Source organism: Colwellia sp. 6_MG-2023 (assembly GCF_030547765.1).
In the GTDB taxonomy this organism is placed as follows: domain Bacteria; phylum Pseudomonadota; class Gammaproteobacteria; order Enterobacterales; family Alteromonadaceae; genus Colwellia.
This window is the reverse complement of the sequence record NZ_JAUOPP010000013.1, coordinates 1-115,343: the sequence shown is the minus strand read 5'-3', so window position 1 is coordinate 115,343 and position 115,343 is coordinate 1. Positions and strand designations below refer to the sequence as shown.

Annotated in this window: 98 protein-coding genes, 1 tRNA gene and 1 pseudogene (1 of these 100 running past the window's edge); 50 read left to right on the top strand and 50 right to left on the bottom strand. The window is 36.8% G+C overall.

What is annotated here, in order from left to right; translation table 11 throughout:
- Nucleotides 1-1,024 carry the 5' portion of a CinA family nicotinamide mononucleotide deamidase-related protein gene (locus Q4503_RS10180; protein ID WP_303602191.1) on the bottom strand. Its footprint begins 269 nt before the window's first position, so 1,024 of the gene's 1,293 nt are visible here — the first part of the coding sequence; its start codon is at nucleotides 1,022-1,024; the stop codon falls past the left edge of the window.
- 254 nt (nucleotides 1,025-1,278) lie between these two features.
- Here Q4503_RS10180 and Q4503_RS10175 point away from each other — a divergent pair, with 254 nt between their 5' ends.
- The 3 genes from Q4503_RS10175 to Q4503_RS10165 all read left to right on the top strand — a co-directional run bounded on the left by Q4503_RS10175 (nucleotide 1,279) and on the right by Q4503_RS10165 (nucleotide 3,291).
- Nucleotides 1,279-1,671, top strand: coding sequence for a hypothetical protein (locus Q4503_RS10175; RefSeq protein WP_252727682.1), 393 nt, complete (start codon nucleotides 1,279-1,281; stop codon nucleotides 1,669-1,671).
- A gap of 31 nt (nucleotides 1,672-1,702) precedes the next feature.
- Complete coding sequence (gene dapA, locus Q4503_RS10170) at nucleotides 1,703-2,611, top strand: 4-hydroxy-tetrahydrodipicolinate synthase (protein WP_215974438.1); 909 nt, start codon at nucleotides 1,703-1,705, stop codon at nucleotides 2,609-2,611.
- Between the two features lie 80 nt (nucleotides 2,612-2,691).
- Nucleotides 2,692-3,291, top strand: a complete 600-nt coding sequence (locus Q4503_RS10165) for a DUF2238 domain-containing protein (protein WP_215974466.1) — start codon at nucleotides 2,692-2,694, stop codon at nucleotides 3,289-3,291.
- Between the two features lie 216 nt (nucleotides 3,292-3,507).
- On the opposite strand, the gene Q4503_RS10160 is transcribed toward Q4503_RS10165, so the two are convergent.
- The gene (locus Q4503_RS10160) at nucleotides 3,508-4,410 is read right to left on the bottom strand and encodes an RluA family pseudouridine synthase (protein WP_215974437.1); all 903 of its coding nucleotides are present in this window, start codon (nucleotides 4,408-4,410) and stop codon (nucleotides 3,508-3,510) included.
- A gap of 104 nt (nucleotides 4,411-4,514) precedes the next feature.
- On the opposite strand from Q4503_RS10160, the gene Q4503_RS10155 reads away from it, so the two are divergent.
- On the top strand, nucleotides 4,515-4,850 hold the full coding sequence (locus tag Q4503_RS10155) for a ribonuclease E inhibitor RraB (RefSeq protein ID WP_215974436.1): 336 nt from the start codon (nucleotides 4,515-4,517) through the stop codon (nucleotides 4,848-4,850).
- A gap of 26 nt (nucleotides 4,851-4,876) precedes the next feature.
- A complete protein-coding gene (locus Q4503_RS10150) occupies nucleotides 4,877-5,134 on the top strand; it encodes a hypothetical protein (RefSeq protein WP_252727680.1) in 258 nt (85 codons plus the stop codon).
- Nucleotides 5,135-5,247: 113 nt separating this feature from the next.
- Here Q4503_RS10150 and argS read toward each other — a convergent pair whose 3' ends face one another.
- The 6 genes from argS to Q4503_RS10120 form a co-directional block, all read right to left on the bottom strand.
- Nucleotides 5,248-7,008: an arginine--tRNA ligase gene (gene argS, locus Q4503_RS10145; RefSeq protein ID WP_303602190.1), complete on the bottom strand. Its 1,761-nt coding sequence runs from the start codon at nucleotides 7,006-7,008 to the stop codon at nucleotides 5,248-5,250.
- Between the two features lie 175 nt (nucleotides 7,009-7,183).
- Nucleotides 7,184-8,767, bottom strand: a complete 1,584-nt coding sequence (prfC, locus tag Q4503_RS10140; protein WP_303602197.1) for a peptide chain release factor 3 — start codon at nucleotides 8,765-8,767, stop codon at nucleotides 7,184-7,186.
- Nucleotides 8,768-8,923: 156 nt separating this feature from the next.
- A complete protein-coding gene (locus Q4503_RS10135) occupies nucleotides 8,924-9,118 on the bottom strand; it encodes an AlpA family transcriptional regulator (RefSeq protein WP_303602189.1) in 195 nt (64 codons plus the stop codon).
- Nucleotides 9,119-9,565: 447 nt separating this feature from the next.
- Nucleotides 9,566-10,504 (bottom strand): hypothetical protein, encoded by a 939-nt coding sequence (locus tag Q4503_RS10130; protein WP_303602188.1) that lies wholly within the window; start codon nucleotides 10,502-10,504, stop codon nucleotides 9,566-9,568.
- Nucleotides 10,505-10,644: 140 nt separating this feature from the next.
- On the bottom strand, nucleotides 10,645-11,583 hold the full coding sequence (locus Q4503_RS10125) for a hypothetical protein (protein WP_303602187.1): 939 nt from the start codon (nucleotides 11,581-11,583) through the stop codon (nucleotides 10,645-10,647).
- Nucleotides 11,580-12,392, bottom strand: a complete 813-nt coding sequence (locus Q4503_RS10120; protein WP_303602186.1) for a recombinase RecT — start codon at nucleotides 12,390-12,392, stop codon at nucleotides 11,580-11,582. The genes Q4503_RS10125 and Q4503_RS10120 overlap by 4 nt, the downstream gene beginning before the upstream one ends.
- Nucleotides 12,393-12,558: 166 nt before the next feature.
- On the opposite strand from Q4503_RS10120, the gene Q4503_RS10115 reads away from it, so the two are divergent.
- The 3 genes from Q4503_RS10115 (at nucleotide 12,559) to Q4503_RS10105 (ending at nucleotide 14,506) form a co-directional block, all read left to right on the top strand.
- Nucleotides 12,559-13,650 (top strand): PD-(D/E)XK nuclease-like domain-containing protein, encoded by a 1,092-nt coding sequence (locus Q4503_RS10115; protein ID WP_303602185.1) that lies wholly within the window; start codon nucleotides 12,559-12,561, stop codon nucleotides 13,648-13,650.
- Nucleotides 13,651-13,718: 68 nt separating this feature from the next.
- On the top strand, nucleotides 13,719-14,180 hold the full coding sequence (locus Q4503_RS10110; RefSeq protein WP_303602184.1) for a hypothetical protein: 462 nt from the start codon (nucleotides 13,719-13,721) through the stop codon (nucleotides 14,178-14,180).
- Between the two features lie 200 nt (nucleotides 14,181-14,380).
- Complete coding sequence (locus tag Q4503_RS10105) at nucleotides 14,381-14,506, top strand: type I restriction-modification system subunit M N-terminal domain-containing protein (protein ID WP_368506796.1); 126 nt, start codon at nucleotides 14,381-14,383, stop codon at nucleotides 14,504-14,506.
- Nucleotides 14,507-14,619: 113 nt separating this feature from the next.
- Here the strand turns inward: Q4503_RS10105 and Q4503_RS10100 are convergent, their stop codons facing one another.
- The 7 genes from Q4503_RS10100 to Q4503_RS10070 form a co-directional block, all read right to left on the bottom strand.
- The gene (locus tag Q4503_RS10100) at nucleotides 14,620-15,474 is read right to left on the bottom strand and encodes a M48 family metallopeptidase (RefSeq protein WP_303602183.1); all 855 of its coding nucleotides are present in this window, start codon (nucleotides 15,472-15,474) and stop codon (nucleotides 14,620-14,622) included.
- A 5-nt stretch (nucleotides 15,475-15,479) separates the two neighbouring features.
- On the bottom strand, nucleotides 15,480-18,776 hold the full coding sequence (locus Q4503_RS10095) for a type I restriction endonuclease subunit R (protein ID WP_303602182.1): 3,297 nt from the start codon (nucleotides 18,774-18,776) through the stop codon (nucleotides 15,480-15,482).
- A gap of 3 nt (nucleotides 18,777-18,779) precedes the next feature.
- Nucleotides 18,780-20,309 (bottom strand): nucleotidyltransferase, encoded by a 1,530-nt coding sequence (locus Q4503_RS10090; RefSeq protein ID WP_303602181.1) that lies wholly within the window; start codon nucleotides 20,307-20,309, stop codon nucleotides 18,780-18,782.
- Between the two features lie 2 nt (nucleotides 20,310-20,311).
- A complete protein-coding gene (locus tag Q4503_RS10085) occupies nucleotides 20,312-21,463 on the bottom strand; it encodes an SAVED domain-containing protein (RefSeq protein ID WP_303602180.1) in 1,152 nt (383 codons plus the stop codon).
- Between the two features lie 11 nt (nucleotides 21,464-21,474).
- Nucleotides 21,475-22,683: a restriction endonuclease subunit S gene (locus tag Q4503_RS10080; protein WP_303602179.1), complete on the bottom strand. Its 1,209-nt coding sequence runs from the start codon at nucleotides 22,681-22,683 to the stop codon at nucleotides 21,475-21,477.
- Nucleotides 22,673-24,190 (bottom strand): type I restriction-modification system subunit M, encoded by a 1,518-nt coding sequence (locus Q4503_RS10075; protein WP_303602178.1) that lies wholly within the window; start codon nucleotides 24,188-24,190, stop codon nucleotides 22,673-22,675. The genes Q4503_RS10080 and Q4503_RS10075 overlap by 11 nt, the downstream gene beginning before the upstream one ends.
- Before the next feature lie 69 nt (nucleotides 24,191-24,259).
- A complete protein-coding gene (locus Q4503_RS10070; RefSeq protein ID WP_303602177.1) occupies nucleotides 24,260-24,868 on the bottom strand; it encodes a restriction endonuclease subunit S in 609 nt (202 codons plus the stop codon).
- A 172-nt stretch (nucleotides 24,869-25,040) separates the two neighbouring features.
- Here Q4503_RS10070 and Q4503_RS10065 point away from each other — a divergent pair, with 172 nt between their 5' ends.
- From Q4503_RS10065 to Q4503_RS10055, 3 genes are all read left to right on the top strand, one after another.
- Nucleotides 25,041-25,199 (top strand): hypothetical protein, encoded by a 159-nt coding sequence (locus tag Q4503_RS10065; RefSeq protein WP_303602176.1) that lies wholly within the window; start codon nucleotides 25,041-25,043, stop codon nucleotides 25,197-25,199.
- Between the two features lie 270 nt (nucleotides 25,200-25,469).
- A complete protein-coding gene (locus Q4503_RS10060; protein ID WP_303602175.1) occupies nucleotides 25,470-25,793 on the top strand; it encodes a hypothetical protein in 324 nt (107 codons plus the stop codon).
- A gap of 45 nt (nucleotides 25,794-25,838) precedes the next feature.
- On the top strand, nucleotides 25,839-26,375 hold the full coding sequence (locus Q4503_RS10055) for a hypothetical protein (protein WP_303602174.1): 537 nt from the start codon (nucleotides 25,839-25,841) through the stop codon (nucleotides 26,373-26,375).
- Between the two features lie 95 nt (nucleotides 26,376-26,470).
- Here Q4503_RS10055 and mobH read toward each other — a convergent pair whose 3' ends face one another.
- The 9 genes from mobH to Q4503_RS10010 all read right to left on the bottom strand — a co-directional run bounded on the left by mobH (nucleotide 26,471) and on the right by Q4503_RS10010 (nucleotide 38,853).
- Complete coding sequence (gene mobH, locus Q4503_RS10050) at nucleotides 26,471-28,912, bottom strand: MobH family relaxase (RefSeq protein WP_303602173.1); 2,442 nt, start codon at nucleotides 28,910-28,912, stop codon at nucleotides 26,471-26,473.
- A 51-nt stretch (nucleotides 28,913-28,963) separates the two neighbouring features.
- Nucleotides 28,964-29,500: a conjugative transfer protein MobI(A/C) gene (gene mobI, locus Q4503_RS10045; RefSeq protein WP_303602172.1), complete on the bottom strand. Its 537-nt coding sequence runs from the start codon at nucleotides 29,498-29,500 to the stop codon at nucleotides 28,964-28,966.
- 775 nt (nucleotides 29,501-30,275) lie between these two features.
- Nucleotides 30,276-33,476, bottom strand: a complete 3,201-nt coding sequence (locus Q4503_RS10040) for an efflux RND transporter permease subunit (RefSeq protein ID WP_303602171.1) — start codon at nucleotides 33,474-33,476, stop codon at nucleotides 30,276-30,278.
- A gap of 11 nt (nucleotides 33,477-33,487) precedes the next feature.
- Nucleotides 33,488-34,792, bottom strand: coding sequence for an efflux RND transporter periplasmic adaptor subunit (locus Q4503_RS10035; protein WP_303602170.1), 1,305 nt, complete (start codon nucleotides 34,790-34,792; stop codon nucleotides 33,488-33,490).
- Between the two features lie 63 nt (nucleotides 34,793-34,855).
- Nucleotides 34,856-36,073, bottom strand: coding sequence for a TolC family protein (locus Q4503_RS10030; RefSeq protein WP_303602169.1), 1,218 nt, complete (start codon nucleotides 36,071-36,073; stop codon nucleotides 34,856-34,858).
- An 83-nt stretch (nucleotides 36,074-36,156) separates the two neighbouring features.
- Nucleotides 36,157-36,516 carry a hypothetical protein gene (locus Q4503_RS10025; RefSeq protein ID WP_303495255.1) on the bottom strand — a complete coding sequence of 120 codons (360 nt, stop codon included), beginning with the start codon at nucleotides 36,514-36,516 and terminating at the stop codon, nucleotides 36,157-36,159.
- Nucleotides 36,517-36,574: 58 nt separating this feature from the next.
- Nucleotides 36,575-37,465 carry a cation diffusion facilitator family transporter gene (locus tag Q4503_RS10020; RefSeq protein WP_029750282.1) on the bottom strand — a complete coding sequence of 297 codons (891 nt, stop codon included), beginning with the start codon at nucleotides 37,463-37,465 and terminating at the stop codon, nucleotides 36,575-36,577.
- Nucleotides 37,452-38,183: a transglutaminase family protein gene (locus Q4503_RS10015; protein ID WP_303602168.1), complete on the bottom strand. Its 732-nt coding sequence runs from the start codon at nucleotides 38,181-38,183 to the stop codon at nucleotides 37,452-37,454. The genes Q4503_RS10020 and Q4503_RS10015 overlap by 14 nt, the downstream gene beginning before the upstream one ends.
- Before the next feature lie 10 nt (nucleotides 38,184-38,193).
- Entirely contained in the window at nucleotides 38,194-38,853 is a 660-nt protein-coding gene (locus Q4503_RS10010) for a cation transporter (RefSeq protein ID WP_024601021.1), read from the bottom strand.
- Between the two features lie 78 nt (nucleotides 38,854-38,931).
- Between Q4503_RS10010 and cadR the strand changes: the two genes are divergently transcribed.
- Nucleotides 38,932-39,321 (top strand): Cd(II)/Pb(II)-responsive transcriptional regulator, encoded by a 390-nt coding sequence (gene cadR, locus Q4503_RS10005; RefSeq protein ID WP_215973306.1) that lies wholly within the window; start codon nucleotides 38,932-38,934, stop codon nucleotides 39,319-39,321.
- A 465-nt stretch (nucleotides 39,322-39,786) separates the two neighbouring features.
- Here cadR and Q4503_RS10000 read toward each other — a convergent pair whose 3' ends face one another.
- From Q4503_RS10000 to aceK, 5 genes are all read right to left on the bottom strand, one after another.
- Nucleotides 39,787-41,052, bottom strand: coding sequence for an integrase family protein (locus Q4503_RS10000; protein ID WP_303602167.1), 1,266 nt, complete (start codon nucleotides 41,050-41,052; stop codon nucleotides 39,787-39,789).
- Nucleotides 41,053-41,548: 496 nt separating this feature from the next.
- Entirely contained in the window at nucleotides 41,549-42,007 is a 459-nt protein-coding gene (rimI, locus tag Q4503_RS09995) for a ribosomal protein S18-alanine N-acetyltransferase (RefSeq protein WP_252727678.1), read from the bottom strand.
- A gap of 93 nt (nucleotides 42,008-42,100) precedes the next feature.
- Nucleotides 42,101-42,502: a DNA polymerase III subunit psi gene (locus tag Q4503_RS09990; protein WP_303602166.1), complete on the bottom strand. Its 402-nt coding sequence runs from the start codon at nucleotides 42,500-42,502 to the stop codon at nucleotides 42,101-42,103.
- A gap of 321 nt (nucleotides 42,503-42,823) precedes the next feature.
- Nucleotides 42,824-42,900, bottom strand: a tRNA-Trp gene (locus Q4503_RS09985).
- Between the two features lie 289 nt (nucleotides 42,901-43,189).
- The gene (gene aceK, locus Q4503_RS09980; RefSeq protein ID WP_215974433.1) at nucleotides 43,190-44,941 is read right to left on the bottom strand and encodes a bifunctional isocitrate dehydrogenase kinase/phosphatase; all 1,752 of its coding nucleotides are present in this window, start codon (nucleotides 44,939-44,941) and stop codon (nucleotides 43,190-43,192) included.
- 246 nt (nucleotides 44,942-45,187) lie between these two features.
- Here aceK and queA point away from each other — a divergent pair, with 246 nt between their 5' ends.
- The 6 genes from queA to Q4503_RS09950 all read left to right on the top strand — a co-directional run bounded on the left by queA (nucleotide 45,188) and on the right by Q4503_RS09950 (nucleotide 52,812).
- Nucleotides 45,188-46,246: a tRNA preQ1(34) S-adenosylmethionine ribosyltransferase-isomerase QueA gene (gene queA / locus Q4503_RS09975; protein WP_215974432.1), complete on the top strand. Its 1,059-nt coding sequence runs from the start codon at nucleotides 45,188-45,190 to the stop codon at nucleotides 46,244-46,246.
- A 117-nt stretch (nucleotides 46,247-46,363) separates the two neighbouring features.
- On the top strand, nucleotides 46,364-47,497 hold the full coding sequence (gene tgt, locus Q4503_RS09970; protein WP_215974462.1) for a tRNA guanosine(34) transglycosylase Tgt: 1,134 nt from the start codon (nucleotides 46,364-46,366) through the stop codon (nucleotides 47,495-47,497).
- A 179-nt stretch (nucleotides 47,498-47,676) separates the two neighbouring features.
- Nucleotides 47,677-48,012 carry a preprotein translocase subunit YajC gene (yajC, locus tag Q4503_RS09965; RefSeq protein WP_215974431.1) on the top strand — a complete coding sequence of 112 codons (336 nt, stop codon included), beginning with the start codon at nucleotides 47,677-47,679 and terminating at the stop codon, nucleotides 48,010-48,012.
- Between the two features lie 331 nt (nucleotides 48,013-48,343).
- Nucleotides 48,344-50,191 (top strand): protein translocase subunit SecD, encoded by a 1,848-nt coding sequence (secD, locus tag Q4503_RS09960; protein WP_215974430.1) that lies wholly within the window; start codon nucleotides 48,344-48,346, stop codon nucleotides 50,189-50,191.
- 21 nt (nucleotides 50,192-50,212) lie between these two features.
- Nucleotides 50,213-51,160: a protein translocase subunit SecF gene (gene secF, locus Q4503_RS09955; protein ID WP_303602165.1), complete on the top strand. Its 948-nt coding sequence runs from the start codon at nucleotides 50,213-50,215 to the stop codon at nucleotides 51,158-51,160.
- A gap of 266 nt (nucleotides 51,161-51,426) precedes the next feature.
- Nucleotides 51,427-52,812, top strand: coding sequence for a DEAD/DEAH box helicase (locus Q4503_RS09950; protein ID WP_303602164.1), 1,386 nt, complete (start codon nucleotides 51,427-51,429; stop codon nucleotides 52,810-52,812).
- Nucleotides 52,813-52,974: 162 nt separating this feature from the next.
- Here the strand turns inward: Q4503_RS09950 and cobA are convergent, their stop codons facing one another.
- Both cobA and suhB read right to left on the bottom strand, forming a co-directional pair.
- Nucleotides 52,975-53,784, bottom strand: coding sequence for a uroporphyrinogen-III C-methyltransferase (cobA, locus tag Q4503_RS09945; protein WP_215974428.1), 810 nt, complete (start codon nucleotides 53,782-53,784; stop codon nucleotides 52,975-52,977).
- Nucleotides 53,785-54,030: 246 nt separating this feature from the next.
- A complete protein-coding gene (gene suhB / locus Q4503_RS09940; RefSeq protein ID WP_215974427.1) occupies nucleotides 54,031-54,834 on the bottom strand; it encodes an inositol-1-monophosphatase in 804 nt (267 codons plus the stop codon).
- Between the two features lie 397 nt (nucleotides 54,835-55,231).
- Between suhB and trmJ the strand changes: the two genes are divergently transcribed.
- The 9 genes from trmJ to fdx all read left to right on the top strand — a co-directional run bounded on the left by trmJ (nucleotide 55,232) and on the right by fdx (nucleotide 63,176).
- Nucleotides 55,232-56,077, top strand: a complete 846-nt coding sequence (gene trmJ / locus Q4503_RS09935) for a tRNA (cytosine(32)/uridine(32)-2'-O)-methyltransferase TrmJ (RefSeq protein ID WP_215974426.1) — start codon at nucleotides 55,232-55,234, stop codon at nucleotides 56,075-56,077.
- A gap of 115 nt (nucleotides 56,078-56,192) precedes the next feature.
- Nucleotides 56,193-57,041 carry a serine O-acetyltransferase gene (gene cysE, locus Q4503_RS09930; protein ID WP_215974425.1) on the top strand — a complete coding sequence of 283 codons (849 nt, stop codon included), beginning with the start codon at nucleotides 56,193-56,195 and terminating at the stop codon, nucleotides 57,039-57,041.
- A 319-nt stretch (nucleotides 57,042-57,360) separates the two neighbouring features.
- Nucleotides 57,361-57,852 carry a Fe-S cluster assembly transcriptional regulator IscR gene (gene iscR, locus Q4503_RS09925; RefSeq protein ID WP_215974424.1) on the top strand — a complete coding sequence of 164 codons (492 nt, stop codon included), beginning with the start codon at nucleotides 57,361-57,363 and terminating at the stop codon, nucleotides 57,850-57,852.
- A 98-nt stretch (nucleotides 57,853-57,950) separates the two neighbouring features.
- Entirely contained in the window at nucleotides 57,951-59,165 is a 1,215-nt protein-coding gene (locus Q4503_RS09920) for an IscS subfamily cysteine desulfurase (RefSeq protein ID WP_215974423.1), read from the top strand.
- Between the two features lie 75 nt (nucleotides 59,166-59,240).
- A complete protein-coding gene (iscU, locus tag Q4503_RS09915) occupies nucleotides 59,241-59,621 on the top strand; it encodes a Fe-S cluster assembly scaffold IscU (protein ID WP_215974422.1) in 381 nt (126 codons plus the stop codon).
- Between the two features lie 60 nt (nucleotides 59,622-59,681).
- The gene (gene iscA / locus Q4503_RS09910; protein WP_159818879.1) at nucleotides 59,682-60,005 is read left to right on the top strand and encodes an iron-sulfur cluster assembly protein IscA; all 324 of its coding nucleotides are present in this window, start codon (nucleotides 59,682-59,684) and stop codon (nucleotides 60,003-60,005) included.
- Between the two features lie 315 nt (nucleotides 60,006-60,320).
- On the top strand, nucleotides 60,321-60,848 hold the full coding sequence (gene hscB, locus Q4503_RS09905; protein ID WP_215974421.1) for a co-chaperone HscB: 528 nt from the start codon (nucleotides 60,321-60,323) through the stop codon (nucleotides 60,846-60,848).
- A 50-nt stretch (nucleotides 60,849-60,898) separates the two neighbouring features.
- Nucleotides 60,899-62,782, top strand: a complete 1,884-nt coding sequence (hscA, locus tag Q4503_RS09900; protein ID WP_215974420.1) for a Fe-S protein assembly chaperone HscA — start codon at nucleotides 60,899-60,901, stop codon at nucleotides 62,780-62,782.
- Between the two features lie 55 nt (nucleotides 62,783-62,837).
- Nucleotides 62,838-63,176, top strand: coding sequence for an ISC system 2Fe-2S type ferredoxin (gene fdx, locus Q4503_RS09895; RefSeq protein WP_159818885.1), 339 nt, complete (start codon nucleotides 62,838-62,840; stop codon nucleotides 63,174-63,176).
- 359 nt (nucleotides 63,177-63,535) lie between these two features.
- Here fdx and Q4503_RS09890 read toward each other — a convergent pair whose 3' ends face one another.
- The 4 genes from Q4503_RS09890 to Q4503_RS09875 all read right to left on the bottom strand — a co-directional run bounded on the left by Q4503_RS09890 (nucleotide 63,536) and on the right by Q4503_RS09875 (nucleotide 67,692).
- Nucleotides 63,536-64,063, bottom strand: a complete 528-nt coding sequence (locus tag Q4503_RS09890; protein WP_215974419.1) for a hypothetical protein — start codon at nucleotides 64,061-64,063, stop codon at nucleotides 63,536-63,538.
- 60 nt (nucleotides 64,064-64,123) lie between these two features.
- Nucleotides 64,124-64,555 carry a hypothetical protein gene (locus Q4503_RS09885; RefSeq protein ID WP_303602163.1) on the bottom strand — a complete coding sequence of 144 codons (432 nt, stop codon included), beginning with the start codon at nucleotides 64,553-64,555 and terminating at the stop codon, nucleotides 64,124-64,126.
- A 193-nt stretch (nucleotides 64,556-64,748) separates the two neighbouring features.
- On the bottom strand, nucleotides 64,749-65,909 hold the full coding sequence (locus Q4503_RS09880; RefSeq protein WP_303602162.1) for a murein transglycosylase domain-containing protein: 1,161 nt from the start codon (nucleotides 65,907-65,909) through the stop codon (nucleotides 64,749-64,751).
- Nucleotides 65,910-66,153: 244 nt separating this feature from the next.
- The gene (locus Q4503_RS09875) at nucleotides 66,154-67,692 is read right to left on the bottom strand and encodes a PAS domain-containing methyl-accepting chemotaxis protein (protein WP_215974416.1); all 1,539 of its coding nucleotides are present in this window, start codon (nucleotides 67,690-67,692) and stop codon (nucleotides 66,154-66,156) included.
- 382 nt (nucleotides 67,693-68,074) lie between these two features.
- Between Q4503_RS09875 and Q4503_RS09870 the strand changes: the two genes are divergently transcribed.
- From Q4503_RS09870 to Q4503_RS09855, 4 genes are all read left to right on the top strand, one after another.
- The gene (locus Q4503_RS09870) at nucleotides 68,075-68,611 is read left to right on the top strand and encodes a hypothetical protein (RefSeq protein WP_303602161.1); all 537 of its coding nucleotides are present in this window, start codon (nucleotides 68,075-68,077) and stop codon (nucleotides 68,609-68,611) included.
- The gene (locus tag Q4503_RS09865) at nucleotides 68,611-70,392 is read left to right on the top strand and encodes a hypothetical protein (RefSeq protein WP_303602160.1); all 1,782 of its coding nucleotides are present in this window, start codon (nucleotides 68,611-68,613) and stop codon (nucleotides 70,390-70,392) included. The genes Q4503_RS09870 and Q4503_RS09865 overlap by 1 nt, the downstream gene beginning before the upstream one ends.
- 96 nt (nucleotides 70,393-70,488) lie before the next feature.
- Nucleotides 70,489-70,983, top strand: coding sequence for a Rab family GTPase (locus tag Q4503_RS09860; RefSeq protein WP_303602159.1), 495 nt, complete (start codon nucleotides 70,489-70,491; stop codon nucleotides 70,981-70,983).
- 4 nt (nucleotides 70,984-70,987) lie between these two features.
- Nucleotides 70,988-73,147, top strand: a complete 2,160-nt coding sequence (locus tag Q4503_RS09855; RefSeq protein ID WP_303602158.1) for an EAL domain-containing protein — start codon at nucleotides 70,988-70,990, stop codon at nucleotides 73,145-73,147.
- A 62-nt stretch (nucleotides 73,148-73,209) separates the two neighbouring features.
- On the opposite strand, the gene Q4503_RS09850 is transcribed toward Q4503_RS09855, so the two are convergent.
- Entirely contained in the window at nucleotides 73,210-73,374 is a 165-nt protein-coding gene (locus Q4503_RS09850) for a hypothetical protein (protein WP_303602157.1), read from the bottom strand.
- Between the two features lie 39 nt (nucleotides 73,375-73,413).
- On the bottom strand, nucleotides 73,414-75,696 hold the full coding sequence (locus tag Q4503_RS09845) for a peptidase U32 family protein (protein ID WP_303602156.1): 2,283 nt from the start codon (nucleotides 75,694-75,696) through the stop codon (nucleotides 73,414-73,416).
- 135 nt (nucleotides 75,697-75,831) lie between these two features.
- Here Q4503_RS09845 and Q4503_RS09840 point away from each other — a divergent pair, with 135 nt between their 5' ends.
- Complete coding sequence (locus Q4503_RS09840) at nucleotides 75,832-78,696, top strand: FAD-binding and (Fe-S)-binding domain-containing protein (protein ID WP_303602155.1); 2,865 nt, start codon at nucleotides 75,832-75,834, stop codon at nucleotides 78,694-78,696.
- Between the two features lie 311 nt (nucleotides 78,697-79,007).
- On the opposite strand, the gene Q4503_RS09835 is transcribed toward Q4503_RS09840, so the two are convergent.
- From Q4503_RS09835 to Q4503_RS09825, 3 genes are all read right to left on the bottom strand, one after another.
- A complete protein-coding gene (locus Q4503_RS09835; protein WP_215974409.1) occupies nucleotides 79,008-79,961 on the bottom strand; it encodes a DUF808 domain-containing protein in 954 nt (317 codons plus the stop codon).
- Nucleotides 79,962-80,167: 206 nt separating this feature from the next.
- Nucleotides 80,168-82,087 carry a metallophosphoesterase family protein gene (locus Q4503_RS09830; protein ID WP_303602154.1) on the bottom strand — a complete coding sequence of 640 codons (1,920 nt, stop codon included), beginning with the start codon at nucleotides 82,085-82,087 and terminating at the stop codon, nucleotides 80,168-80,170.
- A 97-nt stretch (nucleotides 82,088-82,184) separates the two neighbouring features.
- The gene (locus Q4503_RS09825) at nucleotides 82,185-84,950 is read right to left on the bottom strand and encodes a TonB-dependent receptor (RefSeq protein WP_303602153.1); all 2,766 of its coding nucleotides are present in this window, start codon (nucleotides 84,948-84,950) and stop codon (nucleotides 82,185-82,187) included.
- Nucleotides 84,951-85,200: 250 nt separating this feature from the next.
- Between Q4503_RS09825 and Q4503_RS09820 the strand changes: the two genes are divergently transcribed.
- The 3 genes from Q4503_RS09820 to Q4503_RS09810 all read left to right on the top strand — a co-directional run bounded on the left by Q4503_RS09820 (nucleotide 85,201) and on the right by Q4503_RS09810 (nucleotide 89,643).
- Complete coding sequence (locus Q4503_RS09820) at nucleotides 85,201-85,740, top strand: RNA polymerase sigma factor (protein WP_215974406.1); 540 nt, start codon at nucleotides 85,201-85,203, stop codon at nucleotides 85,738-85,740.
- A 95-nt stretch (nucleotides 85,741-85,835) separates the two neighbouring features.
- Nucleotides 85,836-86,702, top strand: coding sequence for a FecR family protein (locus Q4503_RS09815; RefSeq protein WP_215974405.1), 867 nt, complete (start codon nucleotides 85,836-85,838; stop codon nucleotides 86,700-86,702).
- Between the two features lie 52 nt (nucleotides 86,703-86,754).
- Nucleotides 86,755-89,643, top strand: coding sequence for a TonB-dependent receptor (locus Q4503_RS09810; protein ID WP_303602152.1), 2,889 nt, complete (start codon nucleotides 86,755-86,757; stop codon nucleotides 89,641-89,643).
- 51 nt (nucleotides 89,644-89,694) lie between these two features.
- On the opposite strand, the gene Q4503_RS09805 is transcribed toward Q4503_RS09810, so the two are convergent.
- Nucleotides 89,695-90,387, bottom strand: a complete 693-nt coding sequence (locus tag Q4503_RS09805) for a hypothetical protein (RefSeq protein WP_303602151.1) — start codon at nucleotides 90,385-90,387, stop codon at nucleotides 89,695-89,697.
- A 381-nt stretch (nucleotides 90,388-90,768) separates the two neighbouring features.
- On the opposite strand from Q4503_RS09805, the gene Q4503_RS09800 reads away from it, so the two are divergent.
- Nucleotides 90,769-91,293, top strand: coding sequence for a hypothetical protein (locus tag Q4503_RS09800; RefSeq protein WP_303602150.1), 525 nt, complete (start codon nucleotides 90,769-90,771; stop codon nucleotides 91,291-91,293).
- A 94-nt stretch (nucleotides 91,294-91,387) separates the two neighbouring features.
- A complete protein-coding gene (locus tag Q4503_RS09795) occupies nucleotides 91,388-93,106 on the top strand; it encodes an RluA family pseudouridine synthase (protein WP_303602149.1) in 1,719 nt (572 codons plus the stop codon).
- Nucleotides 93,107-93,222: 116 nt separating this feature from the next.
- Here the strand turns inward: Q4503_RS09795 and Q4503_RS09790 are convergent, their stop codons facing one another.
- On the bottom strand, nucleotides 93,223-93,948 hold the full coding sequence (locus tag Q4503_RS09790; protein ID WP_215974399.1) for a YebC/PmpR family DNA-binding transcriptional regulator: 726 nt from the start codon (nucleotides 93,946-93,948) through the stop codon (nucleotides 93,223-93,225).
- Between the two features lie 204 nt (nucleotides 93,949-94,152).
- Between Q4503_RS09790 and Q4503_RS09785 the strand changes: the two genes are divergently transcribed.
- Nucleotides 94,153-95,214 carry a DUF2235 domain-containing protein gene (locus Q4503_RS09785; RefSeq protein ID WP_303602148.1) on the top strand — a complete coding sequence of 354 codons (1,062 nt, stop codon included), beginning with the start codon at nucleotides 94,153-94,155 and terminating at the stop codon, nucleotides 95,212-95,214.
- Nucleotides 95,215-95,272: 58 nt separating this feature from the next.
- Nucleotides 95,273-96,208 carry an oxygen-dependent coproporphyrinogen oxidase gene (gene hemF, locus Q4503_RS09780; protein ID WP_215974397.1) on the top strand — a complete coding sequence of 312 codons (936 nt, stop codon included), beginning with the start codon at nucleotides 95,273-95,275 and terminating at the stop codon, nucleotides 96,206-96,208.
- Nucleotides 96,209-96,460: 252 nt separating this feature from the next.
- On the opposite strand, the gene Q4503_RS09775 is transcribed toward hemF, so the two are convergent.
- Entirely contained in the window at nucleotides 96,461-97,045 is a 585-nt protein-coding gene (locus Q4503_RS09775; protein ID WP_215974396.1) for a YceI family protein, read from the bottom strand.
- Nucleotides 97,046-97,047: 2 nt separating this feature from the next.
- Nucleotides 97,048-97,605 carry a cytochrome b gene (locus tag Q4503_RS09770; RefSeq protein ID WP_303602147.1) on the bottom strand — a complete coding sequence of 186 codons (558 nt, stop codon included), beginning with the start codon at nucleotides 97,603-97,605 and terminating at the stop codon, nucleotides 97,048-97,050.
- A gap of 199 nt (nucleotides 97,606-97,804) precedes the next feature.
- On the opposite strand from Q4503_RS09770, the gene Q4503_RS09765 reads away from it, so the two are divergent.
- A complete protein-coding gene (locus Q4503_RS09765; protein ID WP_303602146.1) occupies nucleotides 97,805-98,695 on the top strand; it encodes a LysR family transcriptional regulator in 891 nt (296 codons plus the stop codon).
- On the opposite strand, the gene Q4503_RS09760 is transcribed toward Q4503_RS09765, so the two are convergent.
- Complete coding sequence (locus tag Q4503_RS09760; protein ID WP_215974393.1) at nucleotides 98,692-98,997, bottom strand: cell division protein ZapA; 306 nt, start codon at nucleotides 98,995-98,997, stop codon at nucleotides 98,692-98,694. The two genes, Q4503_RS09765 and Q4503_RS09760, sit on opposite strands and share 4 nt — an antisense overlap.
- 237 nt (nucleotides 98,998-99,234) lie before the next feature.
- Between Q4503_RS09760 and Q4503_RS09755 the strand changes: the two genes are divergently transcribed.
- From Q4503_RS09755 to gcvP, 8 genes are all read left to right on the top strand, one after another.
- Complete coding sequence (locus tag Q4503_RS09755; protein ID WP_215974392.1) at nucleotides 99,235-99,612, top strand: DUF2237 family protein; 378 nt, start codon at nucleotides 99,235-99,237, stop codon at nucleotides 99,610-99,612.
- A gap of 148 nt (nucleotides 99,613-99,760) precedes the next feature.
- On the top strand, nucleotides 99,761-100,342 hold the full coding sequence (locus Q4503_RS09750) for a UPF0149 family protein (RefSeq protein WP_215974391.1): 582 nt from the start codon (nucleotides 99,761-99,763) through the stop codon (nucleotides 100,340-100,342).
- A 95-nt stretch (nucleotides 100,343-100,437) separates the two neighbouring features.
- The gene (gene pepP / locus Q4503_RS09745; protein ID WP_303602195.1) at nucleotides 100,438-101,790 is read left to right on the top strand and encodes a Xaa-Pro aminopeptidase; all 1,353 of its coding nucleotides are present in this window, start codon (nucleotides 100,438-100,440) and stop codon (nucleotides 101,788-101,790) included.
- A gap of 4 nt (nucleotides 101,791-101,794) precedes the next feature.
- Entirely contained in the window at nucleotides 101,795-103,156 is a 1,362-nt protein-coding gene (ubiH, locus tag Q4503_RS09740; protein WP_215974390.1) for a 2-octaprenyl-6-methoxyphenyl hydroxylase, read from the top strand.
- A gap of 158 nt (nucleotides 103,157-103,314) precedes the next feature.
- The gene (locus Q4503_RS09735) at nucleotides 103,315-104,607 is read left to right on the top strand and encodes an FAD-dependent monooxygenase (RefSeq protein ID WP_303602145.1); all 1,293 of its coding nucleotides are present in this window, start codon (nucleotides 103,315-103,317) and stop codon (nucleotides 104,605-104,607) included.
- Between the two features lie 400 nt (nucleotides 104,608-105,007).
- Nucleotides 105,008-106,096: a glycine cleavage system aminomethyltransferase GcvT gene (gene gcvT, locus Q4503_RS09730; RefSeq protein ID WP_215974388.1), complete on the top strand. Its 1,089-nt coding sequence runs from the start codon at nucleotides 105,008-105,010 to the stop codon at nucleotides 106,094-106,096.
- 218 nt (nucleotides 106,097-106,314) lie between these two features.
- On the top strand, nucleotides 106,315-106,704 hold the full coding sequence (gcvH, locus tag Q4503_RS09725) for a glycine cleavage system protein GcvH (RefSeq protein ID WP_215974387.1): 390 nt from the start codon (nucleotides 106,315-106,317) through the stop codon (nucleotides 106,702-106,704).
- Between the two features lie 261 nt (nucleotides 106,705-106,965).
- Nucleotides 106,966-109,896 (top strand): aminomethyl-transferring glycine dehydrogenase, encoded by a 2,931-nt coding sequence (gcvP, locus tag Q4503_RS09720; RefSeq protein WP_303602144.1) that lies wholly within the window; start codon nucleotides 106,966-106,968, stop codon nucleotides 109,894-109,896.
- 679 nt (nucleotides 109,897-110,575) lie between these two features.
- Here the strand turns inward: gcvP and Q4503_RS09715 are convergent.
- The 3 genes from Q4503_RS09715 to Q4503_RS09705 form a co-directional block, all read right to left on the bottom strand.
- Nucleotides 110,576-110,878: a hypothetical protein gene (locus tag Q4503_RS09715; protein ID WP_303602143.1), complete on the bottom strand. Its 303-nt coding sequence runs from the start codon at nucleotides 110,876-110,878 to the stop codon at nucleotides 110,576-110,578.
- A gap of 203 nt (nucleotides 110,879-111,081) precedes the next feature.
- Nucleotides 111,082-111,450: a CopD family protein gene (locus Q4503_RS09710; protein WP_303602142.1), complete on the bottom strand. Its 369-nt coding sequence runs from the start codon at nucleotides 111,448-111,450 to the stop codon at nucleotides 111,082-111,084.
- Nucleotides 111,451-111,506: 56 nt separating this feature from the next.
- Nucleotides 111,507-111,830, bottom strand: a complete 324-nt coding sequence (locus Q4503_RS09705; protein ID WP_303602141.1) for a DUF3817 domain-containing protein — start codon at nucleotides 111,828-111,830, stop codon at nucleotides 111,507-111,509.
- A 151-nt stretch (nucleotides 111,831-111,981) separates the two neighbouring features.
- On the opposite strand from Q4503_RS09705, the gene Q4503_RS09700 reads away from it, so the two are divergent.
- Nucleotides 111,982-112,932, top strand: a complete 951-nt coding sequence (locus tag Q4503_RS09700) for a GlxA family transcriptional regulator (RefSeq protein WP_303602140.1) — start codon at nucleotides 111,982-111,984, stop codon at nucleotides 112,930-112,932.
- Between the two features lie 238 nt (nucleotides 112,933-113,170).
- On the opposite strand, the pseudogene Q4503_RS09695 reads toward Q4503_RS09700, so the two are convergent.
- Nucleotides 113,171-114,145: pseudogene (locus Q4503_RS09695) on the bottom strand (transposase).
- Nucleotides 114,146-114,232: 87 nt separating this feature from the next.
- Between Q4503_RS09695 and Q4503_RS09690 the strand changes: the two are divergent.
- On the top strand, nucleotides 114,233-114,706 hold the full coding sequence (locus tag Q4503_RS09690; protein WP_303602139.1) for an aminotransferase class I/II-fold pyridoxal phosphate-dependent enzyme: 474 nt from the start codon (nucleotides 114,233-114,235) through the stop codon (nucleotides 114,704-114,706).
- Between the two features lie 309 nt (nucleotides 114,707-115,015).
- Here Q4503_RS09690 and Q4503_RS09685 read toward each other — a convergent pair whose 3' ends face one another.
- Nucleotides 115,016-115,219, bottom strand: a complete 204-nt coding sequence (locus Q4503_RS09685) for a PEP-CTERM sorting domain-containing protein (RefSeq protein ID WP_303602138.1) — start codon at nucleotides 115,217-115,219, stop codon at nucleotides 115,016-115,018.
- Nucleotides 115,220-115,343: the final 124 nt, after the last annotated feature.

Here is a 115,343-nt window from a genome sequence, read left to right as displayed (position 1 = left end):
GTGCCATCGCAATAACAACTTCTTCGCTAACAGCGCCATGTTCAACTAATAACTGCTCAGGTACACCTAATAACTTGCTTTTCATACTATTACTATAAGTGACAAAGCCAGCTTCAAACAGTGCAGAAGAGCCAGGTACTTGCGTTATCATGCTAGCAATTAATCCGCCAGTGCATGACTCTGCTGTAGTTATTTTTAAATTTTCATCGGCTATTTTTGACAGTACATGGTCTGCCATAGATAAAGGTTTCGTATCAATACGTGCAATTAGGTGATCACCTAAAACCTTTATTAGTTTTGCTTCCCATAAGTGTTTTTGTTGATGAGCCTCTTGATTAGTGGTAGTTAATTTTATCTCTAATAATGGCATGCCAGCTCGAAAACCTAAATCAATATTATCAGGCCAATCGGGTAGTTGCTCATCTACCATTTTTTGTAAAACAGATTCACCTAAACCAAATACTTGCAAACGAGTAACATCTGAAATGAGATCATTCGGTAGTCCTTTAGCGATATCTGGTGCTATTTCTTCTACTAACATGGTCTTTAACTCATTAGGAACGCCTGGAGTACAGTAAATATCACAATGTAAATGATTTACTTTGAAACCAACTGCACTACCGTTTTTATTAGGAATAATACCGCAGTCTTTAGGAAGTATCGTTTGCTTTAAGTTAGGTGCATTTAACGTTGCACCTCTTCGTTTACACCAATGAGTTAAGTGGTCTAATGCTTGTGGATGTTCGGCTAGTTCAACATCTGTTGCTTTGGCTAATGCTAATGCTGTTAAGTCATCTATTGTTGGACCTAAGCCGCCATTAATAATTAAAATATCACTTTGCTCTGCCAGTAAATTTATTTCATTGATCAATAATGCTAAATCGTCAGCTATGGTCACTTTTCTTGTTATTTCTAATCCTAGCTCTTTTAATTGCTGTGCGATCATAGCTGAATTGCTGTCAACAATATCACCAGCCATTAATTCATTCCCCGTTAATAACAATTGCACATTTGGTTTCGTCATCGGCTTTAATCTCATTTCAATAAAAAAAATTTTATATAATCTAAACCTTTTTAAAACGAGTTACATCTAAATCTTTATAAAATTCATTCGAAGGTATGTAATTTTTAAAACATTAATACATTTAGTGTTAAGTAAGATGAAGGAAGGTAAAAATTATTTTGTTTGGATAATGCTTAATTTAGGTATATATATTAATTTCTAATTCGTATAATAAGAAAGTGGTTTTTGCTTTTCTTTTCAGTGAGCAACTTATAGTGAAATATGAAAGAGAGTTATTATGTGGGCGTTGGTTTCGTGAAGATACTCAAACGCCTAATAAAAAAATTATAGAGTATGCTCAAATAAATGCTGATGGCAGTTTTGAATTTACCTTTATAACCTTGCAAGTCACAGTTGGTGCAGCAGAAAAAATTGTTGAGCAAGTAACAGAATTAGGTGATTGGGGCTTAGTAGGCGATATTCACTTTACAATTACTAAAGATGAAATTGTAGATGAACTCCTTTATGCTGCTGATCTAAATGATGGTAATAATTACCATGCTTATAAGGTATTACAGTTAAATCATCACGTTTTCGAATATCAGCATGTTGAGACAAATGAAACTTTTATAATGCGAAAAGTTACTGACAATATTGGTCATTGTTAGTTTATCTATCAATTTAAAAGCTAGGAAAATAATGAATAAGTTCAAAGCAGCCAGTTTAATTACTGCAATAAAAACACCTTATACAAGCGAAGGTGAAATTGATTTAAATACTTATGACACCCTTGTTAAAAAACAAATAGAGGCAGGTGTAGACGGTATTGTAGTTGGCGGTACAACAGGTGAAGGACATTTACTTAGTTGGGAAGAGCACTTAATATTAATTGCCCACAGTGTCCATGAATTTGGTGATAAACTATTAATTATTGGTAATACGGGCAGTAATAATACAAGTGAAGCTATTAAAGCAACAAAACATGGTTTTGCTGCAGGTATGGACGCTACATTACAAATAAACCCTTATTATGGTCGCACATCCATTGCGGGTGTGCTTGAGCATTTTACTCATACCTTAGATATTGGTCCTACATTTATTTATAATGTAGCAGGGCGCACAGGTCAAGATATAACGCCTGATATGATTGAAGTATTAGCAAAACATAAAAACTTTATTGGTGTGAAAGAATGTGGTGGCAACGAACGTATTGCTCATTACGAAAAACAAGGTATTGCTTGTTGGTCTGGCAATGATGATGAGTGTCATACTGCACGACATCAACATGGCTCACACGGTACAATTTCTGTTGCGTCTAATATTATTCCTGGCTTAATGCGCCAGTTGATGGATAAAGAAAGTACTGAATTGAATAGTCGTTTACAAAGCTTAATAAAATGGCTTTTCTGTGAACCTAACCCTATTGCCATTAATACTGCATTAATGATGACTGGTGCGGTATCAACTAATTTTCGTTTACCTTATAAAGCCTTAACAAAAGAGCAAAGACAAGAAGGGTTAGATTTATTAGCGGCACTTAATACGAGTGACCTTGTCGGTGAATCTTTATCATTACTTGATGATGATGCTTTTAAATATTGTATTTAGTTTTGTCAACATTAACATCAAAAGACTAAAAACTTAAAATTACAAAGCGAAAAGTGAGTAGTGAAAAAGAATGGCAGACAATGAATAAATACTTATGGGCTTTTATATACCTAGCAACACTGCTGTGGTCAGCTATTGCCCCTAAAGATTACCTTACTTGGTTTCTTGAAGTGCTACCAGCGGTGATAGGTGCGGTAATATTATTATTCACCTACTACTCTTTTCGGTTAACACCTTTACTTTATGTTTTAATATTACTGCATTGTGTTATTTTGATGATTGGTGGTCACTATACTTATGCAGAAGTGCCATTATTTGACACGATTAAAGATATTTTTAATTTAGATCGTAATAACTATGACAAAGTAGGGCACTTTGCACAGGGATTTGTACCAGCAATTCTTGCCCGTGAGATATTAATCCGGAAACAGGTGGTGAATGGTAAAACGTGGCTTAATACTTTTATAATCTCTATCTGCTTAGCATTTAGTGCCTTTTATGAGTTAATCGAGTGGTGGGTTGCTATTTTAAGCGGAGAAAATGCTGAAGCATTCTTAGGTACGCAAGGTTATATTTGGGATACACAATCAGATATGGCTATAGCATTAGTAGGTGCCATTTGTGCGATAGTTTTCCTTGCTAAGTATCACGATAAGCAATTGAATTCAGCCATCTCGTAGGTCACTACCGGTATCATTCCTTTGGTGGCTATTTTCTCATTGCGTGTGTCACCATTTCTTTCACTCCGTAGGTATCTTAATGAGGAATTCCAAGGGTGTGGTTGAATAAAATGAGAGATTCTGAATCAAGTTCGGAATGGCGACAAATCGCCGTTATTCCGTAGGTGTCTTGATACGGAATCCCATCCGTGTGGTTGAATAGCTCAGGATGCTACCTTAAACAAAACTCAGTTTAAGCGCATCAGGAATCTCAAATTTCTTTTGAATTGGTTGCCCTTGTTCAGTAGAAAATGGACAAATAAAAGATAAACTTACCGCACATAGTTGCAAGTTCTTTGTTGAATCACTATTCGCAATACCATGTAATCTATCACCTACAACAGGAAAGCCAATACTGGCGGCATGAATACGTATTTGATGTTTTCTCCCTGTATCTATTTTGACACTAATAAGCGACTGATCATGAGTTCTATCATAAGCTAAGCAAGTAAAAATGCTGCGAGCGGCTTTCTCGTCTACTTCGCTAGATATAATTTGTGGCTGCGGGTTAGTGCTATGGTTGCCGTGTACAATAATTTGGTAATTTTTGGCGAGTAAATTACCGGTAGTAGAACGACTTTCAAACATATTAGTTAATGCTCTTGCCGCTTTTTTACTGTGTGCAATGAGTATTAATCCCGTGGCGGCTTTATCTAAACGATGAACAATGAAAACAGGTCGTTCAGGTGTTAAATGTTGTTGAGCAAACCTCGCAATAGTACAATGGTCACTCCACTTAGAGCCTTGCGACAACATGCCAAAAGGTTTGTACCACACGCTATATTTACCCTCATCACTAATTAGCCTTGCATCAGTTACCTCACTGGCAAGTACGGCTTCATTATAGTAGAAGTGTAACTTATCTGTAGGTAATAGCGCTTTTTTTACACGTCTTAACCGTTGCGTGTGTTTACCGCGCGTTAGCCATAAAGCACCTTTACTGATCGCTTGCTTAATTTGACTTGTGCTAAGGGCATACTCTGTTTCTTTCAAGCTGGCGCAGAGTACAGCTAAAGCGGTATTACTTATATCATTAAGTGTTGGGTCAAATGTTATATGGTGTTCGAAGATAAGAGTCATAGATGTTAAAAAGGTGGAAAAGATATAAAGCTTAGTTTAACACTTTTACGCGCTAAACGTTATCAGGTAAGATAGACGTTTATATAGATGTTAAAGAGTGTAATATGAGTCGTGATTTAAGCCTTTTCCCCCAAGACAATATTGGTAATTTCCTGTGGGAGCTTGAGCAAAGTGGTGGTGATCTAGAAGTTCCAAGAGAAGTCGAATTCTCAGTATTATTTCCATCGCAGACGTTAGCGTTACAATTTGGTCAATTATTACTTGAGAATAATCAAAAGTTATCTTTTACACCTTTTGAAGATGATGAAGCCTATCCTTGGGAAATAACAGCTTACCCAGAAATGCCGTTAAGTCATGAGAATATTAGTGCTTATCAAGAGTTATTAGAAGCGAGTTGTGCGCCTTTAAACGGCAAGTTTGATGGCTTTTACTGTGTTTAGCTTTTCATATAAAAGAAGAAAGAATAATGATAGATATTGAAAAGTTTGCAGCATTACAAAAAGCGAGTAAAGACTCATTTGCCAAACAAAAACAAATGATGAAAAAAGTTATGGCAGGACAAACTGTTATTTGCCCTGAATGTCAGCAACCACTGCTACTTTCTACTCCAAAGCAAGCTAAGTCAGATAAGAGTAAGCAGGAAAAACTCACTACTGACAGTAGTATTATTCCTGGTATTCGTTGTAAAAAAGGCTGTACTGATCTGCAGTTAGATTTTGCTTAGCTAATGCTAAATAGTTAACTGGCATAGTCAATTCATGAGACTCCGTATTCGGTGAACAACGGAATCTCATGGTTTTTACTTGTAAGATAGGCTTTACTTGTAAAAATTGACTTTTACATACGGTCCATTACTTCAATACCTAGAATGTCTAAGCCTTGTTTTAATGTATCTGAAACTACTTGGCATAATGCTAAACGTGATGTTTTTACGTCATCACTAATGTCTTCTTTAAGAATAGGGCAGGCTTCATAAAAAGTCATATACAGGCTAGCTAATTCGTAAAGGTAATTACATAATAAGTTCGGTGTACATTCACTAATTACTGCATCAATCGTGTCTTCAAGTTGTAATATCTTTAAGGCAAGCGCCTTTTCTTGTGGCTCAATAATATTAATCGTTACATCATTTTTTAATGTACTAGGCTTAATACCCGCTTTAGAAAAAATACTTTGAATTCGTGAGTAAGCATATTGTAAATAAGGTGCTGTTGCACCTTCAAAGCTCAACATAGTTTTCCAGTTGAAGATGTAATCACTGGTACGGTTTTTAGATAAGTCAGCAAATTTAACAGCGCCTATACCTACTTTCTTAGAGATTAGCGCTAAATCATCGTCGCTAATTTCAGGGTTTTTCTCTTTAATTAAAGCGCTTGCACGAATAACCGCTTCATCAAGTAATTCAGCTAGCTTAATTGTGCCACCGGTACGTGTTTTAAATGGTTTTCCATCATCCCCCATCATCATACCAAACGGACAATGCTGATAGCCGACATTTTCAGGTAAGAAGCCAGCTTTACGAGCAACAATTTCAACTTGTTTAAAATGCAGTGCTTGGCGAGCATCCGTAAATATGATGATACGATCAGCAGCTAACTTACCGCTACGGTAACGACAGGCTGATAAATCGGTAGTTGCATACAAGAAGCCACCACCAGATTTCTGTACTATAAATACTGATGGCTCACCGTCTTTATTTGCCATTTCATCAATGAAAACAACTTTAGCGCCTTGATCTTCAACCGCGATATTTTTTGCTATTAACTCATCGATAACGGTAGATAAGTCATCGTTATAAGCACTTTCACCCATAATGTCAGAACGTTTTAATGAGACATTAAGCTTTTCGTAAATCTCTTCACTGTGGGTAATAGAAATATCAATAAACTGTTGCCATAATTTAGCACAGGCTTCATCACCACTTTGTAATTTAACTACGTCAGCACGAGCTCTATCGGCAAAGCCTTCCTCGTTGTCAAAGCGAATTTTTGCTTCGCGATAAAAATTTTCTAAATCAGCAAGTGCTGTTTCAGCAACTTCATTACCTGCCAGTTTATCGCTTAAATGAGCGATTAACATGCCAAATTGCGTGCCCCAATCACCCATGTGGTTTTGGCGAATAACCTTGTCACCACGAAATTCTAAAGCACGTACAACTGCGTCACCAATAATAGTTGAACGTAAATGACCAACATGCATTTCTTTAGCTAGGTTAGGTGCGGAGTAATCAACAACCACTGTTTTCGCGTCATCATTAGCGTTAACACCACGTTGTGTCACGCCGGTAAAGTCATCTTTAGCGACTTGGTTTAGTTGAGCTGTTAACCAAGCTTCATCTAAATGAATATTAATAAAGCCTGGGCCTGCCAGCTCAACTTTGCTTGCGATACCAGATAAATCTAATTGCTCAACAACGTTAGTCGCTAATTCACGTGGATTAGTTTTAAGTTTTTTCGCTGCACCCATCACACCATTGGCTTGATAGTCACCAAATTGTGGACGGTTTGACAAACTAATAGCGGGGTTAGTGTCTTCAGGTAAACCAGCAGCAACCATAGCGGCACTAACTTTTTCGGCAAGTATTTGTTTAATATTCATATTGTTTAATCTTTTCGTTTATTTTATTCGTTTGCCAATAGTAGTTCACGTATTTTGCAAACTAAATTGGATTTTAGTAAAGCCGTTAAGCAATTTTATCAGGGAGCATAGGCTCCTATGTGACTAGATAAAATTACGCCGACAATACCGCAAAAAATTTATTTAGGAAGCAAAATTAGTGTTCACGGGTTGAATGGAACGCTATTTCTGGATGACGCTCTTGCGCTAGAGACAAATTAACCATCGTTGGTGCAATATACGTTAAGTTATCACCTCCATCTAATGCTAAGTTATCCCCCGCTTTCTTCTTAAACTGCTCTAGAGTACGTTCATCATCACAAGTACACCAACGTGCTGTTGCTACGCTAATTGGTTCATAAATCGCATCAACCTTATATTCAGTTCTTAAGCGTTGCACAACCACTTCAAACTGAAGAACACCAACAGCGCCAACAATCATGTCGTTGTTAATAAATGGTCTAAATACTTGAACGGCACCTTCTTCAGATAACTGAATTAAGCCTTTTTGTAATTGTTTGGCTTTAAGCGGATCACGTAAACGAATACGACGGAACATTTCAGGTGCAAAGTTAGGAATACCACTAAACTTCATATCTTCACCAGCAGTAAAACTATCGCCAATTTGAATGCTACCGTGGTTATGTAGCCCAATAATATCGCCGGCGTAAGCCTCTTCAACATTTGAACGATCGCCTGCCATAAAGGTTACCGCGTCAGCAATTTTAACATCTTTACCTAAGCGAACTTGTTTCATTTTCATGCCTTTTTCATATTTGCCTGAACAAATACGCATGAAAGCAATACGGTCACGATGTTTAGGGTCCATATTGGCTTGAATTTTAAATACAAAGCCAGAAAATTTTTCTTCTTCCGCATGAACAGTACGAACATTTGTTTCACGAGGAAGTGGCTTAGGTGCCCATTTTGTTAAGCCTTCAAGCATATGGTCAACGCCAAAGTTACCTAAAGCTGTACCAAAAAATACCGGTGTTAATTCACCTTTTAAAAATTCTTCTAAATTAAACTCGTGTGATGCACCTTGCACAAGTTCTAACTCATCTCGTAAATCTTCTGCATAACTACCAACAGCTGCATCAAGCTCTGGGTTGTCTAAACCTTTAATAATGCGAACATCTTGAATCATATGACCTAAGCCAGACTGATATAAAAAAGTTTCGTTAGTGATTAAGTTATAAACACCTTTAAACTCTTTACCCATACCTATTGGCCAGGTGATAGGAGCACATTTAATTTTTAGTACATCTTCCACTTCATCCATCACTTCCATTGGATCACGTACATCGCGATCCATTTTGTTCATGAAAGTAATAATAGGTGTATCGCGTAAACGAGTAACTTCCATTAATTTAATGGTACGTGCTTCAACACCTTTAGCTACATCAATAACCATCAAACATGAATCAACCGCTGTTAAAGTACGGTAAGTATCTTCAGAAAAATCTTCATGACCTGGCGTATCAAGCAAGTTAACTAAACAATTATTGTAAGGAAATTGCATTACTGAAGTAGTAATTGAAATACCACGATCTTTTTCCATTTCCATCCAATCAGATTTTGCATGTTGACCTGATTTCTTGCCTTTTACCGTACCGGCTTTTTGTAGGGCTTGACCAAATAAAAGTACTTTTTCAGTTATAGTCGTTTTACCCGCATCAGGATGCGAAATGATAGCGAAAGTACGTCTAAGGTTGACTTGCTTGGCTTGTGGTGTAGTCATTTTTTTAAAAGTCTCGTTGGTGTACATACTGGTGTACATAAAATGCTTTTCTTAACCTTTCGGCTATTTCTGCATTGTTCAATAATTCGCGCATTGTAGCATAAAATAAAAAAGCCGCGATATGCGACTTTATATAAATTACCACATGATTTAATTCTAAGTAGCATCATATTGGTCTTTGTTAATATAATTCTCTATATCAGTTTTCCTCCATTTGTTCGGGAAACCTTTTATTGCGGGTTTGGGAAAATTTTTTGTATTACTATTCATCCAATTGTTGATTGTTCTTGAAGTGACATCAAATATTCTGCAAACATCTTTTGTTGCTAATAATTGTGGTATTGATGACATATATTTCTCCTTGATAAGTTTTGTTTAATTAATCGCGCTATTGTTTGCCAAAGATTAAACTCTTGACGATTTTAATTACTATAAAGCAGTTTTTATATCTGATATCGAACCTGCTTAAGAATGATATAATATCGAAATAAATGGGTTACAGAATTATCAGAGGACGCTATTTAGCTTGCCTAATTTTTTGACAAAAACATATTTCTAGATGAGAAGTAAAAATTACTTTTTTAATTGTCACTGAAAGATATTGAATTTCCGGTAGTTTTACTTATTATTTAAACAATACATGGCGTCATTTGGGGTAATTGTTTATAAAAAAAGTACAAGGAAACGAAATTAGCTTTATGCAACAACTAATTTGATTTCCACTTTTTCATTTATAAACAGTTATAGGTTGTCATCTCTTGGGACGAACTCGAACTTAGAAATAAATAACCACACAAACTAAAATATAAAAGCTGGCTCTGTGGTGTTCACAGGACCAATAACCTGCAATGACTTAAGCATCATTCTGTCGCCCAATTCAGGGTAGCGTATTGTGAGTGACTTTTTACTCCCTTCTTGTCGTAGGATTGCTATGCCCTTGTTTGTTTTAACACATTCATATTTACTGGGTTCACGCTCACCAATAATAACGGTACTGGTTGAGTTATCGCCTGTTCTGTACAAACTACAAAGTGAGTTTTTACGCTTAGCCATAAGCGCTTTTACAAAGCCATTTCTTGAAGTGTAGCCCCATTGTTCAGGGGGAAGGTGTTCTGCTTTTATAAGCCCGCAGACCTTATTTTTCTGTGTATTTCCTATATACATTGATAATGTTTCATAGCGCTTTTCAAACGGCATTTTTCTTAAATCGGTGTCATGTATATAACTCCCGTCAGTGACATACAGATTTTGACCATCATAAACCGCCTCAAGCACACAACTTCTAAAGCCATCTTGTTGTGATAATACCTCTAAAAAAAGACGGGCATTACCGTTAACCTTTTCATCACTTACAAGAATGTGAAACGTATCTTCGAGATCGTTAATAGATAATTTACCTTGATCATCCACCATTACCATCACCTGAACACCCGCAGGAACTTTCTGAAATAAAAATTCGTTTGCTTTTGGGTGGTTAACCCCATAAAACTTTATGTTGTGTACAAAGGTTGGGCTGTGAAAATTCCAACCTAGTCTTGCAATAGTGCATAGCGGTGCTTCAAACTGATCGGTCACATCAAAGCCATCTTGCTCAAGCTCTGTCACCATTATATTAATTTGTTCATGCGCAAGGTGTTTATGTGTTGACACAAAAAGTGATGGTTTATGCTCAACTGAATTGACTTCAAGGCGGCAGTTGTAAGTAACCCTTGATACTGTATAAGAGTTATCAGTCAACTCATGCAACATAATTCGTTGAAGACGAAGTTTAGATGTACGCCTCTCAAGTTCAATGTATAAAACCACGTTAGGACTAAGATAACATTGAATTTTTTCTCGTGCATAATTAATGTATTTATCATTTTTTTTGATCATAGCTAAAACTCCCCAAATTCATCATAAACAAAACCTGCATCATTAGAGGTGAGTTTTTTTTGTGGCACGTTATCAACCTTTTCTGGTGCTAGTTTTTTCGGCAAGTCTGTTGACGATACCAAGCTTAATGTTGGAGTATTAGTTTCAGTGTTTTGACGCGCAGTTATCGCATTAAATCGGTTTGATTTTTTAGCGATAACACGCCCATAGCTACTGTAAATCGTATCAGTGTCTTCTTCTGCATTGTTATAGTAGGTTTTGTCCCAAGATTTTGCGGCAAGAAGCTTATCGATTTTATCTTCATTAAGTACATCGTAAATAAGTAACGACGGGTCATCGTCAAGCATTCTTAAAAACAGTGCAGAGAAAATCATGTCGTGCCATTCGTCTTTATTGAGTGGGTTTGCATTGTTATATTTTTTCTCAAATATAGACTCACCCACAGCCTGTAATTCAGTTTGGTTGAACCCCAAAGAAAACGGTTGTTCGCTATCAATAACAATGCCATTGATAAAGTAATAAACGGGATCGTTTACATCTTGATTTGCCTCATGCTTAATATGTTTTAACTGCCCATAACGCTCAAACAAATCACCTTTATTTACAATACTCATATCATCAATACGTATTTTCTTGGTTGATGTTAGTAATTGTTTATAGAATCCGGGTTTGATTTCAAAGACCACTGTAAATTTTTGTAACCCTTTATTAATTGAGGGTAGCAACATACAGTATCTAAAGAGATGGTGTGGGGTAAGAGACAACTTAGAAAGGGCATCGCTTACCGTTAAAATAATTTCATTTTCACAAACATCGTTAAGCGTGATCATCTCATTGTTATACAAGGATGTACGACCATATTGGCCACTCACCCATCGGTTGATTTCTTTGTTGTGTTGAGCGCCTAGTAACTTATTAAGTGTAAGGATTAAATTTCTCATGCGGTTGCCGCCTGATTACTATTGTTTAATGCTGCTGCAAACTTGTCACTAAAATCAGGAGTAACTGAATTATCTTCTTTGTTTTCATCATGCTGTTCTAGCAAGTTATCTGTATCAATAAATATGTGCTGAAATTCACGAAACGCGCAACGCCATAAAGCAATCCGCAAACAGCGCTCTCGCCAAGGCCCACTATACAAACTACTTTCGACACCACCTATATCCATTCGCATTTGAATATCAGATGCTTCGATACTTAAAAGCTCTTCGCTAGACATGCGATAGGAGTGAATAGTTCCATCTTTCATATGTAGACAAACATAACCACCCGCGACATTCTCACCAGGATCACGAGTGGAGCTAGCAAAAGCGGGTTCTTTATTGGCGCCATACCAAGTAAATGAATCCCTTTCATAAATAACATCATTACTAATCCCTCTTACTAAACCTGAACGCATAGCTACTTGCTTCATACCAAGGTAGCCTAAAACGACTTTAGGGACTAACGTACCCCCAAGGCTGATTTCTGTTGATAAATAAAAGTGCTTTTGTTGTGGATCGAATGATAATCCAGATTCACTGATAGCAAGCAACAATCGTTTTATACTAGGACTAGACAATGATGATAATGCAGGAGCGGTTTCAGTAAGTTCGCTACGTGTTATGGTTCCAAATGCCCAAGCAAATTCTTGATCTATTTTTGCTAAATGAACACCACTGGCTAAATAGTTTTTAGTAAATAATGCTTTTAACTCAGTGTCATTATAAAGATCAATTAGACGTTTGGTGTTCGCACTTAAATGATTCATGTTGTTGCCCTCAATTGATTTATTTTTCTTAATTGAGGGCAATGTTACGCTTTGTTGTTATTCCCGCTACAAACCTGAGAAGCTCATAACTAAAGGCTACCCGTTTTGTTGCGAGAATAATTCTTCGTGTTTCAATGGTGCTATTAATACTCGTGAGGTGATAGCAATGGCATACGAATTAATAGTCGAAAAAGATGATGAATATGAAAACTCTGTAGGCTTATCTAACTGGCGCGAACGCGCTAAACCTGCTTATGAAAATGGTCAGCCAACCTATCTTGATAGCCAAGGTGAACTTATTGAAGGTATTTATCTTGATATGACTAACGATGTTTACCATGCACTTCCCGCACTAAGTTCGTCTAAGTTGAAAAAGTTCATTGACTCTCCAGCACATTATTATCGTGAGTATCTATCAGATATTACGCGCAAACGAACAACCGCTATGCAAAATACGTTTGATGCGGGTACTCATTCACACACATTGGTGTTAGAGCCTCAAGGATATTATCAGCGTTATTTTAGGGATGTTATGCCCATTGATTACCCAGACGCTTTACACACTGCTGCACAAATTGAAGCACAGTTATTGTCATTAGGCTTAAAGAAAAGTGGTACTAAGGCTGAAAAAACAGCAAGATTGATTGAAGCTGATCCTACGGCTGTAGTATTTGAAGACATCCAACAACGCGAATACGACAAACAAGGTATTAAGGGCACTGAAACCGTTGAAGGCGTTGAAGTGACTACCTATGGCGGTAAAATCCCTGTTGATGGACAGGTATGGGACGACGCCCACCGTGCGGCGAAAACCACAAGAGAGCATAATGAAGCTAACGCCTATCTAAGTAATGGTTTACCAGAAGTAGCCATGATCCATCGTTGCCACAACACCGGTTTGATGTTGAAGGTAAAGTTTGACTGGTTGCGTTTTGACGATGAAGCTGTAGATTTAAAAACCACATTATCGACGCGCCCTGAGAAGTTTTTACGTCAGTTAAATGATTTGCATTATGACGTTCAGCAAGAGTTTTACAAATATGTAGCGCTATTGTCAGGTATTGAAATCAAAGAATTTACTTTTGTGACTACCGAATATTTTCATGCCGATATTTGTCAGCCTTACAACTTGTCTTTATCTAAAATAATCCACGCTATAGATAAGGTTCAGCAAGGACTAAAAAACATGGCTGATTGCATAGAGACAAATGTTTGGTACGGTTGGTCTAAGGATGATTGCACTATGACATTGGTGTGAGGTTTGTAGCGAGATAATTAATTATTAGTATCATAGCTACTCAATTAAATAAAAATCGAGTAAAAAATATGGGTATTCTTATTAGCGTTATTGTTATTATTATCTTTGTAATTATAGGGAACTTAATATCGGCTAGTTCACCAAAAGAACCGCTTATTTATAGAGATGAATTTGGCATTAAAAAACCTAAGTTTAGAGGCAAAAACGCTAAAATTGGTAGCTTTAGTGACTGGATTGATGATGACTTTATAACTAATCACGACAACTACAGTAATATGAATGACGAATTCCCTATTATTTATCATCATGATGTTAATGATCCTTTATCACCAGAATACGCATTAACAGAGATGTTAAATAATATGTCGTCAGACGATGATACAGCGTATATGTTTGCAGACATCAATGATGGTTTCGTAGATGATTTTGGTGCAAGTAGCGTTCAGGATGATATTTTTACAGACAACAGTTCGTTTTTAGATGACTCGTTCTCAGACGATTTTTCTTCACATGACGATTCTTGGACATAAAATCATGCAGTAAAGTGACAGCCTGACAGCCAAATAAGCAGGCCAAGCACAACCCAATAAAATAATTTTAAGGCTACAACGCATTGACCATAACCCACACTTCCCATACCCTTTGTGTATCGCTATAACTTAAGATAATAGCGACATATAGATATTTCGTGCTACTCAATAATCAGCTTTAATAAGTAGCGTAATTAGGAATAAAAATAACAATAAACAAACGGCAGCTGGCCGCCAAAATTTGGGAATCGGTTAAGCAAATGCGCTCAAAAATTGAAGCTAACGAAGACAAAGATTACATTTTAGGTTTTATTTTCTACAAATAGCTAAGCGATCAATTAGTGTAATTTATTACCAAAGTAGATATGTAAACTTGTTGTAAAATTTAAGTTTTAAAAACTCAATAAGCTTTAATAGTCCAACCAAATCTCTAAAATTTTTATTCATTCAAATACATCTCCGCCATATCATCCAATTTAGCTTTAACTTCTTTCCAAGTAGGCATAACTTGGGTTAGTAATCGCCAAAATTTTTCGCTGTGATTGTGTTCTGCAATATGGCATAGCTCATGTAATATCACGTAATCAATACACTCTTTAGGGGCTTTAATTAGGTGGGGATTTAGCATTAAGTTGCCTTTAGTTGAGCAGCTTCCCCATTGTTTTTTCATTGCCATGATTCTAAATGAGGGGATGTCAGTTACCCAGTTTGCTTTAGGTAGCATTTTAGCCAAGCGCTCGTTAAAGATGATGTTTGCACGATGTTGATACCATTTATCTAAAAGTGCTTTAACCTTTTTAGTCTGAAGATTTTTATTTGGCGTTGTATCCGCTTGTCTAAGGTTAACATTCAGTTTGCCACGGTGTAATTTTACATTTAGTGGCAGTTCTGCATCTACTGTCACTTTTAAAACATAGCGTCTGCCTAAGTAAAACTGGGTTTCACCGCTAACATAGCGCTTGGGTAAAACGTAATCTTTTTGCTTTGCAAATTCTTCTATATTTTGCCAAATCCATCTGGCACGTTTAAGCATAGCCTCTTGAATCGAATCATCGGTAGCATCATGTGGCACTGTTGCAACCACACGTTGATCGGGATGCACCTTTATCACAACCTTACGAGCAACAGCTTTACTAGAGCTAACCTTGCTGTTTTGTGATTTACGGATGACATCATAATGAATCATGTCATTACCGTAATAAAAAGCACCACGCTCAGCCGTTTTAGCGTGGCTTTTTTTGGTAATAATGTCAGCAGCAATTGAAGAACTAGCCCCTGTTAATGAATTCGCCATCAACATTAACCTCTTGATAAACCAAGGCGGGTAATTTTAAGCACTGCCTCAATGAGTTTTTCAGCATTATCAATACCAATATCGCCAAATAGCATTGGCAATAACTTCATACTGATGGCATTTTCAATTTCGGCAGGGTTGATAGAGTATTCAGCTACTGCATTGTTAACCACTTCATCAATATTAAAGGCAAGCTCTACTAATTTCTCATTATCTAATGATTGTTCAGCTAAATAGTCTGCGCCAAACACATGCTTAAACAAACCAAAATAGGCTTGAGCATGTTTATTTAACTTGCCTGAATCATCAGTAAAGTCGTTTGGTATATCGGCAATCTTGCGATCTTTTACTTCTTGTTCAAAGTCAGCAAACAAGATGTATTGCTTAACTGGCGCATCAAACATTTCTTTGGTTTTTTCAATTGCTTTCTTTAACAGATTAGAAAAATACTCTTGTGCATAAGGATCATCAGCAAGATCTTCTTCAATCATCTTAGTGATACGACCCGTGATTTTGTCTGTTTGATTTCGAGCTTCATCATCACTCATATCTTGCGGTTTAACATTTTTACCCAGATTACCAACCAAGTAGGCACCATCAGGTTCTTTTACCTCAATACCCGCAATATGTTTATCTAATAAGCTACGAATATCTTCAGCGTATTCATCGTAATTGACGGTTTCATTGGCATCTTCACGCACTTGTTTGCGCAAATTTACAAAGGCTTTTAAGTCACGTTTATACAAGTCACGTTTGCTATCGAAAGACTTATCTTCAAAGTAGCTAGCAGATTGTAAAGCGACCTTGATGCAGTTAGAAAAAACGGTAAGGGCAGAGTAAAAATCATCACGATTTTTAAGATTAGTATCAACCAGTTTGCCATCTACATCTTGTACTTTAGGGGCTAATGCTTGCCTTAATGCAGGGCCATCTTGCTTATTTTTAACAGTAGCAAAAATATCCCATAGCTCACTATGTAAGCCTGGTAACTTTTTATATTCCGTATCCATGCGGTTATATAAACCTTTAAGATCGTCTATATCAAAGCCACCTTGGGTGCGTTCAGCCAAGTCTTGGTATTTTTCAATGGTGGTATCAAGTTCTTTCAAAATGCCACGGTAATCAATTAAGTAACCAAACTGCTTTTTACTATGTAAACGGTTTACGCGAGCAATAGCTTGTATCAGATTGTGCTCTTTAAGCGGCTTGTCGATATAAAGCACCGTGTTTTTAGGCTCGTCAAAGCCCGTTAGTAGCTTATCGACCACTATCATAATATCTGGGCCATCGTCACGGCTAAAGTCTTCTATAATGGCTTTTGTGTAAGCTTTTTCATCGCCCCCATAGGTTTGCGCTACGTTACCTTTCCACCAGTTTTGAACGATGTCTTTGCTGTCTTGATCAACAACATCATGGCCTTCACGAGTATCAGGCGGTGACATTGCAACAACCGATGTAACCGTACCGATTTTATCTAAAGCTTCTTTGTAGCGAATAGCAGACGCTTTCGAATCACATGCTAATTGTCCTTTTAAACCTTGATGTTTGAAGTTTTGGAAATGATCGGCAATGTCATATGCAATAAGCATGATGCGATCTGCACTTTGGTAAATTTGACCTTTTTGTGAAAACTTTTTCTTTAAATCAGTTCGTTGCTTCTCGCTTAATCTACTGGTGCTACGTTCAAACCAAGCATCAATGGCTTTGTCATTCACATTTAACTCAGGTATACGCTCTTCGTATAACAATGGCGTTACTGTTTTATCTTCAACGGCTTGTTGCATGGTGTATGAGTGAATAATTTTACCGAACTTGTTTTCGGTCTTATCATCTTTTAATAGTGGCGTACCTGTGAATGCGATAAAGGCCGCTTTGGGCAGTGTTTGCTGCATTCGAATATTGTTTTCACCGTTTTGACTACGATGACCTTCATCCACTAATACGATAATATTAGGACTATCGTTAAAACATTCTTTTTGCTTAATGGCAGAGCCAAACTTATTAATGATTGAAAAGATAACGCGTTCATTACCTTTACCAATTTGCTCGGCTAAACGTTTGCCAGATGTTGCCATAGCGTCTTTTTTATCTCTGTCAGTCAATACACCACCAGAAGCGAAAGTACGGCTAAGCTGATCTTCTAAATCAACTCTATCAGTTACGATGATCACACGAACTTGTGATAATTCTTCTAACCAAACAAGGGCTTTGGATAAAAACACCATAGTAAACGACTTACCACTGCCCGTTGTATGCCAAATAACACCGCCTTCACGAGCACCTGCTGCATCAAAGGTATTAATGCGTTCAACTAAAGCTTTAATGCCAAATACTTGCTGATAACGAGCGACAATCTTGCCTGCTTTTTTATCAAACAAAGTAAACAAGCGGGTCATCTCAAGTAAACGCTCAGGGCGTAATAAACTGATGATCAGTCTATCTTGGTCGGTAACGGTTAAATCACCTGCGGCAATTAACGATAAGTAGTCATCTTTAGCGTAAGCAGGTCGATGATTGAATAAACTGTTAAGCTGTTTATCATTAAGGCTGCGATTTTTTAGGCGAACAAACTCAGCTTCAGGTATTAATTCTTCTTTCCATTTTGCCCAGAATTTTTCAGGGGTGCCGCATGTAGCATATAAACCTTCGTGCCCATTAACCGCTAAAAGCAATTGGCTATAAGCAAACAAGTGAGGGATTTCTTGCTGACCTTGATTGCGTATTTGTTGAGAAATCGCCTCGGCATTGGTCGATTTACCCTCTTTATTCGAATCAGGACGTTTTGCTTCAATCACCACTAAAGGTAAGCCGTTCAAAAAACAGACTATATCTGGAATACGGTTGCCTGTTCCTTCAGCATTTTGTACAACCAACTCTTCAGTAAAGTGGAACTGGTTGTTTTCGATAGTGTGCCAGTCTATAAGTTGAATAGTCGGGGAGGCTTTTTTACCATCAACAAACTCTGTAACACTCACACCATACATCATAGCGTTATAGAGCTTTTCATTAGCGGCTTTAAGCCCTAAATTCATTGCAGGGTTTAACTCATGCATCACTTTATCAATCGCAGCATCAGTGAGCTTGTGTTGCTTACCTGCAAAGGGAAAGGTTTGTTTAGCTAAAAACTCACGCATGATTGGCATTAACACCACTTGATGGGTGCTTTTTTTATCTGCCGCAAATGGATTACCACGTAAGGCTTCACATTCACTAGGCGGAATGAACTGGTAACCCAAATTAGTCAGCAGGGTTAGTGCTGGAATTTTTGAACTAAATTCTTCTTTAAAGTTGACTACAGACATATCTTAAAACCTATCCCTTATACTAACTATAAACTCGCCACTTCTTGCTACACAATTTCCATTTTTAATTACATAACACTCCACCCAGTGGTCGCCAGTATATGAAGTTGATTCTGTTCGATATATATCTGAAGAATTTCTATTTGTGTGCTCTGAAATTTCCCCTCTGAGTTGCCCAGCATTTGCTGCCTCTTGTCCTGTATTCACAACTTGCCAATAAATATCAAAAGGCTTTGGTATATTTGTATTAACTTTAAATTTAAGATCTTTACCTTTTAAAAGAGGCTGTCCTGATTCAAATTTTTTCCAAAACACATTCGTTTTATAGCTAGCTTTTATTTCCACATTGTAGTCTTGATTTAAAGATACAGGCCAACCCCCATGCTCTTTATGTTGAACATTAAAATGCAAAGCAGGTAGGTTAGATGGACGGTATACATCGACTAGAGACTTCGTGAAGCGATCATTTTCAACGAACGTATCAATATTAATGAAATCTTCTTTTAACCAAGAAACCCATTGGAAAAATGCTTTTGCCCTTGCATGGTCATCTTCATGCCATCGATCAGCAAAATTTTCTCCCGGATTAGCTGGATTTTGAATAAGCCAGGTCCCGTCACTCTTGCGTGTAATTAGATTATAAGTAGAACGAGAAAAATAATCATTGAATACAAAGTCATTATTAAGCTGTGCAGCTTGTTGCTCTAATAATGATATTAAGTTACTCAAGGTGCTATAAATCGTATTTTCATTTCTATAACAACTAGCGGCTAATACTGTAATAACCATTGAAATAGGCTTACATAACTCTATATCTGACTGAGAAAACCTAATATCACGGTGTCTTTTCAATATTTGAATTGCTCTTTGTAGCGGAGTTTTCACATGGATGTTAGGCACTTCATCGATAGAGTTAAATAACTGACGTTGATTATTAAATATTTGCTGTTTCTGTGATAGTTTTGCAAGTTGAAACGCTTCACCGTTACGCTGATAAAACCACTCAGCAAACCCTTTAGGGTTACTTGTTGTCCAAGTATAACTTTCATCTTGATTTTTATTGGTAGCTGCAATTGAGTGTATTTGGCCAACTCCACTTTGTTCATTTACAGCAGGAAGCACATCCATATGGAAACCAATGTTATCCTCTTCGGCATAGTTTAGAGTCCAACAGCGCTTACCTTCGTCATCAAGCATTCTAGAGTATGTGCCATTTGATTTTATTCTGTCACCAACTTGGTTCTTAATGGTACTCGCTTGGCTAAACTGTTTCATATGACCCAAACAGCAAACTAAATCAATATCGTAGTCTGAATCCTTACTATCTTTAAATGGTCTTATTTCAGTGCCCAGTTTAAAAGATCCTTGAAGGTAAACATCAGGAGGAGACATTGCACCATCATATTCACCTTCTAACAAAAATGACTTCATTGAGTTAAAGCGCTCTATTGCTTGTTTGTATTTGGAAGGACTGATATCTAATTTTGACGCAGCTTCCTGAAGCGCGTCCTCACGACTAACTATATTTACCATTACTAACCTCCATGTATTGTTATAGTTTCGTTAAACGTTTTAGTTTGATAGTTTTGGTCGAATATACGCCATGACATCGATGCTTTTGGCATTCGAATTCTTCCCAATTCAACAGCACAAGAAACGGGTATTGCTGGGAATATATTTAATTCAGTATCTAAACCATAATGCGCGGATATGCTCTCGATGACTTTTCTCATGGCTTGCCTAAATAAAGCCAATTGTTCAGGCGATCTCATAAAGTCATTGTGTTGAAATTCTCGTGGCGTTTTGATTTCCCAAATATCCACATCGTCCCCTAAAACTTCATGAACCCTGCTACTTTCGATATGTGCGCTTAAAGATAAAACAAGAACAGGCATGCGTTGTTTTGATTGCGGTTCAACTACAATAAAATCAAAGTTGTCAGGCATAACTTGCCAACTCCACGTTTTTGGCTCGCGAATGGGTTGATATGTATCAACGGAAATTTTATCTGTGAATAAACAGCCCAACTTAATTAATAAAGGCATCGGTGCTAATGAGAACAGTGAAAAATGTATATTTTCCCCCGCACTTATTAAAGGTGTAATCTGCTGTGTAAAAACAGTTTCTAATTGTTTTGATTCAGCAGCCCAATATTCTGCGTCTCTATCGGTTAAACTGCTCGACATAGATAATGTCAAAGGCGCTGAGCTAACAGGGTATTTGGTTGGAAACATTGCCGTTACAGCTTGATCGTATTGTAAAGGAGATTTTTGTTCACCAATGTTTGCGCCATAAAAAACAACATATGATTTATTTGAAAGTGAAATACCTGCCACTGTCCAAACGCGGTGCTCGTGTTCTTTTTTCCATTTTTGCAATAAATCAGCAGAGTATTTCTTTCCTGTTGTATCTTGATCAATTGTTTTATGGCAATCGTGGCACATTAACATCAGATTGCCGACTTCGTTTAGCTCAGCTTTATTAGTTACGAATGGTCCCCATCCCCTAGGGCCAGCTTTCGAAAAAGAGTAAATATGTGCCGCTTCTGCAATGTTAACCGCCTCCAGTGTTATAGGAGATTGGTAAAGTGGACGGTTACAGCCATTAAACTGACAGCGTCCTGCTGACTTACCCCACAATGCAGTTTTCACTTTTTCTTTGATATATCTAGTAACTTCACTTGCCACGATGCTTTTCCTTAAACTTTTACTCTTCGCTTACCAGTTAATAATTGCTGCATTAACGCTTTTTTCTCTTGATTCAAATCAGCAAGCTGTTTCTCGAATAGCTCAATTTCTTGATTTAAAATAGATAAAATTTTAGATATTTTCTTCTGCTCTTGTAATGTAGGAAGAAGAACCTTCATACTATAAATGTTTTTTTGATTTACTGATGGTTGAGCGCCAACAGCGACAAAATCCCATAGCACTTTTTGAAAGTGTTCCCCTTTCATAATTTCATGAAAGTAATAAATATCTACTTTAGGGTTAACTTGTCGAAGAATTACAGTATTTGGATTAATGGTCGCGTCACCTATAGCTGGATCATAAATAGCACTTTTCCCTATAGTATTTCCTGTTTTCACAAGAATAATATCACCGTTTTCAAGCTTTATTTCTGGTGATTCATCAAATTTTTCTGTCGATAGATATACAGGTTTTTTTAATGTAATCCTATGGTGCTTAGATACCTGAGTACCACCAATAGCTAATGGGCCTGAAGATCTTAAATCTTCTTTAGAGTACCCTTTCCAGCCAACTCTACCTCTAAGCTCAAAAAGATCTCTAATTTTGTATTCATCTAATTCACCTTCAAACTGCTTACCTGATTCATCAAATAAACGTTTTTTCCCCGTGAGTAGTTGTTGCATTAGGGCTTTTTTCTGCTGTTTGCTGTTGTCGATTAGGCGGTCGGTGGTGTTAATAGCTTCATCCCAAGTAGATAGGATTTTGGCGACTTTTTGTTGTTCTGAGATTGGCGGAAGTGGAACTACCATCTCAGAAACTACACCCCAGTCCGCCCTCGGCATTTTAGAACCTGCTGATTTATTTGCTTCTGAAATAAATTTATCTGTTTGTACGAATTGAAAAAGATACGGATTTGTAACCTTGTTTGTTGGATCAAAAACCCAAATTTCAGAAGAGCATACTCCCTCAAAGGTGGGGCTAGCATATTTACGCAAGTACGGGCGTAATTTTCCAAAAATAATATCTCCAGCTTGAAATTTGTTTTTAATACTTGCGAGGCTAGACGCAGGAGCACTACCTAAAATTTGTCCCGTACCTTGAGCTATATGCTCTAACTCAATACAAGGAAAACACCTATCTGACTTCATTGGGTTATATTTCGTTTTTGAAAGCTTAACTATTTCACCAAAAGCTTTTTTTTCCCATCCATTAGGCATCATAACCCAACTCCTTTAAGTAGCCTTCCATTTCTGCTTCAAGTGTATTGAGTTCTTTCTTAAGTGTTACACGCTCAGTACGCACTGCAACTAAATCAATCTCAGCTTCTTCTTCAAAAGTATCAACATAACGAGGAATGTTAAGGTTAAAGTCGTTTTCTTTAATCTCATCAAATGTTGCTAGATAAGCGTATTTATCAACACTCTCGCGGGCTTTGTAGGTATCGATTATTTTTTGAATATTCTCTGGTGTTAATTGGTTTTGATTTTTGCCTGATTTAAACTCACGGCTAGCATCAATAAATAAAACATTATTGTCTGTTTTCTGCTTTTTAAAGAGCAGAATCGCGGCTGGAATACCTGTACCAAAGAATAGCTTTTCTGGTAGGCCAATCACGGTATCAAGTAGGTTTTCTTCAATCAGTTGTTGGCGAATTTTACCTTCCGAAGATGCTCTGAATAACACACCATGTGGCACAACTACGCCCATGCGACCCGTTTCTGGCTTTAAGGTTTCAATCATGTGGCTGATAAACGCATAATCACCTTTGGTTTTAGGTGGTACGCCTCGTCTAAAGCGGCCATACGGATCACTGCTAGCATCTTCATGACCCCATTTGTCCAGAGAAAATGGTGGGTTGGCTGTGACGATGTCAAAGTGCAGTAAGCCTGTTCCTTCTTTATCTAATAACTGAGGATTGCGAATAGTGTCGCCCCATTCTATGCGGTGGTTGTCTTCACCGTGCAGGAACATGTTCATTTTGGCTAGTGCCCAGGTTGCACCAATCGCTTCTTGGCCGAATAAGGCATATTTTTTAGAGCCTGAGTTTTTACGCACCATTGCCCCACATTTCAATAATAATGAGCCACTACCAACACAGGGATCACATATTTGATCGCCTTCAACTGGCTCTAAAATGGTTGCAAGTAAATCTGAAACTTCTGGCGGAGTATAGTATTCGCCTGCGGTGGCTCCACTGCCTGCGGCAAAGTGTTTAATGAGGAATTCGTAGGCATTACCGATAACATCTAAACTACCCACACGATCTGAACTTAAGTTAAGAATGTCTTTACCAAAGTCTTCTAATAAGTGGCGTAGTAAATCGTTTTTTTGCTTTTCTTGACCTAATTTGTCGGTATTAAAGCTGATGTCTTGGAATACATTTTTAAGCTTAGTACCGTTGGCTTCTTCTAATGCGTGTAGCGCTTGGTCAATACGTTGCCCGTTACCTGCTTGGTGACGTTGTTCGTATAAATCCCAAAAGCTAGCGCCTTCTGGTAATACAAAACGTTGCTTAGACATCATGGCTGTTATTAATTGTGGATTATCGCCATGTTGTTCAACTAGCTTTTTGTAATCGTCTTTATACACATCTGAGATGTATTTTAAGAACAACATGGTCAATACGAAGTCTTTGTAGGTATCTGCGTTAATAACGCCTCTAAAGGTGTCGCAAGCAGCCCATACTGCTTTGTTGATATCGTCCTGATTGATTTGGCTTGTTGGCATTCGTTTTATTCCTTGTTTATCTGTTAATTCGTTTGCTTAGTCGATTGTTTTTATCAACTTTCTGGTTCATTACGCTGTTAACGCTTTGTGCGCAATCGCATCAAGTTGTTGTTGTCTGTTTTCAATGAGTTGCTGTAATACTTTTTGTTCTTTTACTGCGCAGCGGTGCATAGCCGTTATTTGTCGCTGTTTGTCTATCGGCAGTATTGTAATAGGCACATATTCTAAAATTTGCCTACGAACACTCAAATAAAGCGAGCCTTCTGCCGTTGTTTGAAAATAGCGCTGTGCAGGTAATTGGTTTAACTGCCAACATATAAATTCTGGCGTTACTAACTCTTTATATGCTGGTTTTATTCGTACTAAAAAGAAATGTGGTGAGCACACCGTTTGCTTTGGTAAATCTTCTACCAATGCGGAATAATGTTTGGCTCCTTTTGCCACAAAGAGTATATCTCCCGTCTTTAACCAGTCGGGCTGTTTTTTACTTATTAGCGTGGTTGTGATCACTTCATCCTGAATTATCTCACCAGTGGCTTTTGTGTTTCGCACCTGCACAACATGCACATCACCATTTACATCTGGCTCTATACTGCCCCGAAAAGGGTGGCCTGAACGGATATCTGCAATATCACCAAGCCTAGTGTCATGATTAGCGTCATAAATACTGGTGTTCATTAGATTTTATAACCTTGTTCGGCTTTTTTATTGGCCTATGGGCAAACTCATTTAGCGCATAAGTGCTTTTGAAGGCACTTATGATCCTGATTTAATTTAATGTTAATTATATTGCCGTAGATATAAGTAAAGAACAATGACTTTATGCAGTATTAAAATGGAGCGCACTTGTTTGAGCGATAATTCACCAAAAGTTGTAAAGCAAACCGTTAATTTAGGCAATTTGCCTTATTTTTCTGATGTTGATGACAGTGGAAAGCGAATGGTGATGTTTCATCAAGACAGTATTGTTGATCGATTTCCAATAAATACAATCAGAAAAATCTACTGATGCGAGTTTATCGCCATATGATCAATATGAGTTACAGTTACTTTATTCAAGTAATTCGCCAAGTAAGCTTGTATATGGGGCATTAATATTAAATGTTGAGTCAGCGTAAAAAACTAAATGGCTTGACTGATGTCGATTACTCAAGTTAGATATTACTCGTTTGATATGCTAGCTACCAAAAGTGCATTTTTTGATAGTATAATTAAGTCAATAAAAATAGTGCTGTGGCGAAATAACTCCTTTATTAATCAAAGGTTTAATGGTGTTTAAATGAAAAAATCAATATACCTTTCCGTTGTAATCTTATGTTTGTCTGGTTGCGCTTCTACACCACAATTTAAAAATCTTTCAGTGGGTGGAAAGCTATTATTAGACACAAACATCCAAATGAGTAGCGAATTGAAAAACATCATATTGCGAAATAAGGAATATGATGCTAAGAAAGCTTCAGAGCCTGTTTCGAATGAAATTCAGCATCAACAAAATAGTAATTTTGATATGACAGAGCTAGCTTTCGGTTCTGGTCTTGTTTCTTCTATTGCTGTTTTATCTGAAACGGGTTCATGGGTTAGTCCTGGCAACTATACCGATTGAACATCACTGGGCTTCTTCGCACTCAACTCTTTATTATCAACCTATATGCGACACCATCCACTGACTTACACCTATTTTTTTAACCAAGATACAAGCTGTAATGATGTAGATTGTCATGAACTTGCTATAGTGAATTTTTTTAAAGATGTTTCAGATCTTTATATCAACAGTGAATTTAATAAAGGCTATGGTAAAGAAGGATATCCAATAAAGGATGTTGAAGTTGAGACAGCTTCTTTTTTACAAGATAGGACCTCACTTTCTTATAATTATGATGTATCACATGGAACTGTTATGGTAATGGCTGTTGCACAGCTTGAAGCATTGAACGATGAACTTGGAATATGGGGTAATGAAAAACCAAGAAAAAGGCCAGATCATGTTGGTTTTTATCATCTAAATTATGTTGATTTATCTAATATGCTTATTGAAGCTTCGAAAAAGAATCCTACTATTTTGATTTATCGTGGTATAGATCGCCAAAGAACTAAAAACAAAAAGCCCTGTTATGGCGGCTTTTTTATTCAAAACGGAAAACCTATTGTCGTAGATGAATTACGATGTGTTAAGTTTGTAGATTGATAAACTTAAAAATACAGCACAGATGCACCCATTGTTGTTTGTTAAAACCACAACTAAACAAGGCAAATAAATACATCTATGTCTGATTTGTTTTTCTATCTCAGCCTGAGGTTGATATTTTTCAACTCTAAATAAGGAATTAAATATAGCCTCTCGCATCCGAAGATCGGTACAAATCCAGCAGCAGTTAACGCGCTATGCACTGTCTTTGCTTGTGTTTTGTATTGCCCCGTGCTTCGTATTGCCGCAGAAAAAAGGCTAATATCAATAACCAATCCCGCATCTGTTTGAATTAGACAATCTGCACCTAGTTTTAAATTAATAATAAAACTAATTGCATAGCCTAATGTGCGTTGACTTGTTATCGTTCCTACTACCAAGTCTAATCCACAGTCCAGCTCTTGCTTTTTAGCATCTTCCCAAACTACTCCATCTTGATTGCCAAGTTCGTGAGCTATATCAACACTTACATCCTGTTTTTTACTTTTACCGGATGCCTCTTGAGCGATCTGCATAGGAACTTCAATTTTGATATCTTCAGGTTTATCTTTTTTAACCACAGACGGTGACACTGATATATGCAAACAAGGCTCATTATTGTAAATAGTAACTATTTTTAAAGGTGCGGCTTGGTTAGGAATAACAACACCATCCTGCCTAGCTTTTGTAGCCAGCGCTTCAGTTGTCATACCTAGTAATGCCGCAGTGTTGTTTAGGTGAACTAACTCTATACCCTTTGATGGATTTTTAACAAATATAGCTTCCTGCCAAAACTCAATAACTTCATCTGATAATGAACTATGTGCAATTGACTGTTGGCTTACTTGTTTTGCTGTAAGATAGTGGTCTTGTACTTTTTTATTCGCAGGATCATTCTTGAATTTTAACTCTTTGTGCTTAGGTGTATTGCTCTTTTGCTCGCTATCTGTACCCTCAGTTATAATTTTTTTCATCGGTTTTACTTTATGAGTTATTTCAACTGACGATGTAATTGAGGTTGCATCCGTTGAAGATACTTCAGATTCTTCAGTGTCATTCTCGATGACCACAGGTTGCTTTTGTTGTACTTTATTGATATTTGGCTCTGTCAAATTTGCAATATCAGGCGACTCATTCACATCCATTGCTATAGGAGCTTCGAATTCCTGAGTTGAGCCATCTGTTCTCACCAAGATCATTGTCTGGTCGTCAGGCAATAGCATGATGCCTGGCGCACTATCTGGCACCGGGTCTGAACCGAAAACCACACCGCGCCACATCACCTTAATAATCGATTCCCAACGTACGGACTTCTCACCTGAACGAATATCTTCAATGTCGCTTGCTGTAAATACACCGCCTACATACTTCACCAGCCAATTTTTTTCGTCATAGCGCTCAAGCATATTACTGTCGGCCATAACATCAAATAGCGAATAACCCTTGCTAGCGACATGGTAGCCATTGTTCTCAGCCTCTTTTTGAATCACATCGAAAGCACTTGTGTATCGAAGATAAACGTCGCTTCCAATAATCCACGCATGACCATTAGTTTTATTGATTGACCATTTTGGTCGACTCCATTGTATCGCCCTGAAAATCATCGCCGATTGAGATAGCTTCCCCTGACCCATTTTCAAATGCTGGAATATCTTTAGGTTTTCACTTGTACTTTTATTGTCACCGACGCGAATTGCTTTTTTTAAGTAATCACACTTGCTGTCAGTGCCGTTCAATACCTTACTTAATTCATGGTGAACGTTGATGGGTGACGTTAATAATCTGTCCAACGCAGCACCATTACCCAATATTGGCGCTATCAAAGATGATGTCACCGTATTATGTTGGTTGTGTATTCTATTCCCCTTAAACGACACTGAATAAGTAGCAATGTCATACCGCTTTGCCCAAGAAATTAATGACTCCTTCTCAGGGTGCCAGTGTGGAATTACACTCGATACTTTTATATTTCTGTTAGTTTCCTTGTCATACGTTGACACCGCAAACACATTCATGTCTGCAACTAACTTACCGATATCGTGCATCAGACCACCCACCCAAGCGGCATAATGATATGCTGGCTCAAGTTGTTTATCCACATCCAACATACCTGATGTAGCAGGTCTACTATCTTGTGCTGAACGCAATGCCCACGAACTCGTTTCGAGGCTGTGTATTAGCATACCGCCGGGCACACTATGATGATGTGACTCTGAGGCAGGGAGAAGATGTACATATTCTATGAATCGTCTAATAACCATCTCAAACAATTCTTTTCTTAACTGCTTGCCGTCCTCTGTTTTTCTGTGGTCGCCAACACCGCAAATACGTTCGATTTCATTGATATAACCCCTGTGTTGCTCTAGCACTGAATCAGTATCATAAACAGGAATACCCTTTACTTGGTTTGGGTGAAAGTAATCACTACCATCTTGTATTTTGCACCCGTGGATATCAACAAAAGCATCGTCTTTAGTCGGTTGTGATTTATCTCTTACTTTTCCATATATTAAGAATGACAACACATCCTTAATAATTGATATAATTGACTTTATCATATTTTATTCCTTGTGTTTTTTTGTTTAATCAATTTTTGATGTTTGTATAAATTATTCGCCATAAGTATTTACTCTTTTTTCAGTTAATCGACTTACACGACGGTATCTAGCCGCTATTGAAACCAGTATTCTTTGGTAGTTTTTTAAAGCTAGACGTATTGGTTCGAGCTTAGTTTCTGCTTCAAATATTAATTTCGCATCCCACCCCACTGAATGCTTTAGGAGCGAATTTGGGGAGTAGGTGTACTCATAATCTCCACGACTGAATGCTACCCTCCGCCCCGCACCACGGTGATTTCGTTGATAGCCCTCAGTGCCAAAAGTCCGCCAAATCAACCTATTGATTTTTCTACCTGTGCTAGCTCCTGCTTCTATAACAGGAGCAATAACTGCAACTTTACGTTTTGGATCTGTCCCAGTTCTTTTGTTATTCATGATTATTCGATTCGATGAATCAAATTTAACCCAATAACTATCGATAACTGATCTAGCCATAGCTACAGCTTCTTTTTCTGCATTTACGATAGCCTCGAAAACGGCTATATCACCATCACTCCAATTCGTCGTGTCGTATTCAATGTTATTCATATATTTCCTCTTTTGTTTACATTGATTAATTTCACAACTAGAGTATTCATTTTTAGACACTTGTGATTTATTAGAGGAGCCTATTTTGGCTCTCTATGCTTTTTGATAAGAAAAATAAAAAATAAGTTTGGCCACGACATGATGTTTTAGTCGCTACCATGGGCTTTCGAAAAAGGCTTGTTTTTATATTTATGTGTTACTACTTAACTTTCTCGCGCAATTTTTTGTGGGAGCATAAATATGGCAGACTTTTGGCCATATAATCGGTTGTTTTAAATACAAAACCGACCACGGAATTGTTTTATTTTTAAGCATATATGGCCACGATTAGCCAAGGGTTGGATGTTTTTAATACAAAATTGACCATGGGTTTTCAAATTGAATTCAAATTGAATTCAAATTTGAAGAAAGAAGGGAAAAAGGAAAAAAGTGAGGTAGCGTTTATTTTTTATGTGGTTCAGTAGAAATTGATTTTTTTATGTGGCTTAGCAATGAAGTTATCATTTTTACGATGATATACATTAAACACTTTTTTATACTTTACTTGATATGAAGTCATTAGTTTCATGTCAAAAGAGTAAGGAAACAATAAAGTTTGAAACCTTTAAGTTTAGTGGCTCAGATAGCTGTGGTTTGGAAATTAGAGGAAGATAGGCCGCTTTGATACGAAAGCGGACATAAGCCTTAGCTTATTTAACGTTGTTTTAGCACATCTACACATGATTAATCCCACGCTAAACGTGACTTTAGCGTGGGATTAGAGTTCAAAGTTATTTTATCTGGATAGCTCTTCTATTTTTTTCTTTGAAAACCATCGATATAAAACTGGCAATACAAATAATGTAAGTAGTGTTGCCGTCACTAATCCCCCTACAATTACACTCGCTAGAGGGCGCTGGATTTCAGCACCTACACCATTTGACATTAGCATTGGGATTAATCCTAATGCAGATGTAATTGCTGTCATAAGTACAGGTCTTAATCTTGACGTTGCTCCTTCAAAAACTGCCTTGGAAGCCTCTAAACCATCTTTTATTCGTTGGTTGATACTTTCTACCATTACAACCCCATTTAATACCGCTACACCGAATAAGGTAATAAAGCCTACTGAGCTTGGCACAGATAAATATTGGCCCGATATATACAGGGAAAAAACACCGCCAATTACGGCAAGTGGCACATTCACTAAAATCAACATAGCTTGACCAACAGAGCCAAAAGCAAAATAGAGTAACAATGCAATTAGCGCTAAAGATAGAGGTACAACGATAGCTAGTCTGTTTTGAGCACGCTGCTGGCTTTCGAATTGACCACCTATTGCTACCGAGTAGCCTGAAGGTAGGTCAACTTTCTCAGCAATAACTTTTCTGATGTCGGCTACTACACTGCCCATATCTCTATTCTGAACGTTTGCTTGAATAACGACACGCCTTTGAACATCATCGCGCCTTACTTGAGGAGGACCTGATTCAAATGAAACAGTTGCAACATCACCTAAGCGTACCCAGGCACCTGTTGGTGACTGAATTCGAATGTCTGAAATAGCTTCCTTATTTCGTCGATATTCTTCTTCAATACGCACATAAATATCGTAGCGTTCATTGCCGTTAATAATTTGCCCTGCCTCGACGCCACCAATGCCATCTCGCACAACTTCCATTATATCAACAACTGAAAGTCCAAAGCGCGATAGCTCTTGTCTATTAGGTTTTACGACAAGTTGCGCTTCACCTGCAATTTGCTCAAGAGCAACATCTCTTGCACCGTCAACACTCTTTATAGCTGCTTCGATCTCTTGCCCTTTAGTTGCTAAAACGTCTAACTCAGGGCCAAATAACTTTATCGCCAACTGAGCTTTAACCCCAGATAGTAGCTCATCAACACGAGTCGCAATAGGTTGAGAAAAGTTGAGTAACAACCCTGGGAATTCTTCTAAAGATCTCTCCATTTTTTCTTGAAGTTCATATCGATTAGATGCACTTGTCCACTCGGAAACTGGCTTCAACCCAATGTAAATTTCTATGTTATTAACTGGCTCAGGATCTCCGCCTATTTCTGCTCGTCCAATTCGGCTTAATGCATAGGTTACTTCAGGAAAAGCCATTAGTTTTTCTTCTAGAATTGGTGCCACAGTGAGCGCAGTATCTAAACTAGAAGAAGGTGCAAGGGTTACCCTTAAGTTAATCGTCCCTTCTTCTAATTCTGGAACGAACTCAGTACCAATGTAGGGAACCAACGCAAAAGCTGACACAACCAATAACAAAGATGTTGAGATAATTAACTTGGTATGTTTTAAAGCGAATGTTAGACCTTTTCTATAGAGTTTATCTAATGGTTTAAGAACAAAGCTTTCCCTCTCTTTTACACCAGATTTAAATAGATAAGTTGCCAGTGCTGGCACTATAAACAACGCAACCACAATAGCGGATATAACAGCTAAAATGATACTTATCGCCATAGGTTGAAATAACTTTGCCTCAACACCTTCAAAGCTAAATAAAGGCGTAAATACGACTAAAATAATAGAGGCTGCAAAAAAGACGGGACGAGCCACTTCTTTACCAGCATTTTGAAGACGTAATTTAATACCATGCTCATCTTGTTCTACATCATGTGGATCAGTATCAGCACTAGGCACTCTTTCTTTTACAGTTTTTAAATGGGTAGAGTCTGGTCTATTTAAATGCTTAAACATGTTCTCAACCATCACGACTGAACCATCAACTAGCATACCAATAGCGACAGCTATTCCGCCTAGCGACATCAAGTTAGCAGATATCCCCCACCAAGCCATGATCATTAACGCAATACCAATAGAAATTGGAATTGAAATTAATACCAAGAAGGTTGCACGTAAATTCATTAAGAATAGAGCCAATACAATACAGATGAAAATAAATGCTAGTGAAAGTGCATCAACTACCGTATCAACGGCTTTCTCAATCAAATCAGCCTGATCATAAAATGGTTCAAAGCGAACACCTTTAGGTAATGCTTGATTAATCAATGGGATTCTTGCATTGATACCATCAATGGTGGCTTTAGTATTAGACCCCATGCGTTTTAAGACAATGCCAGAGACAACTTCACCTAATTTCTCGACTTTACCATTGGGTGATTTTCGCGTCATAGTGACAGCACCTTGGCGAATTTCACTGCCCATTTCAACTTTAGCAATATCCGAAACCGTCACAACCGTCCCATCAACTGTTTTGACGGGAACTTGTTTGATATTACTAATACCAGCGTCACCACTTTCAAACCAACCTGTACCTCTAATAACAAGCTGCTCTTGTCCACGGTTCATATACCAGCCGCCAACATTCGCATTGTTGTTATCTAGGGCACCAACAATATCTTCTTGGGTTAAGTTATAAGAAAGAAGCTTAGATGGATCGACATTTACTTGATACTGCCTAACAATACCTCCAAAGGAGAGTACATCAGTAACACCATCGACAGGCATAACGAGTAACTTAACAATCCAATCGTTAAGGCTTCGAAGCGCCATGGCATCATAACCTGCACCTTTATCTGAAATAAGAAGATACTGAAATACTTGGCCCAGCCCAGAGGTGTTTGGTCCCATTTCAGGTGTCCCAACACCTTCTGGTATCAGTTCTTTTGCGGCTTGCAGTCGCTCAAATACTAACTGTCTGGCAAAGTAAATGTCGGTGCCTTCTTTGAAAACAACCGTTACGCCAGACAAGCCTGTTTTAGAAATTGAGCGCACTTGTTCTACATCAGGTAAGGCATACATTACCGCTTCAATAGGGTACGTAATGAGTTGTTCAACTTCTTCAGCAGCCAGCCCTGGCGCTTCAGTATTTACAGCAACTTGAACATTAGTAACATCAGGAAAGGCATCTAAATTTAGTTTTGGGATCACCATTACTGCGCCAACCATGGTGGCAAACAGCGCAATCAAAATCAGGAGTCTATTATTAACAGACCAATCTATTATTTTATTAAACATAGTCTTGCTCCCTAGTGGTTGTGCGGATCAAATCCGCCTTTAGCGATTTCAGACGCAACAAAAAATGCGCCTTTGGTTACAATTCGCGTTCCACTATCAAGACCAATGATTTCTCTAAAACCACCTAAGGCTCGGCCTAGTTCTACTTCTACAGCTTTAAATTCTCCAGGGTGGTCTTCGACAAATACTGTCCAATCACCATCAGCACTACGGATCAATGCTTCTTCTGGCACAGCCATCACTTTCTGCTTTGTGGCGAACTGAAAGTAAACTTTTACAAACATGCCTGAATGGAGGTTATCATCCGAATTATCTACTCCTAACCTAATAATTCGAGTACGAGTAATAGGATCAATTGTATGGGCTTCTTGGATAACTTTGGCATTGTAACTCTGCCCTTCTAATTTAAGTACCGCAGGAGAGTCAATTGATAAATTTAGCTTTTTATTTGGAGAAACTTTTGCTTCAACCCATAATTGTTTTTCATCAGCTAGCAACATAACGGTATCCCCAGCATCAACACGTTGCCCTTGGATAAAGTCGTCTTGAAGCACTACTCCTTCACGCTGTGCCGTTAACGTATATTGCCCGAATGCCTTAATATCCTTATTAGAAATACTTTTAATGGCTTTTTCAGTTAACCCTAAAGCAATGAGTTTTCCGTATGAAGCGTTGTAAGTCGTTTCAGCTTGTAATAAGCGGCTTTCACTTACTGTTTTATTACCTAGTTTTTTAATACGTTGCCATTCCGTTGAAGCGATTAGATAGTCCGCTTGCGCTTGTGACATGGACTCACTAAATAGAGTGACCAGTTTTTGTCCCTTATCTACATGTTCGCCAAGCGCTGCATGGCGACTGATAATAACTGACTCTGTACGTGGGGATACCACATAACTTTTATAGCCATTAGCTTTTATTTCGCCAGGTGCATACATGGTGCTAAATTGATATTCAGGCTTAACACTTTCCACTTTGATGTTAGCAAGCGACATCTTCTTTGGATCAATAGTGATACCTTCTTCATGCTCTTCTTCCTCTTTATTATCACCTTCATGGCCGTGCTCATCATGACCATCTTTTTCTTTTTCATGTCCTTTTTCGTGTTCATGCTCGTCATGGTCATCTTTTTCTTCTTCATGTCCCTTTTCATGATCGTCATGATCATCTTCATGTTCTTTTACATCTTGCTTCGAAACCTTTGCCACAGAACCAGTACCATCTGACGACTGTGCAAAAGTATCATGATTTGTAGTAAGCCCAACTAACAGGCTGCTAATTACTACGACTAATAATTTTTTACTAAATATTGTATTCATTTTTGTAACCTATATTTTGATAAATTTAAGATTTCGTTTTTCGCTATTGAAAAAATAAAGCGTTCAAATCTCAAATTTTGATAACTGACCCATACTTAAAACGAAGGATATTTCTGCAAGCTTGAATTGATTTTCCAAACGTATTCCAGCATGAAGCCCTTCCGCACGTTGATTTAGTGCAAGTAAGTAATCAGACGTATTAATGTCACCAGCTCCCCAGCGCTTATTTAATAAATTTGCGCTACTATCTAATCTGCCTTGTGTGAGCTTTCGCCATTGCTCATAGTATTTTTTACTTACATTAAACGACTCATAATTAGCTTTTGCTTCAAAAGACTGCTTTCGATAAACCGACCGAAAGTTAGCCTCTGCTGCAATTGCTTCTGAATAAGCGGCTTTAACAGTATCTGAAAAGTTATTTCTGATGTTTAAAGGAATTGAGAAAGTCAAACCAACCAAGTCTTCATCACCACTTCTTCCTGCGCTAATTCCAATGGTTGGATTAGCTTTAGATTCCATAGTGGTTAGCTGAGCCTTAGATTGTTGTCCCTTCCATTGCGCTTTAGCGAGTTTAACTTTTGGATGTTCTTCAACCCACTGGGAGTTAAATGAATAGCTTGTTGCTCCAAAAGTAAATGAAAACAAATTGGCTGTATTAGGCGTCCAATCAGGCAATAACTCCTGAACCTTTACCTCTGCATTTTTCAAAGCAATTTGAGACTCAGATATTTCACTGAAAATTTGGGACAAGTTTAAATAGACCAATTCAGCGTCAAGTGGCTCTAGAAGTCCGGCTTTTCGCTTATCTTTAACAATTCCAACGAGCGTTTGTAATTGATTTTCTCTTTCTGAAAGTAACTGAGCCGCCTTTTTTGCTGCTTGCCAATTAACTATTGCAGTTAAAGCATTAGCCTTTTTAGAATCGAGTAGAGATAACAATTGTTGCTGGTTTGCATAAACATCAATTTCACCAATGCTTTTATTTGCTGATTGCTTATCCCAAAAATCAATCGTTTGACTGATACCAATAGAGTAATTATCAAAATCACCTTCTTTTTCATAGCTTGCTTCAAGCTCTGGGTTATATACGGCTTGAGTTAAGCTTTTAGCTCTATGATTACTTGCATTAAGTAACTCTTTAGCCGCAACAACTTCGGGATCTTTATTTATTTGACTATCTAGCCATGAAATACTTTTCTGTTTGCCATAAGTGGCAACTGAAAAACTCACAGCCATGCATAAAGACAGGACTAAACCTGCATTTTTTAAATATATATACATAAAAATTCTTAACTTTAAAATTAATAAACACGAACCCTTTATCCATTATTAAAGGATAAATAGGTCATTAAAAATTAATCTAATTAAGAAATAGGTGGACGAAGTATCGCTTCAAGGTAAGTATTTGTTTGATCAATTTGATAAGGAGTTTTATTGATAATATTTAGCTTACCATCGACATTTGAATTACTGACTAAAATCCAAGATAAGTGGCTGCCACTGCAATGACCACAGTGATGACAATCTTTTTCATTATGCTGCTCATCATCTGTATTGTCGTTTAAGGCATTTCGGTCATCGGCATGATCATGTTGAGTTTGAAGATGTTCTATATCAATTTGGTGATTCTCAGATGTTGAGGATGCGACAGCAGTTAACGATTGTAAAACAATCGAAACGACTAAGAGCATTTTTAGCACAACATTTAGATTCAAAATATACACCTATAAAAACTTGAGTAATCAATATAACAGAGCAAAGCTTTATCGACTAGCCATTTACCTAATTTTCATTCTCATCACGACAAGTTTCTTGAGGAAACTCAAACTCTATCGTCGTATGCGATAAATGATAGGAAGATAATTTAGCTGCAACGTCATGTTTAAGCCTAATTAAGTCCTCAACTTCAAAGTCATCTTTTAGCTCAAGATGCGCTGTTAAAACATGACTTTCACCATCTAGTGACCAAAAGTGCATATGATGGATACCGTTAACTTCGGGAAATTCAATTAGTGATTGTTTAATACGATCTTGAGTATCTTTATCTGGCGCAGCTTGAAGAAACAAGACGAGTGTTGATTTCAAATTTCTAAAGACATTAAACAAGATGAATAACGTAAAACCAATCGACAAAAGTGGATCTAATATTGGTAGTTCTATGAACATCAAAACTATTGAGACAATAAGTACAGCAACCCAGCCAAGAACATCTTCAAGAAGGTGCCATGTCAGCACTTTTTCATTAAGTGTTTCACCCGCTTTTAATTTGAAAACCGCATAACCATTTACTGCAACACCGAGTATGGCCAGCCCTAACATCCCCTCAACCACTGGCATTTCTGGATTGGACAGCCTTGGTATGGCTTCAAATAAAATCCAAATTGAGCCAATAACTAAAACAATACCATTTACCAGTGCGCCAAAGAGTGTAAGTCTACGATAGCCATAACTAAACTTATCTGACGCTTCTTTCTCTGAAAAACGACTTAATATCCAAGCAAAGCCTATAGATAGACTATCCCCTAAGTCATGTACTGCATCAGCCATAATAGCGGTACTGTTGGTAAGCCACCCACCAATAAATTCGATGATCGTGAATGTAACATTCAGAAAAAACGCCCATCCAATGCGGTCGTCTTTTCCATGATGATGACTGTGGTTATGATTGTGCATTTTGCACCTCTAGTACTTTTTGATTTCTTAGCTTTGATACATTCATATTTATCAAATGACGGATCACATGTTGATATAACCATCGTTTTATTCCAGATAAATTTGTGCCTTTTTCTCTATAGAATTCATCAGGGGAATCATAAAGCCCAAAGTCATCATGAATTCCTTCTTTTTGAATATAGGTATCTGTTCCTCGCCAATCCGTATCAGGTGAAGAGAAGCACTTTGTTGCGACTCCATAACCACAAAAATCATCTTTTTCTTGGTTAAACTTCTGCTGTAGTGAGGTTAAGTATTGCCTATCTAATATAAAGCCCTCTAAGTTAATCCAACGCCCATCGAAATAAACTTCAACCCAACTATGGATAATATATTTAGGTGCTAGCCAAAATACATAGCTGGGTATGGCACCTTTTTGCAATTGCTGATCGATGGTGAAACCGTGAAATCGACATTGAATGCCTAACCCTCTCAACAAGGCCATCAGCAAGTTGCCTTTGGTATTACATTGGCCGTAACCATCAGCTAAAACACTGCTTGCTGAAATATCATCGCTTTCATTGTAGCCAAATAATATTTCATCTTTAACGAACTGGTAGGCTGCACCAATTTTGTTGTAGTCATCAAGTTCTTGCCATTTACGTTTAGTAATTAATGAATGAATTTTAGAATGTTCAAAATTAATTATCTTGGTTTTTTCTAAGTATTTAGCATTCATAGGTGTCTCCTCACTTTGAACAACAAGAGGTTGTTTGTTTTTCTTCGCTTGGTTTTTCACATGTTTTTTGAGCAACGGCTAATTCTTGTTTGGCATCACTTAGTATTCGGTAAGCACCTCGAAGAATTAATATTGAAATGATGCTTCCAATGACGATATCTGGCCAGCGCTGCTCTAGCACCATAACTAATATGCCAGCGATAACGACACCAAGGTTTGCAATCACGTCATTCGCTGAAAATATCCAGCTCGCTCTCATATGTATTTCATCGTTGTTGTGTTTTCGAATAAGGATAAGGCAAATCACATTTGCAACTAAAGCCACCGAGCCTACTCCAATCATAAACCAAGAGTGAGGCTCACTTTCACCATAAAGCCTTCTTGCAATATCCAATAGAATTAACACGCCTAACCCTAGTTGGAAATAACCACTCACTAAAGCAGCATTAGCCTTATGTTGGATTGACTTTCCTACTGCATATAGGGCAATTGCATAGACGATAGCATCTGCTAGCATATCTAATGAGTCGGCAATTAATGCCGTTGATTCTGATAACCAACCAAAACAAATTTCAAAAACAAACATCGTGGCATTGATAGCCAAAAGCCAATAAAGCACTGTCTTTTGTTGGCTATCTTTTAATTCAACTTCACACCCACAACCACTCATTTTTACCTCCAATACACTTGTATACTGCAACTATAAAACCTATAGTAACTATAGAGTCAAGGTTAAAGGTGAAAATTAATGAAAATAGGTGAATTATCGAAAACATCGGGGTGTTCAGTACAAACCATCCGATATTATGAAAAGGAGGGCTTGCTGTCAGATCCTAATCGCTCTGAAGGGAATTTCAGGTTGTATTCTAATAAGGCACTAAAAGAGCTGGAATTCGTCAAACATTGTCGAAGTTTAGATATTCCGCTTAATGATATTAAGCGACTCATTGAATTAAAAAACAAGCCAGAGGAGAGTTGCTCTAGTGTAAATGCGTTGATTGACCAACAACTCGAATTAGTTAATCAACGAATGAAAGAGTTAAAGGCACTTAAAGCTGAATTACAGCAAATGGCAAGCACCTGCGAATCGGGCGGTACAATTGAAGCGTGCGGAATTATTAAATCGCTAGATAGTTAACCTAAAATACGCTGGTTTAGCAAATAAGTAATGTATTTATTTGTACTAGCTCAGGCTCTGAACCGCCTTTAGCAATTCAAAGCTAATGTCGGCTATTGGCTAGAAGCGGTCGGAAAAACTAGTTAAGAAAGTTCTAACTTTATTGTCTTAGTTTCATAGCTTATTGTTTAGTTTCTATCTATGTTGCCCACCAGAGCTCGCCAATAGAGGTAAAAACCACACTTAATTGCTTAGTTAAGGGTTGTAAGTAGTGTTGATTGAAATAACGATAGTCTCTACTACATATTATTTAGCCTCAATGTAGGCTGCGAGGGTATCTCTCTCCAAAGCTCTATTTTTTACTTCAAGTATGCGATCGTTCATTAGTATTTTGGGAGCGAGGAGGGTTGGTATATCCCAAACCCTCGTTTAATTAGTGAAGTGGTTTAGTTGGTCGGAATTGAACACACAAATTTTTTAGTGGTTTTAGCCCTTAATTTTGGTATTGATACTTATCGCTTTGCTTTTACCTAACCTGATTTGCTCTATGTAATCATACCATTGCTGATAAATTGGTCGCATCTTTTCAGCGTAATTATTGTAATCATATTTATCTGATTCACCAGGCAATTTATGGCCTATCATTTTTTCACAAACCGCCCATTCACCAAAATTAGAAAAATTAGTTCTTGCTGTTTTACGTAACGTGTAAGCACTGAAGGAATCAAAAGCTATGTTTTCATCATTAATTTTAATTTTTTTACGCCAAAAATTTTCTATACAACGAATTGAAGCGGGAATAGCGCTTCGATCAAGCTGCACACTGGTTCCTCGATTTGTAAAAACCCATTTATTCGATCCTGACAGTTCGATAGCTCTTTGCCATAATTTTTTTATCGCTGGGATAATGGGACGAACGATAGGTTGTTTTGTTCGTTTACCTATTTTGTGATTTTCCCATGGTACAGTCCATAAACCAAAATCAAGATTAACATGTGAAATTTCAGTGAATCTAAGTTCGCTTGGCCTACAAGCATAATGTAGTGATAGCTCAATATATATTTTATTTTTTTCTTCTATACGTGTCCCATTAAGCGCAGTAAAAAACCAACCTAATTCTTTTTCACTAAAAAAGCGAGTATCTTGGCCTGATTCAATACCGACTTTTTTAGCTGTTATATCGCGTAACGGATCAGCATCAGCTACTTGTTGTATTCTTGCCCATTCGTACATTTGCCGTAAATTGATTATTATTCTTTCTGCAATGGATGGATAAATCGCGATTAACGGGTTTAGTAGCTCAAGAAACACAGGCCTAGTTATGCGTTCAGCAACGAGTTTGCCTAGTTTTGGCTTTACGTGTATTTCATAGGTACGATAGTGTTCTTTGTGTGCTTTTTTCTGTTTGCTGCAAGCTGCCAAATACCATTTTTCAAACAACTGATCGAGTGTTAGCTTCTTAGATTCGTATATTCTATTGGATGCAAGTTCAAGTTTTGGATTTTTACCTTCAGCTAGCATTACTTTTAAACGTGGTAATTCTGCGGTGGCGGCAGCTAAAGACATTTCAGGGTAATAACCGATAGTTGCCCGATCATACTTTTTTAAATCTCTAAGATAATAACGATATTGAAAAGTGATAGCGCCGTTTAATGATACGCGAACAGAAAGGCCCTCACGATGCGCTTTTTCAAAACGTTTCTCTTGAGGCTTATTTAAGTGCGCCTTTAACCATTTATCAGTCAATGCCATTTGAATAGTCCCAAATTATGTACACCAAAATAGCTATAATAGTAGAAAAGTTATCTGGTGTACATGCTGGTGTACATAGTATGCTGTTCTATAGCTTACTTCTTGTTTCCAAATTTTGTTGTTTTTTTCTGTGCTTCTTGCGTATAAGTACTATTAATAAAGGTTTTTTGTAGGTTTTAGTGCGATAGCTTTCTGGGTTTTTCCGTCAGTTTTTTATTTGCTAGCATTTGGATGCGAAATAATAGCAAAGGTTCTGCGGATATTTACCGCTGCTGCCTGTAAAGTGTCGGTTGTCATTAATACTGCCTTGGTAAACACAAAGGTACTCAACATGAAAACCCTTATATTTTAAGGATAATCATAATTGAAAAAAAATTTGGCGCATTATAGCACAAAAAAAAAAGCCGCATTAAGCGACTTTTTATTTTTGTGCAGATTAACTTATTTTTGTGTTAGGTAATGCTAAATAATTTTCTTATATGGCATAACTGTATAGCTAGAGCTTAAGCGACATAACAATAGCGTCTTCATAGCCAAAGCCTTTACTACTTGGATAATAACCAGTTCGACGGCTTATCTCGATAAAGCCAGCATTCATATATAGCATTTGCGCACTTATATTTTTTGCTCGTACTTCTAACCAAATTTTAATAGCACCTTTTGCTTTTGCTTGCTCAATAAAGTGATGTAATAGTTTTTTGCCATAGCCTTTACTTTGCTCTGTTGGATCAACACATATATCCATTAAAGTTGCTTCATCAACTACAAATTCACCAACATAAAAGCCAATGATTTTTTCTGTTGTCTCCGCAAGCTTTTCACCAAAGTATCGTCCACCAATACAACTTGAAAAAGTTTTTTCAGTCCATGGGTGAGAATGACAAGTATTTTCTATCGGCATTAACTGAGATATATCGTCAGTAGTTATCGGGGTATATTTCAATAAATTACTCATGGTTTTAATCGTTGGCTCTTAATTTAGTACTGCTTATTTTCAGTTAATAACGTTAAGTACTCTTTTGAAGTCTTAGTTTTTATTATTAGTGGTTCAAAGTAGTTTTTGGGTAATGGTTTGCCATAATTTTTTTTTTAATGTTGGAGATTGACTGATCTTTGCAATACTTGGGCTAAATAAATTATTGTTATCACAATAAATGGCTATTTCATTATTCTCTGTTGAATTGAAATACCAATTAAATAAGCCTAAGTCGAGGTGATTTTTTTTATAACTAACTTCACCAATAGAGATATCGACAGATTGTAATATATCGATAAAAACTTGTTTAGTTAATAAATCAGATAATGTCACTTCTGTTTGTGCTAGATAATCTATTGCCGCCTTTCCGTTATCTTTATTTGATGAGTTATGGTTACCTGCCAAAATCTTATGCTCCCACAAGCTAATGCCCATTTCAGTAAGTTGCTCGAATTGTCTTTGGTTAATAGCCATAAAAGGTACTCATAAAAAGGCTTTAGTTTTATCTGTATAAATTAGAACGTATAAGTTAGAAAGTATCAATTTGAAAATGATACTAGGGCACATGATGCCAGAATTAGTAAAAACTAAAAAGTAAACTTTACTAAAGAATAGCCAACCTTAAACTATATGGTCTGAAAATTGTGCAGGGTGATTGCTATAAATAAGGTCTAATCAAAGAATATTGATTGTGAGGGGAGATTCTTCGAATGTTTACCCTAAGGAAAAATCTAAGCAATAAAAAATAAAGAAGAAACGAAAAAGGCCTAGAATAAATTCTAGGCCTTAAGAATATGGCAGGGGTGGAGAGACTCGAACTCCCAACCATCGGTTTTGGAGACCGCTGTTCTACCAATTGGAACTACACCCCTGCAACGGATTTGAATTATACTGATGAACAGCAAAAGGTAAAGAATAAATTGTTATAAAATTGAATTATTTGTCTGTTCGGTTATTTAACCGCCATAATTTGTTGTATTTACGACTAACTATGATTAATTTGGAATAACCTTAGTCGCTAAATTGAGTGACAGCAGTTTAAGTGAAAACCTGAATTTGGCTCATTAGTTTGTTAATGAGCTTGAAAATAGCTAATTAAAGAAAATAATAAGCTAAATGTTAAGTAGAACATTTAGCTTAGGAGCGAGTTTCATTTTCTATTTAAGTCACAGGTTGCTTGTTCATCGACTTTCTCATTTCACAAAACCTGAATTTATCGGGATAAGGATAAACATCAACATAAAGACCTTTTGCTACATTTTTCTGACACTCTTGCCAGTAACTTGCCGTTAGTAAATCTTCATGGTGAATTTTAAATGCTTTCAGGTATTTAGGGTTTGCCAAGGCAAATGTTGCTATTTCTTCAGGGAACATATCGCCAGGTGCAACAGAATACCAAGGTTCAGCGGCATATATTTGCTCTTCAGTAACCGCAACAGGTTTTACTCTGAAGTTAACTTCATTCATATAGGTAATTTCATCATAATCATAAAATATCACACGATTATGTCGAGTCACGCCAAAGTTTTTTAGCAACATATCACCAGGGAATATATTAGCCGAAATAAGTTGCTTAATGGCTTGACCATAACCGTAGAGTGCTTCCTCTAACTCTTCATCATTCGCTTTTGCTAAATAAAGGTTTAGCGGCACCATTCGGCGTTCTATATATAAATGCTCAATAATCAGTAAATCATCCTCATAGCGAATTAGGGAGGGAGCAACTTTGTGAAGTTCTTCTAATAATTCATCGTTAAATCGATCTTTAGGAAAGGCAACTTCGGAATATTCCATGGTATCCGCCATACGTCCTACGCGATCATGAAGTTTAACTAAACGGTACTTTCCTTTTACATCAGCGCGAGTCATATTCTTACTTGGGGAAAATTTATCTTTAATTATTTTAAAAACATAAGGGTATGACGGCAACGTGAATACCGACATCACCATGCCTTTTATGCCAGGCGCTAAGGTTAACTTATCATCACTGTTATCAAGATGATTTAAAAAATCTCGGTAAAATTGTGTTTTTCCTTCTTTATGAAAACCAATAGCAGAATATAAGTCAGCTTTTGTTTTATGTGGAATTAAACTCTTTAAGAAATTTACTAATGCATAAGGATGTATACAATCAACAAAAAAGTAAGCACGAGCAAAACCGAATACTACCGCCATATCTTCACTTTTAGTTAGTAACGCATCAATGTACAAACCGCCTTTTTCATTATTTAAAACAGCAACAATAAAAGGTGTTTCACCGGCAGGTGATAAAACTCTACCAATTAAATAAGCACCTTTGTTGCGGTAAAAAGTGAAGTTTAAAATATCAAATTGTAAATCTTTAACCTTCGCAAGTGTTTTGTGTGCTTTGCGGCGAAAGGCACGAATTAATACTTCTACATCACCCTCAAGATCAACAAAAGGCACTGTGCTTTTGTGCGCGTTCATAATATCGCAAATGGTTTGATTTAAACCTTTTTCAGCTGGTTTGTAACTAGTGTAAATTTTAGGGGTTGGTCTATCATCTAAACGATGAGCGGTACTCTCTACAAAAATATAATCATTGTGATAATACTTACGTTCAAATAAACGGCAAAATACTGAATTATAAAATGTTTCAGCAAGTTCCGGTTGGTTATGAACAGCTAATAAGTCGATATATTCTTTTTTAACTTGTAACCATAGTTCGTCATCAAGCGACGTAATTGAAAAATCTTTTTTAAGTGTATTAAAAGACTCTTCTACTCGTTGTTCATAAAAAGTAGTTCTTGCTTTCGCAGCCTTTTGAATTTCTGCCCATTGACACTGCTGAAAACGTTGTTGTGCTGATTTCGTAATTTCAATAAACAGGTGTATATGTCGGTCAAATCCGTTAATTATATGTTTCGCTATTGTAGAAGCAAGGTTAGTCATAATCAGGCACAAATATTGAGAAAAGATAATAAAAGCATACTCGAAAATAAGTAATTAAACAGACTCTTTTAGTAAAATATTCAACATAATTCATAGTTATATTGATATGTATTAATGTAACAGAGCTTAAACTAGCATTTGTAAAGGGAAAAACATTATTTAACTTGCTATCAAAGGCGGGGATCTCTAAAATTACGCGCTTCATATTTCTCTTTATTTTCAGCAAGGTTTTCTTAACTATTTACTATGCGTGTATCTGACTTTTCTTTTGATTTACCCTCCGAGTTAATTGCTCGTTTTCCTATGGCAGAACGCACAGGAAGTCGTTTAATGACGCTTAACGGCAATAGTGGCGCAATCGCTGATCTTGGTTTTAAAGACATATTGGCACAATTAACCGCAGGTGATTTATTAGTGTTTAATAATACCCGCGTTATTCCAGCACGTATGTTTGGACAAAAAGCCAGTGGTGGTAAGATTGAAGTTTTGGTTGAAAGACTCATTGATAAAAGTACGGTATTGGCGCATATACGTGCGAGTAAATCACCTAAAATAGGTGCTGAGCTTATACTTGAAGGAAAGGCGGAAGCAACGATGGTTGCTCGCCATGGTGCTTTATTTGAGCTGAAATTTAAAGGTGATAAATCAATACTTTCTATTTTGGATGATATTGGCCATATGCCGTTACCGCCATACATAGATAGACCAGATGAAAATAGTGATCGTGAACGCTATCAAACTGTATACAATGAAAAGCCTGGTGCTGTAGCTGCACCGACCGCAGGGTTACATTTCGACGATGCCTTACTTGAGCAAATTAAAGCTAAAGGTGTTGAACTTGCGTTTGTTACTTTGCATGTAGGCGCAGGCACATTCCAGCCAGTAAAAGTTGATGAAATTGCAGACCACATTATGCATGCCGAATATGTTGAAGTGCCAGATGAAGTTGTTAGTCAAATAAATAAAACTAAAGCTGCTGGTGGCAGAGTTGTTGCTGTTGGTACGACCTCTGTGCGTTCATTAGAAAGTGCGGCAAAATCAGCACAAGAAAAAGGAACTGAGTTAACGGCTTTTTATGGTGATACTGATATTTTCATTACACCTGGGTATGAATTTCAGTTAGTTGATGCATTATTAACTAATTTTCATTTATCTGAATCAACTTTATTAATGCTAGTGAGCGCTTTTGCAGGTTATGATCATATTATGAATGCATATCAACATGCGATTAGTGAAAAATACCGTTTCTTTAGTTATGGTGATGCTATGTTTCTTACAAAACAAGAACTTGCTAAAAATAGTTAACAACACTATCACTAACGGAACAATAATTAATGTTTAGCCGTACAAGGTAGACACTTTGAATAAGAACCATCAGCCTGTTTCGCTGATAGGTAGGAATAATTATTTATGACACAACGAATGAAGTATGAATTATTAAACACTGACGGCAAGGCTCGTCGTGGTCGCTTAACCTTTGAGCGTGGCATAGTAGAAACACCTGCTTTTATGCCTGTTGGTACATACGGTACTGTAAAAGGCATGAAAACTGAAGAAGTTGAAGCAACGGGTGCCCATATTATCTTAGGTAATACTTTCCACTTAATGTTACGTCCAGGTACAGATATTATCGAGCAGCATGGTGGTTTACATGGCTTTATGAATTGGGATAAGCCAATTTTAACTGATTCAGGTGGTTTTCAAGTTTTTAGTTTAGGTAAAATGCGTAAAATTACCGAAGAAGGGGTACGTTTTAGTTCACCTGTAAACGGCGAGAAAATTATGTTAACGCCTGAGCGTTCAATGGAAGTACAACGTAGTTTAAATTCAGATGTTGTTATGATCTTTGACGAATGTACGCCATACCCTGCAACACATAAAGAATCTAAAGATTCAATGGAACTATCACTTCGTTGGGCACAACGTTCAAAAGATGCACATGGTGACAGCCCTAATGCATTATTTGGTATTGTACAAGGCGGCATGTACGAAGACTTACGCGAAGTATCAATTAACGGTCTAAAAGCTATTGAGTTTGACGGCTATGCAATCGGTGGGTTATCAGTAGGTGAACCAAAAGAAGATATGATCAGAATATTAGATCATACTGCCCCCTTGATTCCTAAAAATAAGCCCCGATACTTGATGGGTGTTGGTAAACCTGAAGATTTAGTTGAGGGTGTGCGTCGCGGTATTGATATGTTTGATTGTGTGATGCCAACACGAAATGCACGTAATGGACATTTATTTGTTAATACAGGGGTGGTAAAAATTCGTAATGCTACAAATAAAACCGACACTGGACCATTAGATCCAACCTGTGACTGTTATACCTGTAAAAATTACTCACGAGCCTATTTACATCATTTAGATAAGTGTAAAGAAATTTTAGGCTCGCAACTAAATACATTACATAACTTACACTTTTATCAAAAAGTCATGCAAGGTTTGCGTGATGCGATAGAGCAAGGTAAATTAGACGACTTTGTTGAAGAGTTTTACTCACTTAGAGGTTTGCCTGTACCACCTTTAGCCGAAGGTAGTAAACAAATTTAAAATTCAGATATGAATGTTTACAATATAAATGTTTACAATATAAATGTTTAGAATATATATATTAAGAGCACATCATATAGTAGAAAAAAACGACGAATAATCGTCAAATGTGAAATAACCTAGTCGCTTAGCATTACTTGAAAAGCAACTAACTAATTATAAAAAAGTAAGAGGATATTATGAGTTTATTTATAAGTACAGCCCACGCCGCAGGCGCTCCAGCATCAACCGGTGGTGGTATGGAAATGATGATAATGTTAGCGGTATTTGGTTTAGTATTTTTCTTTATGATTTATCGTCCACAAGCTAAACGTGTTAAAGAACATAAAAACTTAATGTCAGCTTTATCGAAAGGTGATGAAGTTTTAACGCAAGGCGGCATCGTTGGTAAAATAACTAAAGTATCTGACGAAAAAGACTTTATCGTTGTAAGCATCGCTGAAGGTACAGAAGTAACAGTACAAAAAGGCGCTGTTAATGCAGTACTTCCTAAAGGCACAATGAAATCTTTATAGTATTCACCTCTTTGCTATTTAACTTGAATTGAGATTATTTAACATTGTAGCAGGAAGGAAATACTTATTGGTATTAGTCAATTTAGTATTTCCTTTTAGTGACATTACTAACTGAATAGATGTTTAAATATGAGATCACAAGTTTAACACTAACGGCAGGTAGGTCGTTGATATATAGTGAATAGTTGATGCATTAACGAAAGCTATAAAGAGAAAAGTTGAAATAAAGAAAACTAATAGCTGTTTCGTTTATGTTTCATTCAAATAATTAGATTAACTTAATTATTATAAGAATAAAACATGAACACAATAAATAGAAAAAGGAAGAATTGTGTTAAATAAATACCCTTTATGGAAAACACTAATGGTAGCGTTAATCGTTGCTTTAGGTGCGCTCTATGCCACACCTAACTTATATGGTGAAGATCCAGCCGTACAAGTTTCTGGTTTACGTGGTGTTGAAGCAAACGTTACCACCCTTGATACAATTAAAGGGCACTTAACTGACAACAATATTGAATACGCTAGTGTTGCCTTAGAAAACGGCCAAGTATTAACACGTTTTAAAAATACCGAAGACCAATTAAAAGCACGTGATGTGTTAGATGATAGTCTAGGAAACGAATATTCAGTAGCCCTAAACTTAACACCGGCAACGCCTGATTGGCTGGCAAGCATTGGTGGCACACCAATGAAACTAGGTTTAGATTTGAGTGGTGGTGTTAGCTTCTTAATGGAAGTTAATATGCAAGAAGCCATTAACAAAGTTAAAGAAGGTATGGTTGGTGATTTTCGTGGTGATTTACTTAACGAAAAAATTCGTTACCGCAGCGTAAAAGATGATGGCGACTTTATTACAGTTAAGTTCCGTAAAATAGAAGATCTAGAGCAAGGTTTATCGTTACTGAAAAGACGTTATAACGATTTATTATTCAACTCTGATGACGACACGTTAACGCTTACAGCACAAATGACTGAGGCAAAACTTAAAGAAATTCAAGAATATGCCCTTCAACAAAACATTACTATTATTCGTAACCGTGTGAACGAGTTAGGTGTTGCTGAGCCATTGGTTCAACGCCAAGGTAAAAAGCATATTGTTATTGAATTACCTGGCGTTCAAGATACCGCCAAAGCAAAAGAAATTCTAAATGCTACGGCAACAATAGAGTTTCGTTTAGTTGATACAGAAGGTGACTTATCTGCTGCATTAAATGGCAGAATTCCACCTAGCTCTATTTTACTAACAGATAAAGACGGTCAACCGACCTTATTGAAAAAGCGTATTATGTTAACCGGTGATCATATTACTGACGCTACTTCAGGTTTTGATGAGTACTCTCGTCCACAAGTTAATATTTCACTTGATAGTGCTGGCGGTAGTAAAATGTCTAACGGTACTAAAAGCAATATTGGCAAGCCTATGGCTACAGTATTTATTGAATATAAGCCAACAGAACGTCGTGATGCCGACGGCAATATTATTTTTGAAAAAGTTCAAGAAGTGATTTCAGTTGCTACTATCCAAGCACGTTTAGGTAAAACTTTTCGTATAACTGGATCTGGCTCACAAGCTGAAGCGCATAACTTAGCTTTATTATTACGTGCTGGTGCGTTAATTGCGCCAATTACCATCGTTGAAGAACGTACAGTTGGTCCAACATTAGGTGCTGAAAACGTTCAATTAGGTTTCCAAGCTATCTTACTAGGTTTTGGCTTAGTATTTGTATTTATGGCTATTTATTACCGTGCTTTTGGTTTAGTCGCTAACGTTGCATTACTTGCTAACTTAGTCTTAATCGTGGGCATAATGTCGTTAATTCCTGGAGCTACATTAACATTGCCTGGTATGGCGGGTATTGTACTAACAGTAGGTATGGCGGTAGATGCTAACGTACTCATATTTGAACGTATTCGTGAAGAAATACGTGAAGGCAAAACAATTCAACAAGCAATTCACCAAGGGTATGAAGCAGCGTTTTCAACCATTATTGATGCCAATATAACTACTTTAATTGCCGCATTAATATTATTTGCTGTTGGCACTGGGCCTGTTAAAGGCTTCGCAGTTACCTTATCAATAGGTATTATTACTTCAATGTTTACATCGGTTATTGCTTCACGAACCGTAGTAAATTCTATTTGGGGTGGAAAACGCCTTGAAAAGTTATCGATATAGTCAGACGGGAATTTAAATATAATGCAAATTTTACAGTTAAAAGAAACCGTCAGCTTTATGAAGTATCGCAAATTTGCGATGGTTTTTAGTGCTTTATTAATGATGGCTGCAGCCTATTCATTAGCGGTTAATAAGTTAAACTTTGGTTTAGACTTCACTGGTGGTACGTTAATTGAAATTGGTTTTGAAGAAGCTGCCGACTTACAAAAACTACGTCAACTTATGGAAGACAATAATCATGAAGATGCCAAGGTGCAATTTTATGGTAGTAGTCGTGATGTTGTTATTCGTTTAGGTCTACGTGATGACGTGAAAGCGGAAATGCTGGGTAATGAAATACTGGCTATTCTTGAAGAAGGTACACATCAAAAAGTAGATATGCGCCGTATTGAGTTTGTTGGTGCTAGTGTTGGTGATGAATTAGCAGAGCAGGGTGGCTTAGCCATGCTAACAGCGCTTATTTGTATTTTAGTATATGTTGCTTTTCGTTTTGAATGGCGCTTTGCGGTTGGCTCTGTAGTTGCTTTGTTTCATGATGTTTTATTAACACTTGGACTATTCTCTTTCTTAAAGTTAGAATTTGATTTAACCGTACTTGCAGCAATATTAGCCGTTATTGGTTATTCACTTAATGATACTATTGTTGTGTCAGATCGAATTCGAGAGAATTTTAGAAAAATACGTGATACGTCAGCAGAAGAAATAATTAATATGTCACTGACTCAAACGTTGAGCAGAACAATTATTACGTCAATAACAACGTTATTAGTATTAGCTGCATTGTTCTGGAAAGGTGGGGCATTAATTCACGGCTTTGCAACGGCTTTACTATTTGGTGTGTTTGTAGGTACTTACTCTTCAATTTATGTAGCCTCTTTAGTTGCATTAGGTTTGGGGATTTCAAGAGAAGATCTAATACCAGAAGTTATTGAAAAAGAAGGTGAAGATCAAGAAGAAATGATGCCATAAGCTAGTCTTATTTTACGGGCTATCCAATATCTTGGTTAACCTACTCAATAAAAAAAACCGAACAACTTTGTTGCTCGGTTTTTTTATACGCCAACAGCGATTTTTTATGAGTAAAAGGGGTAAAGTTTTGCACTACAGACACGCATACTGTATGCTGCACCGTTCTAATGTCCCCATTGGTATAATTAGCAGGTTGTCTTATACCATTAGGTATTAATCGCTGATATCGCTGCTCGTATTCCAGAACATCACCCAAGAGATTATTTATGAGCACCATTGCCACTAATACAATTAAATTTACTGACTTAGGCTTATCTGAGCCATTACTTAAAGCCGTACGTGACCAAGGTTACGACACACCATCACCAATACAAGCACAGGCTATTCCTGCAGTACTTGCTGGTAGAGATGTAATGGCAGCCGCACAAACAGGCACAGGTAAAACAGCAGGCTTTACCTTACCTTTATTAGAAAAGTTATCCAAAGGTGGTACTGCAAAAAGTCGAGTGCAATCAAATAATGTTAGAGCTTTAGTTTTAACACCAACTAGAGAACTAGCAGCACAAGTTAGTGACAGTATTGCAACCTACGGCAAATATTTAGATCTTCATTCAACTGTTGTTTTTGGTGGCGTTAAAATTAATCCACAAATGATGCGACTTAGGCAAGGGGTTGATGTATTAGTTGCGACTCCTGGTCGTTTGATGGATTTATATAATCAAAATGCAGTTAAATTCTCTCAATTAGAAGTATTTATTTTAGATGAAGCTGACCGTATGTTAGACATGGGCTTCATTCGTGATATTAAAAAAATTATTTCTGTTCTACCTAAGCAGCGTCAAAATTTGCTTTTCTCAGCTACTTTTTCAGCTGATATTCGTGCTTTAGCTAAAGGATTAGTACATAACCCATTAGAAATTTCTGTTAATGCTGAAAATTCAACTGCAGAAAAAGTGACGCAATGGCTAACACCGGTAGATAAAAAACGTAAACCAGCGCTATTAACACATTTAATTAAAGAAAATGAATGGCGACAAGTGCTTGTGTTTACCAAAACTAAACATGGTGCAAATAAACTCACGAAATATTTAGAAGCTGAGGGGTTAACCGCAGCGGCTATTCACGGTAATAAAAGCCAAGGTGCACGTACTAAAGCATTAGCGTCTTTTAAAGACGGTACTGTACAGGTATTAGTTGCCACTGATATTGCCGCGCGTGGTATTGATATTGACTTGCTACCTAATGTAGTCAACTTTGATTTACCGAATGTACCGGAAGATTATGTTCATCGTATTGGACGTACCGCGCGTGCAGGTAACACAGGGCAAGCTGTATCACTGGTTTGTGCTGATGAATTGAGTTTACTATGGGATATTGAAAATGTTATTCAGCAACATATTGAACGTAAAATACTAGAGCAATTTATTCCTGTTAATGAGTTAGGTGAGTCTAGAGCAATTAGAGCACTAAAAGCGAAGAAGCCTAAGAAAGCAAAAGCGTTTAATGGTGAAAAGGTTGAACATAAAGCTGGTCAACGTTCTGGCAACAATGGTCAGAAAAGTGTTAACAATAAAAATAACAGTAATGTCCAGCAAAAGCCACGTAATGCTAAACCTGCGACAGCAAGTAAAAGAAGAAACAACAACACATAAACCACTACAGAGTACTTAAGTACGCTTAAAAATGCCTATATCGAATAGGTTGTAGGAACAATTTAATCGTACTTAAGTTTTATTAGTCACATTCAAGTTTAGCTAAATAATAGCGGCTAAGGTATCTCTTGTTATCGCTCTTCGTTTATATTGTTAATGTACTTACGCGGGTGTTAAATAGCCTAAGTTTTTCAACTCTAGCTCAGCAAAGGTATCAACCACATCACCAATAACAATTAGGCTAGGTGGCTTGATGTTATGTAATATTACAAGCTCTTCTAACGTTGCTAAGTTACCTTTAATTACTTGTTGATTTTGATGTGTGCCTTTTCTGATTAATGCTGCTGGTGTATTTTCACTACGGCCAGCCTCAATTAGCTGTTGGGTTATAATAGGTAAACTTTTTATCCCCATATAAAACACAACGGTTTGCTCAGGATCATTTAATGTCTTCCAAGGCAGGTCAAGTGCACCATTATCTTGCACATTACCGGTAATAAAGGTGCAGCTTCGAGCAACTTTTCGATGTGTTAATGGAATACCTGCATAGCTGGTACAGGCGGATGCGGCTGTCATTCCAGGAACGATATGACAAGCAATACCTCTATCTACTATAAATTTCGCTTCCTCACCGCCACGTCCAAACACAAAGGGATCACCACCTTTTAGTCGTAATACTTTCTTATTTAACTTGGCATTGTCTACTAGAATTTGATTAATAGTGTCTTGTGGAACACGATGGTCAGCCTGTTTTTTACCTACGTAGATTCTCTCGCAGCTAGCGGGCAATAGCGCCATTATCTCTTCACTTACCAAACGATCATAAATGACAACTTCTGCTTGTTGAATGAATCGAAAAGCTTGTAAGGTTAATAGATCAGGATCACCAGGGCCTGCGCCAACTAAAGCAACTTCGCCATGGGTGAAAAGTTGTTTGTGTGCTGGTGGTATATACTGCGGAAAAGATTTCATTATGGATCTGGCTGCTTTTAATAGTGGGGTTAATATTAGTAACTGTTTCAGTATTAGTTACTAGTTTTTACTTCTAATTAAGACGCTAACAGAAGATAATTTTTTAATTGTATTTATGTTTCATCTTTTATTAAAGCAAAAAAAGCGCCAATAGGCGCTTTTTAAAAATATAACTTATACGTTGTTGGTATTGTTAGCTGTGCTAGCCACTTACTTAGTTAAATAGTGACTTAGTTATGCAACTAACTACTTACTTAACGCTTCGCCTAAATGCGGACGAATATTTTGTAAAATTTCTTTTTGTAGTCTTGTACTACTTGCCACAATATTTCCAGATGAAGCATGGTTATGACCACCAACGAAATCTGTTACTAAACCACCGGCTTCGATAACAAGTAATTCACCCGCAGCAGTATCCCAAGGTTTTAAACCTATTTCGAAATAACCATCAACTCGACCCGCGGCAACATAGGCTAAGTCTAATGCTGCAGAGCCTGCACGGCGAAGATCGGATGATTTTTTAAATAAAGTAGTAAACATTGCCATATAGGCCGTTGTATGCTGCTTTTGTTTATGTGGGAAACCCGTCGCTATAATTGTGCCTGATAATTCTTTATGAGCTTTTACACGAATACGCATACCGTTTAATTGTGCGCCTTTACCACGGCTTGCAGAAAATACTTCACCACGAATAGGGTCAAATACTACGGCTTGATCAAGTTTTCCTTTTACTTTCAGTGCAATTGATACTGAAAAATGTGGAATGCCTTTAATAAAGTTTGTTGTGCCATCTAATGGATCAATAATCCATTGATAGTCATCGTCTGAGCCAGTTAATACGCCTGACTCTTCACCTATAATAGTGTGAGCAGGGTATGATTTACGAATAGTTTCAATGATTGCTTCTTCTGCTGCAAGATCAGCACTGGTCACAAAGTCGTTAGAACCTTTTGATTCAATTTCTACTTTATCAAGTTGCTCAAATGAGCGAATAATAACTTTTCCTGCATTGCGCGCAGCGCGCACGGCAATATTTAGCATGGGATGCATAATAATGTACCTATTTGTAAATGGCTTTTAAAAGAACGAGTCGCTTTGAAAGATAGAGAAAATATATTTTTATCTATCAGGGATAAGTCCCCTTATAATTTCAAGCGCGCGCAGTATAGCAAGTTCTAATCTTTTTAGCGAGGGGGGAACTTGAAATAAATAGTTTAATTTATAAGCTGTTTATGTTTGCTATGACTTTGTGTGAGCAGCTATATAGGAAAATAAACTATGTTAAGCGAATTTGATTTGTTGATTTTACGTGTTTTTTATTAGTCACAGCAGTATTCTTCTATGTTAGAATCACAGGCATAAAAACTGGGAGGCAATTACTTTATATATTTCTTTAATGTAGTGTAAAGCCAGCCAACAATGAAACAAAGTAAGAGCATAAAGTAACATGTCAGATTCAAAAAGTAATAGTTTATTAGATCAAGTGCGTATTGTCTTAGTAAATACGTCCGATTGCCGTAATATTGGTAGCGCTGCAAGAGCGATGAAAACAATGGGGTTAAGCCAGTTAATTTTGGTTGATCCAATAGAAATGCCTAATGGTCAAGCGCAAGCGTTAGCTGCTGGTGCCACTGATGTGTTAGCAAATGCCAAAGTTGTTAGTACTTTAAGTGAAGCAATTGAAGATTGTGGCTTGGTTGTTGGCACCAGTGCTCGTTCACGTACCTTACCTTGGCCTATGTTAGAGCCACGAGGTTGTGGTGAAAAACTAATTGCTGAAGCACATGAATATCCGGTTGCCTTAGTTTTTGGTAGAGAAAGCAGTGGATTGACTAATGACGAACTACAGCTGTGTCATTTTCATGTGCAAATCCCAGCTAACCCTGATTACAGTTCATTAAATTTAGCTATGGCAGTGCAAACCCTAAGCTATGAGGTTCGTACTAGTTATTTGTTGTCTATTGATAATGAACATCAAGAGCGTAGTACTGGTAATGGTAATTATATCGGTAAAAAAATAATTAATGCGAAAAGTGAAGACAATGAAGTGTATCCAGTAACGGAAGAAACTGAGCGCTTTTATCAGCATTTTGAGAATGCATTGTTAGGTACTGGTTTTATTGTTGAAAGTCACCCTGGTCTAGTGATGACTAAGTTAAGACGATTGTTTAACCGTGCTCGCCCAGACGTAAAAGAAATAAAAATGATGCGTGGTATTCTTGCTTCAGTTGAAAGAGCTTCTGCTAAGACTTCAATAGACAAAGCATCCGATCATAAAAGTGAAAAAAATTAATACTGTTCTGTAATTTTAATAAGAGAAAGACTCTGTGCAAGCGCTCAGTAACTATTAAATTATGGTTAGTAGCCAGTCAGTAAGTTTAGTCAGTGAATGAAAGAAAGGAACCAATATGTTTAGCCGTATTAAAGAAGACATTAATAGTGTTTTCGACAGAGATCCTGCCGCCCGTACCAGCCTTGAAGTATTACTTAATTACCCCGGCTTACATGCTATTTGGATTCACCGATTAAGTCATAAACTATGGAAGGCTAATTGGAAGTTATTGGCACGTGTACTATCTACATTTTCTCGATGGTTAACGGGTGTTGAAATTCACCCAGGTGCAAAACTCGGTCGTCGCTTTTTTATTGATCACGGTATGGGCGTTGTTATTGGTGAAACCTCTGAAATTGGTGACGATGTTACCTTGTACCATGGCGTAACCTTAGGTGGTACTAGTTGGAACGCTGGAAAACGTCACCCTACGCTAGAAGACAACGTAGTTATTGGTGCTGGTGCTCAGGTGCTTGGTCCTATTACTATTGGTAAGGGCGGTAAAGTCGGCTCCAATTCTGTTGTTGTTAAAGATTTACCTGCAAATGCGACTGCCGTTGGTATTCCTGCACGTATTGTTAATGGCCGTACTAACTCGTTACTTGATAAAGAGTTGGGTGAAAAACTTGGTGCCAGTTTAGATAAAGAGTCGCGCGATAAAGCGGCGAAAAAATTCGGCTTCGATGCTTATGCCGTTTCTGCGGATAGTCCTGATCCTGTGGCTAAGGCAATAGGGCGCTTGTTAGATCATATGCATTTAATGGACGACCGTGTTTCAAAAGTTTGTAAAGAAGTGAATCAGTTAGGTGGTAATATTTGCCCGAACGATTTACCTGAGTTACGTGTTGGCGAATTTGTGGAAGATAAAAAAGCTGCGGCTAAACGCCGAGAAAGCAAAGTAGAAAGCTTTGATCCTGAAATTTAAACAGAAATGTAGCTTTAATAAATATAATTTAAATATAAGCTGTTGATTTTGTTTCAATTACCGTCTTTTTTGTTTTTGATTTTCTTACTATAAAAGTAATAGTTGATTAAAATAGTCAAGTATTACTTTTCCATTTAATGATCTTAGTGTAAAATACTTGACTAGATTACTCGGGTATATGTTTGACTATTTTGTAGGGTTATGTAAAATTGCGCTCAATTATCGCATTCAGTGCGTTATCGCAATGTTATGTACTATTAAAATAGCTGATTATATATGTCATCAAATATGTCACTAACGTGGATTAAATGGGCACATTATGAAATTAACTTCTAAAGGTCGTTATGCCGTAACTGCAATGCTTGATGTTACAATTCATGCAGTAAGTGGCCCGGTATCATTAGCTGATATTTCAGAGCGACAAGGCATTTCTTTATCGTATTTAGAGCAATTGTTTTCTAAATTACGTAAAAGCGGTTTAGTGATTAGCATCCGAGGCCCTGGTGGTGGTTATCGCTTAGGTCGATGTTCAGCACAAATTGCTATTGCTGATGTTATTAGCGCTGTTAATGAAAGCGTTGATGCGACAAAGTGCCAGGGCAAGGGTAACTGTCAAGGAGGAGAGCAATGTTTAACGCATTCTCTATGGCAAGGTTTGAGTCAGCGTATTGAAGAGTTTTTACAAAACATATCATTGGCTGAACTTATTACTAAAAATGATGTGAAAACTGTGTCACAACGCCAAAGTGATATGCATATATCTGGTAAAAAAGAGTCATCGTTAGAAACCATTATTCCTATTAATTTATAACGTATTAACTTTTACATTAATTTAGTGCTGTATTTAGAGCAATAGTTAGTTGATAAAGCGCTAAGTTAAATATTCGTACAAGTGGAGAGAGAGAGCCAATGAAGCTTCCTATTTATTTTGATTACTCAGCAACGACCCCTGTTGACAAACGTGTTGCTGAAAAAATGATGCAGTATATGACTACTGATGGTCATTTCGGAAACCCTGCATCCCGTTCACATAAGTTTGGCTGGCAAGCCGAAGAAGCAGTTGATGTTGCGCGTAACCAAATTGCTGAATTAATTAATGCTGACCCACGTGAAATTGTTTTTACTTCAGGTGCTACAGAGTCAGACAACCTTGCTATTAAAGGTGCTGCTAACTTTTATAGTAAAAAAGGTAAGCATGTTATTACGTGTAAAACAGAACATAAAGCTGTATTAGATCCATGTCGTGAATTAGAACGTCAAGGCTTTGAAGTTACGTATCTTGATCCTGAAGATAATGGCTTGATTGATTTGAAAAAACTTGAAGCAGCTATGCGCGAAGATACTGTTTTAGTTAGTATTATGCATGTAAATAATGAAATTGGTGTTATTCAAGATATTGGCGAAATCGGCGAAATGTGTCGTGCACGTAAAATTATTTTCCATGTTGATGCTGCACAAAGTGCTGGTAAAATTAATATTGATTTACAGCATCTAAAAGTAGATTTGTTATCAATTTCAGCTCACAAAATGTATGGTCCTAAAGGTATTGGCGCATTATATGTACGTCGTAAACCTCGTATTCGTCTTGAAGCACAAATGCACGGTGGTGGACATGAACGTGGTATGCGTTCTGGTACATTAGCGACTCACCAAATTGTTGGTATGGGTGAAGCTTGCCGTATAGCAAAAGAAGAAATGGCACAAGATCTTGCACATGCAACTGCTATGCGCGATCGTTTATGGGCTGGTTTAAACCAAATGGAACAAGTGTTTGTTAACGGCGACTTTGACAAACGTTATCCTGGTAATTTAAATGTAAGCTTCAACTTTGTTGAAGGTGAATCATTAATTATGGCGTTAAAAGACTTAGCTGTATCATCAGGCAGTGCCTGTACTTCTGCAAGTTTAGAGCCTTCTTACGTGTTAAGAGCGCTTGGTTTAAATGATGAAATGGCACATAGCTCAATTCGTTTTAGCTTTGGTCGTTTTACTACAAGTGAAGAAGTTGATTATGCAATCGACTTAATACAGAAATCTATTGGTCACTTACGTGATATGTCACCGCTTTGGGAAATGTTCAAAGACGGTATTGATTTAGACTCAATTGAATGGGCAGCTCACTAATTTTAATCTATTCCTTACTGGCAATTAGGTTGGTAAGGATTAAAAAGAAAGTGATAACTGTTAGGAGAAAATATTATGGCTTATAGCGAAAAAGTAATCGATCATTATGAAAATCCACGTAACGTTGGTTCTATGGATAAGAGTGATCCATCTGTAGCAACAGGTATGGTTGGTGCACCTGCGTGTGGTGATGTAATGAAGTTACAACTTAAAATTTCAGCTGATGGCGTTATTGAAGATGCTAAATTTAAAACTTATGGTTGTGGTTCTGCAATTGCTTCAAGCTCATTGGTAACAGAATGGGTGAAGGGTAAATCAATTGAAGAAGCCGGTCAGATTAAAAATACTGCCATTGCTGAAGAATTAGCTTTACCACCGGTAAAAATTCATTGCTCAATTTTAGCTGAAGACGCTATTAAAGCGGCAATTGAAGATTATAAAAGTAAAAACGGTTAATAAACCGAGTTTAAGTTAATAAGATAAGTTCAGTACAAGAATCAAAACAGGAAAAGTAGTATGTCAGTTACCATGACGCCAGCGGCAACAGAGCGAGTTCAATCTTTTATGACGAATCGAGGCAAAGGTCTTGGTTTGCGTTTAGGTATTAAAACGACAGGTTGCTCAGGCTTGGCTTATGTACTTGAGTTTGTTGATGATTTAAATGAAGATGATCATATGTTTAATATTGAAAACGTTAACATAATCATTGACACTAAAAGCTTAGTTTATCTTGATGGTATCGAGTTAGATTTTGTTAAAGAAGGCCTAAATGAGGGCTTTAAGTTTACCAACCCAAACGCTAAGGGCGAATGTGGCTGTGGTGAAAGCTTTAACGTATAACGGCTAAGTACTTTATTGTTTGCTTCTGTTTGGCTCTAGTATTGTGTTATTAGTATTTATAAATTCGTTGAATAATATATTATTATCTGAAGAGTCAATTGCTAAAAAATACTGAGTCGGAATGCAAGCATAAAAAGTAATAATTGAACTGAAGTACAAAATACAAGTATAGAGCACAAAACAGGATGTACGAAATAATGATTAAGGTCTATTTTCGTGCTCTTGTTTTAGCTTTTATTGTATTAGCACTAAATAACGTTAACTTTAACTATCATTCAAAAAACTTAATCGAGTTTAAATTCTTTAGGTAACCAAGTGAATTACTTCCAATTATTCGGGATTGAAGTTAGTTTCGATGTCGATTTAAATCAACTGTCTCAAACCTATCAAACACTGCAAAAGTCGGTTCATCCTGACAAGTTTGCCCATGCTTCTAGCCAAGAACAGCTCATTGCAGTACAAAAGTCGGCAGAGCTTAACGATGCCTATCAAACAATCAAACAACCTTTAGCACGTGCGGAATATATTCTTACTTTACGAGGTGTAGAATTACCGAACGAGCAACATACTTTTGGTGATACTCGCTTTTTAATGAGGCAAATGGAACTTAGAGAGATGTTGGAAGAGGTTACTCATGCTGAAGATGTTGATGCGGCTTTAGCTGCTGCCCAACAAGAGCTTGCTCAAGAATATCAGCAACATTTTAGCTTGTTACAAGCACAAATTTGCGAAAACACTGATGCAGCTAATATGTTAGCATGCGATAACTTACGTAAATTGAAATTTTATCAAAAACTCAATATTGAAGTAGATCGTCTTGAAGATAGTTTGTTTGACGATTAGCAAACAGCGTCTTTTACTTTTTAACTCAAATAACTGAACATAATTAAAACATGGCTTTATTACAAATAGCAGAACCCGGACTTAGCACAGTACCTCATGAACATAGATTAGCTGCAGGTATCGATTTAGGTACCACAAATTCACTTATTGCGAGTGTGCAAAGTGGTGAAGCGAGCACGTTAGTTGACCAAGATGGGCGTGATATATTACCTTCTATTGTGAGTTATCAACCCAATGATATCTTGGTAGGTGAAGGAGCAAAATCATTAAGCGTGAGTGATCCTCAAAATACTATAGTATCGGCTAAACGTTTAATTGGTCGCTCTTTAGCTGATATTCAAAGTAAGTATCCTTCTTTACCATATCAATTTACGGGTGACGAAAATAAGCCAGAAATTGTTACACGTAAAGGTAATATTAATCCTGTACAAGTGTCGGCTGAAATTCTAAAAAGTTTAAGTCAACGTGCTGAACAAGCACTCGGTGGAGAGCTTACCGGCGTCGTTGTTACTGTACCTGCCCATTTTGATGATGCACAACGCCAAAGTACTAAAGATGCAGCAAAATTAGCGGGTGTTAATGTATTACGTCTTCTTAATGAGCCAACGGCAGCAGCTGTTGCTTATGGTCTTGATTCAGGACAAGAAGGTGTTATTGCTATTTATGATTTAGGCGGTGGTACTTTTGATATTTCTGTATTACGTTTGAATAAAGGGGTTTTTGAAGTACTTTCTACCGGAGGTGATTCAGCATTAGGTGGTGATGATTTTGATGTTGTTCTTGCTGATTATTTAGTTGAGCAGGCTGGTTTAACTCGTCCATTGTCTCCGACACTTGAGCGTCAATTAATAAAACAAGCTTGTTATGCAAAAGAACAACTAACTACATTGGATAATGTTGAGGTTACCTTAACGCTGAGTGCTGATGAATCAAACGAAAAGAATGAACAAGTATGGTCAACTAACATCTCAAAAGAAACGTTTGATGGCTTGATTTCAGCGTTAGTGAAAAAAACCTTAAGAGCATGCCGTCGAAGCTTAAAAGACGCTAATATTAGTGTTGATGAAGTGCTTGAAGTTGTAATGGTTGGTGGTTCTACACGTGTGCCTTTAGTACGCAGTGAAGTAGAAAAATATTTTAATAAAACACCATTAACGTCGATTGACCCAGACAAAGTTGTTGCCATTGGTGCTGCTATTCAGGCTGATATCCTTGCGGGTAATAAACCTGACAGTGATATATTATTACTTGATGTTATTCCGTTATCGCTTGGTTTAGAAACGATGGGCGGTTTGGTTGAAAAGGTTATTCATCGTAATACCACTATTCCTGTAGCAAAAGCGCAAGAGTTTACTACCTTCAAAGACGGCCAAACAGCCATGGCTGTGCATGTTTTACAAGGTGAGCGAGAGCTTGTTGATGATTGTCGTTCGTTAGCCCGTTTTGAATTACGGGGTATTCCTGCCATGACAGCAGGTGCCGCCCATATCCGTGTAACATTTAAAGTTGATGCTGACGGGTTATTATCAGTTAGTGCAATGGAAAAATCATCAGGTGTTGAAGCAAGCATTGAAGTGAAACCTTCTTTTGGCATAGACGATAGTAAAATTGCACAAATGCTTAAAGATTCAATGAACAACGCTAAAGCGGATATTGATGCTCGTATGTTAAAAGAGCAACAGGTTGAGGCTGCGCGGGTTATTGAATCGGTTAAAGCGGCAATCGCCTTAGACCATCATTTACTTGATGCAGAAGAAACGTCTACTATTGAGCAAGTGATAAATTCGTTAGCTGAAATCAGTCAAGGTGATGATGCCGATGCAATTGAAGCCGCGATTAAAAAATTAGATCAAGCGACAGATGTATTTGCTGAACGACGTATGGATAGTTCTATTAATAAAGCGCTAAGTGGTCAGTCTGTCGATAAATTATAAAGAAACAACTTACTTGTATCTTATGACAAAACAAAGATAAAAAGAGATAAATAACATGCCAAAAATTATATTTTTACCCAACGAAGAGTTATGTCCTGATGGCGCCGTCGTTGAAGCTGAAAAAGGCGAAAGTGTATTAAACGTAGCCTTAAGAAATGACATCGGTATTGAACATGCTTGTGAAAAAGTTTGTGCTTGTACAACGTGTCACGTGATTATTAGAGAAGGGTTCGATTCTATCGAAGAGGGCGATGAACTGGAAGAAGATATGCTAGATAAAGCATGGGGTTTAGAGCCTGAGTCTCGTTTAAGCTGTCAATCTATTGTTGGTGATGAAGATTTAGTTGTTGATATTCCTAAGTATACTGTGAATATGGTATCGGAAAATCATTAAAGTGAGCTGAGTTTAATGAAAGCTTCTCGTTAGCTTAGTTAGGCTCAGACCTGTAATATTAGAAAGGGTAATAACATCACTGTTATTACCCTTTTTTGTTAACACAGTAGAATAGTTTTGAATACTCTATACCCGTTTCATTAATTAAGTGAACAATTTTATACGTAAAAAAAACCGTAAAACACAAGGCGTTTGTTTCAAGAACTAGTTGTTATAATTATTAAATAAATAACGATGTGGATGGTGATTTTAGCCAGTAGAAATGATCACATAGCTAGTGAGATTGATATTATATCAACAGAGAAGTTAATCGTAATTCATCTATTAACAGACGATATTACACTCTGTAATTACTTTTATTAAAAAATAGAAACACTCGAATTTTTAGGTGTTAGCTTTATTTTTCTTTTTTGATTATCACTTTTACGGGTTGCGACAACGTCTAATACTTGTTCAGCAGGTGTCGTACCAAATAACTCTATTGTGTACTCTAATGGGCTCAGTAAGTCAGTCAAGTTATAGCGCCCCATTACAACTAATTGTGATACAGGATCTTGTGGCGACTGATGAGAAGTGACGGGAGAAAGCATCATGTCTTCTAACACGAGTTTTCTGTTTTTATCTTTTAATACGACTTTTTCGTGAATTACATTGGTGATAACGCTGCGGTGTTTAGTAAATTCTATTTTAGAAAGCTTACCATCATTATCGTCATCGACCCCCTCAAAGGCGCTTATAGGCAATGAAAGTACCATAAACACACCGTTATTAAGGATATTAAGTGTGCCACGTTGTGCCACAATGACATGTGCAGATGAGTTGTGTGACACGAGTATGCTAGAAAATAAGGTTAGAACTGAAAAAAGATTATTTTTTATATATTTCATAATGACACTTTATAGTTTATTTAATTTTATTTAGCTGGATATTGTCAAGAACAGATATTTCTAGAGGAGGCTGTTCTTTGGGGTGTTGTTATTAGGGAATGTACCTACTGCATGATCTGGAACGCCGTTTGCTGCTATTTCACGATCCTCATCTGTACAACTCCAGGTGACAATACTATCTAATTGCACTGAATCGGAATCATTATAGGCATGGTAACTATAATCACATAAAATACTTGTAGTTGAACTATCAATGACTTCAGACACTGTAATATTAACACTGTCAATTTCGCTATTTGCTTCATCATCATTGACCATTAGCGTTACAACGTAAATACCTGCTACATCTGCTGAAAATGATGTTGTCGAGTCTGTATCGCTAGCACCACTACCGCAAGCCGCAAGCGAAGAGGCTAGCAATAAACTTAGTAAGGTATTTGCATTATTGTTACAGCTTAACGTTTTTTTTATGTGTAATAGCGATGGTTTCATTTGACACATTCTCCAAAGGGGGAATATTTACGATTGATTCATATGCTGTAGATAATAATAGGTCAATGTGCAAATAATGTGCATTTTTTTGTTATTATGAATATCCTCCGTCATTCTGAACTTGATTCAGAATCTCGGTTTATTCAACAGCCCAGAACTGACTATTATCGTGAGGCGTTCTACTTATTATCTATCAGTAACTTTTTTCAGCCTTAGTTACTTTCTCTAAGTAACGGCGAGATTCTGATTTTGGATGCTTTTGGGTAAGTAAATAATAAACGTCTTTAGATGTTTTAGTATTGAGAACTTTCATCGCTGTTGTTCGGTTACTATGAAAGGTTTTTAATACATTTCCTGCACCGCCATTGTAGGCAGAAATAATTGAATAATGACGACTTGTAGCATTAGTTACGGCATTTAAATAGTTATTATTGAGAATATATAAATAGGCAGTACCAATATCAATGTTATAAGCAGGATCGAATAGTTGCTGCTTGGTTGGCATACCACTTTTATTTTTAATACGCTGAAATACATCAGCACCTGCGGTTTTGGGCACAACTTGCATCAGGCCGTAAGCATTAGCTGAACTCACTGCAAACGGGTTAAAACTACTTTCAGTTTCAATTATGCCGTAGATTAATTGTGGTGATATTTGATAACGCTTAGCTGCAGCGAGTACAAAGGTACTGTATTTTTGTTCACGTAGATGTTGATGTTTTTCAACCATATCAATTCTAACTGCGTAAATTTGTTTTCCGTTGTTACTGTATTTTTGTAACTTGAATTCAGTCAAATACTTGGAGAATCGATTAGCACGCCATTGGTATTGAATCGCTTTATTATCATGATCAAGTACTTGCTGATATAAATAAGGTTGGCCTGATAGTGTTGGAGCATCACTGGAAAATATATCGGTTTTACTTGGATCTGCTGTTGATAATAGAGTAGTAGTAATGGCATTTTGTAAATTAGTAAGTGTTTTAGTTTGAGAGTTATCTGCTAAAGTTTCGATCAACACAGTGCCTTTTTCAAAGTCAACAATGGCACGAGCTCTGTAGTTATTTGTATATTTAACCAGTTTTTTATTATTAGGTACTTGCGGTTTCTTTTCGCCCCACACCTCAGCAATTTTTTGGCTTAATTCATTGAGCAATGCTTTAATATCACCGACATCTTTTTGAATCAGTTTATTAGTGTGAACCGCTTGCTGCGCAATGGCTATAATATCTGGGTTATCGGATTCTATTTGCTTAATTAATGTTTCGGCGCTTCGAATAGAATCAAAGTTTGGTGTGGTTTTACAGCTAGTTAAGCAGATAATAAGAATAATCATTAATACGTTATTAAACATTAAGGTTACCCTTTATATCACTGGGGGTATTGGTAGCACTGTCGTTGGTTATATCACGGTGCTTTTTCATTTTAGTGTGTTTTGTTAGATTTGTGATCGGCAAAAGTAATAATCCATAGTCGAGTTATATTTTATAATTCAGTTACTCCATAGGTTACTCCATAAATCACTTGTTACGGAATAAACTATTTACGGAGTAATAATACTGATAATTGCTTTTTAAGCCTAATGATGAATCAGAGGGTTAGTGGAATGTAGTACTCAATTCTTCGATTTCTTTGGCACTTTTGTTAACATTTTCTCCACTTAAACTTACTTTATTACAGAGCATTTCATTTTCTTTTGAAATAATATCTATATCTGTAATTTGCTTATTCATCTGCTCAGACACTACGCTTTGTTCTTCTGTAGCGGTTGATATTTGTGCGGTCATATCACTGACATCACCAATACTGTTCATGATATTTTCGATAGCTTGTTTAATAATTAATGTATTAGCAGAGCATGCTTCAGCACTATCCTTACTCACTAGCATTACTTTACTCCACTCTTGTAAAGTTTTTTGTAATTCTAACACTGAACGTTGTATATCTCCGGTTGCATCTTGAGTTCTACTCGCTAATGTTCTAACTTCATCGGCAACCACAGCAAAGCCTCGTCCTTGCTCTCCAGCTCTTGCTGCTTCAATTGCAGCATTAAGAGCTAGTAAATTAGTTTGATCAGCAATACCTTGAATCTCACTCATGATTCCTGAAATTTTATCAACATCGAGCACTAAACTCTCAGCACTGTTTGCAGCAGAATGAACATCATTAGCGAGGCTCTTCATTCTTTTCTGATTGTTTGTTACTAAATTGGTCGCATCGTCACATTCTTGTTGAACTTGTGTTACTTTATCATGGGTCGATACCGTATTTTCACTAACATTATTAATCGTGCCACTCATTTCACCAATAGCAGTAGAGAATTGCTCTAATTGTTGATTAATATTGGCAGTTCCTGTCAGCATTTCGTTTGAGGCTACCTTTAAAGCATTCGCTTGACCTGATAATATTTTTCCTGCGTCATAACTACGACCTAGAACTGTACGTATACGCGCTTGCAATAAGGTAGTTTGATATTTCGTTATATTGGTTAAGCCCTTACCGGTAAAAATAAAGCGAGATGGACTATCAGAACGTTTTTTAATTTCTTCTACATAGTTTGGAAAGGTAAATAATTCTTCAGAAAAAATAAGTGCTGTGGCCATGATATTAAACAAAATAATAACTGCGGTGATATATGAGTCTAAATATAATAAAGAAAATAAAAGGGAAGTGGCGAGAATAAGTCCGATAATAAGACGTTTTAATTTTGTGTTTGCGTGAAAATCTGTCACAGTTTTTTGGGCATTTAATTTATCATAAAAATTTTGAGCATCATTTTTTTGTTGAGTCGTGGGTTTTACCCTGACTGATTGATAACCGGTAATTCTACCTCCTTCTGATAAAGGGGTTACGTAGGCATCTACCCAATAATAATCGCCATTTTTACAACGATTTTTAATCATACCACGCCAAGATTCACCATTTTTTAACTTCTTCCACATATCAGCAAACGCTTCTTTTGGCATGTTCGGGTGGCGAACAATATTGTGATGTTGTCCTTTAAGTTCTTCTAAAGTATAGCCAGCTACCCGACAGAACTCTTCATTTGCATAAACAATATCTCCTTGTAAGTCGGTGATAGAAACTAATTGTTCATCATTTGAAAAATTGAGTTCTTTGTTGGTTGTATTAGCCATTTATTATCCTTTAGTTAATTTTGAAACTTCGTTTTATTTATTTTACTACGCCATTATAGTCAATGTTTTTTAATGTAGCTAATTGAATTATATATATTTGTTATATTTTAAACACTGATTATGGGTAAGTAGAGCTATTAAAAGAGCTATTAAGACGCTCGTAACTATAGTAGTAAACTTTTCAATAGTTGCGCTAATTTTAATGTTAGCTTTATTAAGTAAGTTTAAAAAATAAAGTTAGGATACTGTATAGATAATAATCATTGTGGTGCTATAGTATTAATTTAAATCAGTTTAAAAAGCTCTATCTCGATAAGTATATTTAAATTTACTGGAATACAAAAAATATAACGCACTATTTTTGCTTAAATGGAATATTCGTATGTCAAATAAAAACAAAAACGATAAAGCAGCACAAGAGCCTATTACCCCCCTTGGAGAACTTGATCAACTTAGACAAATTGTCTTTGGTGATGCCCAACAGCAGTTAATTACACAACTAACGACATTACGAAGCGATATGGAACATGCCATCAACGAACAGGAGAGAAAGTTTACAATTCGTTTAGAAAAAATACAAAGAGATATTAGTCAGCAGTTAGACAATATAGAAAAACAAATAAATTTTGTAGATAAACGCCATGATGACAATGAAGAGAGTATGCAAAAAGAACATACCAATCTTGTATCAGAATTTGAAATGTTTACCGTAGCCACACAGCAAGACTTTAAAGATATTGAACAGGCGCTGAACAGCGAAAGTGCCTTACTGTCTAATGGTTTTAATGAGCAACTAGAGCAGCTTAAAAATCACCTTGATGCGGTATCAAATGAATTAAGCTCATCTAAAGCAGACCGGAAAACACTGGCTAAGTTGCTAGCGACAATGGCAACAAACTTGGAAGATGACCAGCTGTAATGTCGAAGTCGACCGAAGCCAAACAAGTTGAATCTCAGCAGCAACTTGAACAATTAAGAGCGCTAATACTGGGTAAAAACAGTCATGTGGTAACCGACGCTATTCAAAAAGAAGCACGTACTATTGTGGGTGAAGTACTTTCTGAAGCACTACATGATAGACAAAAAAAAGATGGCTCAGTTAATAAAGTTTTATTGCCTATTGTAGAAAATGCAGTCGAAGATTCGGTTGCACATAATAGTGACAGATTAGTTAATTCTCTTTATCCCTTAATGGGCAGTTTAGTTAGAAAATCCGTGACAGCTTTTCTAACTGATTTTATGGAAAAAACAAATCAGTTAATTGATAGTAGTCTCACATTTAAGGGGTTAACTTGGCGTATTAAAGCTTGGCAAGCGGGGGTTAAATTCTCCCAATATGTTGCTTCACAAACATTTGTCTATCGAGTTGAACATGTTTTTTTGATCCACCGAGAAACAGGTTTATTACTTAACTCGGTTAATTTTAATAACACAGCGAAAAGTGATGCTGATTTAATTTCTTCTATGTTAACGGCAATTAATGACTTTGTTGGTGATTCTTTCTTAGATAATGAAGATGGATTAAAAGAACAGCTAGAAACGGTGACAACCGATAATTTCACCTTATTAATAAAGCCTGGGCCTAATGCCTTGGTTGTAGCTGCGGTAACAGGTAAACCACCGCAAAAAGTTAGTGATAAACTACAAATAATATTAGAAAGTATTCACAGTTTATATGCTAGTGAGCTTATGCAGTTTAACGGCGATAATGAAGCCTTTGTTACTGCCGAAAATTTACTGAGAGATTGTTTATTAGCAGAGCAAAAAACAACTGAACCTAAAAATAACAAAACACCTTGGTTTGCTTGGTTAGCTGTTTTATTTTTTATCATTATTCTTGGCTTTCAGACAGTAAAGTGGTGGGAAAATCAAGTATTAAACGATAAGTTGATGACTTTAGATCATGAGTCAGGTGTTGTTATTAATCATATTGAAGTACAAGATCATAATAAGGTTGTGCTTGATATTTTACGTGATCCTGATGCTATCTCTGTTTCTGATTGGTTACAAAAAAATGATTTAACTATTGAGCAATTATCACTAACTGAGCGACTTTATCATTCTTTAGACCTTGAAATTCTAAATACTAGAGCACAGAGAATTTTGCTTGAATACCCTGAAATTACCATGATGTGGCATAGCAAAATTTTACACTTGTCGGGGACATTAGCGGTATTAAAGTCTGCAAAACTACTAAGTGCACTGACGGCTGCTGGTTTTACGTTAGAAAGAAACTTAATAATAGAGGATATTAAGCCTCCTTTTGCTAATGAAGCTATTACAAGTAAGGCGATTAAAGCGCAAATATTTAAAGATTTAGTTGGTAGAATATCAACGATTCAACTTGAGTTTCCTGTTGCTAGTGCTGATGTAACACCTAGTATGCAATTAACTCTGCAGCAACTTTATCAATACTTTCATCAACTAAATCAATTAGCCGATCAACTTGATTTAAACGTTGGTCTAGTCATTATTGGCTGTAGTGATAATTCAGGTAGTATTGCTAAGAATACGTTATTAAGTAGGCAACGCGGAGAAAATACGGGTGATGCTTTAAACCTTTTAGGGCTAAGTAAAGCGCAAATGTATGTTACAGGTTTAGGGCAAATAGATATTATGAAAGTAAAAAATAATGCAAGAAAAGTTATCTTTAACGTGCTATATGTAAGTAATGATGAAAAAACAAACAATGAAATGTAATCAAGTACAAATGTAAATGTAGAATAAACGTTAAAAGGGATATGCCGTATATCAACTGGCATTTTAACAGCACTATACAGAAATTGGAGACGGCTTTTGATTCAAAAGAAAATTTGTTTACTCGGTGCGTCTAGCGTAGGAAAAACAAGTTTAGTTAAGCAATTTGTGGAAGGCATTTTTAATGAAAAATACCTAACCACTATCGGTGTTAAAATTGATAAAAAGGTTGTCACGCTAGAAAATAATTCTCTGCAATTTATGCTTTGGGATATTGAAGGTAATGATCGCTATAATGCTTTTCAAGAACGTTATTTACGTGGCGCCTCAGCCTATATTATTGTGGCTGATCAAACACGCACAACCTCTTTAATTGAAGGTTTAGAGATTCACAGTCTCGCCCGTAAAGTTGCTAAATGTCCTGCTATTCTGGCTATCAATAAAAGTGATTTACAACCAAGTTGGCATTGGGAAGATAAAGGGCTAGAAGATTATAACGATTTGTTTGATTTACATTTCTATACAAGTGCTAAAACCGGTGCAAATGTAGATAACATGTTTTTTGAGTTGGCTAAATTGCTGCAAGAGAGTTAATCGCATGACTTCGATACTAAATAATGTACTCAATGCAATGCAACAAGTGATTATTGAACCTGTTGAGGGTAGTCTTAATCTTTTTAAACTTGTTGGCGGCTCTTGCTTATGGGCAACTGAATTACTTCCTCTTTCTGCTAGTCAAAAAGTTTTTAGTATTGACGATAACACACCTTTTTTACAAGATTTTCTTATTGATGCGCAACTAATATGGAATGGCAGTGAAGATAATCGGGTTCGCTCTGGCTTTTGGACTGAAGTTGTTGCAAACAACAAAGAATTACATTTAGAAGCGATTGCAATTAAACAAGACGATCAAAGTTTACTGATTATCAGCAATCAAACTGAAGACTTTACACTTCGCCAAAGTACAATGCAGTCTGCTCGAGAACTCTCTCTCTATAATGATCATTTAATAGAACAAAATGAGTATTTGCATACAAGAATTCTCGCTATTTTTAATAAACCTTACGAACAAGAAAATATTATTACGGCGCTAACGAAAGCAATTGAGAATGCCGGCTTTGCAGTACTTATTACAAAAAGTGATTTAACGACTATTATTGCTAATACAGCTGCGTTACATTTATTTGAACAAGGTGGCTCTTCAAATCATGAGTCTTCAAATCCTGTAGATATTATTGTACAACTTTTAAAAAATCAATTACCAGAATATGAACGTATTATCGCTACTAAATCTAGTTGGGATGGCGAGCTATGTTGGATGTCGCCACCATCGACATTGAAATGGTTAAAAGTTGCTTTATATCCCGTTTTAGATGATTTAAATGAAATAAAGAACTGGATTATTTTTGCTAATGACATAAGTAATATTAAATATTTAGTACAACGAAATGAAAAAAGTGATTTACAGGATTTGTTAACTCAGCTACCTAACCGAATTTCGTTTTGGCAAAGATTGGAAAAACAAATAATATCTAATATTCCTTTTTATTTATTGTATGTTGATGTTAATGATTTTAGGCGTCATAACGAATTCTATGGTCATGATGAAGGAGATAAGTTACTTATTGAAGTCAGTGGTCGTATTAAAAGTAGTATTAAAACATCTGATTTCATCGCAAGGGTAGGCGGTGATGAATTTGCTATTATATTAACTGATATCGATAACCAAGCTTGTTGTGAAGGTGTAGTTGAAAGAATTCTTGACTGTACCAGAGAGCCATTTCAAACAAGTGAATTAGAGAGCTTTAATGTTAATTTAAGTATAGGTGCTGCTAACTTCCCCCATGATGCACATAGTGTTGAAGAATTAATGAAGTTTGTTGATTTAAGTGCTTATAACGGTAAAAGATCAAAAGCTAATTCATTACAGTTTTATTCTCAGTCTATGAAAGATGCATCGCGCCTTATTATTGAAGTTGAGCATGAGCTAAGAGAAGCTATCAAAAATGATGAATTTGAATTGTTTTTACAACCTATTATAGATTTAGAACTTAATAAAATTGTAAAAGCAGAGGCGTTAATTCGCTGGAATCATCCTACGAAAGGAATGCTGTTTCCTGACTCTTTTATTGCTATTGCTGAAAAAAGCGGCTTAATTATCACTATTGGTAAGTGGGTAATTGATACAGCTTGTCAAATGGTGGATAAAATTAACAAAATGGGACATAAAGTTAAAATATCACTGAACCTGTCACCTGCTCAAGTGTTTGATGAAAAACTTTTTCCTCATCTGCATGCTTGTATTAAGAATAATAAAATAGACCCATGTTTATTAGAGTTAGAAATCACGGAAGGCGTGATGATTGATGATTATGCTATTACTGAAAAATTACTGAATAAAGTAAGAGCTATTGGTGTAAGTGTCTCTATTGATGATTTTGGAACTGGCTACAGTTCGCTGGCGTATTTAAAAAAACTACCTTTAGATTTTTTGAAAATTGATCGATCATTTGTTAGAGATATTGTTAGTGATGATAACGATAAAGCTATTGTTAGAGCTGTTATTGCTATGGCACATAATTTAAATTTAGGAGTTATTGCTGAAGGTGTTGAAACTCAAGAACAGTTAGACTTCCTTGAACAAAACTCATGTAACTCAGTGCAAGGTTACTTTTTTAGTAAGCCAATTGAGTTTAGCTCTTTTATTATGTTACTTCAAAATCAAAAAAAGAAAGATTTTGAGTCTCATTCAAGCTAATGCCCCAAATACGTTCATGACATTGATCTTCTCAAATGCTACTTCTTAGGTCACTAGCTCCGTCATTCTGTAGGTATTTTAATACGGAATCCCATACGTGTGGTTGAGTAGTGCGTGAGATCCTGAATCCCTTGAACTACGGAATATAACGAATGAGATTCTGAATCAAGTTCAGAATGACGAGAAGCTAATTCGGTAGTCGTCGATTCCATCATTCCGTAGGTCACTTAATACGGAACCTCCTATTATAAGCTAATTGTACTCAACTAAAGGCCATTGTAATATTGAACACTCGTTGACTGTGGTACTAGTGCATTAATATTATGTTCAACCTCTTTTTCATCCGCAGCTTTAGCTAGTAGTTGCTCAAACTGTCGGATCAATACAACTTTATCTGGTGACTCTTTATCGCCGGCGCCAATGTTGGTTAGGTCAATCATAAAACCATCATATAAATCAGAGAGATCGTTAATGATCTCCATGTTTAAAAACTGATCCTGATTATAAATACTTGGGTAACCTGCTTTTTGTTTATCAATAGCAAAATTATCACCTTTCAAGTTGGTTATGCTCGTTGATTTATCACACGAGAGCATGCAACCGTTATCTATTCTTGGTTTTTCACAACCGACACTTTGTTGGAAGAAGCATTGTCGGCTAGTCATCAATAAAATAGGATGATAAATACTGTAGAACAATTCAAAATTTTCAGGACGGGCAATACTTCTCATTTGTTGCTTGTTAATTTCGTTTGAGATAAACGCACCGCGACAATCAAAGGTTTCTTTCATTGCTAATAAAGCATAAGAGTTTGTTGTATTTAAAAATGGACCTGCAATCCATTTAATGCCTAACCGGTGTGCTTCATAAGCGATACCTGTGTTATTTGTTACAATCAATTCAGGTTTGACTTGCTGTAAAATATTTAAAGCAACGTCGTAATCTTTACCTATTAATACCGATGGAAACCATGGGATTAATTTTGGATTTTGTTTGAAAAAATCAACGTATTTAGTGCAACCACGTTTATAAGCATCGGGTAATTTAAAGTAAACGTTAGCATTTGTTACGTTAGTTAAATTAATATCTTCTTCATCACAAATCAGTAAAGATAACTTAGGCTTAACATATTCTGCTTGAGCGTTTGTCGGTTTAGGATAATTTTTAAGTGGTGGCAGTGTCACTTCGGGTAATACTGCTTTGTTGTTATTTAAGGTTAACGCGAGTTGCTTTTTCAATTCGGTTAATTCTTTAAACGGAATACTTAACCCTTGTGCTAAATTATCAATATTGATTGCTGTTAAATTATAGCTGCTGTTGTTAAAGCTTTTAAAACGCTTATCGATAACGCTTGAATCAATACTCGCTTTATCACTTTGTGTAAGTAAGCTGGTTGATTGCACTTTAAATTCAATATTATCGTCTTTTTCAATCACATTTGCTGTGATCGTTAAAGGCTGATCCAGTGCACCTGAAAAGGTTAATGTCAGTGATAGTTTTTCAATGGTTAAATGTTTGATCTTATCAAAAACAGTGGCTTTAATTTCTTTGTTTTGTTGATGAAGCTCTTGTTCAACTTCATGTATTTGAACCACAGAAATTGCTTTGCTTTTATCTACTGCATGCTTAGTTGAATTATCGCGTGGGTTATCAATAAACATTGACTGGTTCAAGTCACCACGTAAGAAAGCATTAGAAAAGTCACGGTTAAATACTTGATAAAGACGCTCGCCATCTTCGGTTAGCTCACCAGTATTTACGAAGCCATCAATTTGTTTTCGAAAGCTATCTACTACGGTATGTACATAGTTTGCGCCTTTGATACGACCTTCAATTTTAAATGAATGAACACCTGCCTCAATAAGGGCTGGTAAGTCGAAAAAGGCCGAATTGTCTTTAATATTCAGCGGAAAGTTATTGCCCGAAGGCGTTGTTTCATATTCTTCACGACAAGCTTGGCTACAACGGCCTCGATTACCTGAATTACCAACACTGGCAGAAGTTGAATAACATAAACCTGAAAAAGCAACACAGAGTGAACCATGCACAAAAACTTCTACTAAGGTTTCATGCTCTGCGGCTACCGCTGTTATCACTTTAATTTCTTTTAAGCTCAACTCTCTTGATAAGTTAACGCGTGAAGCACCTAACTTTTTCAAGAATGGAATTTGACCAACATTATGCGTGGTAAGTTGTGTTGATGCGTGAATGTCTAATGTAGGAAAGTGCTTGGTGATTAAATTGAACATGCCAATATCTTGCACTATTACCCCATCAAGCGTGGTATTGGCTAATTTACTTAGCAGTTTTGCTAATGATTTAAATTCGCGCTCTAAAATAACGATATTCAATGTGAGAAATATCTTACATTGATACTGGTGTGCTAATCGAATAACACCCACTAATTCATCAAAGGATAGGTTAGACGCTCGATTTCGGGCATTGAATGTATCTAGACCACAGTAAACCGCATCGGCACCAGCAATTATTGCCGCTTTAATCGCATCAACATCGCCACCGGGTGCTAATAATTCAATTTCAGAACTCATTTTTATAACCTACTTTACAACTTTGATTGGTATAATTTTAAAAGAGGGATTTTACCCGTATACTTACCGAAAGAATAGCGTTAAATAAGTTGAGTCGCCTTTGCTTAGGGCTTACTCGTTAATTAGAGAGTTTTTATGTTACTTCCACCGTACCAACACTTTGCGAAAATGTTAGCTTGCTTCTTGCCTGAAGAACGAATTATTAGTAGTTATGCCAAGCGGCTAGCTTTTGGGGTTGATGCAAGCTTTTATCGACTAGTCCCTAAATTAGTATTAATACTTGATACCGAAGCGGAGGTGGTAAAAGTATTAAATCACGCTGCTATTGCTAAATTACCGGTTACTTTTAGAGCTGCTGGTACTAGTCTTTCTGGGCAAGCTCAATCTGACTCTATCCTTATTTTATTAACCACTAGTTGGCGAAATCATCAAATAGTCGATTTAGGATTAAAAATAAAATTAGGACCTGGAGTTATTGGTGCAGATGCAAATAAATATTTACTGCCTTATGGCCGAAAAATAGGACCTGATCCTGCTTCCATTAACACCTGTAAAGTTGCAGGTATTGCTGCTAATAATGCTAGTGGTATGTGCTGCGGTGTGGCACAAAATAGTTATCACACCTTAGATAGTATTCGTGTTGTTTTACATGATGGTGCCGTGTTAGATACTGGCGATAAAGATAGTGTTAGTGAATTTAGAAAAACGCATAGTATCTTGTTAAGCGGTATTAAAAGCTTGGCGTTAGAAACAAATAAGAATGAAAATTTACGCCAGTTAATCAATCATAAATATAGATTAAAAAACACCACTGGTTATGCTATTAATTCGTTAGTGGATTTTGAGGATCCTATCGATATTTTAGCGCATTTAATGATCGGCTCTGAAGGTACCTTAGGCTTTATTTCTTCTATCACTTATAACACGGTTGTTGAACATAAATATCGTGCATCAACCTTAGTTTTTTTCCCCACTATGCAAATTACTTGTCATGCTGTCTCTGCATTAGCTAGTGCAAATGTTTCAGCCGTGGAGTTGATGGATAGACGTGCGTTAGCTTCGGTTAGCGATATGGATGGTTTGCCTGACTTTATCAATACGCTTGATGAACATGTTGGCGCCCTGTTAATCGAAACTTGTGCAGCTAACGCTGAAATATTAAGGCAACAAGTGGCTGAACTTGAATTAATGTTAGCTGATTTTGAACAAACCAATGCGATTAAATTTACTGATGTTGCGAGTGAATATTCTCAATTGTGGGCAATAAGAAAGGGCACTTTTCCTGCTGTTGGCGCTGTTCGAGAAACGGGAACGACTGTAATTATTGAAGATGTTGCTTTTCCTGTTGCTAGGCTTGCTGATGGGGTTGCTGATTTGCAATTGTTATTTACTAAATATCAATATAATGAAGCAATTATTTTTGGGCATGCTCTTGAAGGGAACTTACATTTTGTTTTCACTCAAGACTTCTCAACAGAAAAAGAAATAAAGCGTTATCAGTCATTTATGGACGATGTTTGTCAACTTGTTGCTGTCGATTACCAAGGTTCTTTAAAGGCAGAACATGGTACTGGCCGTAATATGGCCCCTTTTGTTGAGCTAGAATGGGGCAGCGAAGGGTTGGCATTAATGCAGCAAATAAAGCAGTTGTTTGATCCTCAAAGTTTGCTTAATCCTGGTGTAATTATTAATGATAATGCTCATGCACATATTACCAACTTAAAAGCCTTACCCGCCGCAGATATTATTGTTGATAAATGTATAGAGTGTGGTTTTTGTGAGCCTGTCTGTCCATCTAATGGCCTTAGTTTCACGCCGCGTCAACGTATTACCAGTTATCGAGAAATTAGTCGTTTAACTTCGACTAATGAAAACCCTGAATTGTTAGCAGAGCTGAAAAAAGACTTTAATTATTTAGGTATCGATACTTGTGCTGCAACAGGCTTGTGTGCTGAACGTTGCCCCGTCGGTATTAATACGGGTGACCTTATTAGAGAGCTTCGTCATCGCAATAATGAAGGTCACCAAGGTGTGGCTAATGCCTTTGCTAATAACTTCTCTACAGTTGAAAAAACAACTCGAATGACATTAGCAGTCGCAAGCTTTGGCCAACGTTTATTGGGTAATAAAGTGATGGCAGGAGTGACAGGTACTATTAGAAAGCTTTCAGCAAATAAGTTACCTCTGTGGAATAAATATATACCACAAAAAGCACACTATAATCCTACGAAAATTAAAGCTAATAGCAATGTTAACGAAGCAGGTTCTCGACCTAAAGTGGTTTATATCCCAAGCTGCTCAAGTCGCAACATGGGGCAATCATTAACGGCAACAGACCAGCGCTCGCTAACAGACGTTACTTTATCGTTGATAGAAAAAGCTGGATTTGATGTTATCAGTCCAGATTTTACGGGCGAATGTTGTGGTATGCCATTTAATAGTAAAGGCATGTTTTTACAAGCAGAGCAAAAAAGTAATGCAATGCTCGATAAGTTAGCGATATTAAGTGAGCAAGGTAAGTATCCTATTTTAATTGATACCAGTCCTTGTAAATCGATGTTATTAGAAAATAAAGATAAAATTAGGGGGCTTTCACTATTTGAACCTTTTGGTTTTGTTGAAGAAGTTTTGATTAATCATTTGAACTTCACTCCTGTTGATGAACCTATTATGTTACACATTACTTGTTCTAGCAGTAAAATGGGCTTAGCTGGAAAAATGCAACAATTAGCCGAGCGTTGTAGTACTCAGGTGATAATTCCTGAGCATATTCAATGTTGTGGTTTCGCGGGCGATAAAGGGTTTACCACGCCTGAGCTAAATGACAACGCACTGGCGCCGTTAAAAGCTCAAGTACCTCAAGGTTGTACCGCAGGTTATAGTAATAGCAGAACCTGTGAGATTGGCTTATCTCAACACGCGGGTATTGACTATCAGTCGATTATTTATTTAGTTGATAAAGTAACAACAAAGAAAGTAGGCGAGGTTGTTAGACATTAAACGTAAGAGCCTGAATTAAGTTTATAATAACGGAGAATATTCAGAATGGCGACAAAGCGTGCAGCATAACGGACAAAGCGCCGTCATTCCGTAGGTCACTTAATACGGAATCCCACGCGTGTGGTTGAATAAGAAAGGGATTCTGAGCCCTTTGAGCTACACAGCATAACGATTGGGATTCTGAATCAAGTTCAGAATGATCACCAAGCGCTGTCATTCCGTAGGTCACTTAATACGGAATCCCAAACGTACGGTTGAATAAAGCTGAGACCCTGAGTCTCTTGAACTACACAGCATAACGATTTGTAAAACTATGCATGCTCAGGTTTAACGACTATTTTTCTAATCATAACTTCAATAAAAACCAACAAAGCACCTAAACAAAAGCCAACAATTAAATCGATGGTCAATGGTGTAATCATTGAAAGTACATTTCCGATAAATGGAGTTGTTGCCATAAAGTCAGCGACTGCGGTTATATAAGTTTGCGTGGCATGTATACCGTGTGTGATAAGTGAACCACCAACAAGCCACATGGCTGCCGTGCCTGCAATGGCTAAAAATTTCATTAATTTCGGAGCAAAGCCAATCATCAGCCTTCCTAAAGCACGTTTGAACTTTCCCCATATCGATGCCGACTTATCTTGTATTAGCGCTAAACCCCCATCATCAATTTTAACAATACATGCAACTAATCCATATACGCCAACAGTCATTAAAATTGCGACAAAAACCAATACTGATATTTGTGTTGAGATGTCTTTATCAGCAATAGTACCTAGGGCAATAATTATAATTTCAGCAGATAGTATAAAATCTGTTCTGATAGCGCCTTTTATTTTATCTTTTTCAAAACTTTTTAAATCTATGTTTGGATCTTGTAATGCGGATTTTAATTTTGCTTTATGCGCTTCAACTGCGGCTTTATCTGTAATGTTATGCCAAACTTTTTCGAAACCCTCGTAGCATAAATAGGCTCCACCTAGCATAAGTAACGGCATAATGAGCATGGGTAAGAAATAGCTAAGTAACAGGGCTATAGGAACTAACATGGCCTTGTTGAGCATTGAACCTTTAAATACCGCCCAAACTACAGGTAATTCTCGATCAGCACGTATACCACCAGAAAGCTGTTCTGCATTGACGGCAAGGTCATCACCAAGAACACCTGCTGTTTTTTTAGCTGCTACTTTAGACAGCACTGCAATGTCATCGAGCAACATGGCAATATCATCAAGTAAAGTAAGTAAACTAGCACCAGCCATAAAGAATTCCATCAAAATAATTAAGAATAGTTATCATGGTGTTTTTCTTTTTAGTAATCAACCTGAACTTAGCTTAAGAGCCTTTTATTTTTACTCTATTAAGTTTATTCATCATTTACATCTACAGCGTTTGTTAAAAAATATCAGTTTCGCTTTTTCAACCAATTAAGAGCATAGAATAGTAATACTCATATACAGAAATAATCCTACATTGAATGACGTTTAATAGCGGTATTGTTAATGGCGCAATGTTGTATAGGAGCTTGTGATGACAAATTAATCACTAAACAACTGTCGGGTAGTGCATTACTGAATTTTTCGTAAATGACAAAAGCACGTGCTAAAGCATCTGTAACTTGGCAAAGGTTGTTTAAGGTTGAGTATGCTAGGTTTTTTGATCTACATGAATTATTTTCTTTAAGCAAAGTACCCATTGTTGTATATATTTGTTGAGTTTCTTCTGAAATGTCGGCAAAGGCTAGTGAACCGGCATTACGCACTAAATAAAAGTCTGAAATAAAATCGAATACGGTTGTATTTTTCAGAGCGTGAAGCTGTTTTGTATTTAGCTGTTTTGAGGTAGATTCGCTTGGCAAGCAAGGCGGATCTTCTGTTGCACAATGATCAAGGTTGTTAGTTAACATTAACGTATCAAATAATGAGCGTTTAAGGACGTCATCACGAAAACTTGCTGGCCATTCACGAGGTATAAACCGCCATTTAGCAAGTGCTTGCAAGTGCATTTTAGTGTAATTCTGGTAATTATTAGCGCTTAAAATTTCTTTATTCCAGGTGTGTTCAGGATCATGCTTTAACAGATATTTATGTTCTTTTTGATACGCGCTAAATAGAAGATTAAAGTGTTTAACATTATCAATAGTTACCGTGCTTACAGTCGCGTAACTGTTTTCTATGCTAACTAACTTGTAAGCAGGTCGATATGCTGCAATTGATGGCGCTTGAATATTAAATAGTGTGTTTTCTTTGCTTTTAATTACTGATGTATCGTTCATGTGCATATGTCCGCCAATATGCAGTCTTAAGCCTGTTTCAGCGAGTAATTTTCGAGTGTCATTTGTAGGTTCACGTTTTAGTTGAAAAGCTGTATTACCAAATAATGCTTGTATTGACTCTGTTTGACCGTCATAAAACTCACCCATTGGAAAATGACTAAATGCGATTAATGTTTTGTTCTGTGTTTTTGCACGTTGTACTACTTCTTTGATCCAAGTGAGTAGAAAAGGTTTTTCGGAAAGTACTTTGTTATATCCTGCATTCCCCGAGCCTTGAAAATCAAATACACCATTTTTTACTTGAGGGATATATACGTTTGCATCAATAGCTAATAACCAAAGGCCTGCTAAGGGTTCAATTAAGTAGCTAGTATCAGGTATATTTATACAGTTGCTTTTGTCATTTTCGGCGCATTGCACGTAGCTACGTTCAGCTAATGAGGGGCCTTTTGAGAACGGCGTTTCCCATAAAAGTTCATTGTTGCTGGGCATTAGTCCAAAAGGTGCCATAATCTCAACTACTTCTTTATAGCCTCCATGCGCTATTTCGTCACTGCATATTACTTTTTTATTACCAGTGTTTATGTTTGTGTTGTTGAGCACTTTCTTGGTGCAACGAAGGTGCTCTGTTGAATAAATAGCTAGTTCTTGTCCTTTTTCATTTAAAAAGTCAGGTTTACCACCCGCACTTTTAAATGGCTTTACCGGATCATGATTACCAGGAATGGCAAAAAAACGCATACCATACTCTTTTGTATATTTATTAAGAATTTTTTTTAGACCATAAAGGTGTACAAGTTGGCCATCGTCGGTAAAATCACCCGGTAGAGCAACAAGTGTTATACCCTTAGCTGCAATATCGTTAAGTGTGGTAATTAAAGCAAAGTAATTTTCATTAAATAAACGTGTAGAATGAATTTGCGATCTCATACTTCGAATACTCACCGGTGGGATATCTTTCGCTAGTTGAATCCCCTTAAACCCTTGTTGAGAAAAATCGCCGTAAATATCATGAAAATGAATGTCTGGTATAAAAGCGACTTGGGTTTTAGTGTTAGCCTGTACGTGTGTTGTTATGCTTATTAAGTTAATGATGAGTAGTAAGGCTTTCATGCTTAGTTCCTGTCAACCGTATCAATGAGTTAAGTTTATTATTTTTTAATTATGTAGAAACAGGGATCATAATGATCCCTGTTTTTTTAAACGTTATTTAAAAAATAGCACGCAAACCTAGTGATATTCGTCTACCCGAAAACTCATACATTGTCGGGAAAGCAGAATCAAGTGTATAGCCTTTAGTGGCTTCGTCTGTAATATTAATACCTTCTAATGTCATTTTAATTGTGTCGTTAATATTATAGCCAAGAGAAATATCTGTTTGACCATAAGCATCACGATAAACTGGATATATATCGCGCTCTATATATTCAACATATTTATCTTTATAGTTGTAAGAAATACGAGCATCGAAATTGAGGTTTTCATAATAGAAGGTTACGTTGTAAGTTTCGTCAGCTAGACCTTCTGCTGGGGTTGGAATACCTAAATCTGATGAGCCTGTTAATGAATTATCTAAAGAAGTGTAGTTAGCATTAACACCAAACCCTTCTAATGTACTGTGAAAACGTCCAAATGGAATTTGTGCAATTAATTCAATACCACTGACATCGTAGGCACCTTCGGCATTAACTTTTTGATAAATATCAAAGTCGTACACACCATCAATACTACCGTTATCATTGTATTTAGTTACATCATTAACAACGCCAGTTAATGATTCTCGCACTACGCCTTTAATCTCTTTTTCAAAGTAAGAAATGGCTAATAAACCTCCTTTTTCTAAGTACCATTCTAAGCCCATTTCCCATTGGTCGGCATACGTTGGCTGTAGATCAGGGTTACCATCACGGTATTTAAATTCACTTAGGCTGACTGTTCGCTTGTAAGCAATGTCAGTTAAGGCTGGGCGAATAAGAGTTTCGGATGCAGCAGCACGTAAGACTAAGTTGTCACTCAGATCAAGAGAGAAGTTTATGCTTGGTAATAAGTCAGTGTAGTTACCGCTTTTTGATATAGGGGCGGATGTGTAACTCGTTGTACCATCGCTACCTTGTATTTGGTGGTAACCAGACGAAATCACCTCAGTATCAATATAACGAACACCAGCATTTAGGGTTGCGGGCATTTTGCCAATATGAAAAGAAAAATCAGCCATAGCATATATGGCAGAAGTTTTTTCTTTAACTTGATAAAATTGATCAGGTTCAAAATCAACGGTAAAACCGTCGTATCTTAATTCATTACGTGCATAGCTATTTGATACTTGGCTCCAATCTACTTTTGATGAAATTTCAGGTAAGTATTCGCCACCTGAGACTAGTTCTGAAATACTTGTTAGTTGGCTGTCAGCTAATGTGCGTGTACCTACCCATGACGAGTCGCCAGCAGTTGGACCTGTGACACGGTTAGAGCCGTAGTTACGTTCTTTTGATTTATCGGTATAGCGAGCACCGAATTGAATACTTGATAATGAAGGTAAATAAGCTAAGTTTAATTGGCGTGAAAAGTCTAATTGAGCGGCATATTTGTCATCTGAAATATCTTCAATATTTACTTCATTATAATCAAATAAATAAGCTTCGGGTGTATTGTACATATCAAAACTTTCGGCGTTATCACTTGAAAGAGTCTCTGCGCCTGTACTCGTATAACGAGAGCGTGTTGCACGGTAAGCTGTGTGCTTTAAATTGGTGTTTTCTGATGTTTTTTGAGCACCACTATAACCAATTACACCATAAATATCCCATTGTCCAAGTAATGAATCCATTGTCAGACTATATTGTTGGTAGTCAGTATTGTTGCTATTTTCTTTACTTAAAAGCTCATGTTGCGTAGCAGCGTAATCAGCATCTGTTATTACTGTAATTCCATATTCTGACAGGGTTGTATTGTCATATGCATGTACTTCTTCAAGCGAACTAATACTTGATGCTGTGTAGGCTGCTGCATCGTATTCGTCTTCATGGTCATCAAAATTTCCCACTAAACCATCTAACGTTAAACTAAAGTTACTATTAGGTTTATATTGCAAAGATAATGTAGCCCCCCATTTTTCTTGCTCTGTTAAGTAAGCGCGATCACCTACTTTATTCAAAAAGACAACTCGGCTAGTCTCATCATCATCAAATCGGTCGTTAATTATTATACCTGCATCACGCTCTAATACTTCTGCTGTTTGGTCAGCTTGAAATTGCGATGAACCGGTTTTTTCTAACCAACGAGAAATAGGGCGAAAATCTATACCTGAATTACTGTCTGAACGGTTGGTACGTTCTGAGTATGCGAAAGATGCTAATGCCCCCCAATCTCCAAAGGTATCGCTAGCTAATAGGGCAAGTTTAGGATCAGTTTCTTCTGATATTTCGTTATAAGCACCTTCTAGTGAAACCACTATTTTACGTTCATTGTAATCAAAAGGCCTTGCTGTATTAATATCAACCGAGCCAGCAATACCACCTTCTTCATCTGCGGCAGTAGGTGATTTTTTTACGGTAACACTTTGAATTATTTCTGAGGCAAAAATATCAAATTCTACGTCACGCCCACCACTACCAGATGCTGTTGCCAGGTTATTAATAGACACAAAGGTGAAATCACTAGGTAAACTTCGAACATTTACTTTTTGCCCTAAACCTTTATTACGCTCAATTGTTACCCCTGGCATTCTTTGTAATGCCTCTGCTAAGTTTTGTTCTGGGAAGTCTGCGATATCAGATGCGACAATCGAATCAGAAAAACCGATATTTTCGCGTTTTAAATCGACTGCCTTTTTTAAGCTTTTTGAATAGCTAGCGGTAACAACAACTTCTTCCATAGCGTGTTCATTTGAATCATTTTCTTGTGCGTGAACTTGGCTTATAAATAAAGTACTTAAAGCAAGTGCTAATGGCGATAGTTGAAACATTCGGTTAGACATTACGTTATTCCTATTTGTTAGTATTTATTAAGATTTAATAAGTTATTTCTCCACTAAAGACGCAACATAAAATGAAAAGGGGACGTATATATTTGATGAAACTTTTATGTCAGTTTTACTACAGGAGTTTCATAAAATTGTCATTAAATCATCATAATAAACCTGTATTTTCTAAGCGAATATTAGCGCCATTTTAATGCTCATTGATTAATAACTTGACGCTGTAAATAACTATACAAAAAAGAGAATCATGTCCCTCACTAAAATGTCATCACCGATTATTAGTAAAAATACTCAGCAACATGGACCATTAGTTAGGTGCTTTATAGCGAACCAAAATTCGCTTCAGGAATTTTTTCGTCGGTCGGTAGATGATCATGCTGATGCTGATGATTTATTTCAAAAGCTTTTGTTAAAGGCGTTAAAAATAGAAAATACGGAGCATATAGATAACTTACTTGCGTATGGTTTTCGCATGGCGAAACACTTAGTTATTGATCATCATAGAGATCAAAAAAAATTTCCAGAAAGTCTTGAACATGATCCAGAAAGTGAAGCTTTATCACTTGAAAACTTACTCGAACATGAACAGCGTATGCGGTTATATCAGCAAGTGTTAATGCAAATGTCACCATTGCGTCGTGACGTTTTTATTCGTCGTCGGTTACATGGTGAAAGTCGGCAATTAATCGCAAAAAATTTAGGTGTATCTGAAGAAGCGGTCAAAAAGCATATATCGCGTGCTATGGATATGTTGAAAAACGCTATATCAACATTAATTAATAATTGATTGTCCCCTTAGTAGAGATTAAACCGTCATTCATATTAGTAATGAAACATAGTTAGTTATAAGAATAAGTTTAAGTTAAAAAATTGAGACATTTAATGGTATCGACATCCAAAAAAAACGCTAACAATGAGCAATTAACGCAACAGATTTGGCATGATCCTGCGCTTATTGAAGCCTTACAAAAAGTAGAGGAAGAAGCAGAGGTTCACCTCCTTGTAAAAGAACCTCGCAAACTTAAGCTTTGGACATGGGGAGGCGCTTTAGCTGCGAGTGTTATTTTTTCTTTTATAAGCTTTAATTTTATCAAATCAGACGTTACGACTTCTGCTCCAGCTAGTGTAGCTGCGCAGTATTATAGTGGTAATGATGCTGAAAATTTAATTTTGTCTGATGAGTCTAAAGTCGCTTTAAATCAACATTCAACGTTAAAATTTAGTGAAAATAGTCAATCAAGAACTGCACTATTAAGTAAGGGAGAAGCTTATTTTTCAATAAAAAGAGATATTGAAAGACCTTTTACACTGGAAGTCGGTAACGCGACTATACGTGTGCTTGGTACTGCCTTTAATGTGAATAATACCTTAGGTGAAACAAATATAGATGTCTTTCATGGGAAAGTTTCCGTAAAGACTATTGACGGTAAACAGCAGATTGAACTGGTTAAAGGACAACGAGCACGTGTCTATAACAATAATATAATTGTTTCTACTTTTACAGCCAAACAACCTGATTGGCAACTTGGTTGGCTTAATTTTGACGATGTCTCTATTAGTAATGCTGTTTATCAACTTAATCGTTATGCTCAAAGGCCAGTTGTACTGAGTAAGGTTGATGCCAATTTACGGGTTAGTGGACGTTTTAAAACGAATGATGTGCTTGGTGCGTTAACCCTTATTGCGCAATTAAATAAGCTTTCAATCAATACTTTTGATGACAGCATTATATTGTCCTCTACTGATTAATATATTTGCACTATTACTATGCTGTTTTGATTACGTTTTTCGGGGCCTATAAATGTTGAAACGTTATTTATATTTAGCCTTAAGTGCCATGTTATGTGGCTTGTCTTTTTATGTTAATGCGGCACGGGTTAGTTTAATTGAACAGCTCAACAATTTTTCTGAGAAGTTTTCAATCGCGATTATTTATGACAGATCATTACTTGAAGGGGTCGAGGTAGAAGCAAGTAGTGCCCCAAATAACGACATTAATCGTATTGATTTTAATAAGCAGTTGACGACTTGGCTAAAATCGCACCAGCTTAACTGGAAGCAAACCTCGTCAGGTATTCTCATTTATAACGTTAATAATATCCCTAAAAAATCCATTGAAAATTCAGTAAATCAATTAGAAGAAGTCACTGTTATTGGACAATTGCCAACGGGGTCGTTAACTGAGAGATATAATGATAAATATCAACAGTCCGTTGATTATGCACAATTAATAAAAAGTAATAATGCAGGCGAAACCGATTTTATTTTAGGCGCTATGCTTACCCAATTACCTGCTGAAAATTTAGCTGAAGCATTACAAGCGGTTCCAGGACTAAGTATTACTCGAGATCGTGGTGAGGCACTTAATATTAATGCGATGGGGTTAGGCGCAGAGTATCAATTAACGCTGTTTAATGGCCGTCGTCTTGCTAATACTGAAAATGTTCGCAATTCAAATCAATATGGTAAAGCGCATCGTTTTGATATTTTTAGCGCGGGGTTATTTTCAAATGTCGCTGTTTCTAAAACTGCTGATCCTCGGTTACCTAGCGGTGCAATAGGTGCAACCGTTAATTTATTTAGCGATGCCCCATTGGACTATCAAAAAAACAACTTAGACGTCAGGTTGACGGTTGCTGCGTTAGAAGGAGAGCGAGATCTTCAGCCTAGTTTTGGAATAACTGCAAATACTAAATTTGCCGATGATACCGTCGGTTTAATTGTGAAGATGAATTATGAAAGTCGACTGCAGCGTCAGTTTCAATTTGAGTCTTGGCATTGGGGGGAAAATGGCGGTGCATTAAATGTTTATCAGTGGCCTGATATTGATGATGATATTTTAGTGCCAACGGATGGCTTGGCACTAACCATTGAAAATGAAGATCGTATTAGAGCAACGATTTATAGTGCTTTAGCATGGCAACCAAGCGAACTATTAACGATTAATACATTGTGGTTTCGTTCTGAAACTGATTTTGCTTTTGATGAATATCGACTATCGATAAATCCATTAAGTCAGTCGGCCCAAGCAAAGGCAATTCATAATAAAAATAGCTTAGATCAGTTTATATTTTCAAATGTTACTGGCAAATCTAGCCGTGAAGAGTCAACACTCTATTATGCTAATAAAACCTTTCAAACAGACATGAAGTGGCAACCTCATCAACGCTTAATAATAACACCATTTTATAGTCATAGTGTAGCTAACAGTTTGACTAAAGAGCCTATTTCTCGAGTACATGTAGGGCTCTCGCCGATGGATGCTCTTGTTGAGTTACAAAACTATTCGGTTGATAAGTTTACCTTTGATCGTAATCTAAAACTGGTCAGTAGTTATTCAAATATTAATCAGATGAGTAAACGTAACATTAATGTATTGAATAAGGTAGATGAATGGGGCATTGATAGTCAATGGGATTCAACTGGGGATTCTCTTTTGGGTAAAAGATTGAAAACGTTAAACTTTGGTTTTTTACATTCAGCCCAAGCGTATAAATATACCCGTCGTGATGTAAGTTTATCGGTTTCTGCTTTAGCGACATTACCTAAATTAGATGGCCGATGGCTAGAATCTATTCCCGATCTTTTTTCCGCTGACTTTATGAATTCAGATACGCAAGATTGGCTGATTCCAAAAAGTGATTTATTTCAATTGTACGATATAAGTTTACCCTTTGGAGGTGTTACTGATAATGATTTACTCAATAGTTATAAAGTAACTTATGTTTCAAAAGAGGGATATTTACAATCGCAATGGCAGTTAGGGCATTGGTCATTTGATACAGGGCTTCGCTATAGTGATATGAAAAGTCAAATAGCGGGGGCGCAATTAAATGCAGCAGCTGAAGCTGTCTTTCCACTCAACGATAGCCTTAGTTTTGTAACCTGGTTACCGTCATTAAATATTCTGTGGCAACCGTCTTTATATTGGCAGTGGCGGGCGGGATATAGCCGTTCTTATAATCGTCCGAATTACTCGGATTTAAATCCTAAAGTTCATGTGAACTCTGGTGGTTTGCCTTATGCTGAACTGGGGAATCCTGCTTTACAACCGGTTGTCGCAAATACGACTACGTTTTCTGTTACCTGGTTACAAACATCATTAAATGCTCAATTGTTGGGTTTTAATCATAATATAGATAACTTGATTGTAGAACAAAAAGAGTCTTTTAATTACCAAGATATAGAATACAACTCATTACAAAGAACAAATGACGGCGCTGGTAATATTAACGGTTTACAGGCAAGTATTCACTGGTTACTACCATTGCGTAGTGCTTGGTTTTCAGAAAGTAGTGTAGGCGCTAATATAACACGTATTATCAACGCAAATTTTACCACGCCAGATGAGAGTAATGTTCGAATTGACGGTGTTTCCGATTTTACCGCTAACGTACGTTTTGTTGTCAGTGATGATAGTTGGCAAGCTGGACTGAATGTTAACCATCGGAGTGAATTTCTTACGGATAGGGATGTGACAAACAATGCTGATAGCTATATTAAAGCTTATACTAGTACGGATTTAAGCTTCAGCTGGCTGTATTCAGATAGTTTACGCTTACGGGTGGATGTTTTTAATGTAACCAATGAACCCATTTTTAGTACCGCTAAAACAGATGCCGCCGCTTCATTAATGAAAGCAGAAGATTTTGGCCGTCGTTTTGTTGTTGGTTTATCATTAACGTTATGAGGCTTTTTTAATTGGCATTTGCTTAATTTCCTCGGTGTTATCCTCTTTTTACTACTGTTCTTTCTTACCTACCAACATATTGCCATTTTCTAAGAAGGTTAAAATAATTTGCTTACTAGGGCGATTATCGTCAAATAATTCGCTATATTTTTCAATTATTCTGTCTCTGTCTGCTTGGGTTCTTGCGGTAGACATTTCATCACGAAAGGGTTGTCCTTCCATGATGCCGGCGTAATGACTTGCTAAAGCAGCCGTTGTTCGTAGTGCATTTTCAACTTTTGGGTTTTCAGATAATGCCTGTTTTAATTGGTCGGCATACGCATAATCCGCAGGTAAAACAATTTGACCTTCATTATCAAACTCAACGGTAGCTGGCGGCGATTGAATGTTATATTGCGCCAACAAGTCTTTGAATTGTTCTTGTGAATATTTCGACAAAGTATCAATGTTATGGGCCGTAGGAAGTAATAAAGGTATGTCATCCAAGTTCACTGGCGTTGATTGCTGTCCCGGAGTCAGATATTCATCTAGATTAATGGCTGTTTGATCACCTTTACTTGTATTCATCTTAAATACAGCACTTTCCTTTATTTCTTCAGGAGTTGTACTTTGTGCACTAGCTGATTGATAACGGGCAAAAACTTGTGAAAAAGTAGTGCCAGTATTACTAGCGTTAGCTGTTGTGTTATTTGTTTGTTGCACATTTTGTGAATGAATTTGAAAATTTGTAGTGGTGACTTCCATTTTATCCTCGATACTTGATTACGTCATATAAATATACAGATTCTTAGTCAATATTTAGCAAAAAATGTACCATTACCACTTATGTTTTGTCGCGCTTGTTAACCATCAATAATTATGATTGTTCTTACCATATCAATTACAAATAAATGGCAATTTATTGCCGATGTAAAAATACTCAAAGGCACTTTTTGCCGTTTTTATTGGGTCATATTGAGTAAATCAATACACGGCTAACAATTTATAGCTGACGAGGGTTGGTACGCTATTTGCTCTTTAGTTTAGTATCGTAAAGAGTTAAATCATCATATTAGTCTGTCATTTTATTATGTACATAACAGATTACTTATCAATAGGAATGAAAAAACCGATTAAGGAAGATAAGTGATAAATTCAATTAGTTCACAACACTATGCTGTTCAACAAGTTCAAAACAATACCAATAAAGTTGAACCAATTGCGGTAAATAACACGCAAGAAACCAAGGCTATTGTTCATTACGATACCCGAAAAAATGCAGTTTCTTTTATTGAAAACGCTTCACCTGAAGAACTAACCGCAAAGGTTGATTCCTTAATAGGACGAATGCCGTCAATGGCGGCCATTAATTTAAATGAAATTATGAATGCAGATAATGGTTTTGAAATAGCCGAAAGAATAAATCGTTTACAAGAGCCATTAAAACAAGCACACCAGAAGGTGTTAAATTTAGAGCAAGATCTTATTAATCAGGGGCGTGCAGAGGGTAAAAGTGACAAAGAAATTTTAATGAGTATTGTGCAAATGCAAGATGAACAGTCAGATTTATTTAAGATGTCAATGAATTGGGGAACCAAAGGGCTTACTTCACCTGACAATTATGCCAAGCTAGTTGAATACACACCTAACTATGTCAATTATTATACCTAAAAAGTACTAACGGTTAATGGTGTTAAGTGATGCTATAATTTAGAGATTATTTTGTTGTAAAATCGCCTAGCCGTATAAAGACCCTTGGAAATTTATGATCTACCCGAAAACTTGTTTTAACGCTTTTAGTCAGAATATAAAAGATTACACTCTACCCGAACGTTTTACTTTCCCATTTTGCTATGATCCTCATCCATTGTGCTTATTAGCGGCAACAGAATTACAAAACCAACTTGAAAACCATCAACAACTGTCAAAAGAGCTTGAACAACAAGGGAAAATGTTTGGCGTGCTGTTAGTAAAAAATCAGCAAGGTGACATAGGTTATCTTATTGCTTTTTCAGGAAAACACTTTGATCTTTCTATTCAACAAGCTTCGCTTAAAAATAATATGACCTTTGTACCACCTGTTTTTGAGCTTAATGATCAAGCCGAGTGGTATCACGATGACAGTATTATTATCAATCGACTTAATCATGAACTCGAGCAACTCTTAGTTAACCCGAAGTTAGAAGAGTACCAATCTCAACTTACATCACTTGCTATTCAACAAGAAGAACAGCTTGCTCAGCAGCATGAAAAAATGGCGTTTAATCGGAAAACGAGAAAAGTTAAACGTAGCCAAGTAAGGGATGATTTTACTGAAGAACAGTTAGCACAGCAGCTGAAAGAATTAGCAAAACAAAGTGTTTATGATAAAAATGAATTAAAAGCGTTAAAACAGCATTGGCTTGATTTAATAACAGCAGCGCAAGAAAAATTAACCGCGTTAACTGATGAAGTTGATGCCGTTAAAAATAAACGAAAACGGTTGTCGACAAGGTTACAAAAAAAACTATTTAAACAGTATAGTTTATTAAACAGTGCTGGCGTTGAAAGAGATTTACTTGAATTATTTCAAGACACACGCCATCCAATGCCACCAGCAGGTACTGGTGATTGTGCCGCACCAAAATTATTACAATATGCTTTTATGAATAATATGACACCACTAGCGATGGCCGAATTTTGGTGGGGTCGGGCGCCTAAGTCTGAAATACGTCAACATAAAAAGTTTTATGGTGCATGCTCTGGTAAATGTCAACCAATTTTAGCGCATATGCTAGAGGGCATGACATTAGATGATAACCCTTTATTGGTTAACCCCGCAGAAGGTAAAGCGTTAGATATTATTTATCAAGACAACGATATTGTGGTGGTTAATAAACCGCATGAGTTTTTATCTGTGCCCGGTAAAAACATTGAAGATTCTGTTTATCTAAGAATAAAAGAACAGTTTCCAGAAGCAACGGGCACTCTAATTGTGCATCGATTAGATATGTCTACTTCAGGCGTAATGGTATTAGCGTTAACTAAACGGGCACAAAAAAACATACAGCAACAATTTATTAATCGTACTATTAAAAAGCGTTATGTGGCATTACTTGAAAATAAAGTAGCGGCTAACATTGATAAAATAGTTGAACAAAGTGAAGGGGAAATTAACCTGCCGTTAAGAGGTGATTTGGACGATAGACCCCGACAGTTAGTGTGTTTTGAGGCTGGAAAAGCATCGAAAACCCATTGGCAAGTTATTGAACATACCGATAAAAAAATAAAGTTATATTTATACCCTGAATCAGGAAGAACACATCAATTAAGGGTTCATTGTGCTCATCCACAAGGGTTAAATACGCCAATATTGGGTGACGATTTATATGGAAATAACAATGACAATATTGCTCAGCGCTTACACCTTCATGCACAAAGGTTAACGTTAAGGCATCCTGTTAGCCAGGAAGAAATGACGTTTAATGTCGATGAAGTGTTTTAGGCTCGAATTCAACCATGTTCGGCTCAACAAAGTCATGTTTAATAAATGTAAATAAAAAAGCCTATCACTAAGATAGGCTTGATATGGCGACTAGAGCAACAATGTTACGCGTTTATTTAGTCTTTAATTTCTGCATTATGATAAACATTTTGTACGTCGTCACAATCATCTAACATGGCAATGAATTTCTCAAAATTAGCTAAATCTTCTTCACCTTCAATATCAATATAAGTTTGAGGAACCCAAGAGATCTCTTCAACTTCTAAGTCGTATTCAGGCATAGAGTTAGCAAATTCAGTTTTTATTTTGAAAAACTCAGTGTGTGGTGCATAAACAGTAATAATACCATCTTCTAATTCAACGTCAGACACATCAATGTCGGCCATCATTAAATTTTCTAAAACAGCTTCATCGTCTTCACCTTTAAAAGCGAATATTGCTTGGTGATCAAACATATGTGAAACCGTACCAGAAGATCCGATTTTAGAATTGGTTTTAGTAAAACATTGACGAACATCTTTAATGGTACGGTTGCCGTTATCAGTTAAGCAATCGATAATTACCATACAGTTACCAGGGCCAAAACCTTCATAACGTGCTTCTTCAAAATCTTCACCACCCGTACCTGATGCTTTTTTTATCGCATTTTCTATTACATGTGTAGGTACTTGGTCTTTTTTAGCTCTATCAATTAAACCACGTAAAGCAAGGTTACCATCGGGATCTATACCACCATTCTTAGCACAAACGTAAATCGCTTTACCGTACTTTGAATAGACTTTGGTTTTTGCTCCGGCAGTTTTTGCCATGGATAATTTTCTGTTTTGGTAAGCTCTTCCCATTATTCAATCTCTCGTTTTTCATTTTCATAAAAATAATGAGGTAGATTCTACCAGTCTCACAGGGTTGTTGACTAGAGGGAGAAGGCTAAAAGTTGATATGAGCAGTAAAGAACTGCTTGAAATAACCACTATTTTAGACTTTATTTAGTGGAAGGAATAAATTTAACCAACTTAGTATCCACTAATACTTTAAAGGAATAATTTATGAAAAAGCTTATTTTCTGTTTTGATGGCACATGTAATTCACCTCAAGATGCGGATGATTTTTTTGAAGACTCTAGTATCAGTAATGTATTAAAACTACATGCTTTTTTTGGTGGTAAGCTTAATTCATTTAATGCCAGAAAAAATGTTAAAAAGAATTCTGTAAATACAATTACAACAGCACAACAAAGCTTTTACTACAGTGGTGTTGGTACTCGCGGTAGTTGGCTTAAACGTAAATTCAACGCAATGTTTGCGCCGCCTTATGGCGATATGGATGATATTATCGCCAATGCGCGTGCCGATCTATCTACACATTTTTCTGAAGGAGATGCTATTTATATCTTCGGTTTTAGTCGTGGTGCTGCTATTGCACGCATGTTTGCTGCACATTTGCCTTATAAGGTTAAGTTTTTAGGCGTGTTTGATACTGTTGCCGCAACACGTGGTTCGTTAGATTTAAATCCGGATACTTTCCCTGCCAGTGGTATTGTCTTTGAAAATGGCACTCTTGGTGCTCATGTTGAACAAGCGGTGCATTTACTTTCACTGGATGAGAAACGAATTTTGTTTCAACCAACTTTATTTAATTATGATAAAAGAGTGACCGAAATATGGTTTGCCGGTGTGCATTCTGATATTGGTGGTAGTTACTGGTTTGATGGTTTGTCTGATATTACTTTGCAATTTATGCTTGATAGTGTGCGTGATAAATTGAGCATACAAGATATTAACGAAATTGATTTTGCTGGATTAAAAGTACCGGGGGCGCAAGATAGCATCTGTATTGATGATCTTAATATCAAGCCTTTGGTCGATGGCACATTACATAGCCAAATTCGAACGAATAGAAACGCAGCAACCTTGGCACCTCGCTTCGTTAGGGTAAATGTTGACGATGTTAAATCGAAGCATATTCCTATTATTCACCATACTGTTATTGAACGGTTTAACTTGGTTAGTGGTTATCGACCTTATTCACTAAGAGATTTAAAATTTAAAGTAATTAATGCTAATGGCAAGCTAGGTAAAATACAGCAGGGGATTAGTAGTTTAGGTTAATGAAATAATGATATAATTATTTTCATTACTCGTTGTTTTGATGGATATCCCTTATTTTATGAGCACCTTAAACCCTACCAATGAAGTTCCTGAAATATCGAACGTTATTGGTTATTTTAAAACGTTACAAGATCGTATTTGCCAAGCATTAGCACAAGCCGATGGCAGTGGCCAATTTATTGAAGACAATTGGAAGCGCAAAGAAGGTGGCGGTGGTCGTACGCGAGTAATGACTGACGGCACTGTTATAGAGCAAGGTGGTGTTAATTTTTCAGTTGTTTCAGGTGATAAATTACCACCGTCAGCAACGGCTCATAGACCCGAGTTAGCCGGCCGAACATGGCAAGCTTGTGGTGTCTCTTTAGTTATTCATCCTAAAAATCCTCATATTCCAACATCTCATGCCAATGTACGCTTTTTTATTGCTGAAAAAGAAGGAGAAGCCCCAGTGTGGTGGTTTGGTGGCGGTTTTGATTTAACACCATTTTATCCTGTCAACGAAGATGTATTACACTGGCATCAAGTAGCTCATGATTTATCAGCACCCTTTGGTGAAAATGTTTATGATGATTATAAAAAATGGTGTGATGAATATTTCTACCTAAAACATCGTGATGAAACTCGTGGCGTAGGTGGATTATTCTTTGATGATTTAAATAAATGGGGTTTTGAAAAAAGCTTTGATTATGTTAAATCCGTTGGACAAGGCTTCATTGACGCTTATGTTCCTATCATCAATCGTCGTAAAAATGATGAATACACTGAAGAGCAAAGACAATTTCAGTTATACCGTCGCGGTCGCTATGTTGAATTTAACTTAGTGTTTGACCGAGGTACATTATTTGGTTTGCAATCAGGTGGCAGAACAGAATCTATTCTAATGTCGATGCCACCTTTAGCACGTTGGGAATATAATTTTAAAGCTGAAGAGAATAGTGATGAAGCAAAGCTTAACCACTATTTAGTTCCTCAAAATTGGTTAAACCGGGCTTAGGTTAACTACTGCCAAGTAAATGCAGGATATACCGGTAAGTTTCGTGCTGCTGATGAACCTGCGTTTACATTCTTTTCAGCTTCAGTAATTTATACCGGTAAGTAATGTTTGAATATCATCTTGCACACGAGAAAGTAAATTACACACTTCAATGAAGAAGATAGTGCGAGAGACATTTCTATTGAATAAGCAGTGGTTAAAGAAAAAATATTAACGTCCATTAATCACTACTCTTACTAAATAACCTTAGCTTTACTGTTTTATACCTTCAATATGTAGATTCAATTCTACAGTTTTTGAAGCAGGACCTAAGTCCATTTTAATTGCAAAATCAGTTAACGCTATCGTTGTTGTACCGCTAAAACCTACACGGTATCCGCCCCACGGATCTTTACCTTCACCAATAGTTTCTGCATCAATAACGATTTCTTTAGTCACACCGTGCAAACTTAATTGACCTGTAATGGCTAATTTACCATTACCTTTATCTGCAACAGAAGTACTAACAAATTTAGCATTAGCAAATGAGCTTACATCAAGAAAGTCGCCAGTTCTTAAATGCTTATCGCGTTCTGCATGGTTTGAGTTAATACTACTCGTATCAACATTTACTTCAATTTTTGATGCGGCAATATTTGATTCATCATAACTAAAAGAACCGCCAAATTTGTCAAAACGACCGGTTAACCAGCTATAGCCTAAATGTTGAATTTTAAAGTTGATTGAAGCATGTGCACCTTTAGTATCAATAATGTAGTCAGCTGCATTGACCGTTGGCATGAAGGTGGCTGCAACAAACGCCGATGTAAGTGCTAATTTTGTTAATTGTTTTCTCATAGTTATTCTCCGTTTTTTTGGTGTTTGCCAATCATTCTGTTTAAAGTGTCATCTTTATCAATAAAGTGATGTTTTAGTGCTGCTAACGCATGTAATGTCGCTAGCCCTATCAGTAAATATGCTAACCATTTATGTATAAATCCAGCGACATCCGCTTGATTTTCAATGATAGATCCCAGTGCTGGTATAGTTATCATTTCAAATATTTCTATTCCTCGCCCATCCGCTGTTGAAATTAAATACCCCATTATCATGATAATAAATATCAGCACATAAAGTATAAGGTGGGTCACTTTACCTGCTTTTTTCTCAAGCGAGCTATGGCTTGCTAGATGATCTGGCGTTACTTGTTTAAATCGCCAAATTACTCTAAGTAGCATTACAGCAAAAAATATCAAACCTATACTTTTATGTAAGTCAGGGGCGGTTTTATACCATGGGCTATAATAGGTTAAATCAACCATATAATAGCCTAAGCCAAATAAGCCAAAGATAGTGACTGCAGACAACCAGTGAAAAAAAACACTAATAAATCCATAAGTTGCTTTTGTGTTGTTCAATGCTAACTCCATAATTTTCTATTACTGGGCAAAGAGAGTACTTTAGCTCTCTATAAAATGTATCCAAACATTACTTAGCCGACAGTATTACAATATAAAAACTTAATTAATATTGAATATTTGTTTGTAACTTGTTAACTTTAGCTTAACTACAATTATTGGTAATCTAATAATATATTCATGAAAAGTTGATTAATAAATGACATTAGAACAATTAAGAATGTTGGTGAAAGTTGCTGAGTTAGGCAGTCTTAAAGAGGCTAGTGAAAAGCTATTTAAAACTCAGCCAGCGGTTAGTCAAGGACTTAAGCAGCTGGAAACACAATTAGGTTTACAGTTATTTAATCGCCAAGGTTATCGCTTAGTACTAACAGATAATGGTAAACAAATTTATCAACATGCCCTACGTTTAATGAATGAGGCAAAGCAAATAAAACAACTTGCTTCTTTTTTAGCGATAGGCAATGAGGCCACGGTTACTTTAGCAATTGAAGCCTCTTATGATCTAAAAAGAATATTGCCTGTACTTGAATCAATACGTCATGACTTTCCTCATACACAGATCATTTTAAAACAAGAATATATTAATGGTGCATTAGAAGCCGTGAAGTCTGAACAGGCTGATCTTGCCTTAACAACGATTGATCTTTTAGCGTTACAGTCAGGTGATTATGAGGCAAAAAAACTATATCAAGGCGGCTTATGTAATGTAGCATCACCTGCATTACTAGAGCGTCATCCAGCATTAATGTCAGTAGAAGCGTTGAAAGATGAATATCAAATTGTAGTACAAGATTCAGGGCAGAGCAGCCAGGGAATTAATTATAGTGTACAAACAGGGCAGCGCTGCTGGTATGTGAATGATTTTAACACCAAAAAAACGTTAATTATGAGTGGTATAGGTTGGGGGCGTTTACCTGAATATATGATTGAAAACGAATTAAAATCAAAAGAACTCATTGCGTTAAAACTAAGTGACGTAGAAACATATTTAGCATTAAATTATCAAGTGATAAAACTGAAGTCTAGGTTACTTGGACCAGTTGCCAGTAGGTTGTGGCAGAATATGAGCTTAATTAAAAATAACTAAGCGTGTTTTTTCGCAGGGGCTAATGCTTGTTCAATAGTGGATTGTAATAACGCTATTTTTTGATTGTTTTCTTCTTTTTCTGTTTTAAGTTGTTGTTTTGTTAGTAGTAACTCATTAGTTAGATTTAATGCTGTCATTAACAATGTTTGTTCTGGGGTCGCAATTGATTTACTGTTACGTAAATTAGTTAAGCGATCACTTAACTCAGCGGCAGCACTTAATAAAGCACTTTCTTGTCCAATAGGACAAGCCACTTTTAGTTTACGGTCGAGCACATTTATTTCAACAGTCCGTTGAGTCATTTTATATAATTTCCAAGCTTATTGAACAACATAGAATAAATTGCAGATTAACTTGCACTATAACTGTGCTGATCTTTCTATGCAAGTAAATGACCATATTTTGTATACATTTTTATCTAGCTGTTACAAATTTATTTGTAACTTAGCGTTTCACTGTGTTGTTTGGTATATTGATTTCATTTTTTTAATGGCTATATGCTTTGTCAATATTAGCTTGAAAATTTTAGGGTATAAATTATGGAAATGGATGAGTCGATTAATGTATTTGGTGAACCACTTGAAGCCAGTATGGGTAAGCCGGTTACCGGTTTTTTTCGCGATAATATGTGCAACACCTGTGAGCAAGATATTGGTTCACATACCGTTAGTATTAAAGCAACAGCTGAGTTTTTAGAATATTCTCGTCTTAAAGGGAATGATTTATCTACACCCGTTCCCGAGTTTGGTTTTGAAGGATTAGAACCAGGAGATACTTGGTGTTTATGTGCTGCTCGGTGGCTACAGGCTGAAATGGATGATAAGGCGCCACGAGTTTATCTTAAAAAAACGCATATTAAGGCGCTTGAGATAGTGCCACTTGAGATTTTAAGAAAATATGCCGCTGATTTAAGTTAATTCCTTTAAATTTGTCATCAAAGTTTGCTGCTGTGCTGATGTCTTTTAACTAGGGCAATGTTAGAATAGCTACTTAGCTCTTTTTCTTTAAAATAATTTGTAATGAGTCACGCTCTGCAAACATTCAGTTAAAATATCAGGTGAAAATATGACCGTAAACAAGACGTTAGACTTTGCTAGCACACAGGCAGATATCACTACCGAAAATGTTAAAGCCCACGCCAGTGAAATTCATGGGGTATTAACGGGGTTAATCTGTGCAGGTTTTCCGGTTGACGATGCTAATTATTTAACGATGATAAATGACTTGTTTAATAATGGTGAAGGCTTACCGAACAAAGTTAAATCAACGATTAAGCAAATGTTCACTGAATTATGGACTGATATTCTTGATGATGCATACACTTTTCAGTTAATGCTACCTGATGACGACGATTCTATTGCTGAGCGCGGTCATGCGTTAGGTGTTTGGGTGCAAGGGTTTAATTTAGGCTTTGGCTTACAACAAAAAGATAACCCTGTTCTTTCTGAAGAAGTAAAAGAAGTGCTTACTGATTTTTCTGAAATAGCCAATATATCTGATGATATGGAAGAAAATGAAGACACTGAGCAAGCCTATTTTGAAATAAATGAATATGTACGCATTTCTGCTTTATTATGCTTTAGCGAATTAGGTACATTATCGACCCAAGCAAGCGAGAAAACTCAAAAAAATAGCACAATACATTAGTCAAACATTAGCACTACAGATATCCATTACTGATAATGAATTACTGATGAAAACTTATTGATACCCGCAGTAATAAAATGAAAGAAGTAGAATATATGACAGGAACAGAAAATAAATTACCCGGTTTGGCAAGTTTGTCGATAAGTGATTTCAAACAGCACCGTGAGCGCTTTTTTTCACAAATGTCAGATAATTCATTGGCATTATTCTCTGCTGCCAGTGAAGTTACTCGAAGTAATGATACTGAATTTAATTTTTGTCAGAATAAGAGTTTCTACTATTTAACCGGTTTTAATGAACCTGATGCATTATTAGTGTTACTAAAGCGTGATAATAAAACACAAGCAATTTTATTTTCGCTGCCGAAAGATAAAGCTCAAGAAGTGTGGCATGGCCGGAGAGTAGGACAAGAAAAAGCCTGTCAAGAGTATGGCTTTGATCAATGCTTTACGCTTGATGAACAAAACGATCTTATTTCACAATACTTAAATGGTCTAACACAAGTTTACTTTGCTTTTGACGATAAGCTACTCACTCAAAAAGTGTTTGATTTATTAGCACAAGTCAGATCAGCAGTGCGCCAAGGTGTGAAAGCACCTTCGCAATTAGTTGATGCGAGTCCATTGATTGATGAACAACGTTTAATTAAAAGCACCAATGAAATTGAATTGATGCGCCAAGCAAACTACATTTCTATTCTCGCGCATAAAAGAGCAATGCAGCAAACTCAAGTTGGGCTATTTGAATATCAAATAGAAAATGAAATATTACACGAATTTACGCGTCACGGGGCTCGTCACCCGGCTTATGCAACTATTGTTGCTGGTGGTGATAACGCGAATATTTTGCATTATACCAATAACGACGATCGACTAAATGATAATGAGCTATTGCTTATTGACGCTGGCGGTGAGTTGTCTGGCTATGCGGCGGATATCACTCGAACTTTTCCTATTAACGGTAAATTTACCGAACCGCAAAAGCTCCTTTATCAATTAGTGCTTGAAGCAAAATCACAAGTGATTGCCGCAATTAAACCAGGCACCAACTTTATTAAGTTAAATACAATTGCGAATGAATGCTTAACGAAAGGTTTAGTTGAGCTAGGCATACTGTCAGGTAACGTAGCTGAACTAGTAGAAGAAAAGGTTTGTAAAAAATACTTTATTCATGGTTTAGGGCATTGGCTTGGCTTAGATGTGCATGATGTTGGTGATTATCAGATGAATGAATCACGACAGCAGTGCCGAGAATTTATCCCTGGTATGGTGTTAACCATAGAGCCTGGACTTTATATGCCACTTGACGATACAACAATTGATGCGAAATGGCGTGGTATTGGTATTCGTATTGAAGATAATATTGTTGTTACTAAGCTGGGCTGTGAAAATTTAACACAAGATTGCCCTGAAACTATTGCCGATATTGAAGCATTAATGGCTAATTAAACTAATGAAAAATAAGCGTAACACTTTTGATATTATCATTTCAGGTGGTGGTCTTTCTGGCAGCCTGATGGCATTAAGTTTAGCTGATTTGAAAAAAGCTGATGGTAGCTTGCTTTCTATTGCCATTGTTGAAGCAACAAAGCCGACAGCAACAGAGAGAGGAGAGCAAGAGACCACACCCACAGAGTCAGCACAATGTAATGCAGTAAATAAAGAAAGCAGAGTAAGTGGAAAAGATAATAGTACTTCATCACTATTCGATGCTCGTGTTTTAGCGCTTTCGCACGGCAGCGCATCATATTTAAAAAAAATGGGGGTGTGGCAGCATTTATCTAGTGATGCATGTGCGATTGAAAAAATAGATATTTCTGATAAAGGTTATTACGGCAAAGCCAGAATAGAAGCGCAAGAGCATGGGGTTTCAGCCTTAGGTTATGTCATTGAAATGGCGTTAATTGGTCAAGCCCAGCTAAAAGAACTCGCATCAAAAAACAATATTCACTGGTTTACACCAGACTCTATTGTTGATATTCATTGGCAAGGTTCGACACTAAATAGCGATGAACTAAAAGCTTCTACCGAACAAGTAGCGGTAGTACTTGGCTCAGAGCAGATTTTACATGCTAATTTATTACTCGCTTGTGATGGCGTAAACTCCCCTTGTCGTAAATTAGCCGGCATTAAAACTAACCACAGTGATTATCAACAAGTGGCATTAATTACTAATGTTGCTACTAAAAATTCACATCAACATAAAGCCTTCGAGCGTTTTACTAAATCTGGCCCAATCGCGATGTTACCGTTAGCTAAGTTGAGCTCGCAATCAAGAATTGATGTAAGTGGTGATAGTCGTTGTTCGTTAGTGTGGACTATGTTGCCAGAGCAAAGAGAAGAAATTTTAGCACTATCGGATCACGATTTTAAACAAACATTAGAGCGTGAGTTTGGTAGTTGGCTTGGCGAAATTACTCACGTGGGTAAACGAAATGTTTTTCCACTCGTATTACTGCAAGCAGAACAGCAAACTTATCACCGTATGGCGCTTATTGGTAATGCCTCGCACACTATTCACCCTATTGCAGGGCAAGGGTTTAATTTAGGTTTAAGAGACGTACAGCAAATGCGAGAGCTTATTGAGAAAAGTTTGCAAGAACAAAAAGATATTGGCCGTTTTGCTTCACTTAATGAGTATGCGCAAAAGCGTCAGCAGGATCAAAAACAAGTTATCCAATTGACTGACTCCCTTGTTACGTTATTTTCTAATGATTTAATGCCTTTGGTGGCGGGTAGAAATGTTGGCTTAAAAGTCATGAATTACTTTTCGCCCATTAAAAATACTTTAGTGAATAAGTTGATGGGTTACTAATTTTAGTTAAGGTTAAGTTAAGTTAAGTTAAGTTAAGTTAAGTTAAGTTAAGTTAAGTTAAGTTAAGTTAAGTTAGTTTACGATAAAGTAACGTAATGAAATAGGCGAGTTAGAGTAGACAGCAGCCTATTAAGCAAGTTTACAATAAGAGAATTAAAATGCAAAAATTTGATGTGTTAGTTGTTGGTGCTGGCATGGTTGGGTTAACACTCGCTTTGGCATTAAGAAAAACGAGCAACTTAACCATTGCGATTGCAGACACTTTACCTATTTCTGAGCTAACGGCTGAACCGGAAGTGCGCGTAAGTGCTATTAATGTTGCAAGTCAGACTTTATTTGAGCACTTAGATGTTTGGTCAACTATTGTTGCTGAACGCGCTCAATCTTATCAAGGTATGCATATTTGGGATAAAGCCGGCATAGGCAAGTTAGACTTTTCTGTTGATGATCTTAATAAATTTCCCCAAAATGAAAACTTAGGTTTTATTATTGAAAATAAAGTGATTCGTAATGTTTTATGGCATAAAGCCCAAGCAGATGAAGGTATAAGTTTTTTTACTGATAATAAACTCGCCAATATAACGGTGGGCGATAGTGAAGCTTTTGCTAGCTTTGAAATGCCTGCAACGAGTAATGAAGTGGGTAACAACGCTGTAAATAGCTCAATGCAAGTGCCGCTGATCGCTAAGTTAGTTGTAGGTGCTGATGGCGCTAATTCTTGGTTACGTAAGCAAATGGATATACCGATGATCAGTCGAGATTACGATCATCATGCAATAGTCGCTACAGTTAAATGTTCGCAAGGTCATAAGAAGACCGCTTGGCAAGTGTTCTTACCGACTGGACCTTTAGCTTTTTTACCACTTTTTCCTAAAAACAGTGATACCTGTTCAATTGTTTATTCAACGTCACCTGAAGAAGCTGAACGCTTAATCAAATTATCGCCTGCTGATTTTGCCAAAGAGTTAACGGCAGCGAGTGATGGGAAACTTGGCACTATTGAATTAATCAGTGAGCGCTTTGCTTACCCATTAACAATGCGGTTAGCACAAGATTTTGTTAAAGATCGCATGGTGTTAATTGGTGATGCGGCACACACTATTCATCCGTTAGCAGGGCAGGGCGTGAACTTAGGGTTGTTAGACGCGGCTTCATTAGCACAAACACTTTCTAGCACTATTGATACCGACAGTGGTGATGAATTAACACTGGCGGATCCAAAAAAACTGAAAGCATTTTCACGTTATCGAAAAAGTGAAGCTATTGAAATGATTGCTGCGATGGAAGCGATTAAACAAATGTTTTCTATAAACCAATCAGGGTTTCAATTACTTAGAGGCGTTGGTATGAGTTTACTTAATAACTTCAAACCAGCCAAAAAACACTTGATAGAACAAGCCCTTGGTTTAAAAAGTGACTTACCTGAGCTAGCACAACCGAAACGCCAATGATTGTTTAGTGCTAACTGTATGTGATTCCATATTAAATGACCAACGGAATGACGGTTTTTTTTGTCATCCTGAACACTTCGTGGTCATTCTAAACTCCTCGTCCGTCATTCTGAACTTGATTCAGAATCTTACTATTCTCGCTCACTAATAAAATTTATTGCGGCTATCTTTGTAATTCACAATAAATAACAAGGATTAATTTTTTAAAACAACCTTTTTTGAAATTAAATTCTGTATAGTTGTTAAAGTTGGTTTTAAATTTGTATTTATGGTTATATTTTGTTGAATAAGCAGAATCCAAGGGCTATAATCTGTGCAAATTTTATGAGCACCTTAATTGTTTGTCACCATACAATTTCAGGTGTAACTACGTAAAGTATGACTTCTTTAGGAATGACGTATGACTAACAAAACCGTATTACATGCAAAACACTTAGCTTCTAACGCAAAAATGGTTGATTTTTATGGCTGGGATATGCCAATTAACTATGGCTCTCAAATAGAAGAGCATAATGCCGTTCGTCAAAAGTCAGGTATGTTCGATGTATCTCACATGACTATTGTTGATGTACAAGGTCCTGATGCAAAAGCTTTCTTACGTCGCCTTGTTATCAATGATGTTGCTAAATTAACTGTTGCAGGTAAAGCACTTTACACTGGCATGTTAAATGAAGCCGGTGGTGTAATTGACGATTTAATCATTTACTTCTTTTCCGACACTAACTACCGTTTAGTTGTTAACTCTGCTACTCGTGAAAAAGATCTTGCGTGGATGACAAAGCAATTAGCAGGTTTTGATGCCACTATCACAGAACGTCCTGAATTTGGCATTATTGCTGTTCAAGGTCCTGAAGCCAAAGCGAAAGTTGCTAACTTACTAACACCTGAACAAATTGCTGCAGTTGAAGGTATGAAACCATTCTTTGGTGTACAAGTGGGCGATTTATTTATTGCTACAACGGGTTATACCGGCGAAGAAGGTTACGAAATTATTGTTCCTGAAGCTGAAGCAGAAAACTTTTGGCAAAAATTACTTGATTTAGATGTAACTCCTTGTGGCTTAGGTGCTCGTGATACGCTTAGATTAGAAGCTGGCATGAACTTATATGGCTTAGATATGGACGAAACAGTATCACCATTAGCCGCTAACATGGCTTGGACTATTAGCTGGGAGCCAGAAGATCGTGACTTTATTGGTCGTGATGTATTAACGGCGCAAAAAGCGGCGGGCGACCAACCTAAACTTGTTGGTTTAGTGCTAGAAGAAAAAGGTATTTTACGTTCACACCAAGTAGTTGTTACTGAATTTGGTAATGGTGAAATAACATCAGGTACTTTTTCTCCAACATTAGGTCACAGCGTTGCGTTAGCACGTGTACCACGTAGCGTAAAAGTAGGTGATGTGATCGAAGTTGAAATGCGTAAGAAAAATGTAAAAGTAACAGTAACCAAGCCTAGCTTTGTACGTAACGGCAAAAAAGTTTTCTAATTTCGAGATATAAAAAATTACAGTAAATAACGTTAATATTTGTATTTATTTTGCTTTATCGTAATGACAATTATTGAATCGTTATACTATTATTTATTAGCGATTGTGCTAATTATTTACTAGCCATTGTGCTATAAATTTAAACAGCTTATTTGAAGCTATTTACTTTAAATTATTTACTTTAAAAAAATAAAATCTAACCAACAGGAAAAATAAAAATGAGCAACATTCCTTCAGAATTAAAATATGCAAGTTCACATGAATGGGTACGTAATGAAGGTAACGGTATTGTTACTGTCGGCATTACTGAACACGCACAAGATTTATTAGGTGATATGGTGTTTGTTGAATTACCTGACGTTGGCGATGAAGTTAGCACTGGTGATGATGTAGCTGTTGCTGAATCAGTAAAAGCGGCTTCAGACATTTATGCACCGGTAACAGGTGAAATTGTTGAAGTGAATGAAGATCTTGAAGATTCACCTGAGTTAGTAAACTCTGATGCTTTTGGTGACGGTTGGTTATTTAAAATTAAGTTAGACGATGAAGCTGAATTAGCTGACTTATTAGACGCTGACGGTTACGCTAACTCTATCGACGAAGATTAATTTTCAGTCACATTCAGCGTTTATGCTGCGTTGCTTCATTATTCGTCAAAATCACTTAGCCCACTAAGCTCATTCGACTCATAATTTCAGCGCATTGCCTAAACATCGACTGTTTATGAAAAACTTTAGTCACGATAATCACCTTGAGGGCTTTGCCTAAATATTGATTATCTTAGCTAAACATTAAGCCTTTAACCGATTATGTTTTAGGCTTTCTTTTATTTCCATTGTTATGAAAACAATTATTTAAGTGAAATTGATATGACTTCTCAATCACCAACTAATTCTTTTGCCTCATTACCGTTGGCAGAATTAGAGCAAACTCAAGATTTTATTCGCAGACATATTGGCCCAAGTGCAGCACAAACCCAGGCTATGGTTAATGATATGGGCGTTGCATCAGTAGACGCATTAATTGATGAAATTGTACCAGACGACATTCGTTTACCGCAGTTACCCGCTATTGGTGATAGTAAAACAGAAGTTCAAGCATTGGCTGATTTAAAAGCCGTTGCTAACTTAAATAAAGTAAATACTACGTACATTGGTTTAGGCTACTACGGTACCTTAACACCGAATGTTATTACGCGTAACGTACTAGAAAATCCAGGTTGGTATACGGCTTACACGCCATATCAACCAGAAATTGCACAAGGTCGTTTAGAGTCGCTACTTAACTATCAGCAAATGTGTATCGACCTAACAGGGTTACCACTTGCGAGTGCATCATTATTAGATGAAGGTACTGCCGCAGCGGAAGCGATGGCGCTTGCTAAACGTGTTTCTAAAAACAAAAAATCTAACTTGTTCTTTATCTCAAGTGATGTTTTCCCACAAACTATCGACCTTGTAAAACAACGTGCCGATATGTTTGGTTTTGACGTAATTGTTGCGCCAGCGAATGAAGCCCCAGAGCATGATGTTTTTGGTGCGCTTATTCAATATCCAAGTGCTACTGGTGAAGTAACTGACGTTAGCGACTTAATTGAAAAAATTCACGCAAACAAAGGTATTGTTGCGGTTGCTGCCGATATTATGAGCTTAGTGTTATTAAAAGCGCCGGGTGAATTAGGTGCTGATGCGGTAATTGGTTCAAGCCAACGTTTTGGTGTTCCAATGGGTTACGGCGGACCACATGCAGCATTCTTTACTACCAGTGATAAATACAAACGTTCATTACCGGGTAGAATTATTGGTGTGTCAAAAGACACTCGCGGTAACAACGCACTACGTATGGCAATGCAAACACGCGAGCAACATATTCGCCGTGAAAAAGCCAACTCAAACATTTGTACAGCACAAGTATTATTAGCGAACATGGCTGCATTTTATGCGGTATATCATGGTCCTCAAGGTTTAAAAACAATTGCAAACCGTATTCATCGTTTTGCTGACATTTTAGCAACAGGTACACGTGTTAAAGGTTTAGCACCTCTGCACGATAACTACTTTGACACGCTTACATTTAACGTAGCTGACACTAACACGAACAGCAAAGCTGAAATCGTTGAACGTGCCTTAATTGCTGGCGTTAACTTACGTACCGACGTTGAAGGCCAAATCAGTATTTCACTTGATGAAACAACAACACGTGCTGATGTTGCTCAGTTGTTTACTATTTTATTAGGTGCTGATCACGGTTTAGACGTAGCAGGGCTTGATGCACAAATAGTGACGCAAGGCTCAACGTCGATTCCAGCATCACTAGTACGTGAATCTGAAATATTAACACACCCAGTATTCAACTCGTATCACAGCGAAACTGAAATGTTGCGCTACATTAAACGACTTGAAAACAAAGATTTAGCCTTGAATCATTCAATGATTTCACTTGGCTCTTGTACCATGAAGTTAAATGCAACGGCACAAATGATACCGGTATCTTGGCCTGAATTTGCCAACATGCATCCGTTTGCTCCTCAAGACCAAGCAATTGGCTACAAGAAAATGATTGATGAACTAGCTGAATGGCTAGTGGAATTAACGGGTTACGACAAAATGTCGATGCAACCTAACTCAGGTGCGCAAGGTGAATATGCCGGTTTAATCGCTATTCATAAATACCATGCAAGCCGTGGCGATTCACATCGTAATATTTGTTTAATTCCTGCCTCTGCTCATGGGACTAACCCAGCATCAGCTAACATGGTTGGTATGAAAGTGGTTGTTGTTGCTTGTGATAAAAAAGGCAATGTTGACATGGTTGATTTAAAAGCCAAAGCAGAAGAATTGGCTGAAAATCTTTCATGTATCATGATCACTTACCCGTCTACACACGGTGTATATGAAACGACTATTCGTGAAATTTGTAACATTGTTCACGATAACGGTGGCCAAGTTTATCTTGATGGCGCAAACATGAACGCACAAGTAGGTATTACGTCTCCAGGCTTTATTGGCGCAGATGTATCACACCTTAACTTACATAAAACATTCGCTATTCCACACGGTGGTGGTGGCCCAGGTATGGGACCAATTGGCGTTAAATCACACCTTGCACCATTTTTACCTGATCACGCATTAATTAATGTTGACGAAACCACCGCAGGCAATGGCGCCGTATCAGCAGCACCATACGGTAGTGCAGGCATATTATGTATTTCATACCTTTACATTGCGTTACTAGGCAAAGAAGGCGTAACAGCTGCAAGTAAGTATGCAATTACTAACGCGAACTACTTAGCGACTAAATTAAGCCAACATTACCCAATATTATATACAGATACTAATGGCCGCGTTGCCCATGAATGTATTGTCGATTTACGCCCAATTAAAGAAGCTAGTGGCGTAACTGAAATGGATGTTGCGAAACGTTTAATTGATTACGGTTTCCATTCACCAACAATGTCGTTCCCTGTAGCGGGCACGTTAATGATTGAGCCAACGGAATCTGAATCTAAAGTTGAACTTGACCGTTTCATTGAAGCAATGATATGTATTCGTGATGAAGTACGTAAAGTTGAGTCAGGCGAATGGACATTAGAAAACAACCCATTACACCATGCGCCACATACGCTAGCGGATATTACTGACGCTAACTGGGATAGAGCTTATTCTATTCGTGAAGCAGTATTCCCTGTAGCGAGTGTTGCAGCGAATAAATTCTGGCCAACAGTTAATCGTATTGATGATGTTTATGGAGATAGAAACTTAGTATGTTCTTGTCCTCCGATTGAAACGTATATCGATTAGATAACTGTTTGATATAGTATATTAAAAAGCGAGTCTAAGGCTCGTTTTTTTTGTTTTCGTCTTGTTCTCCATGCCAAATAATCGAAATCATAATAATATGGTAAATATTATAAATAAACGATTTGCATAATAATAGAATCAATACGAAACTTGAATAAAGATACGCTTTTAAAGTTGAAAGTAAGATGGTTATGCTATTAATCTCAATACTACATAAGTTTATAAAATGAATTAACACTTCTTTGTCTAAAGTCGTCTTAATAATAAAAGCAATAAAAATTAATATTAGTAAATCAAAAAGAATTTTAATAAATAAACAATGACTATATTTTAGGTAATTTAAACCTGTAACTTCTTCATTATTGTTCGCTAGATGTAATTGAAGGTCTTTATCTGTTAAAGATGCAAAGATTGAATACCCAGCTAAAATGAATCCAACAATAGATATCCCCCAGTTTATAAATGAATGGCAAATAACTAGGACACTCGCTTGTAAAGTATTAAAGCAACAACACAAGCAATAATAACAAGTGCAATAATGACTTATCAGCCCTCATTCGAATTATTTTAGGAAACTATCAAATAAAGAGGGGAAATACCGTTTTTTAGACGAGGGGGGGGGAAATCAATCATAGTATGGGTAGGTTGTTATGATAATTATATGGTTACGTTGTAGTCTTTACGCTAGAAGCTTATCACAACAATTAACATTGGTTCGTCGCTTCAACCCTTTGTGCTCGCAGTAATCTGTTAATACATCGCTGTGTTCTACTGCCCCATGAAACAATCGTCTAAAGTCTTTTGTTAACGTTAGCCAATTGTCGGGACTTATGTTCAAGCGGTTAAGTAATGCAGGTTGAGTTGATTCAATATAGCCTGCTTTATCTTCACCGCACAAAAAGGCGCGGCGAACACAGCGAGAAATACAATGATAATAAGGCGTGTTAGCTAAGCTAATAAGTTGTTTTCTGGCTGTTGTCATGAAAGACCTCTCCTTACAGGTTATTTATTAATCTTAGTTGAGAAGTCTGTGTTGTTCAAACCTGAGCGAGTGTCCCTGTTATTTCCCCTGTTTTTCTATCTAATTTTTAGTGCAGTTAGGATAGATTTTATGGCTTCATCAAAATAGGCGATAAAGTGTGCATCTAACTTATCTGTTTTTACTTTTCGATTCCGCTTTAGTTTCTATAAAAATTTCATTATGACAAGGAAGACAATCATTAATAACGAGCTTAACAAAATAATAACTGCGTTTACCGTATTAAAAGCAACCTCACTTCTTGATGTATTGAGCATACGTTTTATCTTTCCTGAATGCACTCCATGTATAGCAGCTAGTAATACAACCAATGGAATTTTTACTTGCAACCAAGTGTAATGAAACCATCCCGCATTTAATGCCATAAATAAACCACTCCCAATGGTAATAAACATAGCTGGAGCGACAATGAAACGATCGAATTTAATAAGGCAACGAAGTCTAACTATTTCTTGTGGTAGGAGCGTACCAGGAAGCATTTTCCCAATATGTAATGATAATATTTGCATGGTCATTCCGGATATCCATAGGAATATAAAAAATATATGCAGTGTTTTAATGATGAGATAAATCATAATCTCACTCCTTCTTCTTTAAAGTTATTTCGGACAAGTTTACTCACTATAAAACCACCAAATGGAATGAAAGCAGCAGAGCACCCCATAATAATCTGTCTCATATTCCAGTTTTCTTGTACAGATACATTTAAAAATGACCATAGATATAGAATGAAAATTGCTCCATGAATAGGACCAAGAAGATGTACTAGTTCAGGGGTATTGGCTAAATATTTTAATGGTACCGCAATTCCAATCAGCAAAAGTAAGGTGCTTCCTTCCATGATTGCTATCCACCAAAGCAAATTAAAACGTCTAGTATTTTTGTTCTTTATCATAGAGGCAGCCTTATTAATGAATATCAAATAATGTTGGTTATTATGATAGTTGTTTTCGGCTACGCCTATAGGCTAAAATACATATGTTCGCAAGAATATTGCCAAACTAGGCAAAACTATTTATTTCGTCAATTGTGGTGTTATGTTTAAAATGAAACCTTATAAAATTGTTATTGTGGCCTTTGATGGCATGGTAGTAGCCGATCTTACAACGCCTTATGAATTGTTTGAGCATGTTGAACTAGAATCCGGCCTCAGAGCTTATGAAAGTTATATATGTGCTCATGATTCCATTGTAAAAACACAAGGGTTTGATCTGCAGGTAAAATGGGGATTAGATCAACTAAATGATGCTCACACTTTAATTATTCCAGGCATTGTGGATCCAAGTGCTGAGATACCTGATGAACTCTGTGATGCGATACGTAAAGCCTATTTATCTGGTACAAGAATTGTTTCTATATGCACGGGAGCCTTCGTTTTGGCTGCGAGTGGTATTCTTGATGGGCAAGATGTCACAACTCATTGGAAAGCAACGTCATTATTCTCGTCTCTTTATCCTCATATCGCACTTTTTCCCAATGTACTGTACACAGAGAACCAACAAATATTCACCTCTGCGGGAGCCGCTGCAGGAATAGACCTTTGTTTACACTTGATCCGAAAGGACTTTGGAGTATCTGTTGCAGCAAATTCAGCTCGTACTGCAGTCGTTCCTTTGGAACGCTCTGGTGGACAGGCTCAATACATTGTTCAAACACCACCGACTTTATCAATTGGTTTGTCGCCTTTACTGCAATGGATAGAAGAGCATCTAGATCAGGACATTACTTTACATAAAATGGCTAACTTTGCCTCTATTAGTTTTCGTACCTTAAATCGACGATTTCAAGAACAGCTGCATATGAGCCCTTTGCAATGGGTGATTCAGGCAAGATTAAAACGAGCTCAATGTTTACTGGAAACCACAGATCAATCGATTGAAGCTATTGCTGGCAATGTAGGGTTTGGTTCGTCGGCGTCATTACGAGAGCATTTTGTAAAAAATTTTGGCAACAGCCCTAGTGGTTATCGACATATATTTCGTAAGAAAGTAGGTTGAAGCGAAATGAACAAAAAATAACTAGGACACTAAAATAACTAGGACACTCGCTTGTAAAGTATTAAATCAACAACACAAGCAATAATAACAAGTGCAATAATGACTTATCAGCCCTCATTCGAATTATTTTAGGAAATTATCAAATAAAGAGGGGGAAATACCGTTTTTTAGACGTGGGGGGGAATCAATCATAGTATGGGTAGGTTGTTATGATAATTATATGGTTACGTTGTAGTCTTTACGCTAGAAGTTTATCACAACAATTTACATTAGTTCGTCGCTTCAAGCCTTTGTGCTCGCAGTAATCTGTTAATACATCGCTGTGACCTACCGCGCCATGAAATAATCGTCTAAAGTCTTTTGTTAACGTTAGCCAATTATCGGGACTGATGTTCAAGCGGTTAAGTAAAGCAGGTTGAGTTGCTTCAATATAGCCGGCTTTATCTTCACGGAAACAGCGACCTGTCATTTCAATTAATTCAAGGTAATCTTTTAGCTCAAATGGTAAACCTTTAGGCATGCTTTTACGTGGATTACCCACAAAAGGCAGTAGCGCTTTGGGCTGTTTAGCCTTTTTGGCTGATGTAGCACGTTGCTCTACGCTGGTATACCCTGAGCTTTCTGGGGTTTTCGCTATATTCGCTCTTACTGGGTTTAAATCAACATATGCCATACACGCAGCAAGGGCTGCTTCGTCTAATAAGGCTTGAGATTTAAAAAGCCCTTACCAGAAATGACCGGTGCAATTGTCTTCTTGATTCGCTTGTGTCGCGATGCTTTGGTTGAGTAGACGTATAAACCAGCTGATGTCCATTAAGCGATGGCGATATACTTCAACCGTTTCAAGCAAAGAAGTCATCAGGTAGTCAGGAATTTCTTCTCCGCGACAATATTGCTGTGTTAATAGTGTGCCTTTAAATAACTGATGCCAACGCTCAAGTACTGCTTTGGTTGACCATCCTTTTGCAGTTTCTTCATCGATAAATAATACCGTATGCGTATGATTACTCATAATAGCGTATACGCAAACATCAATGGCAAACACCTGCGTTAGGCTAAGTAATTTATCCTCTACCCAACCTCGCCTGTGGTCAAAATTTTTCCCTGTATTTTTATCTTCACCGCACAAAAAGGCACGACGAACACAACGAGAAATACAGTGATAATAAGGTGTGTCAGTTAAGCTAATAAGTTGTTTTCTGGCTGTTGTCATGAAAGACCTCTTACCTATAGATTGTTTATTAAACTTAGTAGAGAAATCTGTGTTGTTCAAATTTAAGCGAGTGTCCCTGTTATTTCAATGTTTCCTGGCGCGCGCATTGGATTTATGGCGTTAGATAAAACACTAAGTGATGCAGTGGTTAATTACAAAACCATAATAAATTATAAAGTTAACGTGCCAATGCAGGATGCGATTGCACGGTGGATGAAAGCTGGAGACTTTGAACGTTATTTAAGAAAGACAACAAAGGTTTATAACCAACGACGTGATTTTATGGTTCAGCAATTAGTGCATTACCAAAACCTAGGGAAGGTGAAATCATTTACCGTTCCAGACGGTGGAATGGCAATGTGGGTAGAGGTAAACCAAAGTGCACAACAATTAGCAAAGTTGGCATTAAACAATAGTATTTTTCTTCAGCAAGAAGGGCAGTTTTTAGTGGATAAAACGCAAAGCCAAGACCGTTTTATTAGACTTGGATTTGCTGGTATGAACATTGAAAATATTGAATTAGGGTTAAAATGTATTTTTAACTTAATAAAAGAGCAATAAAAGAAAGTAATAAAAGGGGGCAGTGACACTTGCTCGTTACTCTCATTCATATTGTTACTATTTTTTAACGACTCTGCTCACCTTTAAGGTTATGAAAGTCTCACCATATGTAAGTCGTGCAAGGTAATTGATCTTAATGAAACTTGTTTGCCGTATGTCGTTTTGCTTTAGCTTGTTTTCACCTGTAGCTCTTAAATCAGAAGGTATACCATTTTTATTCTGTACTGATGTTAAAGTACAGGCATTAAAAAAGCCGTTAGTTACTTATTAAGTAACTAACGGCTTTTTAGATATGGTTAAACTAATAATTTATTTTTTACGTTTTTTTACTAAACCTAATGCTAATAAACTTAAACTAAATAATGCTAATGGAGCTGGCTCTGGAACTTCGGTTACTTCTTCAATTTGACCATTTATTGTTAGAGTTGCGTCGAACAAATTAAAGTCTCGTATTCCATATACATTATTAGATGTAATTTCAGAAAACATTAATGAAAATTGTTCGTTATTCAAAATGTTGTCAAAAACAGTCGAACCTAAATTACTTGAATTAAAGGTAATTAACCTCAGCTCGGGATAAGAATTAATTAAATTGAACTAAGTGCCCGTTCCACGATCCGATCTTTCGACCAAGAAA

Excerpts from the sequence above, each read along its gene's own strand:
- Q4503_RS09855 (WP_303602158.1), top strand. The coding sequence starts at position 70,988 with ATGACTTCGATACTAAATAATGTACTCAATGCAATGCAACAAGTGATT.
- Q4503_RS09755 (WP_215974392.1), top strand. The coding sequence starts at position 99,235 with ATGGAAATGGATGAGTCGATTAATGTATTTGGTGAACCACTTGAAGCC.
- Q4503_RS09765 (WP_303602146.1), top strand. The coding sequence starts at position 97,805 with ATGACATTAGAACAATTAAGAATGTTGGTGAAAGTTGCTGAGTTAGGC.
- iscR (WP_215974424.1), top strand. The coding sequence starts at position 57,361 with ATGAAATTAACTTCTAAAGGTCGTTATGCCGTAACTGCAATGCTTGAT.
- Q4503_RS09700 (WP_303602140.1), top strand. The coding sequence starts at position 111,982 with ATGAAACCTTATAAAATTGTTATTGTGGCCTTTGATGGCATGGTAGTA.
- Q4503_RS09705 (WP_303602141.1), bottom strand. The coding sequence starts at position 111,830 with ATGATAAAGAACAAAAATACTAGACGTTTTAATTTGCTTTGGTGGATA.
- Q4503_RS10060 (WP_303602175.1), top strand. The coding sequence starts at position 25,470 with ATGAAAAAATCAATATACCTTTCCGTTGTAATCTTATGTTTGTCTGGT.
- Q4503_RS09825 (WP_303602153.1), bottom strand. The coding sequence starts at position 84,950 with ATGTCTAACCGAATGTTTCAACTATCGCCATTAGCACTTGCTTTAAGT.
- Q4503_RS09795 (WP_303602149.1), top strand. The coding sequence starts at position 91,388 with ATGATCTACCCGAAAACTTGTTTTAACGCTTTTAGTCAGAATATAAAA.
- Q4503_RS10095 (WP_303602182.1), bottom strand. The coding sequence starts at position 18,776 with ATGTCTGTAGTCAACTTTAAAGAAGAATTTAGTTCAAAAATTCCAGCA.
- hscA (WP_215974420.1), top strand. The coding sequence starts at position 60,899 with ATGGCTTTATTACAAATAGCAGAACCCGGACTTAGCACAGTACCTCAT.
- Q4503_RS09785 (WP_303602148.1), top strand. The coding sequence starts at position 94,153 with ATGAAAAAGCTTATTTTCTGTTTTGATGGCACATGTAATTCACCTCAA.
- Q4503_RS10090 (WP_303602181.1), bottom strand. The coding sequence starts at position 20,309 with ATGGTAAATATAGTTAGTCGTGAGGACGCGCTTCAGGAAGCTGCGTCA.
- trmJ (WP_215974426.1), top strand. The coding sequence starts at position 55,232 with ATGTCAGATTCAAAAAGTAATAGTTTATTAGATCAAGTGCGTATTGTC.
- Q4503_RS09990 (WP_303602166.1), bottom strand. The coding sequence starts at position 42,502 with ATGGCTATTAACCAAAGACAATTCGAGCAACTTACTGAAATGGGCATT.
- Q4503_RS09835 (WP_215974409.1), bottom strand. The coding sequence starts at position 79,961 with ATGGCTGGTGCTAGTTTACTTACTTTACTTGATGATATTGCCATGTTG.
- Q4503_RS10100 (WP_303602183.1), bottom strand. The coding sequence starts at position 15,474 with ATGGCGAATTCATTAACAGGGGCTAGTTCTTCAATTGCTGCTGACATT.
- pepP (WP_303602195.1), top strand. The coding sequence starts at position 100,438 with ATGACAGGAACAGAAAATAAATTACCCGGTTTGGCAAGTTTGTCGATA.
- Q4503_RS09890 (WP_215974419.1), bottom strand. The coding sequence starts at position 64,063 with ATGAAATATATAAAAAATAATCTTTTTTCAGTTCTAACCTTATTTTCT.
- iscA (WP_159818879.1), top strand. The coding sequence starts at position 59,682 with ATGTCAGTTACCATGACGCCAGCGGCAACAGAGCGAGTTCAATCTTTT.
- Q4503_RS10115 (WP_303602185.1), top strand. The coding sequence starts at position 12,559 with ATGGCATACGAATTAATAGTCGAAAAAGATGATGAATATGAAAACTCT.
- Q4503_RS10035 (WP_303602170.1), bottom strand. The coding sequence starts at position 34,792 with ATGAATACAATATTTAGTAAAAAATTATTAGTCGTAGTAATTAGCAGC.
- rimI (WP_252727678.1), bottom strand. The coding sequence starts at position 42,007 with ATGAGTAATTTATTGAAATATACCCCGATAACTACTGACGATATATCT.
- Q4503_RS10010 (WP_024601021.1), bottom strand. The coding sequence starts at position 38,853 with ATGAGTGGTTGTGGGTGTGAAGTTGAATTAAAAGATAGCCAACAAAAG.
- Q4503_RS10110 (WP_303602184.1), top strand. The coding sequence starts at position 13,719 with ATGGGTATTCTTATTAGCGTTATTGTTATTATTATCTTTGTAATTATA.
- Q4503_RS09830 (WP_303602154.1), bottom strand. The coding sequence starts at position 82,087 with ATGAAAGCCTTACTACTCATCATTAACTTAATAAGCATAACAACACAC.
- Q4503_RS10135 (WP_303602189.1), bottom strand. The coding sequence starts at position 9,118 with ATGTCATCAATACCACAATTATTAGCAACAAAAGATGTTTGCAGAATA.
- Q4503_RS09875 (WP_215974416.1), bottom strand. The coding sequence starts at position 67,692 with ATGGCTAATACAACCAACAAAGAACTCAATTTTTCAAATGATGAACAA.
- secF (WP_303602165.1), top strand. The coding sequence starts at position 50,213 with ATGCAAATTTTACAGTTAAAAGAAACCGTCAGCTTTATGAAGTATCGC.
- queA (WP_215974432.1), top strand. The coding sequence starts at position 45,188 with ATGCGTGTATCTGACTTTTCTTTTGATTTACCCTCCGAGTTAATTGCT.
- gcvT (WP_215974388.1), top strand. The coding sequence starts at position 105,008 with ATGACTAACAAAACCGTATTACATGCAAAACACTTAGCTTCTAACGCA.
- tgt (WP_215974462.1), top strand. The coding sequence starts at position 46,364 with ATGAAGTATGAATTATTAAACACTGACGGCAAGGCTCGTCGTGGTCGC.
- Q4503_RS09820 (WP_215974406.1), top strand. The coding sequence starts at position 85,201 with ATGTCCCTCACTAAAATGTCATCACCGATTATTAGTAAAAATACTCAG.
- Q4503_RS09805 (WP_303602151.1), bottom strand. The coding sequence starts at position 90,387 with ATGGAAGTCACCACTACAAATTTTCAAATTCATTCACAAAATGTGCAA.
- Q4503_RS09710 (WP_303602142.1), bottom strand. The coding sequence starts at position 111,450 with ATGACCATGCAAATATTATCATTACATATTGGGAAAATGCTTCCTGGT.
- Q4503_RS10120 (WP_303602186.1), bottom strand. The coding sequence starts at position 12,392 with ATGAATCATTTAAGTGCGAACACCAAACGTCTAATTGATCTTTATAAT.
- Q4503_RS10015 (WP_303602168.1), bottom strand. The coding sequence starts at position 38,183 with ATGAATGCTAAATACTTAGAAAAAACCAAGATAATTAATTTTGAACAT.
- Q4503_RS10080 (WP_303602179.1), bottom strand. The coding sequence starts at position 22,683 with ATGATGCCTAATGGATGGGAAAAAAAAGCTTTTGGTGAAATAGTTAAG.
- aceK (WP_215974433.1), bottom strand. The coding sequence starts at position 44,941 with ATGACTAACCTTGCTTCTACAATAGCGAAACATATAATTAACGGATTT.
- cysE (WP_215974425.1), top strand. The coding sequence starts at position 56,193 with ATGTTTAGCCGTATTAAAGAAGACATTAATAGTGTTTTCGACAGAGAT.
- Q4503_RS10020 (WP_029750282.1), bottom strand. The coding sequence starts at position 37,465 with ATGCACAATCATAACCACAGTCATCATCATGGAAAAGACGACCGCATT.
- cadR (WP_215973306.1), top strand. The coding sequence starts at position 38,932 with ATGAAAATAGGTGAATTATCGAAAACATCGGGGTGTTCAGTACAAACC.
- argS (WP_303602190.1), bottom strand. The coding sequence starts at position 7,008 with ATGAATATTAAACAAATACTTGCCGAAAAAGTTAGTGCCGCTATGGTT.
- Q4503_RS09760 (WP_215974393.1), bottom strand. The coding sequence starts at position 98,997 with ATGACTCAACGGACTGTTGAAATAAATGTGCTCGACCGTAAACTAAAA.
- Q4503_RS09865 (WP_303602160.1), top strand. The coding sequence starts at position 68,611 with ATGTCGAAGTCGACCGAAGCCAAACAAGTTGAATCTCAGCAGCAACTT.
- Q4503_RS09815 (WP_215974405.1), top strand. The coding sequence starts at position 85,836 with ATGGTATCGACATCCAAAAAAAACGCTAACAATGAGCAATTAACGCAA.
- gcvP (WP_303602144.1), top strand. The coding sequence starts at position 106,966 with ATGACTTCTCAATCACCAACTAATTCTTTTGCCTCATTACCGTTGGCA.
- fdx (WP_159818885.1), top strand. The coding sequence starts at position 62,838 with ATGCCAAAAATTATATTTTTACCCAACGAAGAGTTATGTCCTGATGGC.
- Q4503_RS10125 (WP_303602187.1), bottom strand. The coding sequence starts at position 11,583 with ATGAGAAATTTAATCCTTACACTTAATAAGTTACTAGGCGCTCAACAC.
- Q4503_RS10150 (WP_252727680.1), top strand. The coding sequence starts at position 4,877 with ATGATAGATATTGAAAAGTTTGCAGCATTACAAAAAGCGAGTAAAGAC.
- mobI (WP_303602172.1), bottom strand. The coding sequence starts at position 29,500 with ATGAATAACATTGAATACGACACGACGAATTGGAGTGATGGTGATATA.
- prfC (WP_303602197.1), bottom strand. The coding sequence starts at position 8,767 with ATGACTACACCACAAGCCAAGCAAGTCAACCTTAGACGTACTTTCGCT.
- gcvH (WP_215974387.1), top strand. The coding sequence starts at position 106,315 with ATGAGCAACATTCCTTCAGAATTAAAATATGCAAGTTCACATGAATGG.
- Q4503_RS10160 (WP_215974437.1), bottom strand. The coding sequence starts at position 4,410 with ATGACTCTTATCTTCGAACACCATATAACATTTGACCCAACACTTAAT.
- Q4503_RS10000 (WP_303602167.1), bottom strand. The coding sequence starts at position 41,052 with ATGGCATTGACTGATAAATGGTTAAAGGCGCACTTAAATAAGCCTCAA.
- Q4503_RS09845 (WP_303602156.1), bottom strand. The coding sequence starts at position 75,696 with ATGAGTTCTGAAATTGAATTATTAGCACCCGGTGGCGATGTTGATGCG.
- Q4503_RS10075 (WP_303602178.1), bottom strand. The coding sequence starts at position 24,190 with ATGCCAACAAGCCAAATCAATCAGGACGATATCAACAAAGCAGTATGG.
- Q4503_RS10165 (WP_215974466.1), top strand. The coding sequence starts at position 2,692 with ATGAATAAATACTTATGGGCTTTTATATACCTAGCAACACTGCTGTGG.
- Q4503_RS09870 (WP_303602161.1), top strand. The coding sequence starts at position 68,075 with ATGTCAAATAAAAACAAAAACGATAAAGCAGCACAAGAGCCTATTACC.
- yajC (WP_215974431.1), top strand. The coding sequence starts at position 47,677 with ATGAGTTTATTTATAAGTACAGCCCACGCCGCAGGCGCTCCAGCATCA.
- Q4503_RS10030 (WP_303602169.1), bottom strand. The coding sequence starts at position 36,073 with ATGTATATATATTTAAAAAATGCAGGTTTAGTCCTGTCTTTATGCATG.
- Q4503_RS09920 (WP_215974423.1), top strand. The coding sequence starts at position 57,951 with ATGAAGCTTCCTATTTATTTTGATTACTCAGCAACGACCCCTGTTGAC.
- Q4503_RS09735 (WP_303602145.1), top strand. The coding sequence starts at position 103,315 with ATGCAAAAATTTGATGTGTTAGTTGTTGGTGCTGGCATGGTTGGGTTA.
- Q4503_RS10055 (WP_303602174.1), top strand. The coding sequence starts at position 25,839 with ATGCGACACCATCCACTGACTTACACCTATTTTTTTAACCAAGATACA.
- Q4503_RS09950 (WP_303602164.1), top strand. The coding sequence starts at position 51,427 with ATGAGCACCATTGCCACTAATACAATTAAATTTACTGACTTAGGCTTA.
- Q4503_RS09790 (WP_215974399.1), bottom strand. The coding sequence starts at position 93,948 with ATGGGAAGAGCTTACCAAAACAGAAAATTATCCATGGCAAAAACTGCC.
- Q4503_RS10155 (WP_215974436.1), top strand. The coding sequence starts at position 4,515 with ATGAGTCGTGATTTAAGCCTTTTCCCCCAAGACAATATTGGTAATTTC.
- Q4503_RS09840 (WP_303602155.1), top strand. The coding sequence starts at position 75,832 with ATGTTACTTCCACCGTACCAACACTTTGCGAAAATGTTAGCTTGCTTC.
- ubiH (WP_215974390.1), top strand. The coding sequence starts at position 101,795 with ATGAAAAATAAGCGTAACACTTTTGATATTATCATTTCAGGTGGTGGT.
- Q4503_RS09690 (WP_303602139.1), top strand. The coding sequence starts at position 114,233 with ATGTTTCCTGGCGCGCGCATTGGATTTATGGCGTTAGATAAAACACTA.
- Q4503_RS09775 (WP_215974396.1), bottom strand. The coding sequence starts at position 97,045 with ATGAGAAAACAATTAACAAAATTAGCACTTACATCGGCGTTTGTTGCA.
- iscU (WP_215974422.1), top strand. The coding sequence starts at position 59,241 with ATGGCTTATAGCGAAAAAGTAATCGATCATTATGAAAATCCACGTAAC.
- Q4503_RS09750 (WP_215974391.1), top strand. The coding sequence starts at position 99,761 with ATGACCGTAAACAAGACGTTAGACTTTGCTAGCACACAGGCAGATATC.
- mobH (WP_303602173.1), bottom strand. The coding sequence starts at position 28,912 with ATGATAAAGTCAATTATATCAATTATTAAGGATGTGTTGTCATTCTTA.
- suhB (WP_215974427.1), bottom strand. The coding sequence starts at position 54,834 with ATGCATCCCATGCTAAATATTGCCGTGCGCGCTGCGCGCAATGCAGGA.
- Q4503_RS09880 (WP_303602162.1), bottom strand. The coding sequence starts at position 65,909 with ATGTTTAATAACGTATTAATGATTATTCTTATTATCTGCTTAACTAGC.
- Q4503_RS10070 (WP_303602177.1), bottom strand. The coding sequence starts at position 24,868 with ATGAACACCAGTATTTATGACGCTAATCATGACACTAGGCTTGGTGAT.
- hemF (WP_215974397.1), top strand. The coding sequence starts at position 95,273 with ATGAGCACCTTAAACCCTACCAATGAAGTTCCTGAAATATCGAACGTT.
- Q4503_RS09810 (WP_303602152.1), top strand. The coding sequence starts at position 86,755 with ATGTTGAAACGTTATTTATATTTAGCCTTAAGTGCCATGTTATGTGGC.
- Q4503_RS10040 (WP_303602171.1), bottom strand. The coding sequence starts at position 33,476 with ATGTTTAATAAAATAATAGATTGGTCTGTTAATAATAGACTCCTGATT.
- Q4503_RS09715 (WP_303602143.1), bottom strand. The coding sequence starts at position 110,878 with ATGACAACAGCCAGAAAACAACTTATTAGCTTAGCTAACACGCCTTAT.
- cobA (WP_215974428.1), bottom strand. The coding sequence starts at position 53,784 with ATGAAATCTTTTCCGCAGTATATACCACCAGCACACAAACAACTTTTC.
- Q4503_RS09885 (WP_303602163.1), bottom strand. The coding sequence starts at position 64,555 with ATGAAACCATCGCTATTACACATAAAAAAAACGTTAAGCTGTAACAAT.
- dapA (WP_215974438.1), top strand. The coding sequence starts at position 1,703 with ATGAATAAGTTCAAAGCAGCCAGTTTAATTACTGCAATAAAAACACCT.